Genomic DNA, 112213 nt, shown 5'->3' with positions numbered 1-112213 from the left:
CGCCGGAGGACCGCTGGCCCCGCGTCCTCGAAGCCGCCCTGCAGGGACGCGCCCGGGTGATCGAGGAAGGCCTGAACGGCAGAACGATCGCGACGGACGACCCCGCTCGCCCCTATCGCAACGGCATGGCGATGCTGCCGCCGCTTCTGGAAGCCCATGCACCCCTCGACGTGGTGGTGATCATGTTGGGCACCAATGACAGCGCGCCCTGCTACGGGCTGAGCGCGGGCCGGATCGCCATGAACAGCGCGGCGATGGTCCGCGCGGTCTCCGCGAGCCAGACCGGGCCCGGGCGCACGGCGCCGAGTCTGGTCTTGGTGGCGCCACCGACTCTCGGTTCGCTGAGCTCCGAAATGGCGCTGCTGTATTCGGGCGGGCAAGGCACCTCCCGGGGGCTGAGCGCCGCTTTCCGGACCATCGCCGCCAAATTCGGCATCGGCTTTTTCGACGCGAGCGAGATCGTGAAGGTCAGCGCCGCCGATGGCGTTCATCTGGACCCCGAGGGTCAACGCGCGCTTGGCCTCGGGGTCAGCAAGATTGTGGAACCGCTGTTATAGCGGGATGCGATAGTCTCTTTCGCATGGCTCAACCGGAGGTCTTACATGTCCGACGACGCCGCCAAAGACGACAGCAAGGACGACCGCAGCACTTTCGCCATCGTCAGCGACGATTTCCGGAAGGTCCTCGGCAAGAACTTTCAGCGCCCCGTTCTGATCGAGACCAACGCCCACGAAGGGCCGGTCTACGTGGCCGCCGAACATGCCCTCTACTTCACGACCGTGCCCGAGCCCGGTCCCAAGAACACCGCGATCATGCGCCTCGCCCTGAAGGGCGACCGGTTCCCCTTCGAGGCCGGAGAACTCGACATCGTGCGCCAGCCGTCGAACATGGCGAACGGCATGTATCTCGACCGCAAGGGGCGGCTCTTGATCTGCGAGCAAGGCACGCTGGACCAAAAAGCGCGGATCAGCCGCATGAACCTCAAGACCCGCGCACTGGAGACCGTGGTCGATCAATGGCGCGGGCTTCCGCTCAACTCGCCAAACGACGTCATCGAGAAGTCGGACGGAACCGTGTGGTTCACCGATCCCAATTACGGCGAGCTCCAAGGTTTCAAAGCGTCCGCCAAACTCGGCGCTTTTGTGTACCGCCACGACCCGGCGACCGGCCAGACGGCGGTGGTCGCGGATTCGTTCAATAAGCCGAACGGGCTCGCCTTCTCACCCGACGAGCGCGTGCTGTACATCACCGACACCGGCGCCAACCAGGCGCCCGGCACCTATTTCGTGGACCTTCCGCACCACATCCGCGCCTTCGACGTGCACAAGGGCCGGCACGTCAGGGGTGACCGGCACTTCGCCACGGTGTCGCCCGGCTGCCCCGACGGCATCAAGCTGGATACGAAGGGGCGGGTCTATACGTCGTCGGCGACGGGCGTGCAGGTCTTTTCGCCGCAGGGCGATCTCCTGGGTGAGATTTTCGCCCCCCGCGTCGCCAATTTCACGTTCGGCGGCCCCAAGAACGACGTGCTGTTCATTTTGGGCGACACGCAGATCTGGCAGGCCAAGGTCAGGGCCAAAGGGGCCCTAAGCCGCGGTGCGTCATGATCTCGGAAGGACCGTTGATGGACGGTCGCGGACTTCGATGAAGCTCATAGGCCTGTGTGGGCTCAGCGCCGCTTGAGGATGACCTCGCCCTCACCCTTCCGGCTCTTGAAGGTCACCGTCTGGGTCTCGCTGTCTTCGCCGTCAATGACAACACGGACTCGCCCGCTGACATCGTATTCCATGAGCTTAAACTCGCCCGTATAGACGCCGGGACGGACTTCGAGGAGTTCCCCGGTCTGTTTCATCTTGTTAGATGTCGACGCACATTGCGCCACGACACCGAAAATCTTGGCACTTTCCTGCCTGTAACTGACGCGGCAGCGCACCTTCTCTGTCGGACCTTCGGTTTTCGTAACCGTGCCCTCTCCGCTCCATTCCCCCGCGAGGGCGGTTGCGGACATGGCCGTGGTAGGCGCGAACGTTACCAGCGGCGCCAGCAGTGCGAGACCAAGCAGAGCGAGTCCGGCCAGCCGTCCCGCATCGTGACCTTGCCCCATCGAACACCCGCGCCCCAACCGGTTTACCATCGCATACATTAATGACCTCCACTGAATGCCCGCAAGGCACGACGGGGCGACCCCCGCCCCGCCTTCACTGACGCGACCCACCCTTCTTTAGCGGACGACCTTCCAGGATTGCAATCGTTGCGGGGAGTATCAGCAGGTTCGCTAACAGGGCTGTGCCAAGGAGCAAGATGGCTACCTCACCGAAAAGACGTAAGTTAGGCAACTGACTGAGGAGCGTTGCGGCAAATCCGGAGATCAGCACGATGGTTCCGACCGCCAGAACCGGACCGATCGTCGTTATTGTCTCTTCGAGGGCGGTGGTCACGTCCCGGCCATGGGACCGCATCAGGCCATAGTAGTTCAGGATGTGGATCGTATTGTCGACGGCGATACCGAATCCGATCGTAAAGGCCACGACGCTGGTGAATTGGAGGCCGAGCCCCGAGAGATAGAGAAAGCCGCCCACGACCACGATTGGGAGAAGGTTGGGCAAGATACAGTAGAGCCCCGCGCGAACCGACCGGAAGACCAAGCCGACAAGCATGATGTTGAGGGCAATCGCCAGGAGAAGGCTCCGGTTGAGTTGTTCGATCATTTCATAGCTGGCCTTCGCGGACAGAACCGAAAGGCTCGTCACCGTGAAGACGACGTCAGGGTTCGCGGCGCGCAACGGACCGAGCGCACGCTCCAACTGCTGCACAACGGGGAGAAGATCGGCGGCGTCGGTCCCGGGGAAATAGCCCGTGACGAGGGTTGAATTGTGGTCGATGGACAGGATCCGCTCGACGAGCGGCGTCTTGGCTTGCTGGAGAAGGTCGAAGAATTTGTCCTGGGTGAGTTGACCGGCCGAGGCCCAGCTTTGGATGCTGTAGAGGGAGGTCACGCTGCGGACCAAAGGCAGCGCCGCGACGAGCGCATCGACCTTCCTGACCAGTTCGGCGCTCTCGGGCGTATCGATCCGCGCGCTCCGGGGCCACTGAAGGTGAACCAGCAGCGTCTCGGTCCCTGCGAGCCGATCGTCGATCGCATTCATGGTGAGGTGCGCCGGACTGCGCTCGGGCAGATACTCCCGATACTGATAGCGCGGACTGATCGAGACGTAGAGCATGCCGGCAATCAGCGCGAGGGAAAGGCCGCAGGCGAGGACCGTGCGTGGCCGGGCCAAGGTGAAATGCCCCAGCCGGTGGCAACAGCGGCTCGCCGCCCCGAAGGCAAAATCGACCTTGCGCCCCAGCGTCTTTTTCGACTGAACCCGGCTGAGCAGCACATAGGCCAGAGACGGCACCACCGTAATGGTGACGAGATAGGCGATCGCGGTGCCGATCGCCGCGGTCAGACCGAAGCCCGCTACGATCTTGAGTGGGACGAGGGTCAGCGAAAACAGCGCGATCGCCGTCGTCAGGGACGCGAGCACGCAAGCGGGCCCGATTTCGCGAACGGACCGCGAAATGGCGTCGTGGACGTCTGCGCCCTGGCCGAGCTCGCGCCGGACCTGAACAGCAGATGCAGCGAGCTTGCGACCACAAGCACGAGAACGAGCGCGGGCACGACGCCGCTCATGACGTCGACCTCGGTTCCCCGCAGTCCCGTGACGCCGCCCAGCCACGTCACCGCGATGACGGCGGGGAGCGCCGCGATGCAGACATAGGTGAGGCTGTGAAAGAACAGCCAGGAGATGAGCAGCACGATCAGGAAGCCGACCGTGATGAACGTCATCTGGTCGGCCATGAGCGACGAAACGATCTCGAGGCGGAGGAACGAAAGACCTGAATACTGGACCGTCATGTCGGTCCCTTCGAGCATGCTTTTCGTGACGTCCCGCAATTCATCCGCCACGACCCGCAGATCGTCGATATCCGGGAACGGATCCATGGCGATGACGAACAGCGTGGTTGTCGCATCGGGCGACAGCAATTTGCCCGCAACCAGCGGATGATACAGGATCGCCTCCCGCACTTTCGGCAGGTCTTTCTGCGTGAGCTTGACGGGAAGGAGCGGTTCCGCTCCGCCCTTTTCGTCGGGCGGGTGGCGCGCCGAGAACATCGACACGACGTCCCGTACGCCCGCGGCAAAGCTCAATTCCAGATGAAGGTCGCGCAGCCGTTCCAGATTCTCGACCGTGAAAAGATTTTCGGAACGGATGAGCAGCAGGACGTCTTGGCCGCTGTCGGGGTATTGCTCCTCGACCTGTTGGAATCTGGCGTAATCTTCCGTTCCGGACCGGAAGATCTCGCGGATGTCGCTTGAGAACCCCACCTTCGTCGCGGCATAGGCGAGCGGCAGCGTGATCAAGGCAACCAGCAGCAGCGTGGCGCGCGGGAAGCGCAGTGCGACCAATCCGATCTTCTCAAGACCAAACCCAGCCGACATTAGGCGAAAAGGCTCCCGGGCCTTGAACTAGGCTGAATGGCCGACATCGCAATTTCCCCCCAAATTTGACCGCCGAGGACAGCGGCCGACGCTGATCCGAGAATCGCGCCCCCCATCAAGCTATTAGAGCACGAGCGAGGGTGCGATGCCCAGTGGCCCGTTTGTTGCCAATGGCAACGCCAAGGGCCACCAAAATCGGGGCCCCAACTTGGGATTGTCTGACCTAGAACGGCCAATTGAGACGTAAGAGAGGCTTCGAGGCGAGAATTCACGTGGCTTCGGTGCCCGGACCGGCGCCACCGCGCATTGCTCGTCCCGTGCATCCGAGGGGCATGTCCATGACCGATTACATTCTGCCGCATTCCGATCCGCTCGAAGACGATCGTCTCATGCTGATGTCGAAAATGCTCGATCCCTACACGCGGTTTCGGATCTCGCAACTTGGGCTCGGCGCGGGCTGGAAGTGCCTCGAAGTGGGTGCCGGCAACGGCACGATCTCGCAATGGCTCGCCGATCGGGTCGGGCCGACGGGTCACGTCACGGCGGCCGATATCGACACGCGATTTCTCGACCGGCTGGCCCGGCCGAACCTCGATATAAGGCAGCTCGATGTGGTCAAAGACCCTTTGGGAGACGCCTACGACCTCGTCTGTGCGCGGGCCATCCTGCATCATATCCCCGAGCGGCTCGACGTGATGGCGCGGCTGGCGGCCGCGGTCAAACCGGGGGGCTTTATTCTGCTCGAGGAGCCGGATTTCCATCCGGTGCTGGATACCGACAGTCCCGCCGTCCGCGACTTCTGGCGCGGTTTCCTCGCCTGGGCGGCCAATTGCGGGATCGACTACTTTGTCGGCCGGCGCGTGGCGCCGACGTTAAGCAAGATCGGCATGGCCGATATCGATGTCCACGGCGAGACGATCATGTTCCAGGGCGGTTCGGCCTCCGCCCGCTACTGGACGTTGACCTTCGCGGAATTGCGCGAGCCGATCCTGGCCTTGGGCCTGATCACGCCGACGCTTTGGAACGAGGCGCTTGCGTTGTTCGACAACCCCGAATTTTGGAGCTGGCAGAACTGTTTCGTCGTGACAACCGCGCGCAAGCCCGCCTGACCGCCGCGTGCGCGCAATTCACGACGCATCGCGCAGCGCCTCCGGCGACAAATGCGCCGCGAGGTCGTGATCTGGTGTGTTGGTCAAATCCTTCTGCACGGTGCATTTGAGGACCGCTTTCAGCGCGTCCGGAACGACGCGGCGAATCTCGCCTACGACCTTTGGCGGCGCCACCAGGACAAACTGATCGAACGATCTGGCCGCATGCGCGCGGCCGATCTCGTCCACGACCAGCTCCACGAAGTTCGCCTTCTCGCTCTCACGCGGATCCTGTCGCGGCTCAACGCCGTGCCGGCTGGAATCGGCGCTTTCGAGACCCGGCCCGGCCGATCCGAGGTCAGGTCGCGGCCCTGCTTGTGCAGGCTCGACGACAGAAAGCTCGACGCGGTTCTGAACCGGCCTTCGGAATCGCGCTCGACGAAGCGTGCGCGACCGCCGTCGGCGATGACAAACAATAGATTGGGACTCTTCATGGCTCCGTTCCTGATGACGCGGCGCAGGCTCAAAACCGTTACGCCGTATTCTTCCTCAGCGACCGCTCTCCGATAGAACCGCCCTGTCGCGAGCGTACGGCGAGAGCGCCGACAACCTCGATAATAGGATATGGGCCCCGGCCCGGGCATTGTCGATGGGGCCACTTTCCGTGGACGCGCCCCCACTTGCTTGAGCGCGCATCACGGTGTCTGGTGAGACCAATAGTGCTGGCCGATCAGCTCCTTGTCGGTCCGAACCGGACAGGTTGCACAGTGCCCGGTTTGAACCTGAGGCCTGTTGACGTTGATCAATGCAAGAGTCCGGACCGAACATCTAGCCTCTCGCATTTGGCGTGAACTGGGCATGTGGGCGCCACCAAGAGAAGGCTGAATGACGACGATGAGCTTACAATCCTATGCCGTATGGGACCGACCAACCCGCTGGTTCCATTGGATCAACTTTGTCTGTGTTGTTGCCTTGATCGCCCTTGGTACGGCGATCCTTTACGGCAAGGCGCTCGGCGTCACGGACGACGGCAAGCTTCTGTTGAAGACAGTGCATGTCTGGTTCGGCTACGTCTTCGCCCTGAACCTGGGCTGGCGCATCGTCTGGGCTTTCCTCGGCAACCGGCACGCTCGGTGGTCCGGCATGCTGCCCTTCCTGCGCGGCTATGGAACGTCGCTTGCAGCCTATCTCCGTGGACTGGCCCGAGGCGATGAACGCCCTTATCTCGGTCACAACCCCGTCGCACGCCTGATGGTCTCCCTGCTCGTGCTCTTTCTCGTCGTGCAGGCCGTTACGGGCCTCGTTCTTGCCGGGACGGACATCTACTATCCGCCGTTCGGATACTGGATCGCCAGTTGGGTCGCCGCGCCAGGCGTCGATCCTTCGACGCTCGTGCCCTACAACGACACCGGAATCGACGCCGCATCCTGGGATGCGATGCGCGCGTTTCGCACGCCCTTCATCACCGCGCATTATTGGAGCTTTTATGCGCTTCTGGTCTTGATCGTCATCCATATCGCCGGGGTCGTCACGACCGAGCTACGAGAAGGCGGAGGACTCGTTTCGGCCATGTTCACCGGACGAAAAGTCTTCGATCGTGACCCGGCGGACGATGTCTGAACAACGGCCGGGTCCGCATCCAACCCTCAGCGGATGCGCCGCCGTTGGGTGAACAGCCTCGTCAGGCGGCCTTCAGCCCCGTTCAGGCTTGGGCCGCGCTTGCACATCAACGGGGAAGCGTATCGGGTTCGATCCATTTGAGGATCATTTCGTAGCACACGGCGACGACGACGGGCCCAAGGAAGACGCCGACCAATCCCCATTCGATCAACCCGCCCATGGCGCCGAGGAAGGCCAATATGGCAGGGAAGTGCGTGCCCTTGCTGACCAGCAGCGGCCGCACGACGTAGTCGACGAGAGCGACGCCAACCACGCCCCAAAGGAAGATGAAGATCGCCATTCCCGGCTGGCCCTGCGCCCAAAACCAAATCGACATCGGAATGAAGACCAAGGCAGGACCGACCTGAATCAGCGACAGGACAAAGACAATGCCGGCCCAGATGATCCAGCCCGGCACACCCGCAACCACGTAGGAGAACGTCGCGAACAGGGTTTGCACGAGGGCCGCGCCAAGGACGCCGATGACCGTTTGGCGCGTGGTTTGCACCGACAGCACCGCCATCCTTCGAGCGAAGGTTCCACCAAGGCGATCGAAGAACTTGTGCGAGAGCTCGCTGACCCGGTCGAAATTGTAGACAAGAAGCGCGGCCAGGATCACGCCGATCGCGAACTCGAATACGAAGATACCGAGGATTTCGGACTCATAGGCGAACCACACGAGGATGGCCTTGATCTCATCGCCGAAATGCGTGGCGAGGGAGGAAAGGTCCGTCCCAAGCGATCGCCAAAGCTCGGCGGCCGACTCTCCGACAATGGGCAATTTGAGGATGGGGTCCGGAGGTTTGCCGAGGCCCGCAAGCGCCACCCGTTCGACCCAGTTCAAGGCCGAGGGCAGGAACGATGCGAGTGCCGTCGCGATGCCGAGCGCGGGCACGACAAAACACAGAACCAGTCCAAACCCGGTGAGAACGGCGGCGAGTGCTCTCCGATTTCCGAGACGGCCCAAGAGCCGATTGTGCAAGGGCGCCACCGCAATTCCGAGAACGATGCCCCACAGGATGGCCGGTAAGAACGGGTACAGCGTTAGCAGGCCAACGAACAATACGGCGAGCACCAGACCCAGGGGCGCGAACCGCTCGATTAGTTCGCCCCCCGAGGCGCTGCTCTGCTGCTGTGGGTCCGGTTCTGGCTTCGTGCTCGGTGTCACAGTGTGCCGTCCCGGGTCGCGAGCCGCGGCTCGACCGGCCCACCTATTCGCTCGTCATGGTGCTGCGTACGCCGGCAACGCTTTGAACAAGAAGACCGGTGAGATGCATCTCTCTTCCCCCCAAGCTTGTGGCAGCGCCTATACTATTCGGGGTCACGTAGGCGCACCAGACTGGAAAAGACCGCTCCATGCGACTCTGTCACGCTTTCGTCGCGCTCTATATCGCCGTTTCGCTTCTGGCGCTTGCCGCGATTCCATTGAGCGCCGCGGGCTGGATCGAGCCCGATCCCTTGTCTGCCGTCCCGGCGATGCTCCTCGGCACGCCTTGGAGCTATGGGTTTGCAGTGCTTGGAGGATTTCAATCCGTCGCCTTGAACATCGCTCTCCTCGCAGCCGCGATGGGGCTGAATGCCGCCCTTCTATGGGCTCTCTGCCGTTTCCTCAACCGCCGCTAGGCGAGGAACACAGCTTCGGCAACGGAATCCGCCGCGCGCCGTCGCCCGCCACGTCTAGCCGTGTGTCATGACGACGAATCCGCGCTCGGTCCGGGTGGTCGAGTGCAGTGGCGCATCGGTCATCACGAGGACCAAGCCGGGATGCATCAACCCCGCAACCTGCTGAGCAAGCTTCTGACCGGATTGAACGCGCCCAATCAGCTCTTCGGCGGAAGCGCTGGGTCCGGACGTATGACGGATGGCATGCCAGGTCGCCGAACGTCCGCTCTCATGAGGCGCCACCAAGACGAAGACGTACGATCCGAAAGGATCACCGGGCCGGTCGATTTCGATCGGGCCTTTCGCCACGACGTTCCCGTCCTTGAGGACGTAAAGCTCGCGGTCCTTCCGGCTGATCAATAGGAGACACCGCGTGCTGCATGTCTTCGTGGCGCTGCTGCGGCGGGAGGGACTTCTTCTACTCTGCAACGGAGGTTTGCATCTCGTCCGCAGCGAGCGAGGAGAGGATCGGTCCAGGATGAGTGACAACGGTCGGCTCGCTGTGATCGTCGGCGATGATGACCGGCGTGCGACATGCGTCACCGTGAACAATTTCTCCGAAAACTTCAGCGGCAGCCGGACGCAGCCGTGTGACGCCGGATAGCCTGGCAGGTTGCCCGCGTGCAAGGCAACGCCCGACCAGGTCAGCCGGTTCATGTTCGGCATGGGCGCGTTGTTGTATGTGCTCGAGTGATGGTGCTTGTCCTTCTCGAGAATGGTGAAGACCCCGGTCGGCGTCGAGTGGCCCTTCTTCCCTGTGGAGCAGGTGGAGAGCCCGATCCGAACGCCGCCGCGATAGACGTGCACCAACTGATCGGGGAGCGAGACGATGATCGCCACGGGCCCGCTGGGGGACTTCTCCGGCGTCCACAGGAACTCGCCCGGCTTGAGGCGGGCAAGGGCCCGCGCACCGACAGCCGTCGCCCCAAAAAAAGCCAGGCTTCCCGCCGCCGCCAGCGTTCCTTTGAGAAGGCCTCTGCGATCCAAGCCAAATTCCATAACCCGGTCTCCGCGAAATTTGTCTCAAGTACAACCAGTTCAGGCTTGAACAATAGTCGCCTTTCACGCGTCATATACACACCTACCTACTTATGAGGGATCGAAATTCACCATGATTTCATCACTGATCCGGACGCCGCTCGGCGTGGCGGCGCTTGCAGCTCTTGCAATTCCGGCGGCTCACGCCCAGGACGACATCCGCACCGAGCCCGTTCACTTCAAGGCGGGGGCCAGCAGCGCCACGGTCAAGGGCAAGATCAAGGGCTACGAGACCGTGGACTACGTTCTCGAAGCCGGCAACGGGCAGCACATGACCGTCGGTCTCTCGACGGATAACGCTTCCAGCTATTTCAACATCCTTGCGCCCGGCGAGAACGAGACCGCGATGTTCGTCGGCTCCACCAGCGGGAACCAGTTCAAAGGCGCGCTTCCGAAGGCCGGCGCTTACAAGATCCGGGTCTATCTGATGAGAAACGCCGCGCGCCGGAACGAGGTGGCCAATTACAGCCTCACCATGAGCATCACGGGTGCGGCGGCGAAAGCCGCGGCGCCCGCGGCCAAGCCCAAAGGCCACGGTGCGAGCGTATCGGACCTTACGGGAACGGACGCGATCGCGGCGATCGACGCGATGAGCGCGCGAGGCTTCAAGAGCGTCGACACGATCACGTCGGGCGAGACGCTCTATGGGATCTACTACAATCCCTCCACCAAGCAGTGCATCCAGCTGACCAACGCGGACGACAAGGTCTACGCGGTCAACGACATCAAGACCCATCCGAAGTGCCATTAGGGAGGCCCGGAAAGACATGAGAACGTTCTACGGTACGATCGCACTCGCGCTGGTCCTCGGCTTGACCGCATGCTCCGAGGACTCCTCGGAGCAGAAGGCGAGCGAGCCCGCCGCCAAGACCGAAGACTCTGCGAGCCAAGCCGCCCCGGCCCCCGCGGCCCCGCCCGCGGCCCAGGCTCCCACAGCTGCTCCCGCGCCGGCAGACGATGGGGCCGGCGCCATGGACGGCGCTCCTGCAGCGGCCCCCGCTCCGGCGCCCGCAGCCGATTCGTCATCCAAGGACGAGCAGGCTTGCCTCAAGGCCGTTGCGGCGGAGACGCAAAACACGGTGGCGACGCTCAGCGTGGACCCGTCGGAGGCGAATACGATCGTGATGGTCGGCGTCGGCCCCAACAAGGCGCCATGGAAGTGCCTTGCCAAAGACGGTGTCGTCGCCGAGGTCATGTCGATGACCGACGAGGGTGCCCTCTAGGCATCATAGGTCTCTTGAGTGTAAGAGATCGTTTGGGGTCTTCCCTCGCGACAGGTGGAATGTGACGACGAAAGAAGAGAGGGCTTGTTCGAATGCCACATCACTCGAAACTCCTGGTAGCGCTGACAGCGCTCGGCATGGCGGTAGCCACCGGTCCCTCAACGGCGTGGGCCCAGGCGGGTACGATCACCAAGGAGATGCAGAACAGTTGCGTCAGCGATTACAAGAAGTTCTGCGGCCAGTACGGACTGCAGTCGTCGGCACTCAATCTTTGCATGCGCAAGGCCGGGCCCAGCCTGTCACCTGCTTGCGTCCGGGCGCTTGTCCACGCGGGGAAGATTTCGCAAGCCGAAGTCGACCGCGTTAAGTCGCAGATGGGTCGCTAGAGGATGGCACTTATGAAAAAGCTCTGCTTCGCTGTCGTTACCGTCGCCGGCCTGTCGTACGGGACGGCCTTCGCTGCCGACGAATGCACCGCGATCACCGCGACGGGCCATCCCGCCTATCCGGTGATCGCCTTCAAGGACGGCGATCGAATCGCCGGCGCGGCGCCGGAGCTCGTCTCGGCGATCGCGAAGACGCTCGATATTCCGTTGGAATCGAAGTCCATGGGCTCATGGGAAGAGGCGCAGGAGGCGGCACGGGCGGGGACAGCCGACCTGATCTTCGGCATCTACTACAACGACGAACGCGCCGGCTATCTCGACTACGTGCAGCCTGCCTTCATGTACGACGACGTCGCCGTCTTCGTGGCCAAGGGGAAGGCGTCGGTTCGAAGGGAAGGACGACCTGATCGGCAAAAAGGGCGCGACGAACGAAGGCGAAAGTTACGGCAACGATTTCGATGCCTTCATGCGCGACAAGCTTCAGGTCACCCGGACAAAAGGGCTTAAGCCGGCTTTCGAAGCCCTGCTGGCCGGCGATGCCGACTATGTCATTGCCGGATACCACCCCGGCCTCGCAGAGGTGTCCAAGGCCGGTCTGACGGATCAAATTGTTCCACTCGACCAGGCCTTGCTCACGGAGGAGATGTTCGTCGCCTTCTCGAAGAAATCGCCCTGCCGTGCGCTGGCGCCCGAGTTCGGCAAAGGCATCACCACTCTGACCACGGATGGAAGCTTCGACAAGATGCTGAGCGGTGCGACGGCGGCGTGGGACAAGTGACGCTTCCAAGATCGTGTCCGCCGGTTCCGGCCCGGGTCCAGCCGCTACGCGCGCGCGGGCCCCTTCGGGCCGGCTGACGATCGGAGCGGGTCGGATCGCGCGCGGCCGGCCTATAGCGGGCTAGGCTGCGTCACGCGTTGGCCGTCTTAACCGCCAAGCCAGGGCAAGACCGATTACGATCAGGCCAGCGATCCCGCCCATCGCGATCGCGAGCCATCGGCCCCGAGTCTCCCACACCTCGGCCTGGTCGATCTCGGAGAGCAAGACCCATTTCTGACCGCCGAAATCGACAGGCGCATAGACCGAGAGCACGGGGATCCCGCGATAGTCGCGCACCACGCGCGCGCCGCTCTTTCCGCCGATGCCCTCCCGCACCGACGCATTGTCGACCTTCGTTTCGAGCAGCGTCGGCGCGGCGATGAAGCGCGACTGACTCCGCATCAACCTGTCCTCACCGACGAGATAGGTCTCGCCGCTGCCGCCCATGCCTGCCGTGAAGTGCATGAGTTCGTTCAGCGGTTCGGCCGGGATCTGCACGGCGAACACGCCGATGACGTCGCCACTTTCGAGAATGGCGTGGCCGGCGAACGCAGCGGGATCGTCGCCGCTCGGCGCGTACCGCGCAAAGTCCGAGAAATCGACGCCGGCCGCCGGATTCGCCATGACACGGCGATATACCTCCGCCAGCGGACTGTCGCGGTAAGGGCCGGTCTCGAGACTCGTGGCGAAGTCGGACTCCTTGGCCACGCTGTAGACGACGTCGCCGCGCGGATTGATGAGAAAGGCGTCGTAATAGCCGAAATGTTCGAGGAAGCGCTGGGCCCAATCGTCAAAGGTCCGGTGGTACGGCCCGTAGGCGGAGTCATCGCCTGTATCGGCGGGCTCGGCCTCCCGGCCGGCCGGGGCGGGATTGCCCTTGGCGTAACGACGCGGCAGGACTTGCCGCGCGTCGGCGCCGTAACGGCCCCAGGCGACATCGAGTCGCTCCATCGCCTCGACGACACGGGGGCTCTCGCTCGCGGCACGGACATCCGACGCCGTCGAGCGGAGATAGTCCTCGAGTGCGGCCCGCCGGAGATCGTGGAAGAGACGCAAGCGATCGAACGCGTTAGCGAGAGCTTGCTTCCGCTCGTAGCGCTCCGTCAAAGCCCAAACGGCGAGCGCAACCCCGGCGCCAACGCCCAAAATCAGAAGGAGTATCAGAAGCCGCCGCTGCATCGTCTGCCAGCCTAGGCCGTGACTGCCGGCGGCGAGCCCTCGGCAGGCGCGGGCGTGTCGCCTGGGTGGCGTCTCTCGGCACGCTCCAGCTGGATCTGGCGATCCTTGATGGCATCCTCGACCGCATCGTAGGTGAAGTTGAACAGCGTGAACTCCGTGGCGTTGATACGGCCGCGCTCGGTGGCGTGAACGACCCGGGCGACGAAGGCGGCAAGCTTGTTGTTGTACTCGTCGAGCTCGGCGAAGTTCGCGGCACCGCGGGCGTCGTGCGCCAAGTCGATCAGTTCACGGTTGAACCCGTCCATGACCTTCTTGCGGCGCCGGTTGACGAGCTGGAGGTAGCCGGACATCGCGATAACGGCGATCGAGACCATGAGCGCGATGGGCTCCGCGTTCTGCTGAAGGAAGGACGGCTTGTCCCTGTCCCAAAAGGCTCGCACGCCGGCGTGCACGGGCACAAGCGTCTGGCCGCTTGGGTCCGGCGCGGTGATCAAGCCGGCGATGGGAACAATCTCCATCAACTCGCGCCGGTGCTCGAAAAGCACCGAGGTGAGCTTGGCAACGACATCCGCAGGCACGGACTCGCGCGCAAGCAGCAGCTTCTCGACGGAGATGGTCTCGACGTCGCTGCTCGGAACGGCGGGACGGCCGTTGTACGACCCTTGAGGAATGCTGCCCGTCTCGAGCGCGGGGTGGCGCAGGCGCAGCGCAGCGGCCTGGGGAATGGGCAGGATCTTGCCGTCAATCTGCTTGATCAAGCGCAGGATCGACATATCCCCCGGCGCACGGACCCGGAACAGCGCATCGACATCCCCATTCAGGAGGAGCCAGTTGGTCGTTCGCTCGGTGCCGGTGAAGACCTTCAGACTCTCGTTGGTCAAGGCGTAGTAGTTGGCGAGAAACCAGAAGGCCTCGTATTCACCGCTCTGTTCGGGGGGCAACGCGATCCGCTTCCCGATCAGGTCCGACACCGTGTCGATGCCGCTATCGCTCCTGACGACGATTTGGAACGTGTCGGGGTAGAGCGCGGCCACCATGCGGGTCCCGCGCCCGGTGGCCTGATCGGCCTGAACGGTCGCAAGCTGTACGGCGCCGTCGTCGAGCAGCTTTGCGTTGTGCAGCGAGCCGCGCGTCTCGAACACCTCGATCTCGATCTCCGGGTAATGCCGGGCAACGACTTCACGGAACGCCTCGATGGTCGAAAAGGCTTGACCGGATCGCTGGCCCGCAGCCACGAGAAGCGTATGCTCGCGCGAGGTCTGCCAATACCAAAGCCCGGCCAGCGCCAGGCAAAGCCCGGCGATCATGAGGCCGATAACGGTCCGTGTCCCCACTGCCTACCCTTCCTTGCCCCTGCGAAGATTGAGAAAGGCCCGCTGTCCTCGGTGCAACCGACCCCTTAGACTAGCAGATGCAACGGTGCCCGGACACAAATTGAGGTATTCACGGCTCTCCGGGGCCTGCCCCGCATGCGCCGATGCGCTTGCCGGAGCCGCGGAAGGTCGAGGCCGAAGCCCAGGCGGTCGAGACCAGTTCGGAGATCGAGCCCTGAAGCCAAGATCTTGGCCATGAGCCCGGCGATGTCCTTCGCGCCGATTGGCGCGTGATCGACGGCTGGGCTCTTCTCCAGCTCCCATTCGTAGAGCCGACGCCCATCCGCCTACCTCAAAGCCGTCGCCTGAAAATACCGCTTTACGCTCAGTCTTCTTCGCGGCGCAGCCGCACCACTACGTCGACCCGGTCGATGGCATAGCCCTCAGGCGGCTCCGGGAGCTTGTCGAGAACGATCCCGTCCTCGGGGATGTCCATGAACAAACTCTCGCCCTCGATGAAAAAGTGGTCGTGGGCGGATGGGTCGGTGTCGAAATAGGACTTCATGCCTTCCACGCCGATCTGTCGGAGCAGCCCGGCTTCCGTGAACTGGTTCAAGGTGTTGTACACGGTCGCGAGCGACACCGGGATCTTGGCCCTGGCCGCCTCCTCGTGAAGCATCTCCGCGGTGATTGTGCGCCCGCCCTTGGAAAACAAGATCCACCCTAGAGCCAGGCGCTGACGCGTCGGTCTAAGGTTCACCTCGCGCAGAAGCGTCTCGTAGTCGCGCCAGGGGCAGCTGCCAATTATACCGGCGCGCGAGGCTGCCCCTGGACGCGACTCCTCCGTTAAGGGTTGGTCAACGGAGAAGGGCGTGGAATCCGTTTGCGTCATTAGCCCCAGGTCCTCATTCTTGCGATCGGTCCGCCCGATCGAGGTCATGGGCATAGAAGAAGATGACCTTCGTCTTACCGGGGAGGCTCGCTTCGCGATTGTTGAAGCCGGGCTTCGCTGCGGTCACCGAAACCGAAGGGCGTTTCTCTCCAATTCCAGTCATTCCACTATTCCTTTGATAGTCGATCAATGTTCATCAATGCCGCGCGGCACTCTATGATCAGTGCCATTGGACTGATTAGTGTCGTGGATCTTCTCTTGTTGCCGCTGCCCACTCACCTGAGTATCCGGCCCAGAGATCTTCCGGCACTGTTGCGACGACGCATTCCGTCGTCATCAACCTGCTGGCAGCCGCGACGGCATTCTGCAAAGCAAGACACACAATCTTCACGGGATCGACAACACCAAGCTCGAAGAGATCGCCGAATTCGCACGTGAACGCATCAAATCCGAAGGCTTCATCTTCGCTCGTCAAAATTCTCGACGTAACAAAGTAGGGGTCCTCTCCTGCATTCTTCGATATCAAACGCAGTGGTTCGCCAACCGCTTCGGATACGATTTCGATGCCATGACGAATGGCAAGGTCGGTAGCGGACAGCGACTTCAGTGCTTTACGGCACCGAAGAAGTCCTGCTCCACCGCCTGGCACCGCGCCCTCAGCAAGTGCAGCGAATACGGAACTCTTGGCATTTTCGATGCGCTGCATGCGTTCCTTTATTTCGAGGTCGGTGTTGCCCCCGACTTCGATGCTCGCCGCGACATTGGATAAATTCGCGATACGCTCCTCAAGCTCTTCGATCTCATGCAATCGGCCCGTGGCGGAGCCTTTGGTCTTGTCCGCATTACGATGGCTGCTGAGTTCCTCGTTCAGACCTTCGAGCCTCGCCGTAACGTCCGAGGGCTCTCCGCCTCCACCGAAAACGGTAACCGCGTGCTCACTGACTTGAACGCCCTTTGCACGTCCAAGATCGCTCAGCTTAACTGCCTCCAATGTGTCGCCGTTTTCCTCCAGAATTGCGCGGCCTCCAAGTAGACAAGCAAGATCGGCCAAGGTTTCCTTTCTGCGATCGCCATAAGCAGGTGGCTTCACCGCAACGGCTTTGAGCACACAACGAATGTGATTGAGAAGAAGCCCCGTTAGGGCAGGGTGTTCAACGTCTTCTGCAACAATCAGAAGAGAACCCCCTACCGCCCGAACCTCGTCCAGAATTGTAAGGAGTTCCTCGAAAGCTTTTATCGGGCGGTCATAGAGTAAAATGTAGGGCTCATCGAGTTCGGCAAGTTGGCGATCGCTATCTGTACAAAAATAGGGCGACATCCAACCTTGCTCCCATTGAGCGCCTTCTTGGAATTCAACAGTGTCACCAATCCCAACACCAGGCTTGATACTTACGACGCCATCATTTCCAACTCGATCAATGCAGCTTGCAAGAAGTTTAGCAATTTCCACGTCGCCGTTCGACGCGGTCGTGCCAATTTGAATGATCGATTGCTCGTCTCCACAATCCCTCGCACGCCGGCGCAGATCATCAACAGACGCTTGACACGCGAGTTCCATGCCCATTATCAGGCCGTTTGGATCTAATCCCGATGCCATCGCCTGAAGTACTCTACGTGCGATGTAACGCGCGAGCACTATGGTGGTGGTCGTGCCGTCTCCACATTCCTGCGAGACTGCCGAAGCGATCTGCTTGAATAGATTTATGCCTGTGTGTGCAAAGCGATCCGTCACGTCGATTGATCGCGCGACCGTCACGCCATCTTTCGTAATGATCGGCGGAATACCGGCAGTCCGATGCTCAATGACAACATTGCGGCCTCGCGGTCCCAATGTCACTTGCACCGCATCGGCCAAGAGATTGATCCCGCCCAATATTCCATGACGCGCCGCATCGCCATAGCGAATGACCTTCTTCACGATTTCCTCCCAAAGTATGCCCGCAACGTCTGTTTTGTTCGGCGTATTACGGGACCGCGTCTTACGCGCTTCTCTTCACCGACGTAGTTTCATCTCCAGAATTTTCGAAACTTGATTGGCGAGTTGATGCGCTACCTCAATCAACATTCTGGCGGCTTCGACGGTCTGCCACGACCATCCAAGCCGTCTGACGTACTATCCTCTTGGCTCCGAATCATATGAGTGCGACCCGCAGCAATTCGCCGTTGACGCGAGCGCTCTAAGCGAGACCATGTCCAGATGAGTTCCTTATCCCTCCAGTCCATGTAACGCTTGATCTCCTCCTCATCCGCTGGATCGAGTTGCTTTGCCCAAAGCAGTTCCAGTTCCAAGGCCCGCTCCGGGCCCAGCATTTCACGCAACTTAGTTTCCTGAAGCTCCAACTGATGCGTTGTGGCATCGGCACCGCGCGCCATTTCGGCGAGAAATTGTTGGATATCATCCATCGTTGTTCTCCCTCATGCTCCGTGCTGCCCCTATCTTCGTAGTCCGAGGCGTGCCATTTTGTGGTAAAGCGTGGGACGGGTGGTGCCCAGCACTCGCGCCGTCTGCGAGATATTCCCAGACGTTTCCTTGAGTGCCGTGCGAATCGCATGCGCCTCCCAATCGCTCAGGGTCTTCAGCTCTAAGGCTTCTGCCTCCTGAGTTGCTTGTGACCTGAACAAGTGGACCTGGCCGGGCTCATTGTCTTCCTGACCTTGCGCGAAGGCGTTTATCTCGCGCATGAAATCATCTGGGAGATCCGAAATCTGGGTTTCGCTGCCGGACGTCATCGCCATGCAGGAACGCAACACATTCCGCAATTCGCGAATGTTGCCAGGCCACGGATGCCGCTCAAAAATATCCCATACCTCGGCGCTCAGCGTCTTATCTTGCTCGACGCCCTGAGCCTCATTCTCCACCTCCCACAAATGCTGGATCAAATCGAGCTTGTCGGGGCGCTCCCGCAACGGCGGCAACCAAAATTGCGCGCCGTTCAAGCGATAGTAGAGATCACGCCGAAATGCGCCGTTCTTAACGCAACCTGCGAGATCGCTGTTAGTTGCCGCTATGACCTGGACATCGACGACAGTCGGCTTCGAACCACCGACAGGCACGATCTCCGAACTATCGAGAGCGCATAAAAGAGAGGTCTGGAGATCAAGGGCCATGTCGCCAATCTCATCGAGGAACAAAACCCCCTTGTCAGCCTCGACGAATTTCCCCTGCTTGCCTCCAGTGCGCGCGCCCGTGAAACTTCCCGGCGCATAGCCGAACAGCTCGCTTGAAATGAGCTCACGGGGAATCGCGGCGCAGTTCACGAGGACAAGCGGATGGCTCTTGCGTGAGCCATTTGCATGAATGAGGCGGACCAAATGGTCCTTCCCCACGCCTGACTCGCCCGTGATCAGAATTGGGATATTCTGTTCCTGCAGCTTTGCAGCTTTCTGCAACGCCGATTCAAGGACTGCATCGCGCCATGGTTCACGGCTGTCACGATGCCGCGGCGGCTTTGACCGGCGGAAGCCTCCGTGACCGCACATGTCTCTTGCCATTGCGGTGTCCGGAGAGCTCGGCACATTCGTGCTCGATGCATTGTTCCGCGCGACGAATTCAGCGTGCAAGCGGCGGTCGTCCGAAACCTCAAGCTCGATGAACTCACCACGGTACGTGCGGCTCCGCAGCTCGTCCACGGACACGCCGAGGATTGTCTTCACCTGTTGAAAGAGGATATCCGAATGACGCTCGTAGCCGAGTAGCTCCAACCCTGTACGCGTGGCGCCAATAATCTTTCCAGCCTCATCGAGGGAGAAGAGCCCATCGAGCAGACAATTTTCGCCGGCCGGGCCGATGCTGATTCTTCTGGCTCGAAGCCGAAGCAAAAATCTTCCTGGCGCCTGGCATTCAAACAAATTTGGTTTCAATAAGGTGGCCGGCGATCTGACGAAGCCGAGAAGCGTCTGCGCAGCCGGCCGCTTGTCTGTTATCAACCCAAGCAAGGCGACAATCGTGCCGTCATGAGAGTGAAGCGGATGACCAACAGTCGCAAACGGATGCAATACTGAAGAGAAGTGCTCCTTCCCATCGAAGGCTACCGGCTGACCTATTACCGCAGCCGTACCCAATCCGTTATTTCCAATGATCCGCTCATTCCAACTCTCGCCTAGGCGCATCAACCGGCGTGCTATTGGACCAAGATTGGCCCCCGCCTCCATGGCGTGAATAAGCTTGCCAGTTGCGTCGGTTAGAAGCAGGCCGACATTGGTGTCCCTCAATAGGGGCTGCAAGTTGAACGCTATCGTGGTGAGGCTCGGCCACAAATCGCGATTGGTTGAATGTTCAACGCGCCCACCGTTTGCGGCATCGGCGGCGTTACGTGGCCACAATTGCTCCGCGCCCGGTACGAGCCCGTAATCCGCAACGCAGCGGAACCAGGATTCCGCGACCTGAGGCCGTACCCAATCAACCCCGTCCGGGGATTGGCCGGTCTGCACCATCCAATCCCAGGCCACTCCGGGGCGATCGACACCGAACAGCCCTCCGGTCTCCGATCCGGGCCCGTCATAATCCTGCAGCTTGATCCCGTTGACCATGTCGACCACGAAACTCACGCTTGCCTGGCTCCTTCAGCTAAACCGAAGCCGCCAGCAGGGGATCGTTATCGTCCTCCTTTGCCGTGCCGCTTGCAAGGAACCTCTCCAGATAAATTTGCTCTTTTGGCACACCTGCGGTTACCGCAGCCGCGATGGCCGCATCGATCATTGCCGGCGGTCCGCAAAGATAGATATCAGGGCTTCCTTGCGCGTCCTCGAGATGCTTGGCCAGCCCGTCGACCGCAGTGCCCACCTCACCTTCCCAATCGGGGTCCGGTTTCGCGACTGATATATGAACGCTCAAATTCGGCATGTCGGCCTCGAGCTGCCTCAACTCGTCGAGAAAGAACAACTCATGCTGAAAGGTGATACCGAAGAACAACTTTGTCGCTTGCGGGTGGCCTTCCCGCTTCATGTAGCGAATCATTGACAACACCGGCGACAGCCCAGTGCCGCCCGCAACGAAGTACCGGCTATTCAGTCCATTTTCGCGGATATTGAAACCACCGAAGGGGCCACGAAGCTTCACTGGGACACCGGGTGCAGCGTGGTCTGTGAGAAATCGCGAGAACCTTCCGTCTGGCAGCAGGCGGATCAAAAATTGCAGCCGCGGATCGTCATCAAGACTAGCCATCGAATACGACCGGCTGATCCCTGTGCCTGGAATTTCAATGTCGATATATTGCCCTGGAACGAACGGGATATTGACGGGCTGCCCGTTCTCCGGGTCCTTGGCCTCAACCTGAAGTTCGACAACGTTTGAAGAGATCTGCGTCGCTCCGACGACCTCGCCACCCCAGTCGGTCTGAACCGCGTGGAACGAAATTCGCTCAAACGAGTACGGCAGTCGAACAACAAGATCGCTGCGGGGAAATGTCTGACAGAGGAGCACGACATCCGCTTCCTCCTCTTCCGGCGGAAGAGCCTGAGTGCTGCATCGCCCCAATTCAAAATCACCTTCAAGGCAATCGGCTTTGCACGTCGCGCACCCACCCTCGTGGCAGGATGAGAGAAGAATGACATTGTTTCTGACGCCCGCGGAAATAACATCCTCGTCGGGAGCACACTCAAAGGTTACCTCAAGGTCGTCGTCGGTTATCGCGGATATCTTATACATGCTTCAATCTTTCGAAATTTGATAACAAACGTCCTCTGCACGCCCAGCTAAGGGCGCGATCATTTGGCGCTCATCGGCGCATTCGGATTATGCAAACTGCCCGGACCGGCCCGCTAAACGCGCTGCGGTCCTGGAAAGGCGATGTCAGCCAAACGCGGTGCTCGCGTTCTGCCGATGATAAAATGCCATTACGTGAGCAACAGCTTCGCGGGAGGACGACTCACTCAGGGAACAGCCCTCTTGGATCAGCTTCCCGTCTCTGTGAATTTCCCATCGCCACATGCATTCGACGTCTTGAACGAAAGCTCGATAGCCGGCTTCATTCAAAATCTCGATGCAGGGACTGGAGAACCCCTCAAGTCCCGGTTCTTGACTTTCACCACATTGCCCGAGCGCATCGTTGGCGTCCGCGGGATCGTCTTCGAAGATCGCCCTTTTCATCGGTCCAGACTCCCATCTCGATATAGCCCCGAATCTGCGTCACCGCAGATTCGGGGCTACGCTTAGGCGGCGTCGCCGAGCATGAGAACTTTCACACCACGCTGTTCACGTAATTCATCAAGTGAGCAGTCGTAGTAGTTGCTGTTGCGAAGTTCCATAAGACGACTACCAAGATAGGAATCAATTTTGAGAAAGACGTTCACGGGAAGAACCGGCGGCTTGTAGAGCTGCCTAAATTCCATATGAATTCTTTCCCCCGTGAACTTGCACTTTTCCGATTCCAGCTTCGGCATCCAGGCCTGGGCAACGTCCGCGGCCGTTTCGCCCGTTGTCGCCATGGACAACAGATCCTCATTTGAGAATGCAGCGACCTTTAGCAACGAAAGACGCTCTTCAGCCTTCGCCTCGATGAAGAGGTAGTCGACATCGAGTTCGTAACTCGTCCGAAGCGGCGTGGTGTACTTCATGCGGAAGTCCTGAAGGAAGGCCGTAGCGTCTTTGACATTCTCCAGCGCCGCAATCTTCTCCAGCCATTCGTTACGGACAGGGTTTTGATGAATCTTATAGTTGGGCATTTTGATTTCCTCCCATTCACCCGTTCAGATATCGGTCAGTTTACGATCCAGACCCATCAACTCCGATGTGATCGTGAACGTGTTGCCTAGAGTGTACGCACGGCCAATCGTCGAGGAGACATTCACGAGGAAGTCGTAAATGTTATACGGCTTGCCGAGCATGTCGCTTGCCAGTTCCGTGTCCACGATGATCTCGCCGTCTGCCTTGATCCACCAGAACCCTGCACGATCTTCGACAACGATTGTCGGATTTCGCTTTGTCTCTTCGCCAAGAATGATGTCCTCAACGATCGCGTCAATTTCGTCGCTCTTCATGAGCACAAGAACGACCGTATTCGACTCGTGGACGGTCTGATTTTCCTCAGCAAAGAATTCCTTGGCGAACTCCTCGCCGGTTTTCTGCATAATCCCAGCGTTGTAAGCGTTATGCTGTGTCATCTCGATTTCCCCTACTTGACGTCTCTGACGATTCTGGCGGTGAGCTCGCCGGCATCGACCTTGAACCCGATCTTGTCGGCGTAGTCCGTGACCCAATCGTTGATGACACGGGCAACGGCTTCCTTGATCCCGGCAGAGTCGCTTACACCTGGAACCTTATCGACCTTTGCATAGATACCCAGGAAGTCGTGCAGCGAGTCCGCGGTCTTCTCCAGCCACTTCTCGGTCCAGGCGCAATACCATTTCCGATTGTGATCCCCGAATTCCGGATCCTCGGCGAGCGAATAGAAGAACAAATCGCTGAGAGCGGCCTTGTTGATCTGGAAATAGGTCTGCATTTGATCGATGAAGAAGGGTGTCAAGGAGTCGCCGTAATGCGACGCAAGACGATTGAAAAATTCGCGCCGAGTGAACTGTCCGAAGATCGGATCGTAAACGCCGTGCACGGCCCACAAGATCTCATTGAAATCCTGGATGCCTTGCCACATTTCCTCGACGGTCAAGCGCGCTGACTTATAGATGGGATCCGTAAGCCAGACTTTCTTCGGGCCGTCGGTCGATTCCGGAAAGCCCGGCACGCACTTGGCGAGAAAGACCCGCTCGAGCTGGATCATCTGGGCGGAATCGACCTTATCGAGCGCGGCGAATGTCGCCGAAGAGCGAATCGTATCGGACAGCACATCGCGCCCAACCGAGGAATGCGCGTTGAACTGGGCATATTCGCTATAGAGCAAGGCGCCGTAATACTTGTTCAGCACCTCGTCCCGCCAACCTGGGTCGATCGAGCGTACCGCGCCTTCAGCCGAATAGGCTGTTAGAAAGCGCGTTGTGTAACGCCACTCTTCCGACTTGTCCTTGACATAGGGCGCATGCCAACGGCGCGCGGGATCGCGATGGCGAAACCAATCCGTTGTCCTAAGCTCTGTCAGCTCGTTTCCCCACGACGGCCGACCGCCATGGAATTTTTGGGTCCAATCCCCCCAATCGAGGCCGCCCGCAATCCAATCTGGATTCGGCTGCGCATAGAGGGTCAGAGCTTCATACTCGCTGAGACGCTTCCACCGCCGGTCGGCGAAGTAAAGCATCTTGCGTTGCGAATCGAGCTCGTGGTCCGGAATCGCTTCGAGGATTTTGGCAGCCCTTTCTGGGTCTGTAAGTCCTCGCCTGGTTGCTGTTGGTGTGGCAGTCGCCATGAATTGTTTCCTCCTGCAATCACTTGTTGGGCGTGAAGCCGCGTTTTGGTGCGTCAGTTACTAGCCAGACCGGCCAAAAGGCCGGTCTGGCTAAGCTCGTTAAAGTGCGGAAAGCGGATCAGCGAACACGCAATTGGCGCGCTTGATGTCGTCGATCGTCCACAGCTTGTCAGCCCGGACGTGCGGCTGAGCGATCAGCGTTTCCTCGTCGCTGCGAAGACCGTGACCCTCCACGATGACATCGGAGAGTTCGCGACCGCCATATTGCTCGAAGATGCTTTGGCACTCGTAACGCTCCGGTTCCGTGAGCCACATGCGCTCGCCCCATTCGTCACTGAACGAATGTTTCTGGCCGTTGTACTCGTGAATGCGAGTCGTGACCGAGCTCTTGGCGAGCGACGGGCAGAACGGCACCTGAGAGACGCGGTCGACATAGACCTGATGGCCGTTCTCTGCGAGCCACTGGATCGGCAGGAAGCCGCTCTTGGGATCTTCGCAGCCGAGCGCTTTCCACTCCCGCAAAATCTTGCCGTAGTGCGCGTCCCATCCAGGGTAGTTCGCCTCGAACCACTCCATGTCTTCCTCGTCCGGCAGCGACAGGCGGAAGAAGCCGGTCGGCCACAGCGCATAAGCGAGGAGGAACAGGTCATGATGCGCCCAGTAGGCATCCTTCTTTGCATCACGCAGGCTGGGCGGCGACTGAACGCCATATTTTGCAAGGCGCCCGATCCAGATGCCACCCCAGTCCTCATAGACCCAGCGGTTCCAGGTTTTGACCCACGGCTCGACTTTGTACTTGGAACCGTACTCGAAGAGCATGCCCAAAACCGGCGTGAAGTACTTCTGCTGGGTCCAAAAGGCGTTGTTGAGGTCGGTGTTGAGATATTTCTGCGCCGCCGGATCATTGGCGATCGAAACCACCGTCTGATAGCCGTTCGCCATGTGGCGCAGCTCGTCGGTTTCAATCGACAGGAACACGGTGGGCGTGATCTCGTCGCCGTTGGCCGAGGCCCATTCGGTGATTGCCACGATCAGCGGATTGGTGAAGCACGCTTCGCCAACAAGCTGAAGATTGATGGAGCATTCGACCGCATCGCCGGAAATGAAACCGTCGGCAAAGACGCGTTTCATGCCCTTCCAAAGCGGACCGATGGCGCGCGTACGCCGCGCGTCATTATGGCCGGCCGGATCGTGATAGTGTTTCGCGTAATAATAATTGACGAAGCCGCACTGGTGGGTGTGGCGAATCTCATCAAGCACCTGAGCGAGATAGCCGTTCTTCTGCTCGGCGGCGGTCGCCGAATCCCACAGCATGGCCGAGGCGGCGATCGCATTGTATTCGCCGACTTCGAGGAAGTTCGAAGCGACCTTCATCGTCTCGCCCCACCGCGGATGCATCCGGTTGCCTGCACCAAGGCGAGTCAAACCATCGAGCAAGGTGCCGAACTGGCGTTCGTCCTTGACGGACTCCATGCGGGCGTATTCTTTGGCGATGAGCTTGAACTGCTCCTTCGTATCATTCGCCATATGATACTTAGTCGGATACTTCGTTCGGTTCTGGGCGAAGTCCCAGTTGAAGCTTTGTAGCCAGCGATGAACCTCCTGCGGGTTCACGCTGGTCGGCGCCCGATTGATGCTAAGCGCATCCGTAGCGGCCTTAGTTGCAGCACTTAGAGCCATATTCGTTCCTCCTTGGACCTAAAACTTTGCCGTTCCTCCTTGGAACCTAACTTTGGTATTCAATTACGTTCGTTCGACTGCTCCTGCCTTTTGGCAATGTGTCCGACAGAAATGCACAGCGCTTGAGACGAAACTGGTGCTACCGGGTCGAGACCAGGGAGATGGAGACGGATTAGCCTGACCCGGTAGCGGTCCGTGCTAAAGTGTAGCAATTGTTATGCCAGAGCCCCGAAGGGTGTTTAGGCCCGCTTTTTCAACGATCTTTAGGATCTGGGATCGGCCTAAGCGTGTAGTAGATTTATCCAGCATGTGGATGTTTTCTTTACATAGGCTAGAAAGTTGACACCTGAAAATGAGCGGGGTCAATTCCAAGGCTTATTGGATATTTTCACCGAGGCTGCGTCTTTTTCCGGTTGTGGTGTGCAGACCGAGTTGGGTCTCTAAGCCTGATCGAGCGCTTTTCTCTCGGCAGCAATCTGTCGGCGTACAAATCCGGTGACCTTGATTGAGCGCCGGCGGTGAGCAGCGCGTATGAGCGCGGCCGTCCTACCACTGACGATTTCCGCCGCAGCGTTCTTGCCGATGTCGATCCCGGACAAAGCTGCTGGAGCCGGCGTGCTGCGCATCTTCATTGCGAGCCCGCAGGGAGCAATCGGATCTACCGGGTCCATCGTGAGGATGCGCCGACGGTTCGTGAACGTCGTGCCAGGCGATGCGCCAGGCGGCGGGTCTTTGACATTAGCGCCGCGGGCCACCCGAACCGTCACTCCATCGATCTCAATCTCAATGAGCCCGCATGTCGGCTCCACGGGCGTGAGCGCTCGCGCCCTCGTTGCGCTGACCGCGCCGGCGGCGGAGCTTCAACCGCCGCGGGCACGAACTGCGGCGACTCTATCTCAACGTTTGTCAGGGCCGTTCGGTGTGCTTGCCGGCGCCGAGCAAAATTCGGCGTGGGGATCGACCCAGATCGACGAGCAGCCTCCGAAGCCACCACGCCCGGCACCAGCGTCTCTTCGTCAATCCGCGCCCTGTCACCCGCTGAGAACCGACGACGTCGCCCTGTCCCCGTTTTCACCTCGAGCTGGCGTACCGTCGCCTCCGGCTTAAGCGTATGGCCAAGCGTAGACACAGACCGATCTCCGGTTCAGAGATCGACAGACCCGCCCCTCGCACGCCTCAGCAGAAGGCGAGGTCCAAACACCGCTTGCGGACGTACTGTTGAACGACGGGCTGTTGTTCGGTCTCGGGCATGCGCGCCGCGCTATCCGCGGAACAGATGGAAGACGACACCTTGGGCGGGCCGCGTTCGGCGCTCCGCTACCTGAGTCACAGCGAAACGGCGATCCGTCGGGCCATCCATGAATTTCTGCTTGCCTGCGCGACGGCACACAGGGGGGAGTGCGGGCATAAAGCGGATGTCGCCTTCGGTCCCCGACGGTGCGGGCGCCTCCCGCGAACGGGTCCACCGTTGATATGCCCGTCACTGGAATGGAAGAGCACGAGTTCGCGGGCCACGGTTCACATCGAAAATCGAAGCGCACCTCGAAAGTCGAAGTTCACCGCGAAAACCCAACCGTCTGGCAGACCGAAATCGCCCGGCTCGAGACTCCACCCGGTCGCCAAGGGACCGTTCCAGATGGACATCGCGGCTTCCAATCAAGGCCGGTCGACAATTCTCACCGGCCGGCCTCTTGACAGGCCGTAGCTCGACAGCAGCCAGACGACAAAAATGATCGCACCCATTACGCCGAAGAAAATCCGCGCGGATAGCGGCCATGGCAGAACGAGGGCGCCGACCACAAGCACGGGACCGACGACAGCCTCGACAAGCTCGTGCAACTTGATGGGTATCAATTTCACCAAGCTGAAGGGCATGTCTGTCACGACTGTCATCGCAAGATGCACGGCCGCGAGCACGTAGGAGATCATTGCTGGCAAACCGGCAAGCCCGATAACGGTTGGGGCGAGTGCGAAAATTGCGACCGTCACGTAGTCTAGGACCGCGTGCATTTTGTCCGATATGATCTTCATCTTATGGCTCCACGCTCCGGCGACATGAGCGCCGCGGCGAGCAGCGCGTCGCGCCCGCTTGGCCTCGGGAAGACAACCAGACTAAGCTGGATCCGCCCGCCTGAGCAGGATCCTGCCATGTCCTGGATCTGCTTGTCCGTGAGATGGAGAGTCCTAGAACTCTCCATCTCACTCAGCGTCAGCGTCTGTGGCAACGATAGACGACACGTTCTGCCTTGGTACACGGCGACTTGCCTACGCAACCATTGACGCGACGCGCTTTGCGGCAGGTCAATTGCTTGCCTGCAGATGGCACGCTCGCAAGCTTGGACGCGGATACGGATCCTCGTGAGCTGCTGAAGTTGTCCGGGTAGAAGGGGAGATCCGGGCTAGCCGATGCCGGACCGCTGACCGCAAATAAGCCCGCAGCTAGTGTCAAAGCTGCGGCGAGGACTGTTAAACTTCTTGTCATGACATTCTCCCTCTCACGAATACTGATAGTTTCTGTCTGTCGAAAATGGTGGGATTGTTCGTCGGCCGAGCGCCCTAAAGGATCTCTGACAGTCTTATGAGCGCGCTGAGGTGCGTATTCCTTGGCGACTACAAAGCTTTGCAGGCAGAGACGAGCCTGCTGCGGGTTCTCACTAGTCGGCATAGGACTGGTGTTGAGAACGTCTGTAGTGGCCTTTGTTGCAGCACTTAAAGTCATGATTGGTTGTTCCTCCTTGATCTAGCTCTTATTTGTCTATTGCGTTTCGATTGCTCCGCTCTTTTGGCCGGAATCTATTCCGACTCGTCATCACTCGAACAATGATCGAGATGCGTAGCGCGTGTCACAAATGCAAAGCAAATGTTGTGCCAGATTTTCAGAAGGATTTAGCGCGCAAATTCAAGGCGCTTCTTCAAAGCATTGGGCCTGAAATGAAGATCTTCAGAACTTTTGTCAGCGTAGCGTGTATTGTCTTTATCCAGCGCCTGTATATTTTCTGTACAGCGGGGGTGGATAGAAATTGACACCTGAAGAACGCACTGCGATCAGGGCGGCCTGATCGACCTTGTAATGGCTAGTGCGGTTTCCCGTCCGCGCGCTACGTAGCCGGCGGCGGCGAAGGAACGGGCGCATTCTTGTGGGGCGATGTTCTCGATGCTGCTGCCCGACGCAGCGCAAACCGACATTCGTTGGGGGTGAGCACCCCCAGGGGGAGACCGTCACCGCGAAGGGCCGAAATGGAAAATGAGGTCGTCGACCTGGGCGATGCGCACGGTATCGGCGCGGCGGACGCATTCGTGTCCAAGATGCGCGCGCTGGCGCTCTATAGCGTCGGGATGCCATCAGTGTCGGGATGCCATCGGACTGACTCGTTTGGCGGACGGGAGGCCATCGCTCGAAGCCCATGCACCATGACCTCCTCGTTAGTGTGACCGAGGCGGCGCAAAGCAGGGTTGAGCGCATTGTCGGAAATCGGGCGTGCCGCCGAGCGAACGCTCGGGAACAACAACTCTCCCTCACCTGAAATCGGGCGCCGCTGATCGAGGACAGCCATCGGCATCTTCAGCAAGAGACATACGTTCCGTCGTAGACGTTTCGGCGCAACGGGACAGAAGGGATTGTCGGGAAGAGAGGGGGCTGGTGCCCAGGGGCGGGGCCTAAGTTTTCTTATATTTCAATATGTTAGAAGTGACCCCACCTTCGAACTCGTCCCGTTGTATTCCAATAGGTTAAACGTGGCGCTGACCCCACCATCCATTCTCACTTTGCAGAGATTTTCTCGACGGCATAGCTGACGAAGGCAGAGCAGACCACGATCATGAATTTGGCCAGTGCCGGATCCACTCCAATGCCCGTCTTCATAGCGTGGCGGATTCCGTCGCCATCGCTCGTGTAGCCATAAAGTTGATTGAGCGCGCCGGCTAGAGCCGGATGTAGATCATAGACTTGGCCAAGGTCCTTGATCGCGGCTCCGGTCTTGGTCTTTGATGAGTGGTCGCGCGCTACCGCTTCGACTGCCGAGATGGCCTCCTTGATGGCATTGCGGTAGTCGGGGCTGGCTCGATCAGAATACAGCTCCAGCGCGGTCCTGATGTGTTCTCTCGCTACAGCGTACCCATCCGGCACCGCCAACGCGTCATCTATCGCATCCAACTCAGCCTTGTCAGTGATCGGCGTAACTATTCCGTCGATCAATCGGTAGCCCGCCCCATTCACTTCAAGTACGCCATTAATATCTGCGATGAGCTGGTCTCTCGTGCTCCTCGGCAAATGTCGGGCGGCCTCAGGCTGAGCAGCAAATTCGATCAGATCGTACAGGTGGAACCATTTGCAGGTTCGGATGATATTTTTGAGCTTCTGCCTTTCCTGAGGCAGATCATCCTTAATCTCATCTATCGGTCGTCGTAGGAACGAATGGTGTAGCAATTGTAGGAACGACTTCACGTCCCCATTGTCCTCGACCCAGTAGTAGGCATCCGGCAAATAGTGCAGCGCGATGACGTTCCAAAGGTTGTTGCGGAGCCCCTCATCAGCCGCCTCCACTTGAAGTGCTGTTCGAGCCTGTACATAGCCGTGACGCTCTGAGAACCGTGACATGCGTCGCCTGAAACTCCATTCAAAATACTACATGGTCGCTACCCGCTGTGAGCATGTCGCACGCAGCCGCTGTCAACAACGTGAAATTGTGCTCGGGAACGCTGCCAGGGTGTGATTCCGGTCGGAGCCGAACAAATCAATGCCTTGGAAGCTCAGAGGCCTCAAAAATTGACCCCACCTTGATTCTAAACCATTGATTTATAAGTGAAAAATATGGGTGGTGCCCAGGGGCGGATTCGAACCACCGACACGCGGATTTTCAGTCCGCTGCTCTACCAACTGAGCTACCTGGGCAAGCCTCATGTCAGGCTGGGCGCGACGGGCCGCTTGGCGGACAAGATCGCGCAAGGCTCTCGCTAACAAGGCTCTCGCTAACAAGGCTCTCGCTAACAAGGCCCTCGCTAACAAGGCCCTGGCTTATAGGCAATCGGCTGGGCTCTGTCGAGACCCGACGGAGCGTGTTTTGCGCCCGCGACAAGCCGGGCCTATTCGTTCTCCCAATCGGCCGGCGGCTCGGGATGGCCCTCCCCGGCCGGCTCTCCCGGAACGGCGTAGCCGCCTTTGAGCCACCGCCCGAGATCGATTTCCGCGCAGCGTTTGGAGCAGAAGGGCCGGTGGGCTTCGACGGACGGCTTGCGGCAGATCGGGCACCGCGAAATGGCCTTCGGCGCCGGGCTTCCCTCGCCGCCGGTGCTCACTCGGCTTCCACCTCGGCCTTGGCGAGCCAGAGCAGTGCGACGGGATAGCCCTCGCCCGCCAGAAGACTGACCGTCTCGGTCAACGGCAGGCCCACCACATTGGTGTAGGAGCCGATCAGCTTGACCACGAAGGCGCCGGCAATGCCCTGAATGGCATAACCGCCGGCTTTGCCGCGCCATTCGCCGCTTGCGAGATAGGCGCCGATCTCCTGGTCGGAAATATTGCGGAACCGCACGCGCGTCTCGACCACGCGCTCGCGCCAGCGCCCCTCGGGCGTCACCATGGTCACCGCCGTGTAGACGCGGTGCGCGCGGCCGCGCAGGAGCCGCAACATGTCGGCGGCCTCGTTCTCCAACTCCGCCTTGCCGAGAACGCGTCGCCCGACCGCGACGACCGTGTCGGCGGCGATCAAGAAGCATTTTGCGAGTTCCGGATCGTTCTTGACGAGCTTCAACGCGGCCTCGGCCTTGGCCTTGGCGAGCCGCCGGACGATCTGGCGCGGCACCTCGCCCTTCGAGACGCTCTCGTCGACCGAGGCGGGCCGCAGGGCGTCCGGCGCGATGCCGGCCTGTTCGAGCAGCTGCAGCCGGCGCGGCGATGCGGAGGCAAGCACCAGCTTCGGCCGGAAGCTGGACCCGGGCTTTTGCGCGCGCCGGCGCGTCGGCCGCTTCGGCGCTTTGGTCTTGCCGGGGACCGCAAGCGCAGGCTCGGCCGCAGCGGGTGTGCTCCGCTTCAGCCCGAGCTTGCTACTTAAACCGGTAAGTGATCCGACCTTTAGTGAGATCATAGGGGGTCATCTCGACCAAAACTTTGTCACCAGCAAGCACCCTGATCCGGTTCTTGCGCATACGTCCCGCCGTGTGGGCGATAATCTCGTGTTCGTTCTCGAGTTTCACCCTGAATGTGGCGTTCGGGAGGAGTTCGGTGACCACCCCCGGAAATTCGAGCATTTCTTCCTTCGCCATAAGGCTCCTTCCGCATCTTATGAGTGCCGCGGAGAATGGTCGGGTGGACGCCTAAAATCAAGGCCATTCCCGGTTTTATGGCGCGGACCGGCATCCCTGCGCAGACCCACCGTGGTGCCATCGAGACTGTCCGGGTGGACCCGCCCTCAAGCAGGAAGCTGTCGCTGGTACGCGGCAAGTCGTTGTCACAGACGATCGCTCCCGTGGGCGGCGTGATGGGAATGGGCGTGCCCGGGAAGGCGCTGCAATCCGTCGTCGCCTGTGCCCGCGCCGCGGTTGGGACGGCGACAGGCGCAAAAAAGGAAGGTCGAGGCCAGGGCCGTGCCGAGCAGGAATGCAACATCGACCGGCTATGGAGCCGCCGATATTCTTTGCGTTTCTGCCCCATCCCGCGTGCACTGGCAGCCCGAAGCACACCCCCGGGCGCTCGGAGCCGGCGGGAAACGCCGTCCCTTCAATACGATGTCGCAAAGCGGCGCTTATCTTCGCCTAAGATCGTCGTCAAAGACGCGGCGATCGATCGCGCGCTCAGCCAGGGGCTGGACCACATCGAGGAGACAACAATGCTGTTCATGTGCCACGTGACGATGGACCCGAGCGACCGCGACGAAAGCATTGGGCGTTTCATGGAGGACGGGGTCCCCGATGTCCCGGGCGTCACGCTGAAGGGGGTCTGGATTTCGCTCATGCAGCAGGAGACGTTCATCCTGATCGAATCGGACAGCCCCGAGGCGATCGCGACGCTGTTCGAACCTTGGACCGATCTCAATGTGCATGACCTTGTCCCCGTCATGGACCTCGAAGCCTTGAAGAAGTTTCTGGAGGCCAAGGGCTAGGGAGCCGGGAGATTGGGAGGCCGACGATCCGGCAACAAGGATGGGCGCCGCGGCCAGGCGTGCGCCCGTGGAGCTACGGTTTGATCGGAGGCGATCCCCCGGCCCGGGTGCCAGTGGCCCGAGCCGCGCCGTTCTGCGCCCGCCCCTGGGGAACGGACGCCGCATCGTCCCAATGCATCTGCGCCTCCATCGCCGCGTGCACGTCTTGTGCCGACTCGCGTAGCACCGCGTCGAAGCGTTCGAGATCTCCGACAACGCCCTTGGCCATGTCCACATAGGTCTGATGAACAAGAAGCAGCCGCCGGCGCAACTCGTTGTTCAGCGCCCGATAGGCGGCTGTTTCCTGCTCCTGCGCCGCAAGCCGTGTGCGCAATTCGTTACGTTCCGCCACCAGTTTTTGGATCGCGGCCGCGCCCGCGAGCGCGGCGCTCTCCACCGCCTGGTCGGTCGACAGTTCCATTCGCTGCGGATAGGGGGACTGCTGGCTGGCGCCGTTTACGGGTGAGACTTCGTTCATCGTCCGGTCCAATCGTTACGCGGGGACCAGGGAAAAACTGCCAGGGCGCCAAGCCGTTCCCGACTCCGTCAAAGAATCTGCAGGGGCCTGCCGCCTTCTAGACGCCGGCGGCGCCTTGCACCGGGAATTCCGCTTTGATACTCGCGAAGAGGCGGTCGCGGACCCCGCGATAGGCGTCGAGGATCATGTCGCGCGAGCCCGTCGTCAGCGTGGGGTCTGGCGTCGGCCAATACACCACGTCAACGGCGTAGCCCTGTGCCAGTTCCAGCGCCTTGTGCTGGGCTTCCGGCGCCAGGGTGACGATGAGATCGAAGCCGAGGTCGTGCAGATCGTCGATCGCGCGCGGCACGTGGTCCGAAATGTCGATGCCGATCTCGTCCATCACCGCGATGGCGAAGGGATCGGGCTCGCCGGGGCGCACGCCTGCGGATTCCACGTAGATCCGCCGTCCGGCGAGATGGCGCAACAGCGCGGCGGCCATGGGCGAGCGAATGGCGTTGCTGGCGCATGCGAAGAGGACGGCGCCAGGCAGATCGCCGCCTGCGCTCAACGGCTCAGCCCTTCCAGTGCAGGGCGCAAAGGAGCGTGAACAGACGCCTGGCCGTGGCGATGTCCACCGTGACCTTGCCCTTGAGCCGCTCCATCAAGAGGTGGCTCCCTTCGTCGTGCAGGCCCCGGCGCCCCATATCGATGGCCTCGATCTTGGAGGCGGGCTGGGTCTTGATGGCCGCGTAGTAGCTGTCGCAGATCAGGAAGTAGTCCTTCACGATGCGGCGGAACGGCGACAGGGACAGCATGATCTGCTGGAGCGGAACGCCGTCCTCGTCGGAAATGGCGAAGACCAGCCGATTGTCGGCAAGCGACAGGTGCAACCTATATGGCCCCTCCTGCCCGTCGACATCGAGATCGAAATTGTTTTTCTCCAGAAGGTCGAAGATCGCGACCTCGCGCTCGTGTTCGACCTCCAGGCTGTCGCGGCCGAGCGAGGCCTCGTCCAACGTCACGGCGATCAGGCGCGCCGTTTCGGGAAAGGAGATGTCTTCGTCCGTCTCGGTCATGATCAATCCGGGAGGTTGAGCCGGATGCCGACGGACCGCCGGTGCGCGTCCAGCCCTTCGGCCCGCGCGAGCGTCATGGCCGCGGGCCCGAGCGTCTTGAGGCTTTCGGCGTCCAGCTTCAGCAAGGACGTGCGCTTCATGAAATCCGAGACGCCGAGGCCCGAGGCGTATCGGGCGCTCCGCGCGGTCGGAAGCACGTGATTGGTCCCCGCGACGTAGTCGCCGATCACCTCCGGCGTATAGCGGCCGATGAAGATCGCGCCCGCATCCCGGACCTTGGCCGCGAGGGCGTCCGCATTCTCCGTGGCAATCTCGAGATGCTCCGGTGCGAGCCGGTCGGACAGCGCGGGCGCCTCGTCGAGGCTGCGACCAGGATCACCGCGCCGAAGTCCTCCCAGCTGCGCGCGCGGTGTCGGCGCGCGGAAGCGTCCTGAGCTGCGCCTCCACCGCGTCGGCGACCTCGCCGGCGAAGCCTCGTCATCGGTAATGAGAATGGATTGCGCCGCGGTATCGTGCTCGGCTTGCGCCAACAGATCGCTGGCGATCCAGGCCGGGTCGTTTTCCCTGTCGGCGATGACCACGACCTCCGACGGTCCGGCGACCATATCGATGCCGACCTGCCCGAAGACCTGCCGCTTGGCGGCGGCCACATAGGCGTTTGCCGGGCCCACGATCGTGGACACCGGGCGGATCGTTTCGGTGCCGAACGCGAGCGCGGCGATGGCCTGGGCGCCGCCCACCCGGTAGATCTCGTCGACGCCCGCAAGGTCCGCCGCGACCAGCACCAGCGGATTGAGTTCCCCGCGCGGCGACGGCACGACCATGACCAGCCGCGCGACGCCGGCGACCTTCGCCGGGACGGCATTCATCAGAACCGAGCTCGGATAGCTGGCCGTCCCGCCCGGCACGTAAAGGCCCGCCGAGGCGACCGCGGTCCAGCGCTGGCCGAGCTCCACGCCGCTCGCATCGATATAGCTCTCACTGGCCGGGACCTGCCGGCTGTGATGATCGAGAATGCGGGCGTGGGCGATCTTCAAGGCCTCGACCGTCTCGTCGTCGACGGCGGCACGCGCGGCCGCGATATCCGCCTCCGAGACCGCGATGCCGGCTTCGCGAAGATCGAGGTGGTCGAATTTCAGCGTGAAGTCGATCAGCGCCTCGTCACCGCGGGCGCGAACGTCGGCGATGATCGCGGCGACGGCGTCATTCACATCGGCGGACGACTCGCGCTTCATGCCGAGCAACGCGTCGAACCGGGCCGCAAAGTCTGCCGCGCGCGTATCGAGGGTCTGCACCATGAAGCCCTCAAGCGTCCGCGGCTTCGGAGCCGTTCGAGTTGGAGCCGGCCGGCGCCTTTGCATCCGTCTCACGCTCGCCAGCGCCGGGATGTTCGGGCTTGTTGCGCGTGCGCCAAGCGGGACCCAGGTCGCGCATCTCCGCCTCGATGCACTCGACATCGAGCTGCACGGTCGCATCGCCCGCGAAGTAGAGCACGACCTTGCCGCCGGGGGCCTCACCCGCCTCGAAAGAGATGGCAAGCAGCGACAGCACGCGATCCTTGTCCGACGGGGCGAAATCCTTGTGCCGGGCGCGAGAACCCGGTCGAACCGCAGCGCCGTCCGGAGCCGGCGGTAGCGCTCGCCGTCGCGATCCGCGGTCTGCCAATCGAACCGGTTGACGACCGCCGCGAACCGCTTCTGCGACGGCAGGTAGGTCATATCGCCGACCCGGACAACCGCGTCCTGGAGTTGGGAGGACACGACTTGAAGGTCCTCCTCGTCGAGTGCGAGCAGTTTAAGCGTCGTCATAGGAAGAAATCACCGGTAAGAGCATAATTGACTTGGACCTACCATGCTTTCGGTCCGGTCAGGAAGACCTTCCGGAAACCAGGCGCCTAGCCGGCGATCCGGTCGATCTGCGCCCCGCATTTGCGCAGTTTTTCTTCCAGACGGTCGAAACCCCGATCCAAATGGTAGACCCGGCCGATCGTGGTCTCCCCTTGCGCCGCCAGCCCCGCAATGATGAGCGAGACGGAGGCGCGCAGGTCGGTGGCCATGACCGGTGCGCCGCGGAGCCCGTTCACGCCATGGACCAGCGCCGTGTCGCCCCGGAGATCGATGCGGGCGCCGAGCCGCGCCAATTCCTGCACATGCATGAACCGGTTCTCGAAAATGGTCTCACGCACCTCGGAGACGCCTTTCGCCGTGCACATCAACGCCATGAGCTGGGCCTGAAGATCGGTCGGGAAGCCGGGAAACGGTTGGGTTTCCACGGAGACGGGCTCGAGCCCATGGCCGTTTCGCGACACGCGAATCCCGCCGGGTTCTTCGAACACGTCGACACCCGTGGCGCGCAGGGCCACGAGCGCTTCCTGGAGGAGTTCGGGGCGCGCGCCTTCCAGAAAGACATCGCCGCCTGTGATCGCCGCCGCCATGGCATAGGTGCCCGTCTCGATCCGGTCGGGCAGCACCTGATGTTCGGCTCCATGGAGCGAGGTCACGCCTTGAATCCGCAATGTCGACGTGCCGATCCCCTCGACCTTGGCGCCCATCTCCACGAGGCAGGTGGCGAGATCGCCCACCTCCGGTTCGCGGGCCGCGTTCACGATCTCGGTGTCGCCCTCTGCCAGGACCGCCGCCATCAGTGCGTTGTGGGTCGCGCCCACGGAGACCTTTTCCAGCTCGATCCGGTTGCCCTTCAGACCTTTGGGCGCCTTGGCGATGACATAGCCGGCATCCAGCTCGATATCGGCACCCAGCGCCTCGAGGGCCACGAGATGAAGATCGACGGGCCGCGTCCCGATGGCACAGCCGCCCGGCAGGGAGACCTTGGCCTCGCCGCAGCGTGCCAGGATCGGCGCCAGGACCCAAAAGCTTGCGCGCATCCGCGCGACCATCTCGTACGGTGCTGTGGTATCGACGATTTCGGCGGCCGTCAGCTTGTAGGTCTGGCCGTCGTTGAAGTTCTGGCCGGCGCGTTTGCCGGCGATGGTCACGTCGACCCCGTGATTGCCGAGAATGCGCGACAGCAGGGCCACGTCGGCCAGGCGCGGCATGCCATGAAGCGTCAGCGTCTCGTTGGTGAGAAGGCTCGCGATCATCAGCGGCAGCGCGGCATTCTTCGCACCGCTGATCGGAATGGTGCCTTCGAGCCGTTCGCCGCCCACAATGCGGATACGATCCATAACGCGTTACTCCCTCAGACGCGTCCCGCGCCCCGTTTCCCCTGTACCGCCGCCATAGGCTATGCGGCAAGAGGCCAGTCTAGCCTGTCCGCTTCACCCCTGTCGCCCTTCTTCGGGCGGCTTCGGGGCGGACCGTTTGGCCCGTGTGTTCTCTTTGCGTTTCAACAAGTTGGACCGCAGCGCCTGGGCCAGCCGCTCCTTGCGTGCATCGCTCGCAGATGTATTGCCTGATTTCGCCGCGCGCTTGTCTTTTTCGGCCATCTCGCCATCCATCCGGCTCGCCGGAGCCTGCGCTCTTTACCCTATTGCTTTGACGGCTGTAAGAGCCGGGCAATCCTTGCGTCGTCAAGCCCGCTATGGCAGTTTGCGCGCCGCACCGGGACGGGGCAATGCGTTGAGTCTTGAATGGAACGGCTCCTCGGATCAGCCCGCCCGCTCGCGGACCCACAGGTCAAACACGATCCGCACGATCACAAGACAGGTCCCTGTCTCCCGGATCCAAGGAACGCCGCCGTAGCTCAGTGGTAGAGCGCGTCATTGGTAATGACGAGGTCGACAGTTCGATCCTGTCCGGCGGCACCAGGTCTCAATAGGCATTTCTGAGGCGCCGGGCGTGCGCGATCTCCCCTGCGAGGTGGATAGCGGCGAAGGGCTCGTCACAATACGGGCCCGACTTTGTGATCGTGTGTCGCGAGGTTCGAGAGCGCGCCCAACCCTCAAGGAGTGCACCCCCATGATCATCCGGCTCAGTGCGGCGACGGTCCTTGTGGCCGCCCTCTTCGGCACGTGGCTTCCATCGGCGACCGTCGAAGCGGCGCCGCTGCCGGTCCTGGCAGGCGACACGGCGGCCGAACTGACAACGCTGGTCGGCCACGGGCGCGCCGGCCGCGGCGGTGGGTCCGGGGGGCCGCCACGCGGGCGGCGGACACGGCGGTGGGGGGTAAGCACGCCCGTGGCGGGGGAGGCGGCGGCGGAAAGAAAGCCCACGGCGGCGGGGGCGGCGGAAAGAGGGCCCATGGCGGCGGCGGCGGCAAACACGCGAAGCCAAGCCGAGGACACGGCGGCGGGAAGAAATCCGCCCAGAAGCGCAGCAAATACAGCCACTACGCCCGGCGCAAACGCCCGTCGCATTATCGTTATTTCCGTGGCTATCCGCGGCCCTATTTCGGCTATGGATATTATTCCGGCGGCTGCGGCTGGCTCTACCGCCGGGCCGTCGCCACCGGCAGCCGCTATTGGTGGAACCGCTACTATGCGTGCGTGGGCTACTACTAGCCGCCGCGTTGCCCGACCGCGTGCCGCACCGGGACCGTTTGCGGGGGGCTAGCGCGCGGGTTTCTGGAGCGCGACGTCGTAAAGCGCGTCCGGACTGAAGGCGAAAAGGGCGAACGGCCATTTGTGTTCCAGCACGAAGTCCGTCACAGCCCTGTGGACGCCGTACGCCCCAGCTCGGCGTCGATATGAGCAAAATCGTTGAGACGAGGAAGCCCCCGGGCTTGACCTTCGCCGCAGCCGCATTGGCATCCCGCAAAGCCGCCTCGTAAGAGTGGTCCGCGTCGATATAGATCCAATCGAAATACGCGTCCGTGAACGAGGCCACGACCTCGTGACTCATCCCGCAATGACGGGTGACGAAGTCGCCGCCGAGGTCTTGCGCGTCGAACAGGGTGTAGTCGATGTCGACGAGATGGAGTTCCTTGGGTGCGGTCCGCTCCACGATCGCCCGGGCAAAATCGCCCCGCTGGGTTCCAACCTCCATGACGACGCCGTTTTTCGGCAGATGGTCAAGCAGGTCGTATCGCGACCGGCAGCAACGGCAATTCTCGACGAGACCCGGCGGCAAGGGCCGCGATCGCGCGTTGCGCCCCACGGACCCGGCAACCCGATAGGCCGTTCTGATCCAGCGTGGGGAGGCCATGTGCGCCCTGATGCGCCATCGCGCCAACGTTTCGCGCACGCCCTGCATCAGGTGTTTTCCTTGGGGATCAGACGCTCTTGCGGGGTTGCAGCCCCAGAGGAGCATACCAGAGGGACATGGTTGAATTCGACGGGCGCCAACGGCACGGGAGTTCGTATTGCCGTATGCGTCCGACTCGAACAACTAGTAGGTAATTGTGCTTTTGCAGTCAATTTTCGGTCACTGGATCGCGTCAGGTCGCTGCGACCCGCGGCGCCGCAGCCTCGTCCCTTCGCCCGTGACTCGCCACTAGCACAGGGAAGCATGCGGCACCGTCCTGTGCTAGGCTCGACGCAGGCGAGGACAGGGAGGAAACCGAGCCATGAGAGTCATCACAGCATTCTCGATCTTCATTATGGTTGCTTTTGCCGCGACAGTGACATTCGAAGCGCCGGTGGACGCCCGGCCGAGAGTGGCGAAGAATGTCGGCAAGGGCTTCAACAAGGCGACGCGGGGCGTGTACCGCGGCGTGCGGGGGGCGACCCGAAGCGTGTACAACGGTGCGCGTTGGGGCACGCGCGCCCTTTGGGTCGGCACGGGAGTCGGCGCCGGCGCGCGGCCATGACGCGGAACTGCAACTACTATTACAACCGCTACCGCGAGACGCGGGCTGCCAAGTGGCGCAACAAATACAACGCGTGCATTCGTTAACGTAGACGCGTCCCGGCCAACGGGACGCGTTCCACCCTTCAAAGGAGACCATCGTTATGCACATGGACCGGCCCGTGTTTGTGTTCGGCTCCGATCTTGATGGACGCCACGAGGCGGGCGATGCGCTGGAAGCGCTGCGAAACCGCGGCGCCGTGTTCGGCCAAGGCCGGGCTGCAAGGCAATGCCTATGCGATCCCGACACGGAGCAAATCCGCCGAGCCCCGGAAGCGCCATGAGATCGCCGAGAGTATCGCCGAGTTTCTGGACTTCACTAGGACGCGTCCTTGGGCGCTGTTCGAGGTCGCGCCGATCGCTTGCGGCCTTGCGGGATACAGCGAAGAGGATATCGCGCCGATGTTCGCCGGCGCACCGCACAACGTGACGCTGCCGAAGGCCTCGAACGGATCTTGGCTGCGAGGCTTCCGGCGACATGTCCCGAGGACGCCCCTCATGAGACGACCGACACGCTTGCACAGGCTTGGTGCGATTCTGCTCTGCGGGGCAGTCGGCGTGGCGGGAACGCCCGCTTTGGCCGAGAAGAAGAAAGCAGGCGAGACGTACGCCGTCCAGAAGAAGAACAAGCGCGCGGCGGCCAAGGATTGCCGGAAGGGCCCGGTGCCGCCGTTTATGCGCAACCCGCGCTTCATGAACCGCGGTTTTCTCAACAAGCAGTGTCCGAGTTAGGCCGCGCGAGGCCGTACACGGATTGAAAAAGCCAGGATGACCGCCCGCGACCCGAAGGACGGCGGCGTGTTCCGGCTGCCCCGGCACCCAGATTAAATCTTGGCAACGTCACGCCGCCTCTCCGCGCGGCGGGACGCTAACCTCCTCTAAAGAAAGACTTAACTCTAGCGCCCGCTTGTTGGCCACGGCGCGCGGTCACGATGCGATTGCTATTGAATGTTCCATGACAATCACGATGTCTAACGGCACGGGGGACATGAATCGCGGAGGATTCGAGAATGACAAGCGAGAGGTCCCACTACCGTGGCTACGAGATCCGGCTACGTCAGGAATGGTCCAACTGGTGTGCGAATATCTTGCCCACGCGGGACGACCTTCCGATGCTGGCCATGTCCCAATTGCGGACGCTCTCGTCGAGCCCTGAAGAGGCGTTGGCAGCCGCCAAGCAAAACGTCGACGAATATCTTGGAACGGAATCCGAGCGGCAGGTGGCCTAGCGGCCTGCTATCTTTCCGCCCCGGCGCGGCGCTCCTCACGTCCTATTTCGTGAGGAGCGCATACGCCGCATAACACAGGTCATCGCGAGCAAGGGCCGGAGCAGCCAGTCCGGTGCCACACCGGCAAGGCGCGTTCCCAGCAGAATGCCGGGGATGGAACCCACCAGCAGCGCAACCAGAATCCCGAAATCCACATGCCCCAGACCTAGGTGGCCGGCGCCCGCCACGAGCGTCAGCGGGACCGCATGGGCGATGTCCGAGCCCACGATCCGCTTGGCCGGCAGGGCCGGAAACAGAAGTGCCAGAACGACAACGCCGATGGCGCCTGCACCGACCGAAGTCAGCGTGACGAGAAGCCCGAGTGCGGCACCGAACAGAACGGTCGCTGCCTCGCGGCCGGGCGAACCTTCGCTGCCATTTCCGTTGGTGTGCGACTTCATCATGATGGGATAGAGCACGATCGCGACCGCGCTCACGGGAAGCGCGAAGGTGAGCCCATAGCGGATCCACGCCGCCATGGCCTCGGTGTCCAGCGGAACATAGGCAATCACGGCGAGCAGGATGATCGAGGCCGGCAGCGAGCCCATGGCGAGCCGCAACACGATCGGCCAGTCGACATTTTCCTGTACGTGATGCCGCCAGCCGCCCACGGTCTTGGTGACCGATGCGTAGAGAAGGTCCGTACCAACCGCGACGGATGGCGGAACGCCAAAACTCGAAATGAGCAAGGGCGTCATCAGCGCACCGCCGCCGACACCCGTCAGTCCCACCAGGAAGCCAACGCCAAAACCAGCCCCAGCCAACGGCAGCAGGGCGAGCACCCCGCTGAGATCAATCATATATGAGAGCCTCCCCCGACATTTCCGGCACGATCGGAACCGAAGCGGATCCGGCGAGCCTTTAGCGATCCGTCTCGATCAGGACCGGAACGCCGGCCGACCGTAACAGAATTGCCACCTCTTGGGCACGCCGTTCGTACTCGACTCTGTCTTCCGGAGAATCGCCGAGGTCCGCGCATAAGCCAGACAGCCGGGCCCGGTCAAGCACAAGCACATTGTCGCCGACGGCGGCAGCGCCCGTCTGCACCCAGGTGATTACGCCACCGGCGACGGTCGCCCCGTCGAGTGCATTGACCAGAACGAAGTTCCCGGTCAGCGGCAGGTCGCCAAAGAGGTCGAGCGCCGTCGACCGGCCAAGCAGAATGCGGCAATCGGCGATGTCGTTCATGCCGCACTCATGGGCCTGCCGCGAGGAGAGCGTCTCGAAGTCGATCAGCGTGGAAACGCTCATAGAGGTCACGGGCGTCAGGTCGGTCGCGGTGCGCAACAGATAGCCGGCTTCCGGATCGAACGGCTGCTCGGACAACCATACGAGGCGCGCCTCGATCACGTCGGCGTTGGTCGGCCGGCGCTGCGTTTCGGTCAGCACGGCACCGCGCGAGATGTCGAGATCGGTATCGAGCACGAGCGTGACGGCATCGCCCCTGGACGCGGTCTCGAGGTCGCCGTCCATCGTGGAGATCCGCTGCAGCGTGGCGCCAAGTCCGCTCCGTGCGTCCACGACGCGGTCGCCGACGCGAATGGAGCCCGACGTCACCGTGCCGGCGTAGCCGCGAAAATCGTTGGACGCCCGCAACACAAGTTGCACCGGCATGCGGAACGGCGCGTCTTCGGGTTCGTTCCTGGCCTCAACGGTCTCCAGATATTCCAGCAGCGTGGGGCCGCCGTACCACGGCATCTCCACGGATCGCGCAACGACGTTCGCGCCGGTCAACGCGGCAGCGGGAATGGCGGTGATATCCACGAAGTCGAAATTTCCGGCGAGAGAGCGGAAGTCCGCCTCGATGGCCCGATAGCGCTCTTCGGACCAGTCGATCTGATCCATCTTGTTGACGGCCAGAACGACTTTCCTGATGCCGACAAGATTGCAGATCGCCGCGTGACGGCGCGTCTGTCGCTTCACGCCGTGGCGCGCATCGACCAGCAGAATAGCGACGTCCGCATGCGAAGCCCCGGTCGCCATGTTGCGGGTGTACTGTTCATGCCCCGGAGAATCGATGATCACGAACCGGCGGCGCTCCGTCTCGAAATAGCGCCAGGCGATGTCGATGGTGATGCCCTGCTCGCGTTCGGCCACGAGCCCGTCGAGCAGGAGCGAAAAGTCGATCCGTTCCCCATTCACCGCACGCGCGTGCGAGGCATGCATGACTTGCGCGCGCTGATCGTCGGTGACCCCGGCAGCGTCCCACAACAGCCGTCCGATCAGTGTCGATTTGCCGTCGTCCACGGAGCCGCAGGTCAAGAGCCGCAGCATGGCCTCGGACTTCTCGCTCGCGTGTACGGACGATTGGGGGGATTGTGTTTCCGAAAGCGCAGCCAAGCTCATTAGAAGTACCCCTCGCGCTTCTTCATCTCCATGGCGCCCGCTTCGTCATGATCGATCAAGCGGCCGGCCCGTTCCGACACGCGCGCGTCCAAGGTCTCGGTCACGACCGCGTCCAGCTCGGTCGCTTCGGATTCGATAGCCGCGGTGAGCGGATAGCACCCGAGCGTGCGGAAGCGAATCTTGCGCATCGTGGGCTGCTCGCCCGGTAGCGGCATGCGCTCGTCGTCGACCATCAGGATCTGCCGGTCGCGCATGACCGTCGGACGGTCGGCCGCGAAATAGAGCGGCACGACGTCGAGCTTCTCCAACGTGATGTAGCGCCAGACGTCCGCCTCGGTCCAATTCGACAGCGGGAACACCCGGACGGTTTCGTCCTTGCCCAGACGCCCGTTCAGGAGCTGCCACATTTCCGGCCGTTGCAGGCGCGGGTCCCAGCTATGGCCGCCCGCGCGGAAAGAGAAGACGCGCTCCTTGGCACGGGACGCCTCCTCGTCGCGGCGGGCGCCGCCGAAGGCCGCATCGTAGCCGCCGTTGTCGAGCGCCTGGCGCAAAGCCTGGGTCTTCATGATGTCGGTATAGACAGAGGGCGGATAATCGAACGGGTTGATGTTCTTCGCGGCACCGTCGTGATTGGTGTGCACGATGAGGTCGAGCCCCATCTCCGACACCGTCCGGTCGCGGAAGGCGATCATGTCGCGGAACTTCCACGTCGTGTCGACGTGAAGCAGCGGGAACGGCGGCTTGGCGGGCCAAAACGCCTTGCGCGCCAGATGCAGCAGAACCGTCGAGTCCTTGCCGATCGAATAGAGCAGCACCGGCGCACGGAACTGCGCGGCCGCCTCGCGGAAGATGTGGATGCTCTCGGCCTCGAGAAGCTTGAGATGAGACGTCAGCGCGGTCACGCGGCTTGCTCCTCTTCCTCGGCGGGCACCGTGGACCGCCGCTCGGACTCGGCCACGTGCAGCCGCATTCCTTCTTGTCCTCGGCCTCCCACCACCAGCGGCCCGCGCGCGGCTCCTCGCCGGGCTCGATCGCGCGCGTGCACGGGGCGCAGCCGATCGAGACGAAGCCCTGCGCATGCAGCGGATTGACCACGACGTCGTTGGCATCGATATAGGCGTTGACCTGTTCGTCGGACCAGTCGGCAAGCGGGTTGACCTTGATGAGCCCGCGCTCCTCGTCCCACTCGGCCATGGGCGCGTCCGCGCGGGCCTGCGACTGTTCGCGGCGAAGCCCGGTGATCCAGCCTTGCGCGCCCTGCAGGGCCCGGTTCAGCGGCCGGACCTTCCGGATTTCGCAGCAGCTCTTCCGGTTGTCGACGGACTGGCGGAACCCGTACACGCCATCGCGGTTCACGAGTTCCTCGACCTCGCGCGCATCGGGCACCACGAGGCGGATTCGCGTCCGGTAGCGCAGCTCGGACAGTTCGACCGTTTCCAGGACTTCCGGAAACAGCCGGCCCGTATCGAGCGTAAAGACGTCCACCTCCGCGCCGGCCTTCGTCACACCGGACTTGGCGATGGCCTGCAGGATCACCTGATCTTCCAGACCGAGGCTCGTCGAAAAGGCGATGCGGCCGTCGACGCGCTCGGCGATCAGCTTGATGCGCTCGACGAGATCGTCGGTCGCAGCGAGCTCACGGTCCAGTTCCTCCGCGGCCTTGGCGGACGCGTTCCAACGCAACGGCAAAGGGTTCCGCGCGGCGGGCTGGTAACTGCGGCGGATATGGGCAAGCGATACGGTCCAGCTTTCGGCGGCGTCGGGATCGGTGATTTCGGCGGTATCGAAACCGGATCGCAGCAGGAATTGCGACTGGTCGGGAATGAGCGACCCGACGGCGCGAATCTCGCCGGCAAAGCCAAGCCGGTCGCGGAGGATCCGCGCCAGGCTGAAGCCGCGCCCATCGGCGAAACTTGGGAACACGATGGCGATGGGACCGGCATTGCCGCCGGCGGCCGACGTCAATGCGTCGTGGTCCGCGGTCGGCTCCAAGACGGTCGCGGCCACATCGGGCTCGGCGATCAGCGAGCCAGTCGTCAAATCAACGAGCACCATAGAGAGCCTCCTTGAACGGCGCGGCACCGACGCGGCGCCAGGTTTCGAGGAAGCTCTCTCCCTCGTGACGTCTTTCGACATAGGTATCGACGATGGTGCCGATGGCATCGGGAACCTTCTCGGCGCGGAACCCGGGTCCGATGATCGTTCCCACCGCGGCGTCGTCCTTCGGGCTACCCCCCAGCGTGATCTGGTAAAGCTCCGTACCCTTCTTATCGACGCCGAGAATGCCGATATTGCCCGCGTGGTGATGACCGCAGGCGTTGATGCAGCCCGACATGTTGACCCTGAGCTTGCCGATCTCGGTCTGCCGCGCGGGATCTTCGAACTTCTTGGCGATCTCCTTCGCGATGGGGATCGAGCGCGCATTGGCGAGGTTGCAGTAATCGAGGCCCGGGCAGCAGATCATGTCGCCCAGAAGCTCGTTATTGCCGACGCCAAGGCCCGCTTCCGCCAGCACGTCGTAGAGCGCGGGGATGTCGGCCCGCGCCACATGCGGCAGCACGAGGTTCTGGGTGTAGTTCACCCGGATCTCGTCATGGCCGAAGCGCTCTGCCAGGTCGGCCACGAGATCCATCGTGTCGGAGGAGGCGTCGCCCGGCGTGCGCCCAGGCTCCTTCAGCGAGATCACGACCGACGCATAGCCAGGAACCCGATGCGGCAGCACGTTGTTCCGGTACCAGCCGGCAAAACGCGGGTCGGCCTCGCGGCGCGCGGCCAGCGCCTCGTCACGGGACGGCTGTTCGGGAAGGTCCGGCGGCGCGAAGTAGGACGCAATCCGGCGAACCTCGTCCTCGGGCAGATCGATCCCGGCCTTGTTCGTGGCCTCCCAATCCGCCTCCACGGCCTCGCGGAACTTGTCGATGCCGAGCGTGTTGACGAGGATCTTGATACGCGCCTTGAAGAGATTGTCCCGGCGTCCGAGCAGATTGTAGACGCGCAGGATGGACTCCACATAGGACAGCAAATGCTCCTTGGGCAGGAACTCGCGGATCACCTGACCCACATAGGGCGTACGCCCCATACCGCCGCCGACGAGGACGCGGAAGCCGTTCTCGCCGTTGGGTCCGCGCACGATGCGAAGACCGATATCGTGGAACGCGGTGGCCGCACGGTCCTCCGCCGCGCCGGACACGGCAATCTTGAACTTGCGCGGCAGCCAGTTGAACTCCGGATGCAGCGTCGACCATTGGCGCAAGATCTCGCACCAGACGCGCGGGTCTTCCAACTCGTCGACCGCCGCGGCCGCGTACGGATCGGAGGTGACGTTGCGCACGCAATTGCCGCTCGTCTGGATGCAGTGCATCTCGACCTCGGCAAGCGCGGCGAGCACGTCGGGAATGTCGACCAGCTTCACCCAGTTGAACTGGAGATTCTGGCGCGTCGTGAAATGGCCGTAGCCGCGATCCCATTTGCGGCCGATCATGGCGAGCTGACGCAACTGGCGCGGCGACAGCTGGCCGTAGGGAATGGCGATCCGCAACATGTAGGCGTGCAGCTGGAGGTAGACCCCGTTGCGCAAGCGCAAGGGCCGGAACTCCTCTTCGGACAGCGCGCCCGCGAGACGCCGCCCGACCTGGGCGCGAAACTCCGATACGCGCTCGTTTACGAAGGCGTGGTCAAACTCATCATAGCGGTACATCGTACCAATCCTTTGTCAGCGTCGTGCGGTGGGACGCGCGAATGCGTTCGCGCACGGAAATCGGATCGACCGTGCCGTCGTCTTTCACCTCGACCGGCATGGGGTAAACGCTGATGACGAGGCGATCGCGCACGGCCGCGTCGGCAACGGCCTCCAGCGCCTTGACCTCGTCTTCGCCTTCGGCGCGGGCGGCGTCGGCCAGGTTCTCGCTCCAGCCGCCGCCAGGGGCGAGATAGACGACAATGCCGTCGTCCAGGCGGTTTGCGGTTACAACACTAGGCATAGGAGCGCACAACCTCCTCGTGAGCCAAGATCGTTTCACGCGCCGGCGGCGGGCAGTCCGGCAACCTCGCCGAAGATGAGAACGGCCGGAGAGCTCAAACCAAGACTGCCGGCGTCCTCCGCCAATGTCGAAATCGTGGTGGCGATGCGCCGCTCGTTCGCGCGGCTGGCATTTTCCACCGCGATGACCGGCAGCCCCTCGCGGAAGCCTGCGGCCAGCAGCGCCGGGCGATGACGGCCCCGGTCGTGACGCCCATATAGACGACCAGCGTGTTGTTGCCCGAGGCCAGCGCCGTCAAATCGAGATGGTCGAAGCTCGGCGCCTTCCCGCCGGCCTCGTGGCCGGACACGAAGGTCACCGTGTGCGACACGTCGCGATGGGTCAGCGGAATCTGCAGGCTGGCCGCAGCTGCGGCCCCGGCCGTGACGCCCGGGATCACCTCGACGGCAACGTTCTCGGCCCGCAACGCGTCGAGTTCCTCGCCGCCCCGGCCGAAAATGAAGGGATCGCCGCCCTTGAGGCGCACGACCGTCTGCCGTACTTCGCGCGCGCGACCAGCTGCGCATTGATCTCCGCCTGCGGCACGCTGTGGGCGCCCTTCGCCTTACCGACGGAAATCAGTTCCGCCTCGCGGCGCGCCAAGTCCAAGACGCCCTCGCCCACCAGCTTGTCGTGAAAGACGACATCGGCGGCTTTCAGGGCCCGGATGGCCTTCATCGTCAGAAGCTCGGGATCTCCAGGACCTGCACCGACGAGAACGACACGGCCTTGCGGCGCCTGGCCGTCACGGTCACCGGCCATTGCCGCCCGCTCGATTTCAATGTCGATCAGCCCGCGGGCCAGCGCTTCATCACCCTGGAGCATGGCGTCGGCGGCCGGACCGTCGAAGATCGTTTCCCATAGACGGCGGCGGCGCGGGCCTTCCGGCAACGCTCCGGCCACGCGACCGCGGAACGTGCCCGCAAGTCTTGCGAGCTCGCCGAGCCGCGGGTGCAGCTCATGCTCCAACCGGGCGCGCAGACGCTGGGCCAAGACCGGCGCCGCGGCCGAGGTCCCGATCGCGACGGTGAGTTCGCCGCGATCCACGATCGCCGGCAGCAGGGCGGTGCATAGGGCCGGCCGGTCCGGCACGTTGACGGGCACGCCCAAGGCATGCGCGATCTCTGCGATGCGTGCGTCCTCGCCCTCGATCTCGGTGGCCGAGATCACAAGCGGACGGCCGCGAATCTGATCGACCCCCGGGTGAGCCGGCTGCAAGACCACCTTGCCCTCGTTCTCGAGGTTCGCCAGTTCCGGATCCAGCGTCTCGGCTGCGACGTCGACGCGATCGGCCCGCATAAGAAGAAGCCGCGCCTTGACGGCCGCGAGCGGACCCCCGCCGACCACGAGCGGCGGCTTGCCATCGAAGCTCACAAAGAGGGGGAAGGTCCGCATCAGCCTGACGTCCCTGTCGCTGCTGGAGGCTCGGAGATCTCGGAGAGGCTCTCGGGTGCAAGCTCCACTTCCAGGCCGTCGAGCTCGGGCGCATGATCAGCTGGCACGACAGCCGCGAACGGCGATCGTCCACGGAGAAGGCGCCATCGAGCATCTCGGTCTCTTCGTCCGTCGGCGGCACAAGCTTGTCGACCCAGTTCTCCGCGACCCAAACATGGCAGGTCGCGCACGCGCAGGCGCCGCCGCACTCCGCCTTGATGGGCAGACCCCAATCGCGGATGACCTCCATCACACGCCAGCCCTCGAGGGCTTCGAGGCGATGCGTGGTGCCGTCAGGCATGCGCACGGTAATGAACATGTTCCAAGCCACCTTCCAAAAGGCGTCGCGTCCCAACTCGGCGTCGCGGTTCGACCAAGCGGCCCGTGTACGCGGCGGCGACCCGCCTCGCAAGTCCGTCAAAAACACGAGGAGCCGCACCCGCCGGCCCCGATGCCGACTGGTGCTGCGCCCATTCTCCGCTCGACCCAACCCCCGCACCGTCGGGAAACGCGCGGCGCGCCCTAGGTTGGGGTTGATTAGTGAAAAATCATTCTCTCGGAAAAGTCCATACGCCGGATTTAGTGCAAAATTGTTCTCGTTGGCCCGGAAACGAAGGATAATTTTCTGTCTCTGCCCCGCGCAGGACACAGAATCTCTTTCGGGGGCGCGCGGCGAAAACCTGTTTCTTTCCAGCAACTCACGCCAGGATTCGGCACGGACCTGTGGAGCGATCGGGTTCTTCCCCCTGGCTCGCCACGGACTTTTCATCCACCCTGCCCCGAACCCGGCTGATTGGTTTGCGGTAACCACGGGGCGGCATCACCGAGCGGCTCAATGCCGTCCTGCCCTGCCGACCGGCACGGTGCTTGTCTCCACGCGCGCGATCGCGGGCGGATACACAATTGAGAACAGTGGAAATCTGACGACGGCCGGTAACGGGTCGATTGGCATCGTTGGGAACACCCTTGGGCGCATGAGCCGTCGCGTCACAGTCCCGGCGGCAAACGCATTTTCGCCGCCTTCGTCGCGAAGGACGGTTTGCATGGCCGGGCCTTGCTGCTAAGTGCTTCCGATATCCCGCATTGCCCTGGCCAGGCTGCCGTACCCTGACGGCCGCGAGCCACGGCATAATCTGAAGCGTGCAACGGGGCAGAACGCGTGACGACGCAGAATACCGAGCAGGACTCGCAACAGGACGTCGAGATCGAGAACGCGGCCCGCGACCGGCATCAGCTGCGCACATTGGCGGTCGCCATCACCTCCGTGTCGGCTGTGCTCTTTGCCGTGGCCGTCGCCATCGTCTACGCGTTCCCGCTCAACCGGATTTGGTTCCTCCATTTTCCGCTCGGCTTCTACCTCTTGGCGCAAGGGCTTCTCATTTTCGCGGTCTTCGTCACGTTCTGGTATGTGCGCGTCCAGGAGAGGATCGACCTCACGCGCAGCATGAACGAGGAGATCACCTAGCGATGGCTCTCCAGTCTCGCCAGCGCACGCCGAACCCTCATCTCGGCGCCTATTACGGCATTGTCGCCAGTTCGTTCGTGTCCCTGGCGATCCTGCTGGCCATGGCCGAACAACTCGGCTGGCAGCGCGGATCGATCGCACGGCTCATGATCTTGATGCCGCTGATCCTCTATATGGCCATCGCCGTCGCCGCGCGGACGCTCAACATCGAGGACTTCTTTGTTTCCGGCCGGCGCGTCCCACAGGTCTACAACGCATTCCTATTGGCGGCGATCACCGTCGGCGGCACGGGCTTTTTCGCCTATACGGGCGCGCTGTTCTTTGCCGGGTTCGACGGGCTCGCGATCGGCCTTGGCTGGGTCTGCGGTCTGTTGCTGGCGGGTGTGCTGTTCGTACCTTATCTGCGCCGGGTGGGCGCCTACACGCTGCCCGCCTTTTTCGAACAGCGATTCCGCTCGCGGCAAACGCGGATGGTCGCGAGCGCGCTCCAGATCGCGCCGACCTTTCTGCTGCTGGCCGCGGAGGTGCATATCGCCGCGATGGTGCTGTCGATCTTCCTGCCGGCGGCCTACTGGCTTAGCGTGCTCATTGTCGTCCTGTTCATCGCCGCCACGGGTACCCTCGGCGGCATGCGCGCGCTGACCTGGTCCGGCAGCGCCCAGTTCATCACCGGCGGCCTGGGGCTTGCCATTCCCCTGACCGTCGTCGCCGTGGTGCTGACCAATCTGCCCGCGCCACAGTTCACCTATGGCGAAATGCTCGACTCGCTGACGAACGCCGAAGTTGCGTCAGGCGTCGTCGCAGCCGAACCGGGCTCGTCCACCGGCTTGCCCGGTCACGAACCCGCCGCCGCGGAAAAGCCCTTTCTCCAGCCCTTCAGCATGATCTCAGAGGCTGGGTTCTTCGCTCTGTTCGTCTGTATCGCCCTGGGCACCGCGGCCCTGCCGAGCCTCTTGGCCCGCAGCGGCGTGACCGCCTCGGTTGCCGATCAGCGCCGCTCGACGGCCTGGGCGCTCCTGCTGGTTGCCCTTTTCGGCATCACCGCCCCCGCCATGGTCGTGTTTGCCAAAGTCCTGATGTTCGGAGATGTCGTACTCATCCCGATGCAAGGTCTTCCGGCCTGGTTCAACGGCCTCAGCGAGATGGAGGTCTTCCGCGCAACCGATCTTAATGGGGACGGCTCGATCGGCGTCGGCGACTTGCAGATCGCGCGGGACGGGATCGCGCTTGCTTTGCCGATGCTCGCGGCGCTGCCCTACATCCTCACCGCGCTGATTGCCGCCGCCGGCCTTGGGATCGCACTCGCGGCCTCCGGCTCCCACCTGTTCACGTTGAGCGCGAGCCTCGCGGACGATTTCTACAGGTCGATCGATCCGCAGCCCATCGTCCTGCCGCGGCTCTTGGCCGCCTGGGGTGCCATCGCCGCGATCGCGCTGCTCACGGCGATCTACCTGTTCATCGCCGACGTGGACTCGTTGAGCTACGCGATCACCGCCCTTGCCCTCGTGGCCGCGACGTTTTTTTCCGCCCCTGTTTCTGTCGACATGGTGGCAACGCTGCACGGTGTGGGGTGGGCTGGCCAGTATGGCGGCCGGCTTCGCGATCATGTTCCTCAGCGTTATCGCGGGCAGCCTTGTCGGCATTGCCGAAACGGCCGTGGGAACGGCGGCCGTGAGTCTCGTCTCGGTCGTGCTTGCGCTCGCTGCCGGAATCGGCGCCAGTCTTTACGGCCCGGCCCCCTCCGCGACGGACAACGCATTCTTCGAGGCGATGCGGCGTCCCGACGGTGAAACCCTCTACGACCAGGCGGAGGCGCAAGCCGAGATCGCGCGCCGCAAGGCAGATTGACGAGCATCGCTTGAACACCCCGACCGAGCCGCAGCGCTTTCCCCTCTACCCCGCGACCGTGCCCTTTCGCTCGGGACGCCTCAAGGTCTCCGGCGGGCACGAGCTGCATTTCGAGGAATGCGGATCCCCGGTAGGCAAGCCTGTCGTCGTCCTGCACGGCGGACCGGGCGCCGGCGTCGCGCCGGTCATGCGCCGCTTCCACGATCCCCGGCTCTACCGGATCGTGCTGTTCGATCAACGCGGCTGCGGGCGATCGCTCCCCCATGCCGCGATCGAACACAACACGACCTGGGACCTCGTCGCCGACATGGAAGCCCTGCGCGCCCATCTCGACATCGAAACCTGGCAGGTGTTCGGCGGCTCTTGGGGGTCGGCCCTCGCCCTCGCCTATGCGCAGACGCACCCGGACCGTGTCCGCGAACTGATCCTGCGGGGTATTTTCCTCATGCGGCGTTCCGAACTCGACTGGTTCTATCGGGACGGCTGCAACTGGCTGTTTCCCGAGGCCTTCGCCGAGTTCACCCGCGCCATTCCGGAGAACGAGCGCGGCGACTTGATCGGCGCCTATTACAAGCGCTTGACGAGTCCGGACGAGGACGTCCGGCTCGCGGCCGCGCGCGCATGGACCGCTTGGGAGGGACGGACCCTGTCGTTGCTTCCGGACCACGACCGCGAGCGCCATCTCACCGCGGACTACTACGCGCTCGCCCTTGCGCGCATCGAGTGCCACTACGTCGTCCATGGCGGGTTCTTCGAAGACGACGGTCAGCTCTTGTGCAACGCGGACCGCCTGAGCGCCATTCCCGGGACGATCGTCCATGGCCGCTACGACGTGGTCACGCCGATGAAGAATGCGTTCGACCTGGCCAACGCCTGGCCTGCGGCCGAATTGCGCGTGGTTCCGGACGCCGGGCATGCCATGACGGAACCGGGCATCGTGCACGCCCTGATCGCCGCGACACGGACCTACGCTGGCGATTGACTGCGCGGGCGACTGATTAGGCCGGACCCACGCGGCCGATATAGCTCAGGACGAGCCGGCGCTGGTGCGGCGCGGCACGGTGCTCCACGAGATAGATCCCTTGCCATGTGCCGAGTGCCATAACGCCAGCGCGAACGGGGATCGAGAGGCTGACCTCGGTCAGCATCGATTTGATGTGGCTTGGCATGTCGTCGGGCCCCTCCTCGTGATGGGCGTAGGGGTGATGTTCGGGCGCGAACCGTTCCAGCGCGTCGAGCAGGTCGACCCGGACATTCGGATCGGCATTTTCCTGGATCGTCAGGGAGGCCGAGGTATGGGCGGCGAAGACCGTCAGCAAACCGCTTTGAGCACCGACTGACTCGAGCCAGGCGGCGACCGCCCGCGTCACTTCGACGAAACCCTTGCCGCGCGTCTGCACGGTCAAGGCATGGCTCCGCTCCTCCAGACCCGCCACGGGCGCGTCCTCCCCCTAATTTATTCCGCTTTCAGGGCCCGCCTGTCCCGATATCGGGCAATCCTTAAGAGAAAATTTACCCTGCCTTGCCACCGTCCATACGAGCGTGACGGGACCACCCGAGCGTTTGCGCCGGAACCCGCTTGGGGCGCGGAAACGGCGGCTTATCCATGGGGAACGGTATGGCTTCAAAGGCAGGTTGGCAAACTTCGGCACGCGACGGAGGCAACGACAGCAATCCCGGTGGCTGGCGGTCCGAGCCGCACTTGGAGGCACCCCACGACGCGCCCCTCGATCCATCCTTCGATACGCCTCTCGGCGAGCCCATGGATCAACGCACCGTCGAATCCCTGTTGCGCCGGCTGGTGGATCGCGTCGAGGAGACCGAGCGCCGCTACGGCCAGGCCCTCGACGAGCTTCACGCAAGACTCGATCAGCTCTCGCAGACGACGGATGCCGCGCGCAGCACGAGCACGCCCGAAAATGCCGAGACCTTCGACCGGCTCCACGAACAGGTCAGCAGCCTGGCCCGGCGTCTGGAGAGCGAACCCAAGACGCACCTCGACGATTTCGAACGTTTGGGCCGCGTGCTCACGGGCGGCCTCCGGGGCGACCTCGACGACGACACCGTCCGAGCCGCCCGCCCGACGCCCCCGCCCAGCCCCTTCGCCCAATCGATCTCGTCCTCGCGTGGGCCCAGCCACCTGGCCCCGGACCTCGAGCCGGCCGACTGGGCTTGGGAGCCGAAGCCCCTGGCGCCTGCGGATTTCGACAACCGGCTCGCCGAGATGGCGAACCGGCTGGAACAGTCGATCGGCGCGGCAATGCCGAGCAGCACGATCGAGGCGCTGAACGCCCGTCTCGAGGAGGTCGGCCACCAGATCGCCCAGTCCCTCGAGGCCGCGCCGAACCGGGCGGCCCTGGAACATGTGGAGCAGCAGATTGCCGACATGGGCCGCCAGTTGACCCGCGCCGAAGAACAGCTCGGCCGGCTCGGCGGCGTCGAGGAACGCCTGGTCCAATTGCTCGCACGTTTGGAAGACAAGGACGCAAGCCGCACGACCCCCGAGATCGATGCGGCGCAGCTTCAGGAGATCGCGGCCAAGGCCGCCGTGGAGGCCGCGCGCCTGGTCGCCGACGACTCGCAAAAGACAACCGAGCGTCTCGAGGCGATGCAGCGCGAACTCAACGCGGTGAGCAGTACCAGCCGGCAGGCGGACGATAAGCTCAACAGCTCGCTTCAATCGGTTCACGAGTCTCTGAAGGAGCTCGTGCAACAGGTCGAACGCCCCGTCGCGCGTTCGCCTCAGACCAATCCTTTCGTCGCGAAATCCGAACGCCAGCGGCCAAGACCGGCCGGACCGGCCGCGGCCGCATCTCAGCCGCCGCGCACGCGACCGCCGCAAACGGAGGCACCGGACAAAGACGCCAGGCCGCGCGCGGCCCGCGCAACCGCCCCGGCACCGGGGCCCGAGGCCAACGGCATCGCAGCCCGGCGGCCAGCGCCCTCGAGCCCCGACGAGGCTGAACTGCGCGTCAAGGAGTCGTTGCGCAGCCGGCTCGATGCCACGGGCGCCAACGTCAAGCCACGAAACCTTCTGGCCGCCTTCGAGCGGGCCAGAGCCCCGCATGTGGAAGGTAGCCCGCAGGCCCGAACCCCGGAACCAGAATCGGACTGGGAGGCTGGTGCGTCCGACGACATGGTCGCCGCCGCGCGCCGCGCCGCCCAAGCCGCGGCGGCCCAGGCCGCGGCCCTGGCAGAATCTCGTGAAGACCGCCGGCCCTTGCGGGCTCCGGTGCTCGACACGGCACCGGCCGAACAGGCAAGCGGCCGGAAGCGGCCCTATCTGATCATTTCGGCCGCCATCCTCCTCACGATCAGCGCGCTCCTGCTCTATGGACGGCTTGGGTCCAAGACGGCCGACGATGTCGGCGCGCTCCCGCAAAGCGGCGCGGGGCAGCCGGCCGCAGAGGGCACGCCGGCGGAAGCCGGCCAGGGCCCCGGCGACCAGCAATCCGGGTCGTTCCGGCTCCTGCCCACTCCGGAGATCGCGCCTATTCCCGGTATGGTGCCGCTGCAAGACCGGGTCGGCCAGGCCGTGCCCGGCGTGACCGACATTCCCAAGTCGCCCGCCCGAGGCATGCCCGCGAGCGAGATCACGCCCGCGCCCCAACTTGCCTCGCTGAAGTCGACCGAGGCCGCGGCCCTCCCGGGCGATGTGGAATTCTCCGTCGAGGAGCCCGCTTCCGCGACCGAGGTGGCGATGGCCGAGAAGCTGACAGCAACATCCGTGAGCGGACCGATGCCGCCGGCCGCCCTGGGCTCGGAAGACTTGCGCGAGGCCGCGTCGAAGGGCTACCCCATGGCCCAGTACACCGTCGCCGTCCGCTATATCGACGGTCTCGGCACCATGGCCGATCCGAAGACGGGCGCCGAATGGATGGAGCGTGCGGCCCGGGGCGGCCTCGCTCCGGCGCAATACCGGCTCGGCACCATGTATGAGCGCGGCGTGGGCGTGACGGCCAATATCGACACGGCCCGCAGCTGGTACCTGGCGGCGGCCGAGCGCGGCAACATCAAGGCCATGCACAATCTCGCCGTGAGCGTGAGCGGCGGCGGCGGCACGACGCCGAACTACGCGCTCGCCTCGAAATGGTACGGAGAAGCGGCCCTGCGGGGCCTGGCGGACAGCCAGTTCAATCTCGGCATCCTGGCCGAGCACGGCCTGGGCCGGAGCAAGGATCTCGCCGACGCTTATAAATGGTACGTGCTGGCGGCCAAGCAGGGCGATACGGAAGCGCAGAAGCGCCGTGACCTGGTCGCCGCGAAACTGCCGGCGGAGACGATCGTGGCTGTCGACGGGAAGGTCGCCAACTGGAAGCCGAAGGCGATCTCGCCGGAAGCGAACACGGTGGCCGAGCCCGATTCCTGGGGAGGCAAGACCTCCGCGGCGGCCGAGACCAAACCGCCCCAAGGGTCCACGCTGGTGAGCCGGGCCCAGACGCTGCTCAACAAGCTCGGCTACGATGTGGGCATCCCCGACGGCTTGTCCGGAGAGAAGACCCGTGCGGGCGTCAAGCGCTTCCAGCAGCGGAATGGCCTCGCCGAGACCGGAGAAGTCACGGTCCCCCTGGTCGCTCAACTCGAGGCTCTCGCAAGCTAGACCCCGGCGGGCTGCGCCCATCCGGCAGCCTGTCCACACTTCCGCCTGAAATTCGGTGAGAATTGCAACTCGATCCGCTTAGCGCATTGACTCGTCGGCGTGCGGCGAACACGGTGCACGAGCGCTCCGCCTCTGACCGACCAGCCGATGTTCCAGATTTATCTGCCGATTGCCGAGATTTCAGTGAACCTCTTGGTGATGCTGGGTCTCGGTGCGGCGGTGGGGTTTCTGTCGGGCATGTTCGGCGTCGGCGGGGGCTTCCTGCTCACACCGTTTCTGATGCTTTCCGGCATCCCCCCCGCCATCGCCGTGGCCACGGGCGCCAATCAGATCGTCGGCACTTCGGTTTCCGGCACGCTCGCTCAGTGGCGGCGCGGCAATGTCGATCTGCACATGGGCGCCCTCCTGATCGCCGGCGGCGTCGCCGGCGCGCTCGTCGGCGTCCTCCTCTTGAAATATCTGCGCGGCGTGGGACAGGCAGGACTCATCATCTCGCTGACCTACGTCGTCTTTCTCGGCACGATCGGCGCGCTGATGCTGTGGGAGAGCGTCAACGTGATGCGGCGTCAGCGGGCGGGCAAGAGCGTGTCCGCACGGAAGTCGGGCCAGCACAATTGGATCCACGGCCTGCCCTTCAAGATGCGCTTTCCACGGTCGCGGCTCTACATCAGCGCCATTCCGCCGCTGGCGATCGGCGGATTGGTGGGACTGCTGGCGTCGTTCCTGGGCGTGGGCGGCGGCTTCATCATGGTTCCGGCCATGATCTACATTTTGCGCATGCCGACCAACATCGTCGTCGGCACGTCGATCTTTCAGATCATCTTCGTGACGGCGCTGGTGACGCTGTTGCACGCCACGCTGAACCACACGCTCGACATCCTTCTCGCTTTCCTGCTCATCATCGGCGGCGTCATCGGCGGCCAGTTCGGCGTGCGGGCGGGCCAGAAACTGCGCGGCGAGCAGCTCCGCGCGCTGCTGGCGCTTATGGTGCTCGGGGTCGCCGTCCGTATCCTGATCGACCTGGTTGCACGCCCGGCCGATATCTACAGCATCATTCCGGCGGCGGGAGGCTGAGATGGGCGTCTCTCGACTCGGCCTTCTACTCCTATTCGTGATGCTCCTTGGCGGTGCCGCGCGCGCCCAGGCTCCCGTGCCCCCGGCCCCCGTCGTCAAACCGGGGACCAGTCAGGAGAAGGTGCAGGCCGACATCTCGACCCGCCAGATCACCATCCAATCGAATTTCACCGGCATCGAGATCCTCATTTTCGGAAGTGTCGATTTCAGCGATGCCCGGATGCCGGCCAGCGGGACCTACGATGTGATCGCCGTGGTTCGCGGCCCAAACGATTCGGTCGTGGTGCGGAAGAAGACGCGCGTGGCCGGGCTCTGGATAAACGGCCCCGGCAAGACGTATACGGATATCCCAAGCTTCTACGCGGTTCTGTCCTCCCGGCCGATCCGGGCGATCGCTTCCGACGACACTCTGCGCGAACTTGGGATCGGCCTCTCGGCACTCGATTTCAGCCGCGACACGGCCGGCAGCCCGCAGGAGCAGAGCTTCAAATCCGCCCTGATCCGGCTGATGGAAGAAAGGAATCTGTACACGGTCAACGATTCCGGCGTGGTGTTTATCGGCCGCAGCCTGTTCCGCGGAACAGTTGCGTTGCCGGTGAACCTGTCCACGGGCCTCTATCTCGTGGACGTCTACCTCTTCCGCGACGGTGACCTTGCGAGCCGGACCAACGGGTCGTTGGAGGTCACCAAGGCCGGGATGGAGGCGACGATCTACAATCTCGCCTTCCACAAGCCGTTCCTGTACGGCCTGCTGGGCATCGCGATCGCCGTGCTCGCGGGGCTGATGGGCTGGTTCGCGTTCCGCCGTGACTAGCGGGCCCTCAGTCGGGCCGCAGCAAACTGCCCAACACGGGATAGACCGCGTGGCGCCCCATCATCCAGGCTTCGAGCTGCTGCCAGGAGAAGAGCGATTTGAAGGCCTCGTCCAGGACGTTGAGCCCGCCCGTATAGGCACCAAACGCCGGCATCACCAGGCGGCTGCCATCGGTGGCGAAGCAGCGGCGCCGGACAACGGTGCCGCGCCTGGAAATCCGCGCGATGGGATGCAGATGCCCGACGATCTCGGGGCCCATGGCCGTATTCGACGGCTCGTGCCGCAACACGACGCCCTCGATGGTGAGCGAGCCGCAGACCGTCCCGCCAACACTGTCGGGCAGATGCGGATCGTGGTTGCCGCAGATCCAAAACCAATCCCGCCCCTTTTGCAGCGACCGCAACAGCGCGAAATCGTCCTCAACTAGATTGTCGGCGCATTCGCTGCGGTGGAAGCTGTCGCCAAGCGCAATGACGCGGCTTGGATCGAGCGCGTCGATGATCCTTTGCAGCCGCGATAGGGTCGCCCGCGTGTCGTAGGGCGGAAGCAGCATGCCGCGGGCGGCAAAGGCCGCGCCCTTCTCCAAATGGAGATCGGCGACGAGCAACGCGTCTTGCGCCTGCCAGTACAGGGCGCCGGCCGTGAGCGGCTGCAGCGAATGTCGTCCGATCGTGAGATGCGAACGCAATGTCGGTGCGGTCTCTGGCATGAGATCAAGTCTGGCTTGCAGCATGCTCCCCCCCAGGGCTCTGCGTCTCTTCACCCAAGGCCCCTTCTCCCAGAGCTTCGGCGACGAGTTCTTCGGCGGTCTCACGCAACAGAGTGTCGCCGGCATCGCCCGGAACGCTTTCACGCCCGATATCGAGCATGACGGGAACGGCAAGCGGCGATACGCGACTCACCGCACTATGCCTGATTCGTCCGCCAATTCGCTTCAAGAATTCGCCCAGCCGCCGCAGATCGATGAGCCCGGTTGCCGCATCGGCAAAAGCGGCCTTCAGCAGGACGTGATCGGGCTCATGCTGGCGCAGGACATCGTAGATGAGATCGGAGGAGGCGGTCATCTGGCGCCCCGATTTCTCCTGACCAGGATGCCGCCGCTCGATCAGGCCGGAAATGATGGCGCAGACCCGGAAGGACCGCTTCATCAGATTGGATTCGGCGAGCCAGGCATCGAGGTCGTCGCCCAGCATGTCCTCGTCGAAGAGGTCCTTGAGGTCCAGGCGCCCGTTCGCAATCATGGCGCCCATATCGTTGAGGCCCCAGACCGCCAGCGCATATTCATTGGCGACAAAGCCGAGCGGTGCCGCGCCCGCCCGCTCCAGACGCCGCGTGAGAAGCATGCCGAGCGTCTGGTGGGCGAGCCTGCCCTCGAACGGATAGCAGACAAGATAGTGGCGCTGCCCGCGCGGAAAGGTCTCGATCAGCATTTCGCGCGCGTGGGAACGATCGAAAACGCCGATTGCAGCCTCAGCCAGTAGGAGACCTGGTCCGGCAATTTGGCCCAGTGCCGCCGCTCGGCCAGCATCAGACGCACGCGCTCGGCGAGATAGGTCGAGAGCGGGAACTTACCGCCCTCATAGGCGGGCACCTTGGCGTCCGTGGCATGCGCACGGGTGACGATCGCGTCCATCTCGCGCAAACCCTGGAAGCGCAACACCTCGCCCGCGAAGACGAAGGTGTCGCCGGCGCGAGTTGCTCGATGAAGTACTCCTCGACCTCGCCGAGAACGCGCCCGCCGGCGAGCATGCCCGTCGGCTTGAGCGCCCCGCCTTTCGCCCGCGCCAACCGCACGCGCAGCATCGGCGCCTCGACGATGGTGCCGACGTTCAAGCGGTATTGCTGCGCGATACGCGGATGGGCCACGCGGTAAGTGCCCTCTTTGGTGCGTTTCAGTTTGGCATAGCGATCGTAATTGGCGAGCGCGTAACCACCCGTCGCCACGAAGGCGAGCACCTGATCGAAGCTCTCGCGGGTGAGATCGCGATAGGGCGACGCGCTCGTGACCTCAGTAAAAAGAAAGTCGGAGTCGAAAGGTTCCGCGCAGGCCGTCCCGAGAATGTGCTGGGCGAGCACATCGAGCGCGCCGGGGCGCGTGGGCGGCGTGTCCTGCTGGCCTTCCGCCGCCGCCTCGAGCGCGGCCTGGCACTCCATGACCTCGAATCTGTTGGCCGGCACCAGGAGCGCCTTGCTGGGTTCGTCCAGCCGGTGGTTGGCGCGGCCGATCCGTTGCGCGAGCCGGCTTGCGCCTTTCGGGGCACCGACATTGACCACGAGATCGACATCGCCCCAGTCGATGCCGAGATCCAGCGTCGAGGTGCACACGACCGCGCGAAGCTTTCCGGCCACCATGGCCGCTTCGACTTTGCGCCGCTGACTCACGTCGAGCGACCCGTGATGGAGCGCGATCGGCAGATTGTCGTCGTTGCAGCGCCATAGCTCGTTGAACAGCAACTCGGCCTGCGAGCGCGTGTTGACGAACATGAGCGAGAGTTTGTGCGCCTTGATCGCCTCGTAGATTTCCGGAAGCGCATAGCGCGCTGAATGTCCGGCCCAGGGCACATCCGCGTCGGATTTGAGGATCGTAATGTCGGCCTTCACGCCGCCGGAGGTGGTGACGATGTCGGCGAAATGGGTCGCAGGCGCCCCGCCGTCGCCGTTCTGCGGCACCAGATAGGCCGAAAGCTCGAAGGGACGCGCGACCGTGGCCGACAGGCCTATCGCGCGCAAGTCCGGCGAGAGAGCCCGCAGACGCGCCAGATCCAAGGCCAGAAGATCGCCGCGCTTGCTGGCGCTCAAGGCATGCAACTCGTCGAGAACGACGCATTTGAGATTGCCGAAGATCTGGGCCGCGCTCTTGTGCGAAAGCATCAGCGCGATCTGTTCGGGCGTCGTCAGCAGAATATCGGGCGGCAAGATGCGCTGACGCGCGCGGCGGGATTGCGGCGTGTCGCCGGTCCGGGTCTCGATCTGCACGGGCAGGCCCATTTCGGCGACGGGTGTTGCAAGGTTGCGCGCGATGTCGGTCGCGAGCGCCTTGAGCGGCGAGACGTAGAGCGTGTGAACGCCGCTCTCGCGTTTGCCGGCACGCCGGCCGGCAAGATCGATCAGGCTCGGCAGGAACCCGGCGAGCGTCTTGCCGCCGCCCGTGGGCGCGATCAGGAGCGCGTCCGATCCGCCCGTCACCTTCTCCAGCAACTCGAGCTGGTGGGCGCGCGGATGCCAGCCCCGGGCGGCGAACCAGTCCGCGAACGGTTGGGGCAGTCGCGCAGCCGCAGGACTTGTGTCTCCCTCGGCCGGCGTCTCCTCGTTCGCGCGCGCACTGATCTCAGTCCCCGTCGCCTCTTCGCCGGCTGTTGCCTTGACCTTCCGGCTTCGTCCCCCCACCTGTCACGCAGACCCTGACTTATGCCCACGATGTGGAGGCCTGCGTGTTTATGGAACGGTTTTTTGGCGGCAATCCGGCTCTCGTCCTCGCCCGACTTGCGATCATATCCCTGATCGTCGGCGTCGTCCTGGCGGCGTTGGGCTTCAGCCCGTACGACCTGGTCCAGACCGTGCGCGACCTCATCCAGCGCATCTACGACATGGGCTTCGCCACGATCGAGAAGGGCTTCCGCTACTTCCTGCTCGGCGCCGTGATCGTGTTCCCGATCTGGTTCCTGATGCGGCTGTTCAAACTGTTTGGCCGCGACGACGATGCGCGGCCGGACGACTTGGTTCCGCCCGAGCGGGACGCACCGCTTACAACCGTGGTGACGGCCGAAGAATCGCCAGGACCGTCTCCGGCGGGCGGCCGATAGCGGCCTTGTTGCCGGCGACGACGATCGGCCGCTCGATCAGAACCGGGTTCTCGGCCATCAGCGCGATCAGCTCATCGTCCGAGACGGCGCGCTCCTTCAATCCGAGCTCGGCGTAGCGCGCTTCCTTGTTCCGCACGATGTCTTGCGGCTTCAAGCCGAGCTTGTTGAGAATGGCCTTGAGCTCGGCGGCACTCGGCGGGGTCTTCAGATACTCGACGATGTCCGGCTCGACGCCCTTCTCCTGCAGCAAGGCCAAGGTCTGGCGCGACTTCGAACAGCGCGGGTTGTGGTAGATCGTAACGGTCATACGGCGTTCTCCTGGAGCTCCTTGAGCGCCCATTCCTCGGCGCGGCGCCCGATGAGCGGCGCGAGCGAATTCGCGTGCGCCTCCGACACCGCCTGCACCAGACGGCGCTTGATGCGGGCGATCAGATCGGGCCCTTCGAAAATCAGTCCCGTATACATTTGGACGAGAGACGCGCCGGCTTCGATCTTGGCGAGGGCCGCGTCGGCGGAGTCGATCCCGCCCACGCCGATCAGCGGCATGGTGCCGGCCGTGAGCTTGTAGACTTTGGCGAGCATGCGCGTCGACCGCGCGAACAAAGGCCGCCCCGACAGCCCGCCCGGTTCGGCGATCAAGGTCCGGTCCGTCAGGCCGTCGCGGGCAAGCGTCGTGTTGGACACGATGATGCCGTCGGCGCCGCTGCCTTGAATGATCCCGACGATCTCCGGCAGAGCGGCGTCCGCAAGGTCCGGGGCCAGCTTGACGAAGAGCGGTGGGCGGGTGCCCGGGAGCGCGCGGCGCGCCTCCTCGACCTTGGTGAGAAGCGCCGCCAGCTCCTTCGGTGCCTGAAGATCCCGCAAGCCCGGCGTGTTGGGCGAGGAGATATTGACCGTCAGATAGGACGCGACGGGCGCCATGCGCGCCACGCCCTCCACATAGTCCGCGATCCGGTCCTCGCTGGTCTTGTTGGCCCCCAAATTGACCCCGACGATCCCCGGGACCCCTTTCTGCAGCCGGTCGAGCGCGGCGGCCTGGCCTTCATTGTTGAAGCCGAGCCGGTTCACCACGGCCCGGTCCTCGACCGAGCGAAACACGCGGGGCGCCTCGTTGCCCGGCTGTGGGCGCGGCGTGAGCGTGCCCACCTCGACGAATCCGAATCCCATGTCGAGCAGCGCGGCGGCGACCTTCGCGTCTTTGTCGAAGCCCGGCGCGATGCCGACGGGATTGGGAAATTCGAGCCCGCACAGCGTTTGGCGCAGGCGGGCGTCGTCCGGCACGAGGCAGCGCGGATAGAGCCCCAGTTCCAATGTTTTGATCGTCAAATTGTGCGCCCGCTCCGGGTCGAGCGCGAGCAAAAGCGATTGGCCCAGGCCGAAGAGCGGGTTCACGCGACGCCCTCTGGCAAGATGTGGCGATTGTCGGCGTCCAGCGCGAGGGGCACCTCGGCCACGATCGCGTCGAGCTCGAGCGGGCCGTAGAGGTGTGGGAAGAGATCGCCGCCACGGGATTCCTCCCATTTCAGCGAGGCGCCCAGCCGGTCCGGATCGACCGAGAGCAGGACGAGTTCCTCTTGCCCCGCATAGTGCTTGGACAAGGTTTCGGCGACCTGATGCCCGGCCGAGAAATGGATGAAGCCGTCGCGCAAATCGTCGGCCGTTCCGACGAAGCGCCCTTCGCTCTTGGCCGCGTCATACGCAGCGTCGGCTAGGATTTTGTAGATGGGCTTGACCATGGCACGCGGCGCCACACTAGCGGCCTTGCTTCCGGCCAACAAGGTCACACGCCATAGGCGCATTGCCTCGCCGCGCTCAATCCGCGCATGGTGGACCCCAGCCCCAAGATACGCCATAAGGGAGGGAATAGGTATTATTTCCTCATTAACAGTGATACTCTGGAGCCGATTCCTTGAAAAGGCTCACCCATGATCGGATCTGGTCCGCCATAGACGCACTGGCGGATCGCTACGGACTGTCCGTGTCGGGCCTCGCCAAACGCTCGGGGCTGGACCCGACCGCCTTCAACAAGTCGAAACGCGCGACGGGCGACGGGCGCCCCCGGTGGCCGACCACCGAGAGCATTGCCAAGGTCCTGGACGCAACGGGCGCGACGCTCGAGGACTTCACCACGCTTGCAACGGCCGAGCCGGGAACGGCGATGCGGAACGTCCCGATTCCGCTGATCGAACTGACGCGAGCCGGCGCCGGAGGTTTCTTCGACGATGGCGGCTGTCCCGTGGGCAGTGGCTGGGAGCAGGTCCGGTTCCCGTGGGTCGACGACGAAAAGGCCTACGCGCTCGAGGTCACCGGAGACGGCATGGAGCCGCTTTACCGCGCAGGGGACATCCTGATCGTCTCGCCCAACGCGCCGACGCAGAACGGCGACCGCGTCGTGGTCCGGACCACCGACGGGGAAGTCATGGCCAAGCTCCTCGTGGGGCGCGCCGCCACGACCATCGAGCTGGGCACCCTGAACTGCGATCAACCGAATTTCGTCTTCCCATTGGACCGGGTCGAATGGATCGCGCGCATCATCTGGGCCAGCCAATAGGCGCGCTCCGTTTCCACAAAGACGCCAAGCCGGCGCTCTAGGATCGCTCTTATGTTTCGCGTCACGCGCATTCTCATCGTCCTGGTCGCCCTCGGCGCATTGTGGGTCTTCTGGCCGTTCGGCAAATTTGACGGCGTGGTCCAGGTCGAACCGCCTCAACAAAACACCGGCGGCGGACAGCTTTTCACCCGGCCTCTGTCCAAGACCGCTTCCACGCCCGAAGCCCGGTCCGAACAGGAGGACGGCGCTCAAGACCTGGCGGCGGTGCCCGGCGTGACCGCCGAAGAGACGCAGCCGCCAAAGCCGCAACTGCAGCCGAAGCGCTTCTACCAGGTCGTCGTCCAGGACGGCGGGTCGCTGAAAGCCGGCAACACATCCATCCGCCTCGAAGGAATCGAAGTCGAAGGCCTGAGCGGCCAGTGCGAGGACACGCGCGGGCAGGCCTGGCCCTGCGGGCGCTTTGCCCGGTCCGCGCTGACACGGCTGATCCGGGGCCGCGCCGTCATTTGTCATGTGCCAATCAAGGGTCAGCACGAGGCCCTGACCGCGCGCTGCTCCGTGGGCGGCACGGACCTCTCGCTGTGGATGGTGGCGCAGGGCTGGGCCAAGCCGAAGGCACCCGCAACGGCCACTCTGAAGACCGCCGCGGACGCCGCCCAGGAGCGCCGCCTCGGGATCTGGCGCTGAGCTACCACGCGACTGCCACACCGAAAGACAAAAGAGAAGGCGCGGCCCCCGGGGGCTGGGACCGCGCCTTCGTGGCATTTGGAGAAGCCTGCAGTCGTCCGACTACATCTGCTCCTGCTCGGGCTCAGGCGGCGTGGTGCCGCTCTCGGTGGCCGCGGAGGCGTCCGCGGTCACCCAGCCCTTGGCGCAGCCATCCCGCCACTCCTCTGCGGAGATCTCCGCATCGTTGGACGAGTCGACCATCTGGAAGTTCAGCACGAACGGCGTGGCCTTGTCCTTGGACAGCGTATCGCCGTCAGGACCCGCCATCTGCCAGCCTTGTCGCACTCGGCCTCGCTCAGGATCTTGCCCGGGCGTCCGGACGGATCGTCCTTCATGGCGCCCTCAGGCACCGGAGCACCACCGCCGGCAAAGGCGTAAGTGGCCGTCGACAACAGAATCGCAGTCGTAAGTGCCGTGAGTTTCATCACATTACCTCCTTTTGCGTTTTTCAAGTCTCTCAAAACAAGACCGGCGAAAAACACGCTTCCGCTGGCCCAGCTACATGAAAAACGCAGATCCGGCTGTCGCCGTTCCGAATTCTTATGTGACGATTTGGCGGCAAATAAACCCGCCCTACTCAAACGGGTTACGCACTCATTGCCATCTTTTGGCTAAAATTGATGTCGGGCAGAGAAGATACTTGCTTCTACTGCCAACAGGTGCGTCAATAGTTTCAAACTATCCAATGCGCGCATAGGGCATTCCCCGCACCTATTCGAGTGCTTTGGCGATCAGCGCGCGGGTGTTCTCGATGCCGTAAAGCTGCACGAAGGAGCCGAAGCGCGGGCCTTGGCTTTGGCCGAGCAGAACCTGGTACAGCGCCTGGAACCAGGCCCGCAAAGGTTCGAACCCGTGCTCCTTGCCCACGGCGTAGACCTCGTTCTGAATCTCCTCCGCCAGAATCTTGTCCGGCATCGTGGCGAGCCGCTTGTCGAGTTCGACCAGCGCCTCGCGCTCCTTGCCGGTGGGCGCACGGTACTGCTTCGATGGCTTCACGAAGTCGTGGAAGTAGCGGATGGCATAGCCGACAAGCTCGTCGAGCAAGGGCTGGGTCTCGGGGGTCGCCTCGGGCGCGTAGCGCTGAATGAAGCCCCACAGCACGGACCGGTCCTCGGAGTTCGAGGCCGAGGCCAGGTTGAGCAGAAGCGCGAAGCTGATCGGCAGATCCGCCTGGGGCGGCGTGCCTTCGTGAATGTGCCAGACCGGATTCGTCAACTTGGCCGCCTGATCCTCCACCGGATAGGCGGCGAGGTGCCCGGCATACTCATCGACCGCACGGGGGATGACGTCGAAATAGAGCCGCTTGGCCTTTCTCGGGCTCTGATACATGTAGAGCGCCAGGCTTTCGGGCGAGGCATAGGACAGCCACTCCTCGATGGTCAGGCCGTTGCCGCGGGACTTGGAAATCTTCTCGCCATTCTCGTCGAGAAAGAGTTCGTAATTGAAGCCTTCGGGCTGCTGGCGGCCGAGGATGCGGCAGATGCGTCCGGACAGGCGCACCGAATCGATCAGATCCTTTCCGGCCATCTCGTAGTCCACGCCGAGCGCGGCCCAGCGCATCGCCCAGTCCGCCTTCCATTGCAGCTTGCAATGGCCGCGCGTGACGGAGACTTGCGTCAGCTTTTGCGTATCGGGGTCCTTGTAGAGAATGGAGCCCGCCGCAAGATCCCGGTCGATGATCGGCACTTGCAGCACCTTGCCGGTCGCCGGCGATATCGGCAGGAAGGGACTATAGGTGGCCCGCCGCTCCGGCCCCAGCGTCGGCAGGATCACGTCGCGGATCTCGTCGTAGTGCTCGAGCACCCGGAGCAGGGTCGCGTCGAACCGGCCCGAGGTGTAGCACTCGGTGGCCGAGAGAAACTCGTACGAGAAGCCGAACGTATCCAGGAAGGACTTCAGCCGCGCATTGTTGTGCTGGCCGAAGCTCGGGTATTCGCCGAACGGATCGGGCACCTGGGTCAGCGGCTTGCCGAGATGCGCGCCGATCATATCCTTGTTGGGGATGTTGTCCGGGACCTTCCGCAATCCGTCCATGTCGTCGGAAAAGCAGATCAGCCGCGTCGGGATCTTGTCTTCGGTGAGAACGCGAAACGCATGCCGGACCATGGTCGTGCGCGCGACTTCGCCGAAGGTGCCGATATGCGGCAAGCCGGACGGCCCGTAGCCGGTCTCGAAGATGATGGAGCCGGTCGGCTGCGGAATCCGCTTCAACCGGCTCAGGACTTTGCGCGCCTCCTCGAACGGCCAGGCCTTGCTCACATGGGCATGGGCCAGGAGTTCGGAATTGATTTCAATGGGCGCCGCGTCGCGGCCAGCATTGGTGGTCTCGGGCATGACAGACTTCAAGTGTGCTGAAGAAGCAGATATGGGCGCCGACGACGAAACGGCGCCTTCGAGAGGCAACAAATTTCACAGATTTTTCCGCGACGCCAGTATTTCCCAAACTTTCTTCTCCAACAGGCGCTTGCCGGGTCCGTCGCAATTTCATACCGTCGCGCCCGTTTGGAGATTTGCGGCCAGAGAGGGTTGAAAGCCGATGATCAAGTCCTTGGACCATCACGAAGCACTCATCTACACGATGGTCACGACCTCGGCGGTTGACCGGACCATGTCTGGTGCGGAGCTTGCCCGCATCGGGGAGATCGTTTCCAACCTGCCGGTCTTCGCTGACTACAACACCGACGGCCTGGTCGATGCCTCCCAAGCGTGCGGCGAGCTGCTCGGCAGCGAATCCGGTCTCGATCTCGTGCTCGAGCTGATCCGGAACGGTCTTCCCATGCGGCTGCGCGAGACGGCCTATGCGCTGGCCTTGGAAATCGCCGCGGCGGACCTGGACGTGCGTCCCGAGGAGACCCGTTTCCTGGAACTCCTGGCCGATGCGCTGCAGATCGACATGCTGACGAAGACGGCGATCGAGCGCGGCATTCGCGCCCGCAACAAGGTTCTGTAGATCCCACGCCCTAGCGCGCGAGCTTACCCGCACCCGAATAGAGGGCGCCGCCAATGACGCACGGCACGGCGATCTGCGCCTGCCCGAAGGCGGTCGCGGCCATGCAGCCCGTGGCGATCGCGATCGAGCCCGCGGTCCAGCCTTTCGACATGCCCGCGTCGGCCGTGAGCTGACGGCGCTCGGCGTCTTCGATCGCGCCGTACTGCTCCTTGCGGATCTTCTCGGCCTCGAACAACTCCGCCGCCTCGATGACGTCCTTCAAAGGCCCGGCGATCTCCTCGGGCTGATTGCCCAGCTCCGCGCGGTAAAGGCCGATCAACTCGCGATCGCGCTCCGCGTAAGAAGCGAGCGTCCATTTCGCGGTCCCGCCGGTCGTGACCTTCTCGACATCGTTGGCGTCCTTGCCCCAGCCCGAGGCGAGCTTGTCGAAGAACCCGGACTTCTGCGCGCCCTTGGACCATTGCAGGGCCTGCATGATGCGCATGACCGGCTCGTGCTGGCCCGAGGCGACGTAGTAGCCCCATAGCGCGTAGACGGCCGTGGTGCCGCCCGTGTCGAGCTCAATCGCCTGCAAGGTCGGCCGCCGCCCGTTGAGCAGGTCGTCGATCAGCGGTTTGCGCAGCGGCATCTTGCCGGCGTTCTTCACCAGTAGGTCCTGCCAGTCCGGGCGCCCGGAATAGGCGATCGCGCGGATGATGACCTCCTGTTCCTTGGGCGGCATGGGGAACATCTGCGGGATCAGCCCCGGCCCGTCATTCGGGTTCGTGCCGAGCACGCCGGCGATGAATCCGATGCAGAACCAGCGCTGCTCCTCGTCGGTGAACAGGCGATGGTCGCGCATGGCATGAACCGCGGCGGGCACCTTCCAATATTGCGGCCGGTCGCGATAGTTCGAGACCCAGTCGAGGAGTCGTTCGGCCGAGGCAAATTCCGGTGGACCGGCCGGTGGCGCTTCCGGCTGGGCCGCGGCCGGACTGGACGCCGGCGCGTAGGCCGTCGCGGCACCCTGAGGCGGCATGGGGGCCGCAGGCGCTGTACGCGCGGGCACTTGCTGGGCCGATCTCCGAAGTGTGGGCCGGTCGTAGAACGACTCGGAGCCGCCCTGATACGGCATGTCCGCCGTGGCGCTTGCGGTGTTGTCCTGGGAAGCGCTGGCTTGTGGCGCGGTGGTTTGCGGCGCGGACGGCACCGGCGCGCTCTTGGAAAAGGCGCTGCTGTTGGGCGCAAGCCCATCCGTGGCCGCGGCCGCGTCGGCAGCGAGAGCGGCAACGGGCCGAGCAAGGCCAAGCAGGCTCACGGCCGCAAGCGCGATTAACGAGGCGGTACGCATTCCATCAGCTTCCTCCCCCAGGCCCCAGAGTGCTGACGAACAAAGATCTAAGGTTACGCCCCACAGGCGCCACTCGTTCCGGAAATTGAGGAGTTTCAAGCACTTCGTGGCGATTTGAAGGCCGGCACGTTAACCATAACAAAAGGTTACCGCCGCTGGCGGCGCGAATGCCGCCCGAGGCCCGCCGAGTCGCTCCGCAAAGACGCTCCACCAAGACCCCTGAACCAAGACCCCTAAACCAAGGCCCCTGAAAGTCCGGCCGTCCTCACCACTGGCTCAGCAGAAGGACGGCCGGGGCCTCGCACTTCACGCCGCTAGGGAGCAATCTCGTTCGCGCGAGGTCATCACAGGGGCCCGTGCCTCGCGAGGCGCCCTCGATGAGCCTGTTGTCACCAGCATGCGGCTTCTCGTAGAATTAATCCAATTGATAGGATCGATGATGGATATCGATCATACTAATCTCAGCCGCCTGGATCTCAATCTCCTGGTCGCGTTCGACGCCCTCCTGTCGGAGCGCAGCGTGACGCGAGCCGCGAGCCGGATCGGTCTTGGCCAATCGGCCATGAGTCACAATCTGGCACGGCTCCGCCGCCTCTTCGACGATGAACTCATGACCCGGGGTGCGGACGGGATGCGGCCCACGCCGCGGGCCCTGGCGCTGGCCGAGCCAGTCCGCAATGCCCTGAGAACAGTGCAGTCCGCCGTGTTGGAAAGCGGCACGTTCAATCCCGCCACAGCCGATCGCGTGTTCCGGATCGGTCTCGCCGACTCCATCGAAGTGGCGATCATGCCGGCCCTGATCGAGCGGCTGCAAGCGATCGCGCCGGGCGTGTCCATACGATTGCGGCCGGCGAACCGCACTGACGTTCTCGAAGAACTCGACACGGGTCAATTGGACCTCGGGATCGGCGTCTTTGAACAGGGGCAGGTCCACCATTTCCGCCGGCAGCTCTATACGGACCACTTCCTGTGCCTGTTCAGTCCCGAGCAGCTCGGCGTGTCCGCGCCGCTCTCGCTCGGGGACTACCTGAATTTCCCGCACATCCTGACAAGCCTCGCAGACGACACGCGGGGCGTGGTGGACGAGGCCCTCGCCAAGCGAAAGCTCCGGCGCAAGGTCATCATGACCACGCCGGGCTTCCTCGCGGTCCCCTTCGTCGTGCGCCGGGCGCCCGTGATGACCACGATGCCCTCCCGGCTCGCGCACTACTTCGCCGATGCATTCGGGCTCGCAACCAGCCCGGTCCCCATCAAATTGCCGCGCTTCGCGATCTCGCTACTCTGGCACGGCAGCTTCAACCGGGACTTGAGCCATTCCTGGTTACGCCAGACCATCGCCTCGCTCGCGTCCGAAGACATCCTCGAGCTCTGACTTCCGGGCGTTGCGTACGCGCTCAGCCACGGCTTCGGCCCCTGCAACTCCCCAAGCCGCAACATGCGCGTTATATTGGCGCCCCATGATCTGGCCGCGCGCACCGCGAGACAAACGGGACGGCGCATCACACGCAAACTCGATCCAATGCCGAAGGGGGCAACGATGGCGGAAAGCACAAACGCAAAAGACCTGACGGAGCAGCAGGAAGCGCTCAGCGAGGTTCTGGCCGAGCAATGGTGGGTCGTGGCCTTGCGCGGCGTGATCGCTGTCATTTTCGGCCTGATCTGCTTCTTCTTCACGCCGGCCGCGATCCTCGCCGCCGTCTTGTTCTTCTCCGCCTATATGCTTGTCGACGGCGTTCTTGCCATCGTGTCCGGCGTCAAGGCCGCGCGCAACGGACAGCGCTGGGGCCTGTTGATCCTCGAGGGCATCGTCGACATCGCCGCGGGCATCATCGCCTTCGCGTGGCCGGGCATGGCCGCCGTCGTCTTCGTGCTTCTCATCGGCATCTGGGCCGTCATCTCCGGCGCCTCCTGGTCTATGCCGCTTTCAGCCTCAAGCTCGACCATGGCCGCTGGTGGCTCGCACTGGCCGGTGTCGCCTCCATCGTTTTCGGCATCCTGCTGTTCATCGCACCGGTCATCGGCGCGGTGGTCCTGACCTGGTGGATCGGCGCCTACGCCGTCGCGTTCGGCATCCTGCTGCTGGTCCTCGGATTCAAGCTGCATGGCAAGAAGGCCGACAACGCGGCCAAAACGCCGCCGGCAGCGGACGCCGCGACAAAAGCGTAGGGGCGCACGGGCGATCGATACGCGCCAATTGGGGCGGTGCCGGCGGCACCGCCCTTCCTTGCTGAGGGTCCAGCCGTCGGGAGACCGCCTCGCGGCGTTTTGATCGCCGCGCCATTGGTTTGCGCGGGCAAGCGCGCCACACTGCCGCCCATGCAAGGTCCGTTTTCCTTCGACGACACGATGGTGCGGCTCGGTGTGTTCGCCGGACTCTTCATCCTGTTCGCCTTGATCGAACGCCTTCTTCCGCGGCGACGGCTCATCGCCTCGAAAGGACGCCGCTGGCTCACCAATCTCGGCATCGGCGCAACGGCCAGCGTGCTACTGCGGCTCATGGCGGCGCTCGCCGTGCCGCTGACCGCATTTGCCGCCGCCTTCTACGCCCAGCACAACGGGCTCGGCCTCTTGAATGCCGTGGATTGGCCGGCCTGGATCAAGGTCGTCATCGCCCTGGCCGTGCTGGATCTCGCGATCTGGGCCCAGCATCTCGCTTCCCACAAGATCCCGGTCCTGTGGCGGCTCCATCAGGTGCACCACGCCGATCGCGACATCGACGTGACCACGGCGATCCGCTTCCACCCGGTCGAGATCGGCCTGTCCATGCTGTGGAAGATGGCCGTGGTGATTCCGCTCGGGGCTTCGCCGCTCGCCGTGTTCCTGTTCGAAGTGATCCTCAATGGCTGCGCGATGTTCAACCACGCCAATATCGACCTGCCGCGTCCGCTGGACCGGCTCTTGCGCCTCGCGATCGTCACGCCGGACATGCACCGGGTGCACCATTCGGTCTATCGGACCGAGCACGACTCAAATTACGGCTTCAACTTGTCCATCTGGGACCGCCTGTTCCGCACCTACACGGCGCAACCGAAGGATGGGCATCTGGGCATGCGCATCGGACTTACCTCCTATCAGACCACGGCGCCCACGCGTTTCGGTTGGAGCCTGTGGCTGCCGTTTCAAATGCGTCAGGGCTCCCCGAACCGCCCGGCGGAAGACGCACCCAACGCCAAGACCGAGGCTTGAACGGCGTTTGCCTAAAAGAAGCTCATTGGGAAGTAGCGCAGGAAGAGTTCTTCATAGGTGCCGCGCGCATGCACCTGCTCAAGCGCGTAATTCAGGGCCCGGACGAGATTGCGGTTCCCCTTCTTGACGGCGATGCCGACACCTTCGCCGAAGAACCGGGAATCCAAATAGGGCCCGCCGCGAAACTCGCAACAGCGGTCGCTACCCACGCCGTTGAACCAAAAGGCGAGCGAGACCCCGTCCGCGAACACGAGGTCGATGGCGCCCTCCTTGAGCGCCTTCTGCGCCGCTTCGCTCGTATCGAACGCGGCGATCGCGGCATCCGGGAAGAAGGTCTTGAGATAAGCCTCGTGCCCGCTGTTCTTGGCCACGCCGATCTTGAGGCCCTCGATGGTCTCGGGGCGGATATCGGTGATTTCGCTCTCTTTGCGTGCGGCGAAACGGCGCGGGCGCGCGTAATAGCGCGAGGTGAAGTCGGCGGACTTGAGGGCCTCGGCCGTGATGCGGATCGAAGCGATCGCCGCATCCGCATCGCCGTTCTCGATCGCAGGGATGAGGCTGCTCCAGTTCGTCGCCTCGATCTGGCACTCGACCCCAAGCACCTCGCAAATCGCCTGGGCGAGGTCCACATTGAAGCCGGTCAGTGCTCCGACCTCGTCGTAATAGTGGAAGGGCGGGTAGTCGGAATCGGTGATGAACCGGATCTTCTTGATGTTCTTCAAATCGGGCTTGGGCCGGTAGGCGTCGCCCTGCCAGGCATCCGGGACAATCGGTTTGACCTGGGGACTGGGGGTCTGCGCACGGGCGGCGGTCCACGCCAGCCCCGCGATCGCGAGCGCCATCAGGCATAACCGACCGGCGCCGCCAAACCTCTCATCATTCGAAGACCACCACGCATCGTTCAACGCTCCCTCTTAGCGCGGCTCGACGGCGTTCGCCAGAGCGGGCGCCCGCTTTTGGGGTGTAGAGTTTCAATATGCAATTCATAGCTGTATTGAGCCGAATACTGAACGGCGGCTGCAATCAATCGTTGCAACAAGCGATAAATGCGAAACAATACTTACAGGTGCTTCTTGGGGGAAATACCCGTGATGCTTGTTCAAGAAACCCCGGCCGGTCGCCGCCAGGCGCCTCTCCCGGCGACGACGCATCCTTGCCGGCGGCAGTTGAATACGGCTTTCTTCTTGGCCCGCATTTGGACCTCGCGACTCTTGCGCATGCCTGCCGCGTGGCCGAGCGCTGGGGCGTCCATCCGCATGAGGTCCTGATCGCCAGCGGCTGCATCGACGAGGCCACCTATGTCAGCGCCCTCGGGACCTCCGCCGGCGTCCCTTTCCGGACCAAGATCGCAACCTGCAACGTCGCCGTTCCGGGCACGGCGACCCTGCGGCAATGCTTGAAGACACCGATCCTCGAAGAGATTGCCCCGGCCCGGCGGTTGCTCCTTGGCTTTGACCGGTTGCGTCCCTTCGACGTGCGGACGCTGCTCGCCCGGCTGACGCAGCATCCCGTTGCTCTCGCGTCTCCAAGCGAGCTTCGCCGCGCGATGCGCGATCACTTCAGCCCTGGCCTCGTCCATGACGCCGTCCATATGCTGGCATCCCGCCGCCCTCATTTGAGCGCCCTCCGGCCTGCCATGCCGTGGCAAATCTGGGCCTTCGTGCTCGGCTGCGCGGCCCTCGCCATGGCGGTTCTGACCGCGCCGACGGCCACGGTCCACGCCGTCTCGATCTGTCTTGCCTGCGTGTTCGTGCCCGTGATCGTCTTCCGCCTGCTGGCAGCCGCCTTGCTCGCGCGTGCCGAATCTCCCTCGCACGAGCGCGACGAGGACCCGACCCCGGACTCGCAGCTGCCGACCTACACCATTCTCGCCCCGCTCTGTCGCGAGGCCCATATGGTGGAGCCGCTTCTGCACGCACTCTCCAAGCTCGATTGGCCAACCGCGAAGCTCGACATCAAGCTCGTCCTGGAAGCCGCGGATGCCGAGACGATCGCCGCGGCCCGCGCGCTAAGTCTGCCGGCGAACGTCGAAATCGTGGTCGTGCCGGACCGCGCGCCCCACACCAAGCCCAAGGCGCTGAACTACGCGCTGCCCCTGGCGCGCGGCGACTATCTCGTCGTCTATGACGCGGAAGACCGGCCAGAGCCCGATCAGTTGCGGCGCGCGCATGCGGCCTTTCGCTTGGGCCCGTCGAACCTCGCCACGGTGCAGGCGCGGCTGAACATCTACAACCCGGACGCAAACTGGCTGACGCGGCAATTCACGATCGAGTACTCGGCACTGTTCGACGGACTCCTGCCCCTTCTCGATACGCTGAAACTGCCCATCCCGCTCGGCGGGACATCCAACCATTTCCGCGTGGCCGCCCTCAAATGGCTGCTCGCCTGGGACCCCTATAACGTGACGGAGGATGCCGATCTCGGCGCGCGCCTCTCACGCAGCGGATACCGTTGTGCGGTCATCGGCTCCACCACATACGAAGAAGCGCCCGCGCGGCTCGGGAGTTGGATCCCGCAGCGGACCCGCTGGCTCAAAGGGTTCATCCAGACCTGGCTCGTCCATATGCGGGCACCGCGCACGCTTCTGCGCGAGTTGGGACTGCGCGGCTTTCTGGCCTTTCACATCATGATCGGGGGAACCATCCTCTCCGCGCTGGTCCATCCCTGGTTCTACGGGCTCTTGGCGATAGAGCTCGGCGGCGGCCAGTTCCTGGCCTTACCTCAATCCGTGTTGGGCCTTCCCTTTTGGACGATCTCGCTGTTCAGCCTCGTCGCGGGCTACGGGGCCGCGATGGCGCTTGGCTTTCTCGCCCTGCGCCGGCGCGGCCTCGATCGGCTTGTCTGGCAGGTCCCGCTCATGCCGCTCTACTGGCTCCTGATCTCGGTGGCAGCCTACCGGGCCGTGTGCCAGTTCGCCGTCGCCCCCTTCAAATGGGAGAAGACGGATCATGGCACGGCGGAGTCGGTTGCCCGGCCTGCCTACTCCTGCAGACCGGGCCGACCGCCGGCGGCATAGATGAGTTTCAAGAAGGAACGATACATCTGCCGCGGCATTCCTGCGGCAACCCAGGATCACGCAGTCGCAAAGTCCGGCGAGAGAGGGCCACGCAAGGGCCTTGCGCTGTCGAATGTTCCTGAGGTTACCGGCTAGGACTCGTCAGGAACGCAGGCCTGACTGTCCTCGTCCCAATGCGTGCCGGTTGCACAGTCTTCTTGCGCAAAGGCGACCGAGGAAACCACCGCGAAAGCAAACGCGGCAATCATTGCAACTAGAGTCCTCATGGATCCATTTCCTAGAAAAAACGCCGGAAACCGGCCAAGGAAGCGTGTACGGACCCACGGCGGCAAATCCGGGACGGACCGGCGCAAGACTCGGGACTTTTTTGAGCGCTGGATTGTGGCGGGCGCGCAAAAAGTTTCCAGTGACGGACGGGCCGCGCTTGCCAAGCCATTGAGGGAATGGAGCGGGTGATGAGAATCGAACTCACGACACGTAGCTTGGGAAGCTACTGCTCTACCACTGAGCTACACCCGCCCACTGCGCTCATGCGTAGCCTGACCAGGATGACTTGGAAAGGCAGAATTGCAACCAGCACTCACGCAAGGGTGATGGCACGGGGGCTTGCGGTAAAGAGGGCCGCACCCGTTAATGCACGCGAACGAGGGAGCGTGAGCCGTCCGATGACCGACGCCGCCATTGCCGCAACGAGACGGAAATTCGCCGACCCGGATCGGACCGCCGATGGCCAGCGCCGCGCGCGCGTCGCTCTTGAGCGCCTCCGCACGCTATGGATCAACACCGGCACGCTGTGCAACATCGCCTGCCGCAACTGCTATATCGAGTCGAGCCCGACGAACGACACGCTCGTCTATATCAGCCGCAACGAAGCCGCCGCCTATCTCGACGAGATCGCGCGGGACCGCTGGCCGGTCACGGAAATCGGGTTCACCGGCGGCGAGCCGTTCATGAACCCCGATATAATCGGCATGCTGACCGACGCGTTGGACCGCGGCCACTCCGCACTGGTCCTGACCAATGCCATGCAGCCCATGATGCGCCCCGGGATTCGCGATGCATTGCTGGCCCTGCGCAAGGCCCATGGCGGCCGCCTATGCCTGCGAGTCAGCCTCGATCACTATACTGAGGCATTTCACGACGAGGAGCGCGGCCCCGGATCCTTCGTGAAGACCGTCGAAGGAATCGACTGGCTTGCGGCACACGGCTTCTCGATCGCGCTCGCTGGCCGGACATGCTGGGGTGAAGACGAACGCGCGGCCCGTGCCGGCTATGCCGCACTCATAGCGTCGCGCTCCTGGCCCGTTACGGCGGACGACGCCGCGTCACTGGTCTTGTTTCCGGAGATGGACGTTCAGGAGGACGTGCCCGAGATCACCGACGAGTGCTGGGATATTCTCAAGCGGTCGCCCTCGGAGATGATGTGCGCCTCGAGCCGCATGATCGTGAAACGCCGCGGCGACCGGAACCCAATGGTTCTGCCCTGCACGCTCCTGACGGACACTCCAGTCTTCGGTATGGGGACCACGCTTGCGGAGGCGGCGATGGCCCATAGTGCGATGTTCGATCACGGCGCCATCAAGCTCTGCCATCCGCATTGCGCCCGCTTTTGCGCGCTTGGCGGGGGTGCGTGCTCTGCGCCGAACCGTAAATAGGTCCGACCTATTGTCGAATACGCTAGCGTGTCGCCGCGCTCTATAATCACCCTAAATTGCGTTCCCTGCAGCACAATTGCCACTATTGCCGTGCATCGAATAGCGGTAATTGGTTGTTTTCCTACAGGGTATTAGAGGAGTCGAAATGGGAAAGAAATCGCCGCAACAGACAGATGTGGTCGTTGGACACAACATCCGCTTTTGGCGGCTCGAACGGAAGATGTCCCAGACCGACCTCGCCAATCTCCTCGGTCTGACGTTTCAGCAAATCCAGAAGTATGAAAACGGTGCCAACCGCGTCGGTGCCAGCCGGCTGATGCAAATCGCCACGGCGCTCGAGGTTCCGATCCACGCCTTCTTCGACGGCGCCGGCCCCGAAGCCGACGAAATGGAATCGCCCATCAAGTTTGTTGGCGATCAGCAGGCCCTGCGCCTCGTGCGCGCCTTTGCCGATATCGACGATGCGGGATTGCGGCGCTCCGTCGTGAACCTCGTCGAGGGCATCGCCGGCAGCCAGCCCGAAGAGAGCGGCACGAAGTAGGCCAAGCCTGTTTCAATGAACCTTTGGGGGCGACGGCGCTTCCTCATCAGATTTGGCCTCTTCTCGAGCAACGCTGTCGGACGCGGCCTTGGTCAACTCTGCTTCAGCGAGCTTCAGATGGTGTACGAATGCGTGCAGCCTGTGCTGAAGGCCCTCGATAATGGCGTAATCGAGAAGGAGCAGAAGCGACCGCGACCACTGCGGGAAGTTCACCGTGGGATCGGGGTCCGAAACCTCCTCGATCCGACTCTCCCCCGTGTCGCGGCACTCCTCTTGTCCCGATCGCCGCCCGGGTCCCAATGGCCGCCGCGTCACGCTGCCCGAGTCCCGGCCAGTTGATCCACATCCGCTCCCACCGGGACGGTCTCGTTCGGCCCGTCTTGCGGCGCCTTTTGCCACACCACAGGAAAGTCCGGACCGCTCAGCGCATCGCCGGTGTTCAGACGGCTCGTGTGGTGCAATTGCGGCGGCGCCCAAGGGCGTTCCTTGAAGCGGATGTCGTCGCCGCAATAGCGGATCGATGCGGCACGGCGGACCTGATACCGGCTTTGATTGCCGCCGGTTCCGTGAATGGTGCGGTAGTGATGAACGAGGACGTCGCCGGGCTCGACATCGAAATGAACAATGTCGTAGTCGTCGAGATTGTTCTCGATGTCCGGCAGGTCCGCGCCTTCCGATCCCGGTAAGGGCGCCTGGGAGATGAACACGTTGGGTTTGTACAGCGTGCCGTCGCGGTGCGACCCGCGCACATACATCATGGCCCCGGTCTCCAAGGTCACGGGATCCGCGGGCACCCACATCACGCAGCACTGCTCGCCTTCGATCTCGAAATAGGTCGCATCCTGATGAAACGCGGTCTTGCCCGGCGTCTTCGGCTCCTTGACGAAAACCTGATCGCCAAAGAACCGGACCGTCTGGGATTGCAGCAGTTGCCCCGCCACTTCGGGGAGCGCCCCGCCCACGCAAAGCTGCCGATAGCTGTTGAGCTTGGCAGCAATGCCGGTATCGATGAAATAGGCCCCATCACGCGCTTCGGAGTCATCGTCGGCCAGCAATGGCTTCCCGGTCGACTTGACGTAATCCATGATGGCCTCGAGGTCGTATTGCCCATCGCTCATGGCGCGCAGCTGATCGACATCGTTCTCGGCGGTCGCCCGAAGGACCTTGGTGAAGTCGTAGCCACTCGGACTGGAGTCGAGTTCCGTCACGACCCGGTCGATCGACCGTCTCAGGCTGTTCACGGCCCCCAGGCTGAGGATTCCTTTGAGGAGGACGACCCCGGCCTGCTTGTAGGCCGCGATCTCGTCTTGCGTGACGGCTCGTACGACTGGATTTGGCATCTGACGGACTCCTTTTCCGCAAAGGGCTTCAGGCGACATGGTGGAGCTGCGGCGCGGCCGGCTGATAGCAATAGGGTTCGGGCGCGGGCGATGCGTCCAGCGCCCCGAAAGCTCGGATTTCATTGATTGCGCGCTCGGTCACGGGCAAGCGGATGGCCATGCATGTCCCGCCTCCGGGGACTCCCTTGCCCCCGCCATAGGGGTGGGCGGCGCAAGCGCGAAGGTCTGCGAGTTGACCTTCTTGAAGCTTCGCAGCAGTGCGGCATCGATGACCGTCTGGATGTGCCGCACCCCGAAGCTCCAGGCCCATTCGGTCATTGCGCCGAGGATGCGGGCTTTCACGATACGATTATTCTCGGGCGTCTTTTCCCGCGGCGAGGCGATGTAGCGCGTGCCCTCGTAAACGAACGGGTCGCGCAGCGCGGCACCGCTCTCCGACAGGTGCGGGTAGTAGTCCGCCGTGAGCGATGCGCCCATCGTCGGCGTCAGCCGCACCGCGCCCTGCAGATGTCCGGTCGTGTCGAAATCGACGAAATAAACGGCCTGGTCCGTGTCGTACTGGTCGATCTCGAGGCCGTTCCTGGCGGGCAGCGACCAGCATCGATTGACGACGAATGTCTCGTAGCGTGCGCGGAACAGCGTCTCGAACAGGTCGGCGTGGCGTGCCCTGTCTTTACCCTCAATGACCCTGACCATGCTTCAGCCCCCCGTTCGAATCGTCGAGGGCCATCAGGCCTTAAGAATGGCGGGCCAATCCATATTGGTTTCCCAATATGGACGTTTTTCGATTTTATCTCAGGCGCTTAGAGGGAGATTTCGCCGAAACGGATGGCCTTCACCACGGCGAAGGTGCGCTGGAAGGCATCGAGTTTGCGCTTGGCGCGCTCCACATGCACGTTCACCGTCCCCGGCGTGATGTTGAGAATCCCGGCGATCTCCTGATCGGTTTTCCCGGCTGCGATCCAGCGCATGACTTCCTTCTCACGCGGTGTCAGCGGCGTATGCGCCTCGCCGCTTCGCATTTGCTCCAGAAGGATCCGCTTGAGCGCCTGATGGCTGCAGAGCGAGATCAGCTCGACGGCGCGGCGCGCGCCTGCAGACAGATCCGGATCCCGTCCGCAGGGGCTGAAGACCGACAGGCCCCCCGACAAGGTGACGATCGGAACGATCAGCCCGTTATTGACGTCGAACTCCTTGGCCTCCTCGACAATCCGCTTTTCGGCACGGCTGAGGTCCCGGCGTTCGACCACGTCGCTCCAGGCGAAGGGGCGCACGGTGTTGCGCAGTTCCGTGACCACCGGATCGCGCAGGACGTAGTTCTTTTCTTCGTAATGATCGACGTAGTCTGAGGCCGGGTGTTGAGATGTACGCCTTTTTTGAAGGGCTCACCGGGACCCGGCATGATGAAGCTGGTGACGCAGGTGAAGCCGAACCACGCCAACTCCTCGCAGATGGCCGCGCAAATCGCGTCGTAGTCGTTGAGGGCCTCGATCTTCTCGGCGAAATCGAACGGCCGGTGCGCGTATGGCGAAGACGACCCTCCCATGCCCTTCCCCTGTACAAAAAAGTGCGACGATCCATTGTTGCAGCTAAAAATTGCAAGTCAACAAATGCTAGGGGTTTTCAGCCAATTTTTGGGAGCTGCGACGCAATTGCCGCACCTTACTCGTCCTCGTCGGGTTCATCCTTGTCGGAGTCGGATGCCTTCTGGTCGCCCTCGATTTCGAAGGGGAGTTCGAACGTGGCCGACTTCTTCCCGAGCTTGTCGGTGAATTTCAGCTCCGCCACGTATTTGCCGGCGGGCGCCTCGGTGAAATCGATGGTGAGTGCCGTCATCACCTCGAGGTTCTTGTCCCGGCTGTCGAACGTGAAGGTCCCGAACCCGGCCTGCTCGCCCAGAACCGTGCCCTCGGCATCCTTGAGGACCAGGTCGGAAACCAGTTCGGCGTGGTTCAACCCGCTCTTCTTCTGCCAGGCAAAGCCCACCGGCTCCACATAGATGAAGAGCTTCTCGCCGGGCTTGAAGACATTGTTCGGGCGGGGGTCGTAGATGCCGTATCCCGTGGGCGCGGATTTGACGAACAGGGCCTCGCGAAACAGCAGCGGGCTCCGCTCCCAAATCTTCACCGCGGCCTCGCGGATGGAATTGTAGGCGTCGAGGTCCTTCCCGCGCTTTGCGTCGCTCTCGGCCCTCTTTGCAAGCTCTTGGACGCTTTGCGCGTAACCGGCCCCTCCCGCGCCCACGCTCGCAACGACAGCCGCTAGGAATGCGATCGCAACATGCTTCATCGTGCCCCCTGAAATTTCGAAATCACCGTGCTGCTTAGAAGGTATGACAATTGCATACGGACCGGTTTCGCGCCACTCCAACGGTGTCGTCCGACGGCTGCATAAGCCGTTCGCCTAGTACGGATTGTTTTCCGATTTGCCGCGCGTGGCGAAAAACTCCTTCGCGGCGGTAAACACCACGGGGCTCAACAATGCCAGCGCGATCAGATTCGGAATCGCCATCAGTGCGTTGAGCGTATCGGCCAGCAGCCAGATGAAGCTGAGCTTCACGGTCGCGCCGAGGATCGGCGCCAGCGACCACAGCACGCGGAACGGCACGATGACCTTTACGCCGAGAAGGTACTGCCACGCCCGTTCGCAGTAGTAGCTCCAACCAAGAAGCGAGGTGAAGGCGAACACGGCAAGCGCGATGGACGTGATTTCGCTGCCCACATTCGGGAGCGTCATCTCGAACGCGCTTGACGTGAGTTCGGCCCCGTTGAGCCCGTTTGTCCACACACCGGTGCTCAAGATCACAAGAGCCGTGAACGTGCAGACGAGGATCGTGTCGACGAACGTCCCGAGCATGGCAACGAGCCCCTGACTGACAGGCCCTTTGCATTCGGCCGCCGCATGCGCGATCGGCGCCGAGCCAAGCCCGGCCTCGTTGGAGAAGACGCCGCGGGCCACGCCGAAACGGATGGCCGCCCAGACGGCCGCGCCCGCAAACCCGCCCGTCGCCGCGGCAGGCGAAAAAGCGTGCTGGAAGATCAGCCCGAACGCTCCCGGCACCGCGCCGGCGTTGAGAGCCAGCACCACGGACCCCGCACCGATATAGCCAATCGCCATGATCGGCACCAATGTTCCGGCGACCGCGGCGATCCGGTGGACGCCACCGATCAGGACGAGGCCCACAAGGATCGCGAGGATCACGCCCGTCAACCAGAACGGCATGCCGAAGGCCGCATCCAGCGCATCGGCTACGGAGTTCGCTTGGACGGTGTTGCCGATGCCGAAACCGGCGAACCCGGTAAACAGAGCAAACGCCGTACCGAGCCAGGCCCAGCGGGCCCCAAGTCCGTTCTTGATGTAATACATGGGACCGCCGACATACTTGCCGCGTTCATCCACTTCGCGATAACGCACGGCAAGCACCGCCTCGGCGAACTTCGTCGCCATCCCCACCAATGCGGTCATCCACATCCAGAAGACGGCGCCGGGACCGCCGAAATAGATCGCGGTGGCGACGCCCGCGATATTGCCCGTTCCGATGGTCGCAGCGAGCGCCGTCATCAGGGCGTTGAACGGCGTGATCTCGCCTTTGCCCTCGGCGACCCGGCCGTGCCAGAGCATGGCCAGGGCGACCGGCAGATCGCGCAAGGTCCGGAAATGCAATCCGATCGTGAGATAGATGCCGACGCCCAAGAGGAGCACCAGCATCGGTACGCCCCAAACGATCCCGCTCAACCACGTAATGGCCGATGTCAGCGCCTCCATGGCGAAAATCCCCCGATCCCCGTTCGGGCCGCCGCGTCCCCAGATGCGGGCCCTACCCCAGATGAACTATACGCTTAAGGCTGACGAAAATGCTTCGATAGTTTCAGACCTTGCGCCTGATAATGCGAACCGATGCCCTGACCGTAAAGGGACTCGGGGATTTCGGTGAGCCTGTCATAGACGAGCCGCCCCACGATCTGTCCGTCCTCGACGATGAAGGGAATATCGAGACTGCGCACTTCGAGCACCGCCTTGGCGCCCGGTGCCTTTCCGGCCGCGTAGCCAAACCCGGGATCGAAGAACCCGGCGTAATGGACGCGGTACTCGCCGATCATCGGGTCGAACGGCGCCATCTCGGCCACATATTCCGGCGGCACGGAGACGCTTTCCTTGGACGCCAGGATGTAGAACTCCTGCGGGTCCAGAACGAGGCGCTTGTCGCGGCCGAGATGGACCGCCTCCCAGTACTGCCCCACGTCGTAGCCGCCCACATTGTCCATATCGATCACGCCCGCATAGCGCCGCGCGCGGTAGCCGACCATCCCGCCGGGCTCGACAGGTGCCAGGCTGATGCGAAGATTGAGACCGTCGCGGATCGCCGCCTCGCCCTCCACAAGACCCACATCGGAGTGGATGGCCCGCAAACGTTTGTCGCCAATGCGACCCGGCGCCTCGTCCGACTGCTGAGAGACACGGCGGCGGAAACGGATCTGATTGAGACGCGTGCCCGTGCGAACCTTGACCGAGAAGGTCCGGGGGCAGATCTCCGCGTAGAGCGGCCCGCGATAGCCTTCCGCGACATAGTCGAAGCTTTCCTGGTTGTCGGCGATCAGACGGGTGAACACGTCGAGCCGGCCCGTGGAACTCTTGGGGTTCGCGAAGGCCGCGATCGTCGGGCGCAGATTGAGATGCTCGATCAACGGAACGAGATAGACGCAACCAGCCTCCAGAACGGCGCCCTTGGTCAGGTCGATCTCGTGGAAGGTGAGCCCTTCGAGCTTGTCGCGCACGCTCGCCTTGGTGCCGGGTAGAAAGCTCGCCCGGATGCGGTAGGCCACCGTGCCCAAGCGAAGATCGAGGCTCGCGGGCTGGATCTGCGCCTCTTCGATCGGAACCGACCCACCGACCTCGCCCGCCGCAATGAGCACGCGGAGCGCCTGGCTTGGCAGCACGCCGGTCCGGGACAGCGCCCGGCTCGCCCCGTCCGCGACGCCGGCTGCGGCGGACTCCTCGGACGATGCGTCAAAAAACTGGTCGGGTTGGTTCATAGTCGATCTTCATTGCATTTGCCGTGTGGCGGGTCATCCTGAGAACGCGATTCTCCCCCGGATTCACAAGGAACGCCAGAGCCCATCCCATGACCCCGGAAGGCCCATGACCCCGGAAGGCCCATGACCCCAGAAGGCCAGAGTCCCGGCGATACGCCCCTTGAAATCGGCTCGCTCCTGTTCGAAGGGCTCGACCAGATCGACCTCACCGGCCCGTTCGAGGTCTTCGCCCGCATTCCGAATGCCACCTGCCGCCTCTACGGGCTAACCACCGCGCCCGTCGAAGACGCGGCCGGCTTGCAGCTCACGCCCGATGGGTCTCTGCTGGATGCGCCCCGGCTAGACGTGCTGCACATCCCCGGTGGCCCGGGACAGGAGGCCCTGATGCGGGATGAGGCCCTGCTCAGCTGGATCCGCCGCCAGGCTGCCGAAGCGAAGATCCTCTTCTCCGTGTGCACGGGCGCGCTGCTTTGCGGGGCGGCGGGGCTGCTGCGCGGCAAAAAGGCCACGACCTATTGGACCGTGCAGCATCTTCTGCCTTTGTTCGGCGCGACGCCCATCGATGCCCGCGTCGTCGTGGACGGCAATCTCGTCTGCGCAGGCGGCGTCACCTCCGGGATCGACGGGGCCCTGCAGGTCGCCGCGATGCTGCGCGGACAGGAGGTGGCGGAGGCCATCCAACTCGCCATGCAATATGCGCCCGAACCGCCCTTCGATGCGGGCGCCCCGGACCGGGCGCCTGCGGCGGCGGTCGAGACGGTTCGGACGGCGACCGCCGCTCTGACCGCCCGCCGGGAGGAAACAGCCCGCATGGTGGCGAAGCGGCTCGGAATTGCCACGGCCTGCCTCGAATGAGCCTGCCCGTTTTGCTTGACGCTCCCGCCCCGGCGCGACATTAATCGGGGTGTGGTGATTTGGCCGGCCGGCTTGCAGCCACGTAAAACAAGTCGCTAAAAGGCCGCGGACTTCGACCCCGGGCCTTTGGCGGCAGCCAAGTCCGGGTTTTTTTATGCCGCCGGCCAAAAATCGCGACAGGTGAAAACGAACGAGGAGTGTTTGGTCATGGCCGGGAAGAACGAGAGCCGCGAGGCGTTAAGCAGCAAGGTTGGGGCCCGCCACGCAGCTGGTGCACGAGGGCACGCTGCGTAGCCAGTTTGGCGAAACCTCCGAAGCCCTCTTTCTCAACTCCGGCTATGTCTACGAAAACGCCGAGGAGGCCGAAGCGCGCTTCAAGGGCGAAACGGAGGGCTATGTCTATAGCCGCTACGCGAACCCCACCATCTCCATGTTCGAGCAGCGCATCTGCGCGCTCGAGGGGGCGGACGCCGCGCGCGGCACGGCGAGTGGCATGGCGGCCGTGGCCGCCTCGCTCCTGTCCCATCTCAAAGCGGGCGACCATGTGGTCGCGGGGCGCGCCCTGTTCGGCAGTTGCCTCTATATCGTGGAGGACCTCCTGCCGCGCTACGGCATCACCTCGACGCTTGTGGACGGCCGGGACTTGGCAGCCTGGGAGGCCGCCGTCACGCCCAACACGAAAGCCTTTTTCTTCGAAACGCCGACGAACCCCGTTCTGGAGCTGGTCGACATCGAGGCCGTGGCCAAGATCGCCAAGGGATGCGGCGCGCTGACCATCGTCGACAACGTGTTCGCAACGCCGCTCGGCCAGCGGCCCATGGCGCTCGGCGCCGACATCGTCGTCTACTCGGCGACGAAGCACATCGACGGGCAAGGCCGCTGCCTGGGCGGCGTGGTCCTCGGCCCGCAGGAGTTCGTCGACGAGACCTTGCATACGTTCCTGAAGCATACCGGACCGTCGTTGAGCCCGTTCAACGCGTGGGTGCTGCTCAAGGGACTGGAGACGCTGCCCTTGCGCGTGGCCCGGCATTGCGAGTCCGCCGCGCGCATCGCCGATTTTCTGGCGGACGCGCCGGCGGTCACACGGGTCCATTATCCGGGACGCGCGGACCATCCCCAGCACGACCTCGCCAAGAAGCAGATGGCCTTTGGCGGCCCGCTGGTGGCCTTCGATGTCGGCACGACCAAGGAAGACGCCTTTGCGTTCTTGAACGGGCTCGATCTCGTCAGCATCAGCAACAATCTCGGCGACGCCAAGAGTCTGGCCACCCATCCGGCGACCACCACGCACCAACGCCTTTCGCCGGAGACCCGTGCGGAACTCGGCATTTTCGACAGCACGATCCGCATCTCGGTCGGCCTGGAAGATGCCGGCGATCTGGAAGCGGACCTCGATCGAGCCCTTTCGATGGTGAAGTAACAGCATGGCGACGCCCGCGCGCACGCAAGACGCAAAAGACCTTCTCGCGAAGCTCGTCGCCTTCGACACGACGAGCGCGCGGTCCAATCTCGATCTGATCGCATTCGTGCGGGACGTCTTGGACGGTCACGGTGTCGCCTCCACCCTGGTGCCGAGCGACGACGGCAAGAAGGCCTCCCTGCTCGCGACCATTGGCGACGGCGCGGGCGGCGTCGGGCTTTCCGGTCATAGCGACTGCGTGCCGGTGACGGGCCAATCCTGGACCTCCGATCCGTTCACGCTGACCGAGCGGGACGGCAAGCTCTACGGACGGGGCACCTGCGATATGAAAGGCTTCATCGCCTGCGTGCTCGCCTCGGTGCCGCTGTTCAAATCGGCGCCGCTGGCCGAGCCCATCCATATCCTCGTTTCCTATGACGAGGAGGTGGGATGCATCGGCGTGCGGCCCATGATCGCGCGGTTCGGGCAGGATTTGCCGCGCCCGCGTGTCGTCATCGTGGGCGAGCCCTCCGGCATGCAGGTCATCGACGGACACAAATGCATCGACGTGTTCCGCACGACGGTCACCGGGAAGGAAGCCCATTCCAGCATGCCGGCGATCGGCGTCAATGCGATTTCCGCCGCCTCGAAGATCGTGGAGGAGATCGACCGCATGGCGGCGGAGGTCGCGAAGGCCGAGAACGATCCGCATTACGACCCGCCCTACTCCACCGTCATGGTCGCGATGGTGGACGGGGGGACCGCGCCCAATATCGTGCCACGGAACTGCGACGTGCTCTGGCAGCTCCGGGGACTTCCCGGCACCAAGGCCAAGGACGTGCCCGCGCGGCTCGCGGCGTTCGCCAACAGGACCTTGCTGCCGAACATGCGTGCCGTCGCGCCGAATGCCGCCATCGACACAAGGACGGAGACAGCGGTCCCGGCGTTCTCGGCCGGGCCGGACTCCGAGGCGGTGTCGCTGGCCATGACGCTGACCGGCGCCAACCGCGCCTCAGGCGTCTCCTACGCGACGGAAGCCGGCCTGTTCCAGGATGCGGGCTGCGCGGCCGTGGTGTGCGGCCCCGGCGACATCGAACAGGCCCATGCGGCGGACGAGTTCGTCTCGCTGGCGCAGATCGACTCCTGCCTCGCGTTCCTGGCAAAGCTCGGCGAGCGGATGCGCGCTTAGAGGATCAAGCGGTCCGGTGCCTATTCGGCCCCGAAATCGGCCGGGTCGAAGTCGTAACGGGCGTTGCAGAACTCGCAACTGACCCAGAGCTTGCCGTCGACCACCATGTCGGCCAGGTCCTCGCCCGAGAAGCGTTCGAGCATTTCCCCGACGCGTTCGCGCGAGCAGCTGCAATAAGTCGTCAACGGGATGGCGCGATAGACCCGCACCTGCTCTTCATGGAAGAGGCGGAAGAGCAACCGTTCGGGTGCGAGTGTGGGGTCGAGTAGCTCATGGTCCTCGACCGTTTCGGCAAGCGACTTCGCGCGGGTCCAATCTTCCTCGAACCGCTTCGGGCTCACGATCCCGCCTTCGCGCGTGAGCTTCTGCACCAGTAGTCCGCCGGCGCGCCAGGTCCAGGCACCTTCGCCGTTCGCCCCGACCTGAAAGTGCCGGGCCACGGCAAGCCGCAAGAAACTCGGCAGTTGTTCGGACTGTTTGAAATAGGTGTCCGCGGCCTCCGCGAGGCTGGAGCCTTCGAGCGGCACCACGCCTTGATAGCGCTCGGCGTCCTGGCCGCGATCGATGGTCATGGCAAGATGGCCGTGTCCGAGCAGCGCCGCGTCGTCCTCCCGGTCGAGGGCCGCCAGCTTCTCCTCGTCGAAACGGGCATAGGCGCGCATGGCGCCGGGGACCACGAAATCGGCCACGAGGAGATCGACGGCGCCATCGGTCGAGGCCTGGAGGATCAGCTTGCCGTCCGATTTCAGCGAGGCGCCGAGCAGCGCCGTCAGCGCGACCGCTTCGCCCAGCAGGCGCGAGACGGGCTCGGGGTAATCGTGGCGCGACAGGATCGTGTCGACGGTCGGACCCAGCTTCACCAGGCGCCCGAGGACGTCGGCCTGCTCGGCCTGGAACGGCAGAACCACGTCGTCCGACGGCAGCGTGATCTGGATCGCCTCATGGGAAGCGGATTCGCTCACCTCTTGCCTCCGCGCTTCGCGGCCTTTTTGGGCGCGCGCGTTTTCTTGGCTGCGGGCTCCTTCGCGGTCGTCTTCTTCGCCGATGCCCGCTTCGCTGTTGCCTTCTTCGTCGCGACCTTCTTGGCCTTAGGCTTCGCGGCCGCTTTGCGTGCGGCGGACTGCGCCGGAAGGCGACCGTTGTGCAGGCACCAGACCAGGATCGCCTTTTGCGCGTGCAGCCGGTTTTCCGCCTCGTCCCAAACGACCGATTGCGGCCCGTCCATCACCGCGTCCGTCACTTCGTCGCCGCGATGGGCCGGAAGGCAGTGCATGAAGATCGCGTCGGGCTTGGCCAGCGCCATCAGCGCCTCATCGACCCGGAACGGCTCGAGGGCCGCTTTGCGCGCCGCCACATCGTTGTCGCCCATGGAGACCCACGTATCGGTGACCACGCAATCCGCACCGTTGGCGGCGGCGCCGGCGTCGGTGCCGACCTCGATGGTTGCGCCTTGCGCACGGGCCCAAGCCAGCAAGTCCGGGTCCGGGCCGAAATCCGACGGGGCCGCAATGCGCAAGGTGAAGCCGAAACGCGCGGCCGCATGCACCCAAGAGGTCGCGACGTTGTTCGCGTCCCCGATCCAAGCCACGATGCGCCCCGCGATGGGCCCCTTGTGCTCCTCGAAAGTCAGGATGTCGGCCATGATCTGGCAGGGATGGGACCGCGCCGTGAGGCCGTTGACGACCGGAATTTCCGCGTATTCGGCGAACGCCAGGAGCCCGTCATGAGGACCCGTCCGGAGCATGATCGCATCCACATAGCGGGACAGCACCCGCGCGGTATCGCCGATCGTCTCGCCGCGCCCGAGTTGCATGTCCTGGGCATTCAGCACGATGGCCGAGCCGCCGAGCTGGCGCATCGCCATCTCGAACGAAACGCGCGTCCGCGTCGACGGCTTTTCGAAGATCATGGCCAGGACCGCGCCGTCGGGAATGGCGAGCGCTTTGGGGACTTTGCGCGCTGTCTTCAGCGTGGCGGCCGTGTCGAGGATGGCGCGCAGCGTCGGCGTATCCAGGGCATCGATATCCAGAAAATGGGAGGCGTCGGAGACATGACCGAAAATCTTGGAAGCAGGGCTTGAGAATGGAACTAAACGTGCCCGGCATCGCCGGTTTTCAGGGCAACACAGGCAGCGTCGATGGTACGGGTGCCGAGGTCGATTTCGTCCTCGCCGACGATGAGAGGGGGAAGCAGGCGCACGACATTGTCCCCGGCCGGGACCGTGAGCATGCCCCGCTCGCGCAAGGCCGCGACGAGCTTCGTGTTCTCCGGCTTGCACTTCAGTCCCATCATGAGCCCCTGGCCCCGCACCTCGGCGATGATCTCGCTGTGCTCGTCGGCAAGACCGGCGAGCTGCTGTTTCAATCTTAAGCCCATTTGCGCGACATGTTCGAGAAAGCCGGGCTCGAGAACGATATCGAGCACGGCGTTGCCGACGGCCACGGCCAGCGGGTTGCCGCCGAACGTGGACCCATGCGTGCCCGGCACCATGGTTTGTCCCACGGCTTCCGTCGCGAGACACGCGCCGATCGGGAAGCCGCCGCCGAGCCCTTTTGCGGACGCCATGATGTCCGGCGTGATCTCTGCCCATTCATGGGCATAGAAGCGGCCGGTGCGGCCGACGCCCGATTGCACCTCGTCGGCAACCAGCAGGATACCTTCCTCGTCGCACAGCGCCCGCAAATCCTGCAGGAAGCGATAGGGCACCTCGCGCATACCGCCCTCGCCCATGATGGGCTCGAGCAGGATGCCGGCGGTCTCGCCGGTGATCGCGTCCTTGACGGCATCGATGTCGAAGCCCGTGACCTGGTCGAAGCCGTCCACGGGCGGGCCGAAGCCTTCCAGATGCTTCGCCTGGCCGCCGGCGGCGATGGTCGCCAGCGTCCGCCCATGAAAAGCGCCCTCAAAGGTGATCAGCCGATACCGCTCTGGGGCGCCGTTGGCAAAATGGTACCGGCGCGCGCATTTGATCGCGGCCTCCACGGCCTCGGCGCCGGAATTCGTAAAAGACACCCGATCGGCGAAGGTGGCATCGCAGAGACGCCGGCCGAGGCGCTCCTGATCGGGGATGCCGTGCAGGTTCGAGACGTGCCAGACCTTCTCGGCCTGCGTCTTCAAGGTCTCGACCAGATGCGGGTGCGCGTGCCCGAGCGCGGTGACGGCGATGCCGCTCGAGAAGTCGAGATAGCGCTCCCCGCTCTCGTCAAAGAGAAAGGCGCCTTCGCCCCGCGCGAAGGACAATCCGCTGCGAGCATAGGTCGGAAGAAGAGCCGACATGAAACTTCCGTGTTCTTGAAACAAAAGTGCCGCCAATCGGCGGCACCAAGCAGAGTCAGAGTGTTAGGTCTGCTCCACAGTTGAGTCAATCTGTCCTTATGACCCGCTTATCCAACGTTTCTCCACGTTTCTATCAACGCCTGGGTTTGTGCTCGGCCCGGAGTGATGGCAGAATCGGATCGTTCCGGTGGAAAACGAGGCACACAAGCACGGCGGACGCTTGTCGGTTTCTACCGGCCTTAGTAGGGTGATAATCGTTCGGCTACCAGATGTCGTAGGCATGTTGGACGCCCGGGCGGTCATTTCTCAGCAGTAAATCCGAGTATTGAAAAAAATGCCGTCTCTCATGACGGGTGGAATCTGAGTCCAAACGAGGAGGCCAAAATGGCTTGGACCGACGAAAGAGTAGAACTGCTGAAAAAGCTTTGGTCCGAAGGACTGAGCGCGAGCCAAATCGCGGGTCGCTTAGGCGGCGTGACCCGCAATGCGGTGATCGGCAAGGTGCACCGGCTGGGACTTTCGGGGCGCGCGACCAGTTCGCGCTCCAGCGTTCCGCGGCCGCGGCGCACGCATACACCACGGCAAAATCGGGCGCCTTCGCTCACCTTCGGTACGCGCGGCAATGTCGCGCTGAAGCCGACCTTCGAGGAGGAATACGAAGCGGCACCGGCGCCGGCTCCTGTCGAGGAGCTGGTGATCCCGCTGCACGAGCGGGCGAGCATCCTCACGCTGAAGGAGTCGATGTGCCGCTGGCCCATCGGCGATCCGACCGAGGAAGGGTTTCACTTTTGCGGGCGCAAGAAGTCCGGCTCGATGCCTTACTGCGAGCATCATGCCCGCATGGCCTATCAGCCGGTACAGGCGCGGCGGCGGGAGAAGCGCTCAGCCAATGGCTGAGCCTCTCTTCCCTTTTGCGACATGACGGAAGGCGCCACGAAAGCTGGCGCCTTTCCTTTTTGGGAAGGCGCGAATTTCCGGGACGCCCCGAATGTCGGGGGAAGGCTTGGAGCGAGCCAGCTTCGCTAGGCCGTTTCTTCCAACTTGTCGGAAAAGGCATAGCCGGCGCCACGCACGGTGCGAACCGGATCGCGCTCGCTGCCGCGCATCATGGCTTTGCGCAACCGGCCGATATGCACGTCGACCGTACGTTCATCGACATAGACATTCCGCCCCCAAACGCCGTCGAGCAACTGCGCGCGGCTGAAGACGCGCCCGGGACTCTGCATGAGGAATTCCAGCAAGCGGAACTCGGTGGGGCCGAGGTGGATCTGCCGGCCACTTCGCGTGACGCGATGAGACTCCCGGTCGAGTTCGATGTCGCCGACCGATAGCACCGAGGCGATACGCTCCGGGCTGGTGCGGCGGAGAATGGCGCGCACACGTGCCATCAATTCGGGCAGCGAGAACGGCTTCACCACGTAGTCGTCAGCGCCCGTGGTCAGTCCGCGAATGCGGTCGTTCTCTTCGCTGCGCGCCGTCAGGAGGATGATCGGAATGGTGCGCGATTCCTTGCCGGTGCGCAGACGCCGGCAAAGCTCGAGCCCGGACAGGCCGGGCAGCATCCAATCCAGGACGATCAGATCCGGCGAATTCTCCGCGATGGAGACTTCCGCCTCGTCGCCGCGATGGACAACATCGACGGCGAAGCCTTCGGCCTCGAGGTTGTAGCGTAGGAGAAGCGCCAAAGGCTCCTCGTCCTCGACAACCAGCACCTTCGCTCCCGCGCTCATGCCTGTCACCTGCCGCCCGTTAGAAGTTGGAGCTTCTCAGCGACGTATAGGCTGTCGAACTGGTCGTGTCGCCTTTCGGACGCTGATCCGTGATCGGCCGGCCATGTACGAGATAATAGACCGTCTCTGCAATGTTGGTTGCGTGATCGCCCACGCGCTCGATGTTCTTCGCACCGAAGAGCAGGTGCGTACACAGACCGATATTCCGCGGATCTTCCATCATGTAGGTGAGGAGTTCGCGGAACAGCGAATTGTACATCGCGTCGATCTCTTCGTCCTTGTACCAGACGCTCAAGGCCCGCTCTGCGTCGCGCTCGATAAAGGCGTCGAGCACTTCCTTCAGCTGGTTCAGGGACAATTCGCCCATGTGCTTCAGGCCGAGCATCAGCTGCTTGGGCTGCTGCTCGGTCACCACGGCGACGGCTCGCTTGGCGATATTCTTGCCGAGGTCGCCGATGCGCTCCAGATCGGTGGAAATCCGCAAGGCCGCCATGATCTGGCGGAGATCGTAGGCCATCGGCTGCCGGCGGGCGATCATCACAACCGCCTGCTCTTCGATATCGCGCTGAAGCTGATCGATCTCCTCGTCCTCGTTGATCGTGGTGGCGGCCAGATCCGGGTCGCGGCGATCCAGCGCCTCGAAGGACTGTCCGAGAACCTTTTCGGCAAGACCGCCCATCTTGGCGATCTTGTTGTTGAGGAGAGAAAGCTCTTCCTCGTAGGACCGGACGATATGTTCGTTCTGCTGTTCCATGGGGGGCGGACTCCTGAGCGCCGATATCAGCCGAAGCGACCGGTGACGTAGTCTTGGGTGCGCTGATCGGACGGATTGGTGAAGATTGTCGATGTGTCGTTCACCTCGACAAGCTTGCCGAGATGGAAGAACGCCGTACGCTGGGACACACGCGCGGCCTGCTGCATCGAATGCGTCACGATGGCGATGCAAAGATTTTCCTTGAGCTCGTCGATAAGCGTCTCGATCGTCGCCGTCGCGATGGGATCGAGCGCCGAACAGGGCTCGTCCATGAGGAGGACCTCCGGGTTGACGGAGATGGCGCGCGCGATGCAAAGGCGCTGCTGCTGACCGCCGGAGAGGCCGGTGCCCGGCGCATCCAGCCGATCCTTCACTTCCTCCCAAAGACCGGCCTTGATCAGGCTGGTCTCGACGACCTCGTCCATCTGCGCCTTGGTCGCACACAGACCGTGGAGGCGCGGCGCATAGGCGACATTCTCATAGATCGACTTCGGGAAGGGGTTGGGCTTCTGGAACACCATGCCGACACGGGCGCGAAGCTGAACCGGATCGACCTCGGGCGCATAGATGTCTTCGCCGTCGAGGCGAATGTCACCCTTGACCTTACAGATGTCGATCACGTCGTTCATGCGATTGAGACAGCGCAGGAACGTGGACTTGCCACAACCGGACGGCCCGATCAGGGCTGTGACCGACTGGCCGAAGACCTCCAGATTGACATCGAAGAGCGCCTGTTTCTCGCCATACCAAAGGTTGACGTCCGTCGCCTTGATTTTCAGCTCGCCGAGAGCGGCGGGAGCCGCATCGTCGGTCTCCTTTGGCTCGGCTGGCTGCTCGACCGTCATAGCAGGCCTGTCTTCCACCTTCGCCTCCATAGCTTCGGTCCTCTTTACCATTTGCGTTCGAACTTGTTCCGGAGATAAACGGCCAAACTGTTCATCACGATCAGGAAGGCCAGCAATACCATGGTCGCACCGGCGGTGCGCTCCACAAAGCCACGTTCCGCGGACGATGCCCACATATAGATCTGCACGGGCAGGCCGGTGGCGGGATCGAGCGGGGTCGTCGGATACTCCACCACGAAGGCCACCATGCCGATCATCAGAAGCGGGGCCGTTTCACCCAGTGCCTGCACCAGCCCGATAATCGTACCGGTCAAGATGCCTGGCAAGGACAATGGCAGCACGTGGTGTCCGATCAACTGCATTTTGGACGCGCCGACGCCGAGGGCCGCTTCGCGAATGGAGGGCGGCACCGCGCGAATGGCGGCGCGTGTGGTGATGATGATCGTCGGAAGCGTCATCAGGGTCAGCACCAGACCGCCGACCAGAGAGGCCGAGCGCGGCAGGCCGAAGAAGTTGATGAAGACGGCCAGGCCCAAAAGACCGAACACGATGGACGGCACCGCGGCGAGGTTGTTGATGTTCACCTCGATCGTGTCGGAGATCTTCCCCTTGGGCGCATATTCTTCGAGATAAAGCGCCGCGCACACGCCGAGAGGCACGGCCAGCAGAACCACGGTGAGCATCATGAAGAAGGAGCCGATCAGCGCAACGCCAAGACCGGCCGTTTCCGGATTGCTCGAGGCGCCATTCACGAAGAGACCCGTATTGAAGCGCTTTTCCATGTCGCCTTTGTCGACGAGTTGGTCGATCCAAGCGACCTGCTGATCATTGACCGCGCGGCGATCGCTCGGCGTCTTGCGATCGATGGATCCCTTCAGCAAGGCATCCGCGTCGTCGCTGGCAAGCAGCCACACGTCTTCGGTCTTCCCAATGATCGACGGATCCCGCAGGACCATGTCGCGCAGCTGAACATCGACGCCGCGCGACAGAAGCTTGTTGGCATCGCGGCGCACTTTGCGATCCTCGGCATCGATGCCGAGCTGCTTGTAGAGGGCCGCACGCGCCAGCTTCACATAATTGGCGCGGAAAATTTCGTCTTCCGCGTCGGGGTTGCCCGACGGATTGATCACGTCCTGGCTGAACTCGACAGGCAGCTTGATGGAGGTCTGCAGGAATGCGGACCAGCCTTGGCTGAAGATCGAGGTGAACAGGAACACCAGGAAGGCCAGCGCGAACAGGATCGCCGCGACGCCGTAGGCGCGGAACCGGCGCTCGGCCCGATGCCGCTTGCGCAGCTTCTTCTGAGCTTCTTCGCCTGTGAAGGATGCGAGGGAGGCGGTCTGATCGGTCATTATTCGTACTGCTCCCGATATTTGCGCACGATGTAGAGGGCGTAGACGTTCAGGGCCAAGGTGATGATGAACAGCGTGAGACCGAGGGCGAATGCCACCAAGGTCTGCGGGCTGTTGAACTCGAGGTCGCCCGTCAACTGGCTGACGATCTTCACCGTGATCGTCGTGACCGGCTCAAGAGGATTGAGCGTGAGGTTCGCGGCGATGCCGGCGGCCAGAACCACGATCATGGTCTCGCCGATGGCCCGCGAGGCCGCGAGCAGCACGGCGCCGACGATGCCCGGCAGAGCGGCCGGCAGAATGACCTTCTTGATCGTTTCGGACTGGGTCGCGCCGAGCCCGTAGGAGCCTTCGCGAAGCGATTGCGGCACCGCGTTGATGATGTCGTCGGACAGCGACGACACGAATGGAATGATCATCACGCCCATGACGATGCCGGCGGTCAGCACGCTCGAGGCCGAGATCTCAAGCCCGATATTGAACCCGAGGTCGCGGAGCAGCGGGCCGAACACCGACAGGGCGAAGAAGCCGTAGACGATCGTCGGGATGCCCGCGAGGATCTCGAGAACGGGCTTGGCGAACGCGCGGACCTTGGAGCCGGCATATTCGGACATGTAGATCGCGGCGAAGAGGCCAACCGGGACGGCAACCAGCAGGGCCACCGCCGAGATGAACAGCGTGCCCCACAAGAGCGGCAGCAGGCCGAACTGGCCTTCCGCCTTGCCGACCGTGGCGAAGCGCGGATCCCAGACCGTCCCGAACAGGAAGTCGAACGGAGAGACGAACTGGAAGAAGTGAATGGTTTCGAACAGCACCGACAGGACGATGCCGACGGTCGTGAGCACCGCGACCGTCGAGGCCAGGAACAGGCCGCCGCGCATGACGCGCTCGACGATATTGCGCGCCCGCAGCTCGGGCCGGATGCGGGAATAGCCCCAGACAAAGCCCAAGGCAGCAAGAGCAAAACAGGCCGATCGGCAGCGCGAACCGGCTGGTTCCGCGCGCGAGGCGAGTTCGTCCGCAGCGGCCAGAAGCGAGCGATCCGGATCGGAGCCCAGAACGACGCCATGCCGCGCGAGCACGTCCCGCGCATCGGACGTGGTGACGAAGCCATACCGCGCCTTGCGCAGGACCTCATACTCTTCGGGGCTGAGCTGGGGCAGACCCTCGGCGATCGTATCCACCACGCTCATGGTGAGCGCTTTTTCGGCATCACTGCCCTGAAGCACCTTCGCCGGCAGCTCCTGCATGGCGACGTATCGGGTGAGCGGACGTTCCGCGATGCCCCAGACGGCAAGCAGGATGATCGCCGGCAGGGCGGTCAGAATAGCGAGGTAGTAGCCGTGATAGGACGGACGCGAGTGGAGGTTTTGCTGCTGGCCGCCGCAAGTCTGGATGCTGCGCATGCGGCCGATGAAGTAGGCGAGGACGCCTGCACCAATGAGAATGGCAAGTATCGTGAGACTGGACACCCGACGACCCCCCTCGGTCGGTCATTCTAATTCTTCATGGCCCCGGTTCGGAGGGCCCGGCCAGGGGAGCGGCGCCTTTGCGCGGCACCGCTCCCCCAACGTGGTTGGCTAGACAGGATCGACAGCACTCTACATGCTGAGAACCTTGCCCTCCTCGACTTCTTCCTGAAGGGCCTCGAGCTCCTCCTCAGGCAGCGGAACAAGGCCATAGTCGGCCAGCGGGCCGTCCGGACCGATCATCTTCTCGCTGGTGAAGAACTCCACATACTCCTTGAGGCCGGGGATCACACCGATGTGGTCCTTCTTGACGTAGAAGAACAGCGGGCGGGAGACCGGGTACTTGCCGGAGGAGATCGTCTCAACAGACGGGGCAATACCGTCCATCGTGGCGACGTTCAGCTTGTCGGTGTTGTTCTCGTAGAAGGACAGACCGAACACGCCGACGCCGGTCGGGTTGGACTGGATACGGGCCAGCGTCTCGGTGTAGTCGCCGTCAATGTCGACCGCGCCACCGTCCTTGCGGACCTTGTAGCAAGCCTTGCCAGCGGCTTTCGTGTCCATGCCGCCGTCCACGTAGATCTTGTGGCCACCGGCAGCTTCGCAACCGATAACAAGAACCTTCTCTTCGAAGACTTCGCGGGTGCCGTGTTTCTCGCCCGGGATGTAAGCGACGATCTTCCAATCCGGAAGCTTGTCGTTCACGTCCTTCCAGGTCTTGTTCGGGTTCTCGACCATCTTGCCGTCGACCGGGATCTCCGCGGCGAGAGCGAGGTACACGTCCTTCGGCTCGAGAGCCCAAGCGTCCGACTTGGCGTCGGTCGCGAACACGATGCCGTCATAGCCGAAGCGAACCGGCATGATGTTTTTCACGCCAGCCTCGGCACAGGCCTTGATTTCGCTGTCCTTGATCGGGCGCGAGGAATTGGCGATGTCGATGGTGCCCTCGCCGACGCCCTTGCAGAACTGCTTCAGGCCGGCGGACGAACCGCCAGACTCGACGACCGGCGCCTTAAACTTAGAGTAGGTCTTACCGAAATCCTCGGCGACGATCTGCGCATACGGCAGCACCGTCGAGGACCCGGCGATCTGAACCTGGTCACGGGCCAGCGCGGGGCCACCCGTGCAAAGAGCGGCGACGGCCAGCGTCGACGCTGCGATAGCAAACCTGTTCACAATAGAACTCCCTTGGCTTGGATCTGGGCGCTTGGATAAGCGCCTAGGCTAGCGTGCCCTACGCCGCCAGCTCGTGGGCACGCTAATGGCCCTTGACCATTCTTTTATGACGCTGATGATTCTCTATTATGACAGTGCAAGCTACTGTTTTTTATGCAATTTAACGCTTGCGTGCTGTGGACAACGCGGCCTTGTCACCGGCGGGCTGAGTCTCGTTAAGCATAACCGTGAAGGTCGAACCCTGTCCCGGGTTGGAGGCGATCGCCAACTCGCCGCGATGCCTGTTCAAGATGTGCTTCACGATCGCAAGGCCGAGGCCCGTTCCGCCCTTCTCGCGGCTGGAATCGACGTCAACGCGATAGAAGCGTTCGGTCAGCCGCGGCAGATGCTCCGCCGGAATGCCGGGGCCGTCGTCGATCACGGAGATCGCGAAACGCCCCCTCGCCTGCTGGTTGAGCGAGGGAATGTGTTTCGCCTCGATCCGCACCGTCCCGCCGGGGCGCCCGTATTTCAGCGCATTCTGCACCAGGTTCTGGAGGACCTGGAGGAGTTCATCGCGATCGCCGCGCACGATGGCCGGTTTGGCGAAACGCTCGACCTCCAAGGTCGTTTGGCTGTCCGCCGCGAGGGGCTCCAGCGTGTCGCGGACATGCCCCAGGACGTCGTTCAGATCGACCAGGTCGCTCGGCGGCACATGCGCGTTCATTTCGAGCCGGCTCAACGACAGAAGCGCGTCGATCAGCCGGGTCATGCGCGCGGCCTGCTCCGCCATGATCGGCAGGAACCGCTCGCGGGCCGCTTCGTCCTCTTTGGCCGTGCTCTGCAGCGTCTCGATGAACCCGCGCAGCGAGGCCAGCGGGGTCCGCATCTCATGGCTGGCATTGGCGATGAAATCCGTCCGCATCTGATTGATGCGATCGCCCTCGGTGAAATCGCGCAGGAGGACGAGGATGTCGCCGTCCGATTCGCCGCTACGGGCAAGTGGCGCCACTGTGGCTTCCATACGCCGGCCGACGGGGACGCGTTCGGCATAGACCACCGACACGGCCCGGCCCGTCCGCGGGGCCTCACTCACTGCATCGAGGAATTCGGGCGCGCGGATCAAAGAGGAAATGTGGTTGCCTTCGCGCAAGGAGGCGAAGAGGCGCTTCGCCGGCGCGTTGAAGAATACGACCTGCCCCGTGGGGCTGAGAAGGATGCCCGGGTCCGGCAATGCGTCGACCACCGCCGACATGGGAGAGCGGCTGCGATTGACCACCGGCGACGGGGCGAACGCGGCGGCTTCCTCCTGATCGGTCTCCTGGAGCGGGAGCAGCAGGACGGCCGCGACGAAGCCGAGGAAGGAGGCGAGGGCCAGCCCGACGGACAGGTCTCCCAGCGTCACCAGGCTCGCCATGATCACGGCAACGATGACGATCAGCCAGAAGGACGACCACAGCTTCGCCGTCAGCGCATGGACGGCGCGCTTGGCGGTCTGACGGGCGCGCCAGGCGCGGCCTTGCCGCAGCGCACGTGCGTCATGTTCAGCTTGATCCGTCAACCCAGTCTCCTAGATGCCGGCACGCATTGCGATTCGGGTGCCGTCACCGCATTTCAGATTCGCCTGTTTGCGCCTGAAATATCACTTTTTCGCGACATTCTGCCGCCCCGGCCGCAGAAACTGTGCATCAGATGCAATCCCCGCCGCCGCCCCGCGGACCGGACCGTCGCGCCGGCGTCATCTCTCTATATTGTGCGGGCCCCAGGGGAATGCCAGTCCGGCTTTGGGCGCAGCGGGGCTGATCGGCCTTACGGGAATACGACGACTTCAACGGCAAAGATCGGAGTGCGCGGCCACCCTCGCGATGGCACAATCCCGGCCTCGGCACCGCGTCGAGCCACGACTCTTGGATCCTCGAACTTTGGACGCATAAGGAATGCCCCAGAGCCTGACCCGTTCCGCGCACGATGCCAAGTGCCTTACCCCCGAGCGCCTCGACGAGGACCGCGCGTGGCGGGCGGTCATGGCGCGCGATTCCCGCTTCGACGGGCGCGTCTACTACGCCGTCAGGACCACCGGGATCTACTGCCGGCCATCCTGCCCCGCCCGGAAGCCGGATCGGGAGCATGTCTCGTTCCACGCAAGTCCCGAGGCGGCGGAACGGGCCGGCTTCCGTCCGTGCAAACGCTGCGCACCCTCCGGCGTGGTGCCGGCCTGGGCGGAAAGGATCGAGCGGGCCTGCCGCCTCATGGGGTCGGCGGACGCGCCCGTGACTCTTGCCGACCTGGCGCGCGCGGTGGGATCGAGCCCGCATCACTTCCATCGTCAATTCAAGGCCTCTCTCGGCATCACCCCGAAAGCCTATGCCGAAGCCTTGCGGGACCAGCGGGTGCGGGCGGCGCTGTCCCGTGGCGCCACGGTGACCGAGGCCCTGTACGAAGCCGGGTTCAGCTCCTCGGGGCGGTTCTATTCCGGCGCGTCTGGCGCGCTCGGGATGGCGCCTCGCACGTTCCGCGATGGGGGCACCGCCGAGCAACTGACCTATGCCGTAGCGCCCTGTTCGCTCGGCTATGTCCTTATCGCCGCGAGCACCAAGGGCGTATGCGCCATTCTTCTGGGCGATCAGCCAGACGAACTCACGACCGCATTGCAGACGCTCTTCCCCCATGCGGTCTTCCACGAGGGCGATGGCCGATTCGGCGCCACCGCCGCGGCCGTGGTCTCCCTCGTGGATATGCCGGCGAAACAGAGCGCGCTTCCGCTCGATATTCGCGGTACGGCCTTCCAACGCCGCGTGTGGGAGGCGTTGCGGAAGATCCCGCCCGGCAAGACAGCGACCTACGGCGAGATTGCCGCCACGATCGGGGCACCCAAGGCGGTGCGTGCCGTGGCCGGCGCCTGCGCGGCCAACAAGCTTGCCGTGGCCATTCCCTGTCACCGCGTGGTCCGCCGCGACGGCACGCTGTCGGGCTATCGCTGGGGCCCGGGACGCAAGCGCACCCTGCTCGACAGGGAGAAGGGCTGATACCGCTTCAGGACGGTTGTCGTTCGCAGCGTTGTTTGCTGAACTGACCCGACCTCACAGCGAATCATCGAACATCGGGAGAACCAGCATGGTGCAGGCATGGGCCGCCATGGCGCCGGGACAGCGCCTTGAACGCTACGAATACGACGCAGGCCCCCTCGGACCGGAGGAGGTCGAGGTCGAAGTCGAAACCTGCGGCATCTGCCATTCGGACTTGTCCGTCGTGAACAATGACTGGGGCATCTCGACCTTCCCCGCCGTGCCGGGCCACGAGGTCATCGGCCGCGTCGTGGCCTTGGGGCCGCTCGCCAAGGGCCTTTCCGTCGGCCAGCGTGTCGGCATCGGCTGGAGCGCGGAGAGCTGCATGCACTGCCGGCAATGCCTGGCCGGTGACGGCAACCTCTGCGCCGAAAACGTGGCGACCATTGTCGGCCACTATGGCGGTTTCGCCGACCGGGTCCGGGCGCAATGGCAATGGGCGATTCCCCTGCCCGAGACGCTCGATGCCAAGAATGCCGGACCCCTTCTGTGTGGCGGCACGACCGTGTTCGCGCCGTTCCACGACTACGACATCAGCCCGACGCAGCATGTGGGCGTCGTGGGGATCGGCGGGCTCGGCCATCTGGCGCTGAAATTCGCCAAGGCGTGGGGCTGCGAGGTGACCGCCTTCACCTCGACCGACTCCAAGGCCAACGAGGCACGGGCCTTCGGCGCCGATCGCGTGGTCAACAGCCGCGACAGGGAGGCGCTGCGCGCCAACGCCGGGAGCTCGGATCTTCTGCTCGTCACCGTGAACGTGCCCCTGGACTGGCCGGCCATGGTGGGCATGCTGGCGCCGCGCGGCCGCATGCACATTGTCGGTGCCGTGCTGAAGCCGATGCCGGTCATGGCGATGGACCTGATCACGGCGCAGCGCAGTATCTCCGGATCGCCCACCGCGGGGCCCCTGGTGATGGCGAAGATGCTCGAGTTCTCGGCCCATCACGGCATCGCGCCGCAAACGGAGCACTTCCCCATGGACCAGGTCAATGACGCGCTGGAGCATCTCAAAGCCGGGAACGCCCGGTACCGCATCGTCCTTGACGCATGACCGGGCGCGGGACGCGCTCGCCAAGCCCCGTCAGCGCGACAGGCCCTTCTCGGCGAGCTCGTTCAGATAGGCCCTGAAACGGGCCTCCTGATTCTCGCCGAGGTCGCGCAAATAGTCCCAGACATAGAGTCCGGTATTGTGGCCGTCGTCGAAGGTGATGCGCACCGCGTAGGTCCCGACCGGCTCCAGCTCCTGGATGCGGACGTTCTTCTTTCCCGGCACGGTGACGCGCTGCTCGGGACTGTGCCCTTGCACCTCGGCGCTCGGGCTGAGGACCCGCAGCAACTCGGCCGGCAACGCATAGCGCGCGCCGTCGTCGAAAGACACGGTCAGGACGGCCTTGTCCTTGTCGAGTTTCAGCTCCGTGGGCCAAGACGTCATACCGGATGCCTCGATCGCGTTTCCAAAGTGTGTGTCACCCAAGGCGCATGTCAGCCAAGATCGATTTCGCCCTCGACCACATGGTTGAGCGGCGTATCTGCGGCGGTGAGGATCATCTTCATCTTCAGCTTGCCATGGCCGCGCAACCCTTCGTCGCGCACGAGCGCCTCGATCGCCTGTTGCGAGGTCACGCCGACCTCCTTCAGGAAGCGCCGCATCGACATGTTGAAACGATCTTCGTCCATGGCAGGATCTCCTTGGCTGAACGCTCGTGGATCGGCGCCCTCTTCGGACGCGTGGCTTCGGCGCGCCTCCCGGGTCGGCTGTCCCAGGTGCTATTGAATGCCCGAGAATTCAATATACTCTAGTTGGTCCGGCCTCATCGAGGCGGAACTTCGGGGCCGTGACGGACAACAAGAGCCCGCAAACGAACAACAGGCGCGCAACGAGACGCGCCTCTGTGAGGAACAGGCCCAAGAGACGCCGACATGACCGATCCCGCCGCCAACCTGGTCGACCCGTTCGGCCGTGCCGTGACTTACTTGCGCGTGTCCGTAACGGATCGCTGCGACTTTCGCTGCACCTATTGCATGGCCGAAGACATGACCTTCCTCCCGCGGAAGGACTTGCTGACGCTCGAGGAGATCGACCGGCTTTCCAGCGCCTTCATCCAGCGCGGCGTCCGCAAATTGCGGTTGACGGGCGGCGAGCCTCTTGTGCGGCGGAATGTCATGAGCCTGATCCAATCCTTGTCCCGGCATCTGGGCAATGGACTCGACGAACTGACCCTGACCACGAACGGCAGCCAGCTCCACCGCTTTGCCGATCAACTGGCGGAGCATGGCATGAAGCGGATCAACGTGTCCTTGGACACGCTCGATGCGGCCAAGTTCCGCTTCCTCACTCGCTGGGGCGACTACCACCAAGTCATGCGGGGACTCGACCGCGCCGTCCGGGCCGGCCTCAAGATCAAGATCAATGCCGTCGCATTGCGGGACGTCAACGAGGACGAGATCGAGGAGCTGCTGCGCTGGGCCCATGGCCGGGGCTTCGACCTGACTCTGATCGAGACGATGCCGCTGGGAGAGATCGGCACGGACCGGACGGATCAATACCTGCCACTGTCGCTGGTGCGGACCCGTCTGTCGCAGCACTTCACGTTGGACGACATTCCCGACAGCACCGGGGGACCGGCCCGCTACGTGCGCGTCCGTGAGACGGGCGGACGTCTCGGCTTCATCACCCCGATGACGCATAATTTCTGTGAATCGTGCAACAGGGTCCGGGTGACCTGCACCGGCACGCTCTATATGTGCCTCGGCCAGGAGGACGCGGCCGATCTCCGGACGCCCATGCGCGTGAGCGACACCGACGACCTGCTCCATGCGGCCATCGACGAGGCGATCGCGCGAAAGCCGCAAGGGCACGATTTCGCCATCGACCGGAACGCCGCGCCCGCCGTATCCCGCCATATGTCCGCGACCGGCGGCTAGTCGGGATTTGCCTTAACAAAGCGTTGCGACGGGGAATTCGCGCCGATTTGCGTGGATTCCCCGGACAAAATGGACTTTTCCGACAAAAGTCAGGTCAAATCCCGCATGATTCTGCCCTAAATCCCTCCGCTTACGCCGTTTCTTAACCTCCAGCGCCCTAGTTTGGTCTCTAGTTGATTGGCCTATAACGAACAACGCTTTGCACCGTGGCCCCATGCGACCTCGAGAACTGCTGAAACGATACTGGCACTGGCTGGGACTAACGTCGTTCGCGATCGCGATCGGGCTGGCTGCGCTTGTCGCGCCAACCCGCATCAGCCTCATGGAATTGGAGCGCGAGGCCTTCGCCTCCGAGGATCGGATTCGCAACGCCGTCCTGGCGGACCCGCAGATCCTGTTGCAGGCGCTGACAGTTCCCGGGGGCGCGGCCCGGTTCGCGGACGTGTTCACCGACATCGGCTACAGCCGGCGCGTTCTACGCTACGAGCTGTACGATTCGAGAGGTGAGGTCATTTACACGAGCGGGCTCGCCAATCTCCGGCTCGATCAGACGGCCCTTGCGGCCGCGGTCAATCCGAACCTGAATGGCGCGACGATCGGCCTCTACGCGGGGAATGCAACGAATCAGCCCGCGCACTTTGCGCGGCTGCACATTCCCATCAGCCTTCGCGGCAACGTGCATGGCTCCTTGGAGGTCTATCTCGATCAGAGCGAGCAGGCCAAGGTCCTGTCCAGCTATTTCGGGTTCATGGCCCTTGTCATTCTCGCGCTCGTTAGCGCCGGTATCGCCATCCCGCTCATTCTGGCCTGGAGCCGGGGTCGCGCCCAGCGCCGGGCAAGCGAAGAGGTCCGCTACCTCCAGAAACACGACACCCTGACCGGGCTTGCCAATCGCGCGACATTTGCCGGCCTTCTCGACCATGCCCTGGAGCGCAACCGGCCGGAAGGACGGCATCTTGCGCTCATCAGCGTCGACATCGACCGCTTTCAGGAGCTCAACGAATCGCTCGAGAGCCACGGCGGGGACCGCGTTCTCCACGATTTCGGCAGCCGCATCCAGCACGCGGCACGGGACAGCGATATCGTCGCTCGCGTCGGCGGCGACGAATTCGCGATCGCCCTGACCGAAGTGACGGCCCTCAGCGACGTCATGGCGTTCATGCACCGTCTCGGAACCGCGCTGGCGCGGCCCTTCCACGTGAACAATCGCGAGGTGGTCTTGGCCACGAGCGCGGGCATCGCCCTGGCACCGGCGGACGGCAACACCGCCGATGTCCTTGTGCGGCACGCCGCGATTGCGCTCTCGCGTGCGAAGGAAGACGGTGGACAGCGCGTCTGCTTCTACGAAGAGAGCATGGACAAGGCGGTTCAACGGCGCCACACGATCGAACAGGATCTGCGACACGCGCTGCGGCGCTGCGAGTTCGAGGTCGTGTACCAGCCGCAATACGATCTGAAGAGCGAGATGCCTTGCGGCTCCGAAGCGCTGATCCGCTGGCGTCACCCCGAACACGGGATCATCTCGCCGGGGCACTTCATTCCCATCGCGGAGGAAACCGGGCTCATCGTCCCGATCGGCGAATGGGTGCTGCGTCAGGCCTGCGCCGACGCGACCCGGTGGCCCGAGCACCTCACGGTCGCCGTCAACCTCTCCCCGGCCCAGTTCCGCGTCGGCGATATCACCGAGACGGTCGCCGACGTCCTGCACGAGACTGGGCTGCCTGCGAACAGGCTCGAGCTTGAAATCACCGAGAGCCTTCTCATCAACGATACCGAAGAAGTGCTGGCAAAGCTGAGCCGCCTGCGCGAGCTCGGCGTGCGAATCGCCATGGACGATTTCGGCACCGGGTATTCGAGCCTCAGCTATCTCGCCCGCTTCCCGTTCTCGAAGATCAAGATCGACCAGCAGTTCGTCCGCAACATGACGCGGGACCCGGCCATGCGCGCGATCGTCAAGACGGTCATCGCGCTCGGCAAGTCTCTGCGAATCGCGGTTACGGCGGAAGGCGTCGAGACGCCGGAGCAGGCGCGGATGCTGCGCCGGTTCGGCTGTCCGCAGGTTCAGGGCTTCCTCTACGGGCGGCCCGAGGCCGCAGCGGTCCACGCCGAAGAAGCCTTGGCCGGCAGCCCGCGCCCTGCGCCGCTTCGGAAGCGTTCGAGCGCGGCCTAGGCGGCCGGAACGGCTTCGTCGAAAGGTGCCTCCTCGGCCGCCACGGGCGGCGCATCCACCGGAAGGCTGCAAAGGCCGCCGCCGAGATAGACGTGGTGCCAGAGTTGCGTCGCCACGACACCGCCGAGACCCAGACTATAGAACCGGCCCAGGTTTCGGCTCGATCCTTCCGCGGACACCAGCGCACAGTCGCGCCGGACCTGATCGACATCGAAATAGCCCGTCCGCTTGAGGCTTTCCTCGCTGACAAGCTCGCATACGAACGCAGGCGCGCCAACGAGGAAACTGTCGGCCAGCGGCGCCTGGAACATGTGTTTGGGACGCTGCGCGATGTTTTGCGGCAGAATCTGCCCCGCCGCCTGCCGAAGCAGGTATTTGTCGCGCGTGCGGCGGCGCAGCTTCCATCGCGGGCTGAGCTGGGAAACGAAGGAGATCACATCCTCGTCCAGGAACGGGTAGCGTGTCTCTACGCTGTTGGCCATGGCGATGCGGTCGCCCTTCTGTGTCAGAAGCAAACCGGCCAAGTGCACTTTGTAACCCAGATATAACGAGCGATTGAGCGGGTGCCACCGCGCCATGCGCTCCAGGTCGAGATCCAGATCCTCGTAAGCAACGTGACCGCCGAGGTCTTCCTTGAAGCTCGGGCTGAAATAGCGGTCCCGCGCCGTCGACACGAGGCTGTACATGACCGACTGCGCGTGCGGGCCGCCAAGGAGGGCATCGATCCGCTTGAGTTCCTCGGTGCTTTGCTTGGAGCCGACCCTTCGGATCACGCGGCTCAACACCGATGTCGGGGTGAATGCGTCGCCGTAGTCCAGTATGCGCGCCATTTCCCGCATCTTGAACCAGATATACCCGGCGAACCCTTCGTCCGCGCCCTCGCCGGTCAGGACGACCTTGTAGCCTTGCGCGCGGACTTCCCGGGACAGCGCCAGTAGCGCCGCGCACGAGGTGTCCAGAACCGGGCACTCGGCGGCGCGGGTCAATGCTTCGTAGGAATCCATGATGAGGTCGGAGCCAGCCTGTACCACGGTGGGATGGGCACCGATCGCTTGCGCGGCCTCCATGGCCTCGTCGGCTTCGTCGAGATTCTTGCCCGGAATCCGCAGTGTGAAGCTGGGCAAGGCGCGGCCCGCGACGCGCCCGGCCGTGGCCATGACAAAGGCCGAGTCGACGCCGCCGCTCAGATACCCGACGACCGGAACGTCGGCACGGAGCCGGATATCGACGGCGTTCTCGAAGACGGCTTGGAAGGCGTCGGTGAGCTGCCGTTCGTCCCCGTCCAGTTCGTCGCCCCAGTCGGGAAAATCGAAGTCCCAATATTTGCGCTCGACCGGCGTTGCGACCCCCCGGCCCCGCGGCAGCTCGATGCGGAGATAGTGACCCGGCTCCAGGGCCTGAACGCCCTTGAACGCCGTGCGGCGGGAGCTCAGGGCAAAGAACGTGAAGAGATGGTCGAGGCCGCGCGGATCGGCTTCCGGGCGCACGGCGCCAGAGGCGATGAGCGCCTTGATCTCGGAGGCGAAATAGATCGTGTCGCCCTGGCGGGACCAAAACAGGGGGCAAATCCCGACACGGTCCCGGCCGAGCAGCACCACGCCGCGCACGAGATCCACAAGCGCAAAGGCAAACTGGCCCTTGAGATGGGGGAACAGGCCCTCGCCGTACTCCTCATAGAGATGGACCAGGATCTCGCTGTCGCTATGGGTGCTGAAGATGTGGCCCTTGGCTTCGAGGTGCGCCCGACGCTCGGGGTGATCGAAAAATTCGCCGTTGCAGATCACGGCCACGGTGCGGTCTTCGTTGTAGATCGGCTGCCGGCCGTCCTGGAGCCCAACAATGCTGAGACGGCGATGCGCGAAGCCGACGCCCGGCGCGCTCAGAAAGCCTGAATCCTCGGGACCGCGATGGATCAGGGCATCGGCCATCCTCTGTAGCATGGTGCGGTCGGGCAGCCGCTTTCCCCCAAGGTCGATCGATCCGGCGATGCCACACATCTATATTCGTTCCTTATGTGGCGGCGGGTCTTCCATGGACATCCGCGCCAAGTGGGGGCGAACTGCGCCCATGGCGGCTTCCCCCGGATTTGACCTTACGACGCCGCCTTCCGCGTCTAGCTCTCCATCACGATCTTCGGCGCGGGCCGGGCGCCGCCCGATGCGCTGTCGATTTCGGCCCAGGCCGTCTCGGCGATCTGCCGATAGGCCTTTGCGACGTCGCTGTCCGGATCACTGACGACAATCGGCTTGCCGCCGTCGGATGTCTCCCGCACCGCCAGGGTCAGCGGCACCTCGCCCAAGAAGGGGACACCGAGTTTCGCGGCCTCCTCCTTCGCGCCGCCATGACCGAAAATATCAGACCGGCCGCCACAATGGGGGCAGAGGAACGTGGACATATTCTCAACGATGCCGAGAACGGGCACGTTGACCTTCTGGAACATATTGAGTCCCTTGCGCGCGTCGATCAGCGCCAGGTCCTGTGGCGTCGAGACGATGACCGCGCCGGCCAAGGGGACTTGCTGCGCCATGGTGAGCTGCGCATCGCCCGTGCCGGGCGGCATGTCAACCACGAGAACGTCAAGCTCGCCCCAGGCAACGTCCTTGAGCATCTGTGAGATCGCCGAAATGACCATCGGACCGCGCCAGATCATCGGGGTGTCTTCGTCCACCAGGAAGCCCATGGACATGACCTTGAGCCCGTATTGCCGCATGGGATCGAGCTTGTTGCCCGCAAGCTGTTGCGGCTGACCGCTGAGCCCGAGAAGACGCGGCATCGAGGGGCCGTAAATGTCCGCATCGAGGATGCCGACCTTGAGGCCCTGGTCCTTCAGCGCCAGCGCGAAGTTGACCGCCGTGGTCGATTTCCCGACGCCGCCCTTGCCGGACGCCACGGCGACGATGCGGCGAATACCGGGAATACCGCCCGCGGTTTGGCGTGCCTGGCCGGCGCGTCCCGGCGGGGCCGTGTTGGCGGGTGTCTTCGGGCTGGGCGCTTCCGGCGCTGCTTGAGGCGTCTCGCTCCGGGCAGGCCTGGGGCTCGAAGTCGGGGCGGTGCTCCCCGGTTCGCGATCCGCAGTCAACGTCACCGTCGCGCTGGCAACGCCCGGCAGGCCCTCGACGACCGTCGCGGCGGCCTTTCGCAGTCCTTCCAGCTCGGCCGCCCGCGCCGGGTCCACCGAAATCGCGAAATAGACCTTGCCCTTGTTGATGACGACCTCGGACACGAGACCGAGCGATACAATATTGCTGGAGAGATCGGGCCCCTTTACGCCTTTCAGCGCCGCCAAAATTTGGTCTTTTGTCAGTGTTTCCGTCATTTTCCGTGTCTTGGTGCCAAGCTCTTGGCCGGAATGTAGTGAGGAACAGATCGCAGTGCAAAATTTCCGGGGCTGGCCGGTAAACGACAGCACCGAATCGCACCTCGCCTCGGCGTCCCCGATCGACCGTCCGGCGGGCGCGAGCCAAGACACGGGCCAAGAACGCGGGCCAAGAACGCGGGCCAAGAAAAAGCCCGGCGTTGCCGCCGGGCTTTCGGGCTTGGGGAGAGCCATCGGCCAAGCGGAGCTTGGGTTCGGGTAGGGTGCGCACACCGCCGGGCCGGTATGGAGAACGTCCAATGCGTCCGAAAGTTCCGTCTTGGGAGGCTCGATTTCCTCCTCACGGGCGCCCCGCGCCGTCAAAAAGAAACAGCTATCAAACCTTCTTTAACCAGCTCCGCCGCATTCTCTTCCCCAAGGGCTGCACGGGTCTTGCGACCGAGGCAGCGGCAAGAACCGAATGGGGGACATATGCGCGTTGTGGCCAGACGGAACGGGTCAGATTGTCGGGGGCAACGGTCCCTGGAAGTTGAAATCGACCACCACGTGAGCGCCCTGTCGCGCTTCGCCGACCGTGCCCTTCAGGAGGACATCGACTCGCCCGTGTGCACGCTGTTGCTCCGCTCCGCCAAATCGGCTCCGGCGCTCGCCCTGACCCAGACCCAAGACGCCCTGGCGGCCGCCGGCATTACCGTGAAAGCCATCCTGACCAAGGTCGAGCCCGAGCAAGACCTGCACGCCTTCTTCGCTTCGCTCTCCGTTCTCGCGCGAGAGCCCAGTCTCGAAGCCCATGTCCGCTGGGCCCGGAACCCGCGCCTCATGGAGGCGCACGAACAGGCCGTCTACGGTCCGGAGCTCTGCTGGACCGGCGATGCGGTGCGCCGCGACGCGGACAAGCGCAATCGTCTGGTCCTGTTCGAGAGCGGCCCGGACGCGGTTCTGCGCGGCCGCCAGGCCTTCAAGGCCCTGTGGGCCGCCTCCGAGCCCGTCCCCGCTCATCTCCTGGCCATTCGCACGACGGACGACCGCGCGCACGGCGAGGCGTCCACGAAGAACGCGCCGCTTGCGGCCCTGGCGCCGCCCGCCGAGGGATGGCCGCTCCTGCGGCACTGAGGGCGCGTTATAATATCGTCATCCTTTGGTGCGAGCGGTTCGCTCTTTGTTATGGATGACGGAGTTCCCCGATGCGCCCCACGTTTCTGCTGGCCTTGATGCTATCCGTGAGTTCGCCCGCGCTCGCGCAGGAGGCGGATGGCGGAGCTCCGGTCCTCGGCGATCTCCTCAAGCAGCCGGCCTATTTCGCGGCCTGGCAAGCCATGATCGGGAGTGAAACGCCGCCGGATTGGGTGACCGAATACACCGCGACCCTGAACGGACCGCCGGTGCCGAACATTCCCGTGGGCATCGACGGCCAAAACTATACACTCGGCTTCACCTGCAAACCCAATGAGTGCGGCGACAACCAGCTCTTCGCGCTTTTCGCGCCCGATGGGAGCAAGGCCTGGGGCCTCATGGCAACCGCCGACGCCGGCGTGGTCTGGCTCGGATACCCCGACGAAGACGTGCGGAAGGCGATCACCA

General features: G+C 63.5%; 110 protein-coding genes, 3 tRNA genes, 7 pseudogenes and 1 riboswitch (2 of these 121 running past the window's edge). Of the genes and pseudogenes, 43 read left to right on the top strand and 77 right to left on the bottom strand.

What is annotated here, in order from left to right; all coding sequences use genetic code 11:
• A protein-coding gene (locus AUC68_RS06890) for an SGNH/GDSL hydrolase family protein (RefSeq protein ID WP_069436930.1) crosses the window boundary here: on the top strand, positions 1-557 show its 3' portion. It extends 73 nt beyond the left edge of the window; the window shows 557 of its 630 coding nt (coding positions 74-630); its start codon lies beyond the left edge, outside the window; it ends in the stop codon at positions 555-557.
• 45 nt (positions 558-602) lie between these two features.
• Positions 603-1607 (top strand): SMP-30/gluconolactonase/LRE family protein, encoded by a 1005-nt coding sequence (locus tag AUC68_RS06885; RefSeq protein WP_083240497.1) that lies wholly within the window; start codon positions 603-605, stop codon positions 1605-1607.
• Between the two features lie 62 nt (positions 1608-1669).
• Here the strand turns inward: AUC68_RS06885 and AUC68_RS06880 are convergent, their stop codons facing one another.
• The 3 genes from AUC68_RS06880 to AUC68_RS17630 are packed head-to-tail and all read right to left on the bottom strand — an operon-like array spanning position 1670 to position 4450.
• Entirely contained in the window at positions 1670-2143 is a 474-nt protein-coding gene (locus AUC68_RS06880; protein WP_069436929.1) for a hypothetical protein, read from the bottom strand.
• Between the two features lie 55 nt (positions 2144-2198).
• Positions 2199-3563: an efflux RND transporter permease subunit gene (locus AUC68_RS17635; RefSeq protein WP_280138537.1), complete on the bottom strand. Its 1365-nt coding sequence runs from the start codon at positions 3561-3563 to the stop codon at positions 2199-2201.
• Positions 3512-4450 carry an MMPL family transporter gene (locus tag AUC68_RS17630; protein ID WP_158008258.1) on the bottom strand — a complete coding sequence of 313 codons (939 nt, stop codon included), beginning with the start codon at positions 4448-4450 and terminating at the stop codon, positions 3512-3514. The genes AUC68_RS17635 and AUC68_RS17630 overlap by 52 nt, the downstream gene beginning before the upstream one ends.
• A gap of 371 nt (positions 4451-4821) precedes the next feature.
• Here AUC68_RS17630 and AUC68_RS06865 point away from each other — a divergent pair, with 371 nt between their 5' ends.
• Positions 4822-5592, top strand: a complete 771-nt coding sequence (locus AUC68_RS06865) for a class I SAM-dependent methyltransferase (RefSeq protein ID WP_158008257.1) — start codon at positions 4822-4824, stop codon at positions 5590-5592.
• A gap of 18 nt (positions 5593-5610) precedes the next feature.
• Here the strand turns inward: AUC68_RS06865 and AUC68_RS16740 are convergent, their stop codons facing one another.
• Complete coding sequence (locus AUC68_RS16740) at positions 5611-6048, bottom strand: host attachment protein (RefSeq protein ID WP_244500429.1); 438 nt, start codon at positions 6046-6048, stop codon at positions 5611-5613.
• Positions 6049-6456: 408 nt separating this feature from the next.
• Between AUC68_RS16740 and AUC68_RS06855 the strand changes: the two genes are divergently transcribed.
• Entirely contained in the window at positions 6457-7191 is a 735-nt protein-coding gene (locus AUC68_RS06855; protein WP_069436924.1) for a cytochrome b/b6 domain-containing protein, read from the top strand.
• 106 nt (positions 7192-7297) lie between these two features.
• On the opposite strand, the gene AUC68_RS06850 is transcribed toward AUC68_RS06855, so the two are convergent.
• On the bottom strand, positions 7298-8398 hold the full coding sequence (locus tag AUC68_RS06850) for an AI-2E family transporter (RefSeq protein WP_083240494.1): 1101 nt from the start codon (positions 8396-8398) through the stop codon (positions 7298-7300).
• Between the two features lie 188 nt (positions 8399-8586).
• On the opposite strand from AUC68_RS06850, the gene AUC68_RS06845 reads away from it, so the two are divergent.
• Entirely contained in the window at positions 8587-8853 is a 267-nt protein-coding gene (locus tag AUC68_RS06845) for a hypothetical protein (protein WP_069436922.1), read from the top strand.
• A gap of 54 nt (positions 8854-8907) precedes the next feature.
• Here AUC68_RS06845 and AUC68_RS06840 read toward each other — a convergent pair whose 3' ends face one another.
• The gene (locus tag AUC68_RS06840; protein ID WP_244500418.1) at positions 8908-9879 is read right to left on the bottom strand and encodes a L,D-transpeptidase family protein; all 972 of its coding nucleotides are present in this window, start codon (positions 9877-9879) and stop codon (positions 8908-8910) included.
• Positions 9880-10003: 124 nt separating this feature from the next.
• Between AUC68_RS06840 and AUC68_RS16950 the strand changes: the two genes are divergently transcribed.
• From AUC68_RS16950 to AUC68_RS18635, 5 genes are all read left to right on the top strand, one after another.
• Positions 10004-10681, top strand: a complete 678-nt coding sequence (locus AUC68_RS16950) for a hypothetical protein (RefSeq protein ID WP_069436921.1) — start codon at positions 10004-10006, stop codon at positions 10679-10681.
• 16 nt (positions 10682-10697) lie between these two features.
• Positions 10698-11153, top strand: coding sequence for a hypothetical protein (locus AUC68_RS16945; protein WP_069436920.1), 456 nt, complete (start codon positions 10698-10700; stop codon positions 11151-11153).
• A gap of 92 nt (positions 11154-11245) precedes the next feature.
• The gene (locus AUC68_RS06825; RefSeq protein ID WP_069436919.1) at positions 11246-11539 is read left to right on the top strand and encodes a hypothetical protein; all 294 of its coding nucleotides are present in this window, start codon (positions 11246-11248) and stop codon (positions 11537-11539) included.
• 12 nt (positions 11540-11551) lie between these two features.
• A complete protein-coding gene (locus tag AUC68_RS18640; protein WP_069436918.1) occupies positions 11552-12046 on the top strand; it encodes a substrate-binding periplasmic protein in 495 nt (164 codons plus the stop codon).
• Positions 12006-12317 carry a type 2 periplasmic-binding domain-containing protein gene (locus AUC68_RS18635; protein WP_069436917.1) on the top strand — a complete coding sequence of 104 codons (312 nt, stop codon included), beginning with the start codon at positions 12006-12008 and terminating at the stop codon, positions 12315-12317. The genes AUC68_RS18640 and AUC68_RS18635 overlap by 41 nt, the downstream gene beginning before the upstream one ends.
• Positions 12318-12437: 120 nt before the next feature.
• On the opposite strand, the gene AUC68_RS06810 is transcribed toward AUC68_RS18635, so the two are convergent.
• The 20 genes from AUC68_RS06810 to infA all read right to left on the bottom strand — a co-directional run bounded on the left by AUC68_RS06810 (position 12438) and on the right by infA (position 31975).
• Positions 12438-13535 (bottom strand): cache domain-containing protein, encoded by a 1098-nt coding sequence (locus AUC68_RS06810; protein ID WP_069436916.1) that lies wholly within the window; start codon positions 13533-13535, stop codon positions 12438-12440.
• 11 nt (positions 13536-13546) lie between these two features.
• Positions 13547-14869 (bottom strand): TAXI family TRAP transporter solute-binding subunit, encoded by a 1323-nt coding sequence (locus AUC68_RS06805; RefSeq protein WP_141701129.1) that lies wholly within the window; start codon positions 14867-14869, stop codon positions 13547-13549.
• Positions 14870-15233: 364 nt separating this feature from the next.
• The gene (irrA, locus tag AUC68_RS06800) at positions 15234-15740 is read right to left on the bottom strand and encodes an iron response transcriptional regulator IrrA (protein WP_083240492.1); all 507 of its coding nucleotides are present in this window, start codon (positions 15738-15740) and stop codon (positions 15234-15236) included.
• A gap of 13 nt (positions 15741-15753) precedes the next feature.
• Positions 15754-15903 carry a hypothetical protein gene (locus AUC68_RS16730; RefSeq protein WP_158008255.1) on the bottom strand — a complete coding sequence of 50 codons (150 nt, stop codon included), beginning with the start codon at positions 15901-15903 and terminating at the stop codon, positions 15754-15756.
• Positions 15904-15978: 75 nt separating this feature from the next.
• Positions 15979-17658, bottom strand: coding sequence for an Hsp60 family chaperonin (locus AUC68_RS06795; RefSeq protein WP_069436914.1), 1680 nt, complete (start codon positions 17656-17658; stop codon positions 15979-15981).
• A gap of 140 nt (positions 17659-17798) precedes the next feature.
• The gene (locus AUC68_RS06790; protein WP_069436913.1) at positions 17799-18143 is read right to left on the bottom strand and encodes a hypothetical protein; all 345 of its coding nucleotides are present in this window, start codon (positions 18141-18143) and stop codon (positions 17799-17801) included.
• 30 nt (positions 18144-18173) lie between these two features.
• Positions 18174-20288 carry a sigma-54-dependent Fis family transcriptional regulator gene (locus tag AUC68_RS06785; RefSeq protein ID WP_069436912.1) on the bottom strand — a complete coding sequence of 705 codons (2115 nt, stop codon included), beginning with the start codon at positions 20286-20288 and terminating at the stop codon, positions 18174-18176.
• A 19-nt stretch (positions 20289-20307) separates the two neighbouring features.
• A complete protein-coding gene (gene mmoC / locus AUC68_RS06780; RefSeq protein WP_069436911.1) occupies positions 20308-21387 on the bottom strand; it encodes an aromatic/alkene monooxygenase hydroxylase FAD-binding subunit MmoC in 1080 nt (359 codons plus the stop codon).
• Between the two features lie 144 nt (positions 21388-21531).
• Entirely contained in the window at positions 21532-21828 is a 297-nt protein-coding gene (gene mmoD / locus AUC68_RS06775) for a soluble methane monooxygenase-binding protein MmoD (RefSeq protein WP_069436910.1), read from the bottom strand.
• Between the two features lie 62 nt (positions 21829-21890).
• A complete protein-coding gene (gene mmoZ, locus AUC68_RS06770) occupies positions 21891-22403 on the bottom strand; it encodes an aromatic/alkene monooxygenase hydroxylase subunit gamma (RefSeq protein ID WP_069436909.1) in 513 nt (170 codons plus the stop codon).
• Between the two features lie 24 nt (positions 22404-22427).
• A complete protein-coding gene (gene mmoB / locus AUC68_RS06765; protein ID WP_069436908.1) occupies positions 22428-22841 on the bottom strand; it encodes a methane monooxygenase regulator MmoB in 414 nt (137 codons plus the stop codon).
• Positions 22842-22852: 11 nt separating this feature from the next.
• Positions 22853-24034, bottom strand: coding sequence for an aromatic/alkene monooxygenase hydroxylase subunit beta (mmoY, locus tag AUC68_RS06760; RefSeq protein WP_069436907.1), 1182 nt, complete (start codon positions 24032-24034; stop codon positions 22853-22855).
• Between the two features lie 99 nt (positions 24035-24133).
• Positions 24134-25714, bottom strand: coding sequence for an aromatic/alkene monooxygenase hydroxylase subunit alpha (gene mmoX, locus AUC68_RS06755; protein ID WP_069436906.1), 1581 nt, complete (start codon positions 25712-25714; stop codon positions 24134-24136).
• 440 nt (positions 25715-26154) lie between these two features.
• Positions 26155-26481, bottom strand: a complete 327-nt coding sequence (locus tag AUC68_RS16340) for a hypothetical protein (protein ID WP_141701128.1) — start codon at positions 26479-26481, stop codon at positions 26155-26157.
• A gap of 889 nt (positions 26482-27370) precedes the next feature.
• Positions 27371-27745 carry a hypothetical protein gene (locus AUC68_RS06745; protein WP_069436904.1) on the bottom strand — a complete coding sequence of 125 codons (375 nt, stop codon included), beginning with the start codon at positions 27743-27745 and terminating at the stop codon, positions 27371-27373.
• A gap of 1729 nt (positions 27746-29474) precedes the next feature.
• Complete coding sequence (locus tag AUC68_RS06735; RefSeq protein WP_141701127.1) at positions 29475-30311, bottom strand: AbiJ-NTD4 domain-containing protein; 837 nt, start codon at positions 30309-30311, stop codon at positions 29475-29477.
• Between the two features lie 218 nt (positions 30312-30529).
• Positions 30530-30605 (bottom strand) — tRNA-Phe (locus AUC68_RS06730).
• A gap of 191 nt (positions 30606-30796) precedes the next feature.
• Positions 30797-31009, bottom strand: coding sequence for a DNA gyrase inhibitor YacG (locus AUC68_RS06725; RefSeq protein ID WP_204376976.1), 213 nt, complete (start codon positions 31007-31009; stop codon positions 30797-30799).
• The gene (locus tag AUC68_RS06720; protein ID WP_083240491.1) at positions 31006-31797 is read right to left on the bottom strand and encodes a Maf-like protein; all 792 of its coding nucleotides are present in this window, start codon (positions 31795-31797) and stop codon (positions 31006-31008) included. Before AUC68_RS06720 ends, AUC68_RS06725 begins: the two co-directional genes overlap by 4 nt.
• Positions 31757-31975: a translation initiation factor IF-1 gene (gene infA / locus AUC68_RS06715; RefSeq protein WP_045365920.1), complete on the bottom strand. Its 219-nt coding sequence runs from the start codon at positions 31973-31975 to the stop codon at positions 31757-31759. Before infA ends, AUC68_RS06720 begins: the two co-directional genes overlap by 41 nt.
• A gap of 77 nt (positions 31976-32052) precedes the next feature.
• On the opposite strand from infA, the gene AUC68_RS15740 reads away from it, so the two are divergent.
• Entirely contained in the window at positions 32053-32811 is a 759-nt protein-coding gene (locus AUC68_RS15740) for a DUF3303 domain-containing protein (RefSeq protein ID WP_158008254.1), read from the top strand.
• Positions 32812-32884: 73 nt separating this feature from the next.
• On the opposite strand, the gene AUC68_RS06705 is transcribed toward AUC68_RS15740, so the two are convergent.
• The 7 genes and pseudogenes from AUC68_RS06705 to AUC68_RS16940 all read right to left on the bottom strand — a co-directional run bounded on the left by AUC68_RS06705 (position 32885) and on the right by AUC68_RS16940 (position 37831).
• Positions 32885-33340: a hypothetical protein gene (locus AUC68_RS06705; protein ID WP_141701126.1), complete on the bottom strand. Its 456-nt coding sequence runs from the start codon at positions 33338-33340 to the stop codon at positions 32885-32887.
• Positions 33341-33425: 85 nt separating this feature from the next.
• A complete protein-coding gene (locus AUC68_RS06700; RefSeq protein WP_083240489.1) occupies positions 33426-33878 on the bottom strand; it encodes an arsenate-mycothiol transferase ArsC in 453 nt (150 codons plus the stop codon).
• Positions 33879-33882: 4 nt separating this feature from the next.
• Positions 33883-34386, bottom strand: coding sequence for a UPF0262 family protein (locus AUC68_RS06695; protein ID WP_069436900.1), 504 nt, complete (start codon positions 34384-34386; stop codon positions 33883-33885).
• A 2-nt stretch (positions 34387-34388) separates the two neighbouring features.
• Positions 34389-35684 carry a histidinol dehydrogenase gene (hisD, locus tag AUC68_RS06690; RefSeq protein ID WP_158008253.1) on the bottom strand — a complete coding sequence of 432 codons (1296 nt, stop codon included), beginning with the start codon at positions 35682-35684 and terminating at the stop codon, positions 34389-34391.
• 7 nt (positions 35685-35691) lie between these two features.
• Positions 35692-36194: pseudogene (locus AUC68_RS15735) on the bottom strand (DUF2948 family protein).
• A gap of 86 nt (positions 36195-36280) precedes the next feature.
• A complete protein-coding gene (gene murA / locus AUC68_RS06680; protein ID WP_069436898.1) occupies positions 36281-37570 on the bottom strand; it encodes a UDP-N-acetylglucosamine 1-carboxyvinyltransferase in 1290 nt (429 codons plus the stop codon).
• 93 nt (positions 37571-37663) lie between these two features.
• The gene (locus tag AUC68_RS16940) at positions 37664-37831 is read right to left on the bottom strand and encodes a hypothetical protein (protein WP_193407076.1); all 168 of its coding nucleotides are present in this window, start codon (positions 37829-37831) and stop codon (positions 37664-37666) included.
• 246 nt (positions 37832-38077) lie between these two features.
• Here AUC68_RS16940 and AUC68_RS06670 point away from each other — a divergent pair.
• Positions 38078-38152 (top strand) — tRNA-Thr (locus AUC68_RS06670).
• A gap of 351 nt (positions 38153-38503) precedes the next feature.
• Positions 38504-38845 (top strand): hypothetical protein, encoded by a 342-nt coding sequence (locus AUC68_RS17620; protein ID WP_069436896.1) that lies wholly within the window; start codon positions 38504-38506, stop codon positions 38843-38845.
• Between the two features lie 214 nt (positions 38846-39059).
• On the opposite strand, the pseudogene AUC68_RS18630 reads toward AUC68_RS17620, so the two are convergent.
• Positions 39060-39329, bottom strand: a pseudogene (locus AUC68_RS18630) (class I SAM-dependent methyltransferase); the annotation flags it as partial.
• Between the two features lie 520 nt (positions 39330-39849).
• Here AUC68_RS18630 and AUC68_RS06660 point away from each other — a divergent pair.
• From AUC68_RS06660 to AUC68_RS06650, 3 genes are all read left to right on the top strand, one after another.
• On the top strand, positions 39850-40092 hold the full coding sequence (locus tag AUC68_RS06660; RefSeq protein WP_141701124.1) for a hypothetical protein: 243 nt from the start codon (positions 39850-39852) through the stop codon (positions 40090-40092).
• 185 nt (positions 40093-40277) lie between these two features.
• A complete protein-coding gene (locus AUC68_RS16935) occupies positions 40278-40862 on the top strand; it encodes an A1S_2505 family phage non-structural protein (protein WP_069436894.1) in 585 nt (194 codons plus the stop codon).
• A gap of 278 nt (positions 40863-41140) precedes the next feature.
• A complete protein-coding gene (locus AUC68_RS06650; RefSeq protein WP_069436893.1) occupies positions 41141-41359 on the top strand; it encodes a hypothetical protein in 219 nt (72 codons plus the stop codon).
• 35 nt (positions 41360-41394) lie between these two features.
• Here AUC68_RS06650 and AUC68_RS06645 read toward each other — a convergent pair whose 3' ends face one another.
• From AUC68_RS06645 to AUC68_RS15705, 9 genes and pseudogenes are all read right to left on the bottom strand, one after another.
• Complete coding sequence (locus AUC68_RS06645) at positions 41395-42198, bottom strand: sulfite exporter TauE/SafE family protein (protein WP_069436892.1); 804 nt, start codon at positions 42196-42198, stop codon at positions 41395-41397.
• A gap of 61 nt (positions 42199-42259) precedes the next feature.
• Entirely contained in the window at positions 42260-43672 is a 1413-nt protein-coding gene (locus tag AUC68_RS06640; protein WP_244500416.1) for a GTP-binding protein, read from the bottom strand.
• 71 nt (positions 43673-43743) lie between these two features.
• Positions 43744-44646, bottom strand: coding sequence for a sulfate adenylyltransferase subunit CysD (gene cysD / locus AUC68_RS06635; RefSeq protein WP_069436890.1), 903 nt, complete (start codon positions 44644-44646; stop codon positions 43744-43746).
• Positions 44647-44767: 121 nt separating this feature from the next.
• A pseudogene (locus tag AUC68_RS15720) lies at positions 44768-45799 on the bottom strand (phosphoadenylyl-sulfate reductase); the annotation flags it as partial.
• Positions 45786-47441: a nitrite/sulfite reductase gene (locus AUC68_RS06625; protein WP_069436888.1), complete on the bottom strand. Its 1656-nt coding sequence runs from the start codon at positions 47439-47441 to the stop codon at positions 45786-45788. The pseudogene AUC68_RS15720 and the gene AUC68_RS06625, both read right to left, overlap by 14 nt.
• The gene (locus AUC68_RS06620; RefSeq protein ID WP_069436887.1) at positions 47428-47724 is read right to left on the bottom strand and encodes a DUF2849 domain-containing protein; all 297 of its coding nucleotides are present in this window, start codon (positions 47722-47724) and stop codon (positions 47428-47430) included. Before AUC68_RS06620 ends, AUC68_RS06625 begins: the two co-directional genes overlap by 14 nt.
• Before the next feature lie 94 nt (positions 47725-47818).
• Positions 47819-48250 (bottom strand): SAM-dependent methyltransferase, encoded by a 432-nt coding sequence (locus tag AUC68_RS18145; protein ID WP_204376975.1) that lies wholly within the window; start codon positions 48248-48250, stop codon positions 47819-47821.
• Positions 48160-49158: a siroheme synthase family protein gene (locus AUC68_RS17110; protein ID WP_204376973.1), complete on the bottom strand. Its 999-nt coding sequence runs from the start codon at positions 49156-49158 to the stop codon at positions 48160-48162. The genes AUC68_RS18145 and AUC68_RS17110 overlap by 91 nt, the downstream gene beginning before the upstream one ends.
• Positions 49158-49516: pseudogene (locus AUC68_RS15705) on the bottom strand (2Fe-2S iron-sulfur cluster-binding protein). Before AUC68_RS15705 ends, AUC68_RS17110 begins: the two are co-directional and overlap by 1 nt.
• Positions 49517-50356: 840 nt before the next feature.
• Here AUC68_RS15705 and AUC68_RS06610 point away from each other — a divergent pair.
• From AUC68_RS06610 to pip, 3 genes are all read left to right on the top strand, one after another.
• On the top strand, positions 50357-50662 hold the full coding sequence (locus tag AUC68_RS06610) for a DUF4212 domain-containing protein (protein ID WP_069436886.1): 306 nt from the start codon (positions 50357-50359) through the stop codon (positions 50660-50662).
• Positions 50663-50664: 2 nt separating this feature from the next.
• Entirely contained in the window at positions 50665-52452 is a 1788-nt protein-coding gene (locus tag AUC68_RS06605) for a solute symporter family protein (protein ID WP_069436885.1), read from the top strand.
• A 68-nt stretch (positions 52453-52520) separates the two neighbouring features.
• A complete protein-coding gene (pip, locus tag AUC68_RS06600; RefSeq protein WP_069436884.1) occupies positions 52521-53492 on the top strand; it encodes a prolyl aminopeptidase in 972 nt (323 codons plus the stop codon).
• A 16-nt stretch (positions 53493-53508) separates the two neighbouring features.
• Here the strand turns inward: pip and AUC68_RS06595 are convergent, their stop codons facing one another.
• Entirely contained in the window at positions 53509-53946 is a 438-nt protein-coding gene (locus AUC68_RS06595) for a secondary thiamine-phosphate synthase enzyme YjbQ (protein ID WP_069436883.1), read from the bottom strand.
• A 266-nt stretch (positions 53947-54212) separates the two neighbouring features.
• On the opposite strand from AUC68_RS06595, the gene AUC68_RS06590 reads away from it, so the two are divergent.
• The 3 genes from AUC68_RS06590 to AUC68_RS06580 all read left to right on the top strand — a co-directional run bounded on the left by AUC68_RS06590 (position 54213) and on the right by AUC68_RS06580 (position 58998).
• Positions 54213-57110 (top strand): SEL1-like repeat protein, encoded by a 2898-nt coding sequence (locus tag AUC68_RS06590; RefSeq protein ID WP_158008251.1) that lies wholly within the window; start codon positions 54213-54215, stop codon positions 57108-57110.
• Positions 57111-57257: 147 nt separating this feature from the next.
• On the top strand, positions 57258-58184 hold the full coding sequence (locus AUC68_RS06585) for a sulfite exporter TauE/SafE family protein (protein WP_069436881.1): 927 nt from the start codon (positions 57258-57260) through the stop codon (positions 58182-58184).
• 1 nt (position 58185) lies between these two features.
• Positions 58186-58998 (top strand): TIGR02186 family protein, encoded by an 813-nt coding sequence (locus AUC68_RS06580; RefSeq protein WP_083240486.1) that lies wholly within the window; start codon positions 58186-58188, stop codon positions 58996-58998.
• A gap of 7 nt (positions 58999-59005) precedes the next feature.
• On the opposite strand, the gene pdeM is transcribed toward AUC68_RS06580, so the two are convergent.
• Positions 59006-59707 carry a ligase-associated DNA damage response endonuclease PdeM gene (gene pdeM, locus AUC68_RS06575; protein WP_244500415.1) on the bottom strand — a complete coding sequence of 234 codons (702 nt, stop codon included), beginning with the start codon at positions 59705-59707 and terminating at the stop codon, positions 59006-59008.
• A gap of 4 nt (positions 59708-59711) precedes the next feature.
• Positions 59712-62262, bottom strand: a pseudogene (locus AUC68_RS06565) (ligase-associated DNA damage response DEXH box helicase).
• 173 nt (positions 62263-62435) lie between these two features.
• On the opposite strand from AUC68_RS06565, the gene AUC68_RS06560 reads away from it, so the two are divergent.
• Positions 62436-62801 (top strand): DUF6460 domain-containing protein, encoded by a 366-nt coding sequence (locus AUC68_RS06560; protein ID WP_069436877.1) that lies wholly within the window; start codon positions 62436-62438, stop codon positions 62799-62801.
• On the opposite strand, the gene arsC is transcribed toward AUC68_RS06560, so the two are convergent.
• Genes arsC through AUC68_RS06545 form a run of 3 tightly spaced genes read right to left on the bottom strand, consistent with a single transcriptional unit; the run spans position 62743 to position 64537 of the window.
• Positions 62743-63108 carry an arsenate reductase (glutaredoxin) gene (arsC, locus tag AUC68_RS06555; RefSeq protein WP_069436876.1) on the bottom strand — a complete coding sequence of 122 codons (366 nt, stop codon included), beginning with the start codon at positions 63106-63108 and terminating at the stop codon, positions 62743-62745. The two genes, AUC68_RS06560 and arsC, sit on opposite strands and share 59 nt — an antisense overlap.
• A complete protein-coding gene (locus tag AUC68_RS06550) occupies positions 63105-64193 on the bottom strand; it encodes a quinone-dependent dihydroorotate dehydrogenase (RefSeq protein ID WP_069436875.1) in 1089 nt (362 codons plus the stop codon). Before AUC68_RS06550 ends, arsC begins: the two co-directional genes overlap by 4 nt.
• Entirely contained in the window at positions 64190-64537 is a 348-nt protein-coding gene (locus tag AUC68_RS06545; protein ID WP_069437062.1) for a DUF952 domain-containing protein, read from the bottom strand. Before AUC68_RS06545 ends, AUC68_RS06550 begins: the two co-directional genes overlap by 4 nt.
• Positions 64538-64710: 173 nt before the next feature.
• Here AUC68_RS06545 and AUC68_RS06540 point away from each other — a divergent pair, with 173 nt between their 5' ends.
• Together AUC68_RS06540 and AUC68_RS06535 are read left to right on the top strand one after the other, a co-directional pair.
• Positions 64711-65352 (top strand): S24 family peptidase, encoded by a 642-nt coding sequence (locus tag AUC68_RS06540; RefSeq protein WP_069436874.1) that lies wholly within the window; start codon positions 64711-64713, stop codon positions 65350-65352.
• A 51-nt stretch (positions 65353-65403) separates the two neighbouring features.
• Positions 65404-66039, top strand: coding sequence for a thermonuclease family protein (locus tag AUC68_RS06535; RefSeq protein WP_069436873.1), 636 nt, complete (start codon positions 65404-65406; stop codon positions 66037-66039).
• A 102-nt stretch (positions 66040-66141) separates the two neighbouring features.
• On the opposite strand, the gene AUC68_RS06530 is transcribed toward AUC68_RS06535, so the two are convergent.
• Together AUC68_RS06530 and AUC68_RS06525 are read right to left on the bottom strand one after the other, a co-directional pair.
• Positions 66142-66348: a hypothetical protein gene (locus tag AUC68_RS06530; protein WP_069436872.1), complete on the bottom strand. Its 207-nt coding sequence runs from the start codon at positions 66346-66348 to the stop codon at positions 66142-66144.
• 444 nt (positions 66349-66792) lie between these two features.
• On the bottom strand, positions 66793-68415 hold the full coding sequence (locus AUC68_RS06525) for a lysine--tRNA ligase (RefSeq protein WP_069436871.1): 1623 nt from the start codon (positions 68413-68415) through the stop codon (positions 66793-66795).
• Positions 68416-68617: 202 nt separating this feature from the next.
• On the opposite strand from AUC68_RS06525, the gene AUC68_RS06520 reads away from it, so the two are divergent.
• Positions 68618-69031, top strand: coding sequence for a tellurite resistance TerB family protein (locus tag AUC68_RS06520; protein ID WP_069436870.1), 414 nt, complete (start codon positions 68618-68620; stop codon positions 69029-69031).
• Between the two features lie 10 nt (positions 69032-69041).
• Here the strand turns inward: AUC68_RS06520 and AUC68_RS06515 are convergent, their stop codons facing one another.
• Complete coding sequence (locus tag AUC68_RS06515; RefSeq protein ID WP_083240485.1) at positions 69042-70361, bottom strand: hypothetical protein; 1320 nt, start codon at positions 70359-70361, stop codon at positions 69042-69044.
• A gap of 439 nt (positions 70362-70800) precedes the next feature.
• Between AUC68_RS06515 and AUC68_RS06510 the strand changes: the two genes are divergently transcribed.
• The 4 genes from AUC68_RS06510 (at position 70801) to AUC68_RS06500 (ending at position 73547) form a co-directional block, all read left to right on the top strand.
• A complete protein-coding gene (locus AUC68_RS06510) occupies positions 70801-71733 on the top strand; it encodes a LysR family transcriptional regulator (RefSeq protein ID WP_069437060.1) in 933 nt (310 codons plus the stop codon).
• Between the two features lie 165 nt (positions 71734-71898).
• The gene (locus AUC68_RS06505) at positions 71899-72396 is read left to right on the top strand and encodes an HdeD family acid-resistance protein (protein ID WP_244500414.1); all 498 of its coding nucleotides are present in this window, start codon (positions 71899-71901) and stop codon (positions 72394-72396) included.
• A complete protein-coding gene (locus AUC68_RS17615; protein ID WP_244500428.1) occupies positions 72324-72527 on the top strand; it encodes a DUF308 domain-containing protein in 204 nt (67 codons plus the stop codon). Before AUC68_RS06505 ends, AUC68_RS17615 begins: the two co-directional genes overlap by 73 nt.
• Before the next feature lie 150 nt (positions 72528-72677).
• On the top strand, positions 72678-73547 hold the full coding sequence (locus AUC68_RS06500; RefSeq protein ID WP_069436869.1) for a sterol desaturase family protein: 870 nt from the start codon (positions 72678-72680) through the stop codon (positions 73545-73547).
• An 11-nt stretch (positions 73548-73558) separates the two neighbouring features.
• Here AUC68_RS06500 and AUC68_RS06495 read toward each other — a convergent pair whose 3' ends face one another.
• Positions 73559-74389: a transporter substrate-binding domain-containing protein gene (locus AUC68_RS06495; protein ID WP_083240484.1), complete on the bottom strand. Its 831-nt coding sequence runs from the start codon at positions 74387-74389 to the stop codon at positions 73559-73561.
• Positions 74390-74700: 311 nt separating this feature from the next.
• Here AUC68_RS06495 and AUC68_RS06490 point away from each other — a divergent pair, with 311 nt between their 5' ends.
• Entirely contained in the window at positions 74701-76563 is a 1863-nt protein-coding gene (locus AUC68_RS06490; RefSeq protein WP_158008250.1) for a glycosyltransferase family 2 protein, read from the top strand.
• Positions 76564-77007: 444 nt separating this feature from the next.
• Here AUC68_RS06490 and AUC68_RS06485 read toward each other — a convergent pair.
• Positions 77008-77082 (bottom strand) — tRNA-Gly (locus AUC68_RS06485).
• A 134-nt stretch (positions 77083-77216) separates the two neighbouring features.
• Between AUC68_RS06485 and AUC68_RS06480 the strand changes: the two genes are divergently transcribed.
• Both AUC68_RS06480 and AUC68_RS06475 read left to right on the top strand, forming a co-directional pair.
• On the top strand, positions 77217-78218 hold the full coding sequence (locus tag AUC68_RS06480) for a radical SAM protein (protein ID WP_244500413.1): 1002 nt from the start codon (positions 77217-77219) through the stop codon (positions 78216-78218).
• A gap of 145 nt (positions 78219-78363) precedes the next feature.
• Entirely contained in the window at positions 78364-78759 is a 396-nt protein-coding gene (locus AUC68_RS06475; protein ID WP_069436866.1) for a helix-turn-helix domain-containing protein, read from the top strand.
• 12 nt (positions 78760-78771) lie between these two features.
• On the opposite strand, the gene AUC68_RS06470 is transcribed toward AUC68_RS06475, so the two are convergent.
• From AUC68_RS06470 to AUC68_RS06440, 9 genes and pseudogenes are all read right to left on the bottom strand, one after another.
• On the bottom strand, positions 78772-79074 hold the full coding sequence (locus AUC68_RS06470; protein WP_141701121.1) for a hypothetical protein: 303 nt from the start codon (positions 79072-79074) through the stop codon (positions 78772-78774).
• A complete protein-coding gene (locus AUC68_RS06465; RefSeq protein WP_069436864.1) occupies positions 79071-80099 on the bottom strand; it encodes a phytanoyl-CoA dioxygenase family protein in 1029 nt (342 codons plus the stop codon). Before AUC68_RS06465 ends, AUC68_RS06470 begins: the two co-directional genes overlap by 4 nt.
• Before the next feature lie 28 nt (positions 80100-80127).
• Positions 80128-80259, bottom strand: a complete 132-nt coding sequence (locus AUC68_RS18140) for a hypothetical protein (protein WP_280138528.1) — start codon at positions 80257-80259, stop codon at positions 80128-80130.
• On the bottom strand, positions 80238-80795 hold the full coding sequence (locus tag AUC68_RS06460; RefSeq protein ID WP_069436863.1) for an acyl-homoserine-lactone synthase: 558 nt from the start codon (positions 80793-80795) through the stop codon (positions 80238-80240). The genes AUC68_RS18140 and AUC68_RS06460 overlap by 22 nt, the downstream gene beginning before the upstream one ends.
• A 107-nt stretch (positions 80796-80902) precedes the next feature.
• Entirely contained in the window at positions 80903-81121 is a 219-nt protein-coding gene (locus AUC68_RS18135; protein WP_280138535.1) for a helix-turn-helix domain-containing protein, read from the bottom strand.
• A 33-nt stretch (positions 81122-81154) separates the two neighbouring features.
• A pseudogene (locus tag AUC68_RS18130) lies at positions 81155-81448 on the bottom strand (autoinducer binding domain-containing protein); the annotation flags it as partial.
• 313 nt (positions 81449-81761) lie between these two features.
• Complete coding sequence (locus AUC68_RS06450) at positions 81762-82388, bottom strand: hypothetical protein (RefSeq protein WP_069436861.1); 627 nt, start codon at positions 82386-82388, stop codon at positions 81762-81764.
• Between the two features lie 114 nt (positions 82389-82502).
• The gene (locus AUC68_RS06445; protein ID WP_069436860.1) at positions 82503-83864 is read right to left on the bottom strand and encodes an alanine/glycine:cation symporter family protein; all 1362 of its coding nucleotides are present in this window, start codon (positions 83862-83864) and stop codon (positions 82503-82505) included.
• A gap of 74 nt (positions 83865-83938) precedes the next feature.
• Complete coding sequence (locus AUC68_RS06440) at positions 83939-85132, bottom strand: 2'-deoxycytidine 5'-triphosphate deaminase (RefSeq protein ID WP_083240481.1); 1194 nt, start codon at positions 85130-85132, stop codon at positions 83939-83941.
• 123 nt (positions 85133-85255) lie between these two features.
• Here AUC68_RS06440 and AUC68_RS06435 point away from each other — a divergent pair, with 123 nt between their 5' ends.
• The 3 genes from AUC68_RS06435 to argE all read left to right on the top strand — a co-directional run bounded on the left by AUC68_RS06435 (position 85256) and on the right by argE (position 88575).
• Positions 85256-85987, top strand: coding sequence for a DJ-1/PfpI family protein (locus AUC68_RS06435; RefSeq protein WP_069436859.1), 732 nt, complete (start codon positions 85256-85258; stop codon positions 85985-85987).
• A 41-nt stretch (positions 85988-86028) separates the two neighbouring features.
• Positions 86029-86106: riboswitch (SAM riboswitch) on the top strand.
• Between the two features lie 131 nt (positions 86107-86237).
• The gene (metZ, locus tag AUC68_RS06430; protein WP_069436858.1) at positions 86238-87407 is read left to right on the top strand and encodes an O-succinylhomoserine sulfhydrylase; all 1170 of its coding nucleotides are present in this window, start codon (positions 86238-86240) and stop codon (positions 87405-87407) included.
• A 4-nt stretch (positions 87408-87411) separates the two neighbouring features.
• Positions 87412-88575, top strand: a complete 1164-nt coding sequence (gene argE / locus AUC68_RS06425) for an acetylornithine deacetylase (RefSeq protein WP_069436857.1) — start codon at positions 87412-87414, stop codon at positions 88573-88575.
• A 20-nt stretch (positions 88576-88595) separates the two neighbouring features.
• Here argE and AUC68_RS06420 read toward each other — a convergent pair whose 3' ends face one another.
• The 3 genes and pseudogenes from AUC68_RS06420 to AUC68_RS06410 all read right to left on the bottom strand — a co-directional run bounded on the left by AUC68_RS06420 (position 88596) and on the right by AUC68_RS06410 (position 91851).
• On the bottom strand, positions 88596-89537 hold the full coding sequence (locus tag AUC68_RS06420) for an Hsp33 family molecular chaperone (RefSeq protein ID WP_069436856.1): 942 nt from the start codon (positions 89535-89537) through the stop codon (positions 88596-88598).
• A gap of 182 nt (positions 89538-89719) precedes the next feature.
• Positions 89720-90637 (bottom strand): annotated as a pseudogene (gene argF / locus AUC68_RS06415) (ornithine carbamoyltransferase); the annotation flags it as partial.
• Positions 90638-90663: 26 nt separating this feature from the next.
• Complete coding sequence (locus AUC68_RS06410) at positions 90664-91851, bottom strand: aspartate aminotransferase family protein (RefSeq protein WP_069436854.1); 1188 nt, start codon at positions 91849-91851, stop codon at positions 90664-90666.
• Positions 91852-92235: 384 nt separating this feature from the next.
• Here AUC68_RS06410 and AUC68_RS06405 point away from each other — a divergent pair, with 384 nt between their 5' ends.
• Entirely contained in the window at positions 92236-92748 is a 513-nt protein-coding gene (locus AUC68_RS06405; protein ID WP_069436853.1) for a GcrA family cell cycle regulator, read from the top strand.
• Positions 92749-92873: 125 nt separating this feature from the next.
• Here the strand turns inward: AUC68_RS06405 and phoB are convergent, their stop codons facing one another.
• The 7 genes from phoB to AUC68_RS06370 all read right to left on the bottom strand — a co-directional run bounded on the left by phoB (position 92874) and on the right by AUC68_RS06370 (position 100717).
• Positions 92874-93581 carry a phosphate regulon transcriptional regulator PhoB gene (gene phoB, locus AUC68_RS06400; RefSeq protein ID WP_069436852.1) on the bottom strand — a complete coding sequence of 236 codons (708 nt, stop codon included), beginning with the start codon at positions 93579-93581 and terminating at the stop codon, positions 92874-92876.
• Between the two features lie 19 nt (positions 93582-93600).
• Positions 93601-94335 (bottom strand): phosphate signaling complex protein PhoU, encoded by a 735-nt coding sequence (gene phoU, locus AUC68_RS06395; protein ID WP_069436851.1) that lies wholly within the window; start codon positions 94333-94335, stop codon positions 93601-93603.
• 26 nt (positions 94336-94361) lie between these two features.
• Positions 94362-95210 carry a phosphate ABC transporter ATP-binding protein PstB gene (pstB, locus tag AUC68_RS06390; protein WP_425283215.1) on the bottom strand — a complete coding sequence of 283 codons (849 nt, stop codon included), beginning with the start codon at positions 95208-95210 and terminating at the stop codon, positions 94362-94364.
• 14 nt (positions 95211-95224) lie between these two features.
• Positions 95225-96532, bottom strand: a complete 1308-nt coding sequence (gene pstA, locus AUC68_RS06385) for a phosphate ABC transporter permease PstA (RefSeq protein ID WP_069436850.1) — start codon at positions 96530-96532, stop codon at positions 95225-95227.
• Positions 96532-98004, bottom strand: coding sequence for a phosphate ABC transporter permease subunit PstC (gene pstC, locus AUC68_RS06380; protein ID WP_069436849.1), 1473 nt, complete (start codon positions 98002-98004; stop codon positions 96532-96534). Before pstC ends, pstA begins: the two co-directional genes overlap by 1 nt.
• Before the next feature lie 129 nt (positions 98005-98133).
• Complete coding sequence (locus tag AUC68_RS06375; RefSeq protein WP_069436848.1) at positions 98134-99177, bottom strand: substrate-binding domain-containing protein; 1044 nt, start codon at positions 99175-99177, stop codon at positions 98134-98136.
• A 160-nt stretch (positions 99178-99337) separates the two neighbouring features.
• On the bottom strand, positions 99338-100717 hold the full coding sequence (locus AUC68_RS06370; protein WP_141701120.1) for an ATP-binding protein: 1380 nt from the start codon (positions 100715-100717) through the stop codon (positions 99338-99340).
• Positions 100718-101093: 376 nt separating this feature from the next.
• Between AUC68_RS06370 and ada the strand changes: the two genes are divergently transcribed.
• A complete protein-coding gene (ada, locus tag AUC68_RS06365; protein WP_069436847.1) occupies positions 101094-102182 on the top strand; it encodes a bifunctional DNA-binding transcriptional regulator/O6-methylguanine-DNA methyltransferase Ada in 1089 nt (362 codons plus the stop codon).
• An 88-nt stretch (positions 102183-102270) separates the two neighbouring features.
• The gene (gene ahr / locus AUC68_RS06360; protein WP_069436846.1) at positions 102271-103272 is read left to right on the top strand and encodes an NADPH-dependent aldehyde reductase Ahr; all 1002 of its coding nucleotides are present in this window, start codon (positions 102271-102273) and stop codon (positions 103270-103272) included.
• 30 nt (positions 103273-103302) lie between these two features.
• Here the strand turns inward: ahr and AUC68_RS06355 are convergent, their stop codons facing one another.
• Positions 103303-103653, bottom strand: coding sequence for a gamma-butyrobetaine hydroxylase family protein (locus tag AUC68_RS06355; protein ID WP_069436845.1), 351 nt, complete (start codon positions 103651-103653; stop codon positions 103303-103305).
• 50 nt (positions 103654-103703) lie between these two features.
• The gene (locus AUC68_RS06350; RefSeq protein WP_069436844.1) at positions 103704-103898 is read right to left on the bottom strand and encodes a DUF6494 family protein; all 195 of its coding nucleotides are present in this window, start codon (positions 103896-103898) and stop codon (positions 103704-103706) included.
• A 243-nt stretch (positions 103899-104141) separates the two neighbouring features.
• On the opposite strand from AUC68_RS06350, the gene moaA reads away from it, so the two are divergent.
• A complete protein-coding gene (moaA, locus tag AUC68_RS06345; RefSeq protein ID WP_069436843.1) occupies positions 104142-105146 on the top strand; it encodes a GTP 3',8-cyclase MoaA in 1005 nt (334 codons plus the stop codon).
• Positions 105147-105360: 214 nt separating this feature from the next.
• On the top strand, positions 105361-107316 hold the full coding sequence (locus AUC68_RS06340) for a putative bifunctional diguanylate cyclase/phosphodiesterase (RefSeq protein ID WP_069436842.1): 1956 nt from the start codon (positions 105361-105363) through the stop codon (positions 107314-107316).
• Here the strand turns inward: AUC68_RS06340 and asnB are convergent.
• Both asnB and apbC read right to left on the bottom strand, forming a co-directional pair.
• Positions 107313-109313, bottom strand: coding sequence for an asparagine synthase (glutamine-hydrolyzing) (asnB, locus tag AUC68_RS06335; RefSeq protein WP_069436841.1), 2001 nt, complete (start codon positions 109311-109313; stop codon positions 107313-107315). The two genes, AUC68_RS06340 and asnB, sit on opposite strands and share 4 nt — an antisense overlap.
• Positions 109314-109429: 116 nt before the next feature.
• The gene (gene apbC, locus AUC68_RS06330; RefSeq protein WP_069437056.1) at positions 109430-110632 is read right to left on the bottom strand and encodes an iron-sulfur cluster carrier protein ApbC; all 1203 of its coding nucleotides are present in this window, start codon (positions 110630-110632) and stop codon (positions 109430-109432) included.
• 546 nt (positions 110633-111178) lie between these two features.
• On the opposite strand from apbC, the gene AUC68_RS06325 reads away from it, so the two are divergent.
• Both AUC68_RS06325 and AUC68_RS06320 read left to right on the top strand, forming a co-directional pair.
• Entirely contained in the window at positions 111179-111745 is a 567-nt protein-coding gene (locus AUC68_RS06325) for a hypothetical protein (RefSeq protein WP_069436840.1), read from the top strand.
• 71 nt (positions 111746-111816) lie between these two features.
• Positions 111817-112213: the 5' portion of an Ivy family c-type lysozyme inhibitor gene (locus AUC68_RS06320; protein ID WP_069436839.1), read on the top strand. It continues 17 nt past the right edge of the window; the window shows 397 of its 414 coding nt (coding positions 1-397); it begins with the start codon at positions 111817-111819; its stop codon lies off the right edge, out of view.

Origin of the sequence: Methyloceanibacter methanicus (assembly GCF_001723285.1) — a bacterium.
Classification (GTDB): Bacteria; Pseudomonadota; Alphaproteobacteria; order Rhizobiales; family Methyloligellaceae; genus Methyloceanibacter; species Methyloceanibacter methanicus.
The sequence above is the reverse complement of the archived record's forward strand: the minus strand, read 5'-3'. Positions and strand labels throughout refer to the sequence as shown.

What these genes read in the sequence shown, in the direction of transcription:
- AUC68_RS06885 (WP_083240497.1), top strand. Translation starts at nt 603, where the DNA reads ATGTCCGACGACGCCGCCAAAGACGACAGCAAGGACGACCGCAGCACT.
- AUC68_RS06880 (WP_069436929.1), bottom strand. Translation starts at nt 2,143, where the DNA reads ATGTATGCGATGGTAAACCGGTTGGGGCGCGGGTGTTCGATGGGGCAA.
- AUC68_RS06865 (WP_158008257.1), top strand. Translation starts at nt 4,822, where the DNA reads ATGACCGATTACATTCTGCCGCATTCCGATCCGCTCGAAGACGATCGT.
- AUC68_RS06855 (WP_069436924.1), top strand. Translation starts at nt 6,457, where the DNA reads ATGACGACGATGAGCTTACAATCCTATGCCGTATGGGACCGACCAACC.
- AUC68_RS06845 (WP_069436922.1), top strand. Translation starts at nt 8,587, where the DNA reads ATGCGACTCTGTCACGCTTTCGTCGCGCTCTATATCGCCGTTTCGCTT.
- AUC68_RS16950 (WP_069436921.1), top strand. Translation starts at nt 10,004, where the DNA reads ATGATTTCATCACTGATCCGGACGCCGCTCGGCGTGGCGGCGCTTGCA.
- AUC68_RS16945 (WP_069436920.1), top strand. Translation starts at nt 10,698, where the DNA reads ATGAGAACGTTCTACGGTACGATCGCACTCGCGCTGGTCCTCGGCTTG.
- AUC68_RS06825 (WP_069436919.1), top strand. Translation starts at nt 11,246, where the DNA reads ATGCCACATCACTCGAAACTCCTGGTAGCGCTGACAGCGCTCGGCATG.
- AUC68_RS18640 (WP_069436918.1), top strand. Translation starts at nt 11,552, where the DNA reads ATGAAAAAGCTCTGCTTCGCTGTCGTTACCGTCGCCGGCCTGTCGTAC.
- AUC68_RS18635 (WP_069436917.1), top strand. Translation starts at nt 12,006, where the DNA reads ATGCGCGACAAGCTTCAGGTCACCCGGACAAAAGGGCTTAAGCCGGCT.
- AUC68_RS06810 (WP_069436916.1), bottom strand. Translation starts at nt 13,535, where the DNA reads ATGCAGCGGCGGCTTCTGATACTCCTTCTGATTTTGGGCGTTGGCGCC.
- irrA (WP_083240492.1), bottom strand. Translation starts at nt 15,740, where the DNA reads ATGACGCAAACGGATTCCACGCCCTTCTCCGTTGACCAACCCTTAACG.
- AUC68_RS16730 (WP_158008255.1), bottom strand. Translation starts at nt 15,903, where the DNA reads ATGACTGGAATTGGAGAGAAACGCCCTTCGGTTTCGGTGACCGCAGCG.
- AUC68_RS06790 (WP_069436913.1), bottom strand. Translation starts at nt 18,143, where the DNA reads ATGGATGATATCCAACAATTTCTCGCCGAAATGGCGCGCGGTGCCGAT.
- mmoC (WP_069436911.1), bottom strand. Translation starts at nt 21,387, where the DNA reads ATGTATAAGATATCCGCGATAACCGACGACGACCTTGAGGTAACCTTT.
- mmoD (WP_069436910.1), bottom strand. Translation starts at nt 21,828, where the DNA reads ATGAAAAGGGCGATCTTCGAAGACGATCCCGCGGACGCCAACGATGCG.
- mmoZ (WP_069436909.1), bottom strand. Translation starts at nt 22,403, where the DNA reads ATGCCCAACTATAAGATTCATCAAAACCCTGTCCGTAACGAATGGCTG.
- mmoB (WP_069436908.1), bottom strand. Translation starts at nt 22,841, where the DNA reads ATGACACAGCATAACGCTTACAACGCTGGGATTATGCAGAAAACCGGC.
- mmoY (WP_069436907.1), bottom strand. Translation starts at nt 24,034, where the DNA reads ATGGCGACTGCCACACCAACAGCAACCAGGCGAGGACTTACAGACCCA.
- mmoX (WP_069436906.1), bottom strand. Translation starts at nt 25,714, where the DNA reads ATGGCTCTAAGTGCTGCAACTAAGGCCGCTACGGATGCGCTTAGCATC.
- AUC68_RS06745 (WP_069436904.1), bottom strand. Translation starts at nt 27,745, where the DNA reads ATGAAGATCATATCGGACAAAATGCACGCGGTCCTAGACTACGTGACG.
- AUC68_RS06735 (WP_141701127.1), bottom strand. Translation starts at nt 30,311, where the DNA reads ATGTCACGGTTCTCAGAGCGTCACGGCTATGTACAGGCTCGAACAGCA.
- AUC68_RS06720 (WP_083240491.1), bottom strand. Translation starts at nt 31,797, where the DNA reads ATGATCTCACTAAAGGTCGGATCACTTACCGGTTTAAGTAGCAAGCTC.
- infA (WP_045365920.1), bottom strand. Translation starts at nt 31,975, where the DNA reads ATGGCGAAGGAAGAAATGCTCGAATTTCCGGGGGTGGTCACCGAACTC.
- AUC68_RS15740 (WP_158008254.1), top strand. Translation starts at nt 32,053, where the DNA reads ATGGCGCGGACCGGCATCCCTGCGCAGACCCACCGTGGTGCCATCGAG.
- AUC68_RS06695 (WP_069436900.1), bottom strand. Translation starts at nt 34,386, where the DNA reads ATGACCGAGACGGACGAAGACATCTCCTTTCCCGAAACGGCGCGCCTG.
- hisD (WP_158008253.1), bottom strand. Translation starts at nt 35,684, where the DNA reads ATGGTGCAGACCCTCGATACGCGCGCGGCAGACTTTGCGGCCCGGTTC.
- murA (WP_069436898.1), bottom strand. Translation starts at nt 37,570, where the DNA reads ATGGATCGTATCCGCATTGTGGGCGGCGAACGGCTCGAAGGCACCATT.
- AUC68_RS16940 (WP_193407076.1), bottom strand. Translation starts at nt 37,831, where the DNA reads ATGGCCGAAAAAGACAAGCGCGCGGCGAAATCAGGCAATACATCTGCG.
- AUC68_RS06660 (WP_141701124.1), top strand. Translation starts at nt 39,850, where the DNA reads ATGAGAGTCATCACAGCATTCTCGATCTTCATTATGGTTGCTTTTGCC.
- AUC68_RS16935 (WP_069436894.1), top strand. Translation starts at nt 40,278, where the DNA reads ATGGACGCCACGAGGCGGGCGATGCGCTGGAAGCGCTGCGAAACCGCG.
- AUC68_RS06650 (WP_069436893.1), top strand. Translation starts at nt 41,141, where the DNA reads ATGACAAGCGAGAGGTCCCACTACCGTGGCTACGAGATCCGGCTACGT.
- AUC68_RS06645 (WP_069436892.1), bottom strand. Translation starts at nt 42,198, where the DNA reads ATGATTGATCTCAGCGGGGTGCTCGCCCTGCTGCCGTTGGCTGGGGCT.
- AUC68_RS06640 (WP_244500416.1), bottom strand. Translation starts at nt 43,672, where the DNA reads ATGCTGCGGCTCTTGACCTGCGGCTCCGTGGACGACGGCAAATCGACA.
- AUC68_RS06625 (WP_069436888.1), bottom strand. Translation starts at nt 47,441, where the DNA reads ATGTACCGCTATGATGAGTTTGACCACGCCTTCGTAAACGAGCGCGTA.
- AUC68_RS06620 (WP_069436887.1), bottom strand. Translation starts at nt 47,724, where the DNA reads ATGCCTAGTGTTGTAACCGCAAACCGCCTGGACGACGGCATTGTCGTC.
- AUC68_RS17110 (WP_204376973.1), bottom strand. Translation starts at nt 49,158, where the DNA reads ATGCGGACCTTCCCCCTCTTTGTGAGCTTCGATGGCAAGCCGCCGCTC.
- AUC68_RS06605 (WP_069436885.1), top strand. Translation starts at nt 50,665, where the DNA reads ATGGCTCTCCAGTCTCGCCAGCGCACGCCGAACCCTCATCTCGGCGCC.
- AUC68_RS06585 (WP_069436881.1), top strand. Translation starts at nt 57,258, where the DNA reads ATGTTCCAGATTTATCTGCCGATTGCCGAGATTTCAGTGAACCTCTTG.
- AUC68_RS06580 (WP_083240486.1), top strand. Translation starts at nt 58,186, where the DNA reads ATGGGCGTCTCTCGACTCGGCCTTCTACTCCTATTCGTGATGCTCCTT.
- pdeM (WP_244500415.1), bottom strand. Translation starts at nt 59,707, where the DNA reads ATGCCAGAGACCGCACCGACATTGCGTTCGCATCTCACGATCGGACGA.
- AUC68_RS06560 (WP_069436877.1), top strand. Translation starts at nt 62,436, where the DNA reads ATGGAACGGTTTTTTGGCGGCAATCCGGCTCTCGTCCTCGCCCGACTT.
- arsC (WP_069436876.1), bottom strand. Translation starts at nt 63,108, where the DNA reads ATGACCGTTACGATCTACCACAACCCGCGCTGTTCGAAGTCGCGCCAG.
- AUC68_RS06545 (WP_069437062.1), bottom strand. Translation starts at nt 64,537, where the DNA reads ATGGTCAAGCCCATCTACAAAATCCTAGCCGACGCTGCGTATGACGCG.
- AUC68_RS06535 (WP_069436873.1), top strand. Translation starts at nt 65,404, where the DNA reads ATGTTTCGCGTCACGCGCATTCTCATCGTCCTGGTCGCCCTCGGCGCA.
- AUC68_RS06530 (WP_069436872.1), bottom strand. Translation starts at nt 66,348, where the DNA reads ATGGCGGGTCCTGACGGCGATACGCTGTCCAAGGACAAGGCCACGCCG.
- AUC68_RS06525 (WP_069436871.1), bottom strand. Translation starts at nt 68,415, where the DNA reads ATGCCCGAGACCACCAATGCTGGCCGCGACGCGGCGCCCATTGAAATC.
- AUC68_RS06520 (WP_069436870.1), top strand. Translation starts at nt 68,618, where the DNA reads ATGATCAAGTCCTTGGACCATCACGAAGCACTCATCTACACGATGGTC.
- AUC68_RS06515 (WP_083240485.1), bottom strand. Translation starts at nt 70,361, where the DNA reads ATGCGTACCGCCTCGTTAATCGCGCTTGCGGCCGTGAGCCTGCTTGGC.
- AUC68_RS06510 (WP_069437060.1), top strand. Translation starts at nt 70,801, where the DNA reads ATGGATATCGATCATACTAATCTCAGCCGCCTGGATCTCAATCTCCTG.
- AUC68_RS06505 (WP_244500414.1), top strand. Translation starts at nt 71,899, where the DNA reads ATGGCGGAAAGCACAAACGCAAAAGACCTGACGGAGCAGCAGGAAGCG.
- AUC68_RS06500 (WP_069436869.1), top strand. Translation starts at nt 72,678, where the DNA reads ATGCAAGGTCCGTTTTCCTTCGACGACACGATGGTGCGGCTCGGTGTG.
- AUC68_RS06495 (WP_083240484.1), bottom strand. Translation starts at nt 74,389, where the DNA reads ATGGCGCTCGCGATCGCGGGGCTGGCGTGGACCGCCGCCCGTGCGCAG.
- AUC68_RS06475 (WP_069436866.1), top strand. Translation starts at nt 78,364, where the DNA reads ATGGGAAAGAAATCGCCGCAACAGACAGATGTGGTCGTTGGACACAAC.
- AUC68_RS06465 (WP_069436864.1), bottom strand. Translation starts at nt 80,099, where the DNA reads ATGCCAAATCCAGTCGTACGAGCCGTCACGCAAGACGAGATCGCGGCC.
- AUC68_RS18140 (WP_280138528.1), bottom strand. Translation starts at nt 80,259, where the DNA reads ATGGCCATCCGCTTGCCCGTGACCGAGCGCGCAATCAATGAAATCCGA.
- AUC68_RS06460 (WP_069436863.1), bottom strand. Translation starts at nt 80,795, where the DNA reads ATGGTCAGGGTCATTGAGGGTAAAGACAGGGCACGCCACGCCGACCTG.
- AUC68_RS18135 (WP_280138535.1), bottom strand. Translation starts at nt 81,121, where the DNA reads ATGCGAAGCGGCGAGGCGCATACGCCGCTGACACCGCGTGAGAAGGAA.
- AUC68_RS06450 (WP_069436861.1), bottom strand. Translation starts at nt 82,388, where the DNA reads ATGAAGCATGTTGCGATCGCATTCCTAGCGGCTGTCGTTGCGAGCGTG.
- AUC68_RS06445 (WP_069436860.1), bottom strand. Translation starts at nt 83,864, where the DNA reads ATGGAGGCGCTGACATCGGCCATTACGTGGTTGAGCGGGATCGTTTGG.
- AUC68_RS06440 (WP_083240481.1), bottom strand. Translation starts at nt 85,132, where the DNA reads ATGAACCAACCCGACCAGTTTTTTGACGCATCGTCCGAGGAGTCCGCC.
- AUC68_RS06435 (WP_069436859.1), top strand. Translation starts at nt 85,256, where the DNA reads ATGACCCCAGAAGGCCAGAGTCCCGGCGATACGCCCCTTGAAATCGGC.
- argE (WP_069436857.1), top strand. Translation starts at nt 87,412, where the DNA reads ATGGCGACGCCCGCGCGCACGCAAGACGCAAAAGACCTTCTCGCGAAG.
- AUC68_RS06410 (WP_069436854.1), bottom strand. Translation starts at nt 91,851, where the DNA reads ATGTCGGCTCTTCTTCCGACCTATGCTCGCAGCGGATTGTCCTTCGCG.
- AUC68_RS06405 (WP_069436853.1), top strand. Translation starts at nt 92,236, where the DNA reads ATGGCTTGGACCGACGAAAGAGTAGAACTGCTGAAAAAGCTTTGGTCC.
- phoB (WP_069436852.1), bottom strand. Translation starts at nt 93,581, where the DNA reads ATGAGCGCGGGAGCGAAGGTGCTGGTTGTCGAGGACGAGGAGCCTTTG.
- phoU (WP_069436851.1), bottom strand. Translation starts at nt 94,335, where the DNA reads ATGGAACAGCAGAACGAACATATCGTCCGGTCCTACGAGGAAGAGCTT.
- pstB (WP_425283215.1), bottom strand. Translation starts at nt 95,210, where the DNA reads ATGGAGGCGAAGGTGGAAGACAGGCCTGCTATGACGGTCGAGCAGCCA.
- pstA (WP_069436850.1), bottom strand. Translation starts at nt 96,532, where the DNA reads ATGACCGATCAGACCGCCTCCCTCGCATCCTTCACAGGCGAAGAAGCT.
- ada (WP_069436847.1), top strand. Translation starts at nt 101,094, where the DNA reads ATGCCCCAGAGCCTGACCCGTTCCGCGCACGATGCCAAGTGCCTTACC.
- ahr (WP_069436846.1), top strand. Translation starts at nt 102,271, where the DNA reads ATGGTGCAGGCATGGGCCGCCATGGCGCCGGGACAGCGCCTTGAACGC.
- AUC68_RS06355 (WP_069436845.1), bottom strand. Translation starts at nt 103,653, where the DNA reads ATGACGTCTTGGCCCACGGAGCTGAAACTCGACAAGGACAAGGCCGTC.
- AUC68_RS06350 (WP_069436844.1), bottom strand. Translation starts at nt 103,898, where the DNA reads ATGGACGAAGATCGTTTCAACATGTCGATGCGGCGCTTCCTGAAGGAG.
- moaA (WP_069436843.1), top strand. Translation starts at nt 104,142, where the DNA reads ATGACCGATCCCGCCGCCAACCTGGTCGACCCGTTCGGCCGTGCCGTG.
- AUC68_RS06340 (WP_069436842.1), top strand. Translation starts at nt 105,361, where the DNA reads ATGCGACCTCGAGAACTGCTGAAACGATACTGGCACTGGCTGGGACTA.
- asnB (WP_069436841.1), bottom strand. Translation starts at nt 109,313, where the DNA reads ATGTGTGGCATCGCCGGATCGATCGACCTTGGGGGAAAGCGGCTGCCC.
- apbC (WP_069437056.1), bottom strand. Translation starts at nt 110,632, where the DNA reads ATGACGGAAACACTGACAAAAGACCAAATTTTGGCGGCGCTGAAAGGC.